General features: G+C 62.5%; 111 protein-coding genes, 1 other RNA gene and 6 pseudogenes (2 of these 118 cut by a window edge). 78 read left to right on the top strand and 40 right to left on the bottom strand.

The window, feature by feature from the left end; genetic code table 11:
* The 7 genes from acnB to HS968_RS12305 all read left to right on the top strand — a co-directional run.
* Positions 1-1,185 carry the final stretch of a bifunctional aconitate hydratase 2/2-methylisocitrate dehydratase gene (acnB, locus tag HS968_RS12335; RefSeq protein WP_182371619.1) on the top strand. It extends 1,425 nt beyond the left edge of the window, so only the last 1,185 of its 2,610 coding nucleotides appear in the window; its start codon lies beyond the left edge, outside the window; it ends in the stop codon at positions 1,183-1,185.
* A 303-nt stretch (positions 1,186-1,488) separates the two neighbouring features.
* On the top strand, positions 1,489-2,688 hold the full coding sequence (locus HS968_RS12330; protein WP_182371449.1) for a CmpA/NrtA family ABC transporter substrate-binding protein: 1,200 nt from the start codon (positions 1,489-1,491) through the stop codon (positions 2,686-2,688).
* A gap of 18 nt (positions 2,689-2,706) precedes the next feature.
* A complete protein-coding gene (locus HS968_RS12325) occupies positions 2,707-3,285 on the top strand; it encodes an ANTAR domain-containing response regulator (protein WP_182371448.1) in 579 nt (192 codons plus the stop codon).
* Positions 3,286-3,413: 128 nt separating this feature from the next.
* Complete coding sequence (alaC, locus tag HS968_RS12320; RefSeq protein ID WP_119691139.1) at positions 3,414-4,643, top strand: alanine transaminase; 1,230 nt, start codon at positions 3,414-3,416, stop codon at positions 4,641-4,643.
* Between the two features lie 163 nt (positions 4,644-4,806).
* Positions 4,807-5,529, top strand: a complete 723-nt coding sequence (locus tag HS968_RS12315) for a lysophospholipid acyltransferase family protein (protein ID WP_182371447.1) — start codon at positions 4,807-4,809, stop codon at positions 5,527-5,529.
* Between the two features lie 146 nt (positions 5,530-5,675).
* Positions 5,676-5,870: a hypothetical protein gene (locus HS968_RS12310; protein WP_182371446.1), complete on the top strand. Its 195-nt coding sequence runs from the start codon at positions 5,676-5,678 to the stop codon at positions 5,868-5,870.
* A gap of 9 nt (positions 5,871-5,879) precedes the next feature.
* Complete coding sequence (locus tag HS968_RS12305; RefSeq protein WP_182371445.1) at positions 5,880-6,122, top strand: hypothetical protein; 243 nt, start codon at positions 5,880-5,882, stop codon at positions 6,120-6,122.
* Positions 6,123-6,168: 46 nt separating this feature from the next.
* On the opposite strand, the gene HS968_RS12300 is transcribed toward HS968_RS12305, so the two are convergent.
* Positions 6,169-6,894 carry an amidotransferase gene (locus HS968_RS12300; protein ID WP_119691135.1) on the bottom strand — a complete coding sequence of 242 codons (726 nt, stop codon included), beginning with the start codon at positions 6,892-6,894 and terminating at the stop codon, positions 6,169-6,171.
* Between the two features lie 299 nt (positions 6,895-7,193).
* On the opposite strand from HS968_RS12300, the gene HS968_RS26560 reads away from it, so the two are divergent.
* From HS968_RS26560 to HS968_RS12290, 3 genes are all read left to right on the top strand, one after another.
* Complete coding sequence (locus HS968_RS26560) at positions 7,194-7,307, top strand: PA2485 family small membrane protein (RefSeq protein WP_283956761.1); 114 nt, start codon at positions 7,194-7,196, stop codon at positions 7,305-7,307.
* A gap of 22 nt (positions 7,308-7,329) precedes the next feature.
* The gene (gene ptrC / locus HS968_RS12295; RefSeq protein ID WP_106741704.1) at positions 7,330-7,530 is read left to right on the top strand and encodes a type III secretion system co-regulatory protein PtrC; all 201 of its coding nucleotides are present in this window, start codon (positions 7,330-7,332) and stop codon (positions 7,528-7,530) included.
* A 69-nt stretch (positions 7,531-7,599) separates the two neighbouring features.
* Entirely contained in the window at positions 7,600-7,866 is a 267-nt protein-coding gene (locus HS968_RS12290) for a PepSY domain-containing protein (protein WP_182371444.1), read from the top strand.
* Between the two features lie 120 nt (positions 7,867-7,986).
* Here HS968_RS12290 and HS968_RS12285 read toward each other — a convergent pair whose 3' ends face one another.
* The 3 genes from HS968_RS12285 to HS968_RS12275 all read right to left on the bottom strand — a co-directional run bounded on the left by HS968_RS12285 (position 7,987) and on the right by HS968_RS12275 (position 12,920).
* Positions 7,987-10,146 carry a 3-hydroxyacyl-CoA dehydrogenase NAD-binding domain-containing protein gene (locus HS968_RS12285; protein WP_182371443.1) on the bottom strand — a complete coding sequence of 720 codons (2,160 nt, stop codon included), beginning with the start codon at positions 10,144-10,146 and terminating at the stop codon, positions 7,987-7,989.
* Positions 10,147-10,236: 90 nt separating this feature from the next.
* The gene (locus tag HS968_RS12280; RefSeq protein ID WP_182371442.1) at positions 10,237-11,442 is read right to left on the bottom strand and encodes an acetyl-CoA C-acetyltransferase; all 1,206 of its coding nucleotides are present in this window, start codon (positions 11,440-11,442) and stop codon (positions 10,237-10,239) included.
* A 590-nt stretch (positions 11,443-12,032) separates the two neighbouring features.
* Positions 12,033-12,920, bottom strand: coding sequence for an AEC family transporter (locus HS968_RS12275; protein ID WP_179621631.1), 888 nt, complete (start codon positions 12,918-12,920; stop codon positions 12,033-12,035).
* Positions 12,921-13,013: 93 nt separating this feature from the next.
* Between HS968_RS12275 and HS968_RS12270 the strand changes: the two genes are divergently transcribed.
* The 4 genes from HS968_RS12270 to HS968_RS12255 are packed head-to-tail and all read left to right on the top strand — an operon-like array spanning position 13,014 to position 14,867.
* The gene (locus tag HS968_RS12270; protein WP_182371441.1) at positions 13,014-13,373 is read left to right on the top strand and encodes a rhodanese-like domain-containing protein; all 360 of its coding nucleotides are present in this window, start codon (positions 13,014-13,016) and stop codon (positions 13,371-13,373) included.
* Positions 13,370-14,167: a c-type cytochrome gene (locus HS968_RS12265; RefSeq protein WP_182371440.1), complete on the top strand. Its 798-nt coding sequence runs from the start codon at positions 13,370-13,372 to the stop codon at positions 14,165-14,167. The genes HS968_RS12270 and HS968_RS12265 overlap by 4 nt, the downstream gene beginning before the upstream one ends.
* A 9-nt stretch (positions 14,168-14,176) precedes the next feature.
* Positions 14,177-14,575 (top strand): VOC family protein, encoded by a 399-nt coding sequence (locus HS968_RS12260; RefSeq protein WP_182371439.1) that lies wholly within the window; start codon positions 14,177-14,179, stop codon positions 14,573-14,575.
* Positions 14,562-14,867, top strand: coding sequence for a hypothetical protein (locus HS968_RS12255; protein WP_182371438.1), 306 nt, complete (start codon positions 14,562-14,564; stop codon positions 14,865-14,867). The genes HS968_RS12260 and HS968_RS12255 overlap by 14 nt, the downstream gene beginning before the upstream one ends.
* A gap of 3 nt (positions 14,868-14,870) precedes the next feature.
* Here HS968_RS12255 and HS968_RS12250 read toward each other — a convergent pair whose 3' ends face one another.
* The 4 genes from HS968_RS12250 to HS968_RS12235 form a co-directional block, all read right to left on the bottom strand.
* Positions 14,871-15,668 (bottom strand): transglutaminase family protein, encoded by a 798-nt coding sequence (locus HS968_RS12250; protein WP_119691125.1) that lies wholly within the window; start codon positions 15,666-15,668, stop codon positions 14,871-14,873.
* Positions 15,665-16,615: an alpha-E domain-containing protein gene (locus HS968_RS12245; protein ID WP_119691124.1), complete on the bottom strand. Its 951-nt coding sequence runs from the start codon at positions 16,613-16,615 to the stop codon at positions 15,665-15,667. Before HS968_RS12245 ends, HS968_RS12250 begins: the two co-directional genes overlap by 4 nt.
* Positions 16,616-16,618: 3 nt before the next feature.
* The gene (locus HS968_RS12240) at positions 16,619-18,028 is read right to left on the bottom strand and encodes a circularly permuted type 2 ATP-grasp protein (RefSeq protein WP_182371437.1); all 1,410 of its coding nucleotides are present in this window, start codon (positions 18,026-18,028) and stop codon (positions 16,619-16,621) included.
* Between the two features lie 385 nt (positions 18,029-18,413).
* Complete coding sequence (locus tag HS968_RS12235; RefSeq protein ID WP_238338944.1) at positions 18,414-19,088, bottom strand: alpha/beta fold hydrolase; 675 nt, start codon at positions 19,086-19,088, stop codon at positions 18,414-18,416.
* Between the two features lie 101 nt (positions 19,089-19,189).
* Here HS968_RS12235 and ccoN (HS968_RS12230) point away from each other — a divergent pair, with 101 nt between their 5' ends.
* The 15 genes from ccoN (HS968_RS12230) to hemN all read left to right on the top strand — a co-directional run bounded on the left by ccoN (HS968_RS12230) (position 19,190) and on the right by hemN (position 33,620).
* On the top strand, positions 19,190-20,629 hold the full coding sequence (gene ccoN, locus HS968_RS12230) for a cytochrome-c oxidase, cbb3-type subunit I (RefSeq protein ID WP_119691122.1): 1,440 nt from the start codon (positions 19,190-19,192) through the stop codon (positions 20,627-20,629).
* Positions 20,629-21,237 carry a cytochrome-c oxidase, cbb3-type subunit II gene (gene ccoO / locus HS968_RS12225; protein ID WP_119691121.1) on the top strand — a complete coding sequence of 203 codons (609 nt, stop codon included), beginning with the start codon at positions 20,629-20,631 and terminating at the stop codon, positions 21,235-21,237. The genes ccoN (HS968_RS12230) and ccoO (HS968_RS12225) overlap by 1 nt, the downstream gene beginning before the upstream one ends.
* 5 nt (positions 21,238-21,242) lie before the next feature.
* A complete protein-coding gene (locus HS968_RS12220; RefSeq protein ID WP_119691120.1) occupies positions 21,243-21,422 on the top strand; it encodes a cbb3-type cytochrome oxidase subunit 3 in 180 nt (59 codons plus the stop codon).
* A complete protein-coding gene (ccoP, locus tag HS968_RS12215) occupies positions 21,419-22,345 on the top strand; it encodes a cytochrome-c oxidase, cbb3-type subunit III (RefSeq protein WP_119691119.1) in 927 nt (308 codons plus the stop codon). The genes HS968_RS12220 and ccoP (HS968_RS12215) overlap by 4 nt, the downstream gene beginning before the upstream one ends.
* A gap of 353 nt (positions 22,346-22,698) precedes the next feature.
* Positions 22,699-24,141, top strand: a complete 1,443-nt coding sequence (gene ccoN / locus HS968_RS12210; RefSeq protein ID WP_106741739.1) for a cytochrome-c oxidase, cbb3-type subunit I — start codon at positions 22,699-22,701, stop codon at positions 24,139-24,141.
* Positions 24,141-24,749, top strand: a complete 609-nt coding sequence (gene ccoO / locus HS968_RS12205; protein ID WP_119691118.1) for a cytochrome-c oxidase, cbb3-type subunit II — start codon at positions 24,141-24,143, stop codon at positions 24,747-24,749. The genes ccoN (HS968_RS12210) and ccoO (HS968_RS12205) overlap by 1 nt, the downstream gene beginning before the upstream one ends.
* Positions 24,750-24,755: 6 nt before the next feature.
* A complete protein-coding gene (locus HS968_RS12200) occupies positions 24,756-24,944 on the top strand; it encodes a CcoQ/FixQ family Cbb3-type cytochrome c oxidase assembly chaperone (RefSeq protein ID WP_017677205.1) in 189 nt (62 codons plus the stop codon).
* Positions 24,941-25,936, top strand: a complete 996-nt coding sequence (ccoP, locus tag HS968_RS12195; RefSeq protein WP_119691117.1) for a cytochrome-c oxidase, cbb3-type subunit III — start codon at positions 24,941-24,943, stop codon at positions 25,934-25,936. Before HS968_RS12200 ends, ccoP (HS968_RS12195) begins: the two co-directional genes overlap by 4 nt.
* Before the next feature lie 157 nt (positions 25,937-26,093).
* The gene (gene ccoG, locus HS968_RS12190; protein WP_119691116.1) at positions 26,094-27,506 is read left to right on the top strand and encodes a cytochrome c oxidase accessory protein CcoG; all 1,413 of its coding nucleotides are present in this window, start codon (positions 26,094-26,096) and stop codon (positions 27,504-27,506) included.
* A 13-nt stretch (positions 27,507-27,519) separates the two neighbouring features.
* Positions 27,520-28,038: a FixH family protein gene (locus HS968_RS12185; RefSeq protein WP_182371436.1), complete on the top strand. Its 519-nt coding sequence runs from the start codon at positions 27,520-27,522 to the stop codon at positions 28,036-28,038.
* Between the two features lie 8 nt (positions 28,039-28,046).
* Positions 28,047-30,443 (top strand): heavy metal translocating P-type ATPase, encoded by a 2,397-nt coding sequence (locus tag HS968_RS12180; RefSeq protein WP_182371435.1) that lies wholly within the window; start codon positions 28,047-28,049, stop codon positions 30,441-30,443.
* A gap of 180 nt (positions 30,444-30,623) precedes the next feature.
* The gene (gene ccoS, locus HS968_RS12175; protein ID WP_119691113.1) at positions 30,624-30,833 is read left to right on the top strand and encodes a cbb3-type cytochrome oxidase assembly protein CcoS; all 210 of its coding nucleotides are present in this window, start codon (positions 30,624-30,626) and stop codon (positions 30,831-30,833) included.
* Entirely contained in the window at positions 30,826-31,509 is a 684-nt protein-coding gene (locus HS968_RS12170) for a sulfite exporter TauE/SafE family protein (protein WP_182371434.1), read from the top strand. The genes ccoS and HS968_RS12170 overlap by 8 nt, the downstream gene beginning before the upstream one ends.
* Before the next feature lie 60 nt (positions 31,510-31,569).
* A complete protein-coding gene (locus tag HS968_RS12165; RefSeq protein WP_182371433.1) occupies positions 31,570-32,112 on the top strand; it encodes a hypothetical protein in 543 nt (180 codons plus the stop codon).
* A gap of 125 nt (positions 32,113-32,237) precedes the next feature.
* On the top strand, positions 32,238-33,620 hold the full coding sequence (gene hemN / locus HS968_RS12160; RefSeq protein ID WP_182371432.1) for an oxygen-independent coproporphyrinogen III oxidase: 1,383 nt from the start codon (positions 32,238-32,240) through the stop codon (positions 33,618-33,620).
* Between the two features lie 51 nt (positions 33,621-33,671).
* Here the strand turns inward: hemN and HS968_RS12155 are convergent, their stop codons facing one another.
* Positions 33,672-34,115 (bottom strand): hypothetical protein, encoded by a 444-nt coding sequence (locus HS968_RS12155; protein ID WP_119691109.1) that lies wholly within the window; start codon positions 34,113-34,115, stop codon positions 33,672-33,674.
* A gap of 154 nt (positions 34,116-34,269) precedes the next feature.
* Between HS968_RS12155 and fnr the strand changes: the two genes are divergently transcribed.
* From fnr to HS968_RS12135, 4 genes are all read left to right on the top strand, one after another.
* The gene (gene fnr / locus HS968_RS12150) at positions 34,270-35,004 is read left to right on the top strand and encodes a fumarate/nitrate reduction transcriptional regulator Fnr (protein WP_106741770.1); all 735 of its coding nucleotides are present in this window, start codon (positions 34,270-34,272) and stop codon (positions 35,002-35,004) included.
* A 52-nt stretch (positions 35,005-35,056) separates the two neighbouring features.
* The gene (locus HS968_RS12145) at positions 35,057-35,605 is read left to right on the top strand and encodes an adenine phosphoribosyltransferase (RefSeq protein ID WP_106741772.1); all 549 of its coding nucleotides are present in this window, start codon (positions 35,057-35,059) and stop codon (positions 35,603-35,605) included.
* A 57-nt stretch (positions 35,606-35,662) separates the two neighbouring features.
* Positions 35,663-36,478, top strand: a complete 816-nt coding sequence (locus tag HS968_RS12140; RefSeq protein ID WP_119691108.1) for an ion transporter — start codon at positions 35,663-35,665, stop codon at positions 36,476-36,478.
* A 230-nt stretch (positions 36,479-36,708) separates the two neighbouring features.
* A complete protein-coding gene (locus tag HS968_RS12135; protein WP_182371431.1) occupies positions 36,709-37,545 on the top strand; it encodes a metal-dependent hydrolase in 837 nt (278 codons plus the stop codon).
* Positions 37,546-37,635: 90 nt separating this feature from the next.
* On the opposite strand, the gene HS968_RS12130 is transcribed toward HS968_RS12135, so the two are convergent.
* Complete coding sequence (locus HS968_RS12130; protein ID WP_182371430.1) at positions 37,636-38,343, bottom strand: TetR family transcriptional regulator; 708 nt, start codon at positions 38,341-38,343, stop codon at positions 37,636-37,638.
* Positions 38,344-38,459: 116 nt separating this feature from the next.
* On the opposite strand from HS968_RS12130, the gene HS968_RS12125 reads away from it, so the two are divergent.
* The 3 genes from HS968_RS12125 to HS968_RS12115 all read left to right on the top strand — a co-directional run bounded on the left by HS968_RS12125 (position 38,460) and on the right by HS968_RS12115 (position 41,342).
* Positions 38,460-40,013, top strand: a complete 1,554-nt coding sequence (locus HS968_RS12125) for a flavin-containing monooxygenase (protein ID WP_182371429.1) — start codon at positions 38,460-38,462, stop codon at positions 40,011-40,013.
* Positions 40,010-40,894, top strand: coding sequence for an SDR family NAD(P)-dependent oxidoreductase (locus tag HS968_RS12120; protein ID WP_182371428.1), 885 nt, complete (start codon positions 40,010-40,012; stop codon positions 40,892-40,894). Before HS968_RS12125 ends, HS968_RS12120 begins: the two co-directional genes overlap by 4 nt.
* A gap of 199 nt (positions 40,895-41,093) precedes the next feature.
* On the top strand, positions 41,094-41,342 hold the full coding sequence (locus tag HS968_RS12115; protein WP_106741787.1) for a hypothetical protein: 249 nt from the start codon (positions 41,094-41,096) through the stop codon (positions 41,340-41,342).
* Positions 41,343-41,412: 70 nt separating this feature from the next.
* Here the strand turns inward: HS968_RS12115 and HS968_RS12110 are convergent, their stop codons facing one another.
* From HS968_RS12110 to HS968_RS12100, 3 genes are all read right to left on the bottom strand, one after another.
* Positions 41,413-41,628, bottom strand: coding sequence for a DUF3820 family protein (locus tag HS968_RS12110; protein WP_041978686.1), 216 nt, complete (start codon positions 41,626-41,628; stop codon positions 41,413-41,415).
* 68 nt (positions 41,629-41,696) lie between these two features.
* Positions 41,697-42,290, bottom strand: a complete 594-nt coding sequence (locus HS968_RS12105; RefSeq protein ID WP_182371427.1) for a 2-hydroxychromene-2-carboxylate isomerase — start codon at positions 42,288-42,290, stop codon at positions 41,697-41,699.
* A gap of 43 nt (positions 42,291-42,333) precedes the next feature.
* Positions 42,334-43,065 (bottom strand): SDR family oxidoreductase, encoded by a 732-nt coding sequence (locus HS968_RS12100; protein ID WP_182371426.1) that lies wholly within the window; start codon positions 43,063-43,065, stop codon positions 42,334-42,336.
* A gap of 89 nt (positions 43,066-43,154) precedes the next feature.
* Here HS968_RS12100 and HS968_RS12095 point away from each other — a divergent pair, with 89 nt between their 5' ends.
* The 7 genes from HS968_RS12095 (at position 43,155) to HS968_RS12065 (ending at position 47,518) form a co-directional block, all read left to right on the top strand.
* On the top strand, positions 43,155-43,742 hold the full coding sequence (locus HS968_RS12095) for a TetR/AcrR family transcriptional regulator (RefSeq protein WP_182371425.1): 588 nt from the start codon (positions 43,155-43,157) through the stop codon (positions 43,740-43,742).
* Between the two features lie 27 nt (positions 43,743-43,769).
* Positions 43,770-44,420 carry a YceH family protein gene (locus HS968_RS12090; RefSeq protein WP_179621660.1) on the top strand — a complete coding sequence of 217 codons (651 nt, stop codon included), beginning with the start codon at positions 43,770-43,772 and terminating at the stop codon, positions 44,418-44,420.
* A gap of 32 nt (positions 44,421-44,452) precedes the next feature.
* Positions 44,453-44,767 (top strand): I78 family peptidase inhibitor, encoded by a 315-nt coding sequence (locus HS968_RS12085; RefSeq protein WP_182371424.1) that lies wholly within the window; start codon positions 44,453-44,455, stop codon positions 44,765-44,767.
* A gap of 147 nt (positions 44,768-44,914) precedes the next feature.
* Complete coding sequence (locus HS968_RS12080) at positions 44,915-45,367, top strand: MarR family winged helix-turn-helix transcriptional regulator (protein ID WP_106741801.1); 453 nt, start codon at positions 44,915-44,917, stop codon at positions 45,365-45,367.
* 357 nt (positions 45,368-45,724) lie between these two features.
* On the top strand, positions 45,725-46,150 hold the full coding sequence (locus HS968_RS12075; protein ID WP_182371423.1) for an organic hydroperoxide resistance protein: 426 nt from the start codon (positions 45,725-45,727) through the stop codon (positions 46,148-46,150).
* A 59-nt stretch (positions 46,151-46,209) separates the two neighbouring features.
* On the top strand, positions 46,210-46,467 hold the full coding sequence (locus HS968_RS12070) for a DUF2790 domain-containing protein (RefSeq protein WP_182371422.1): 258 nt from the start codon (positions 46,210-46,212) through the stop codon (positions 46,465-46,467).
* 34 nt (positions 46,468-46,501) lie between these two features.
* Positions 46,502-47,518 (top strand): alpha/beta hydrolase, encoded by a 1,017-nt coding sequence (locus HS968_RS12065; protein WP_182371421.1) that lies wholly within the window; start codon positions 46,502-46,504, stop codon positions 47,516-47,518.
* A 149-nt stretch (positions 47,519-47,667) separates the two neighbouring features.
* Here the strand turns inward: HS968_RS12065 and HS968_RS12060 are convergent, their stop codons facing one another.
* The 6 genes from HS968_RS12060 to HS968_RS12035 all read right to left on the bottom strand — a co-directional run bounded on the left by HS968_RS12060 (position 47,668) and on the right by HS968_RS12035 (position 52,839).
* Entirely contained in the window at positions 47,668-49,035 is a 1,368-nt protein-coding gene (locus HS968_RS12060) for an aspartate aminotransferase family protein (RefSeq protein ID WP_182371420.1), read from the bottom strand.
* Between the two features lie 23 nt (positions 49,036-49,058).
* The gene (locus HS968_RS12055) at positions 49,059-50,405 is read right to left on the bottom strand and encodes a glutamine synthetase family protein (protein ID WP_182371419.1); all 1,347 of its coding nucleotides are present in this window, start codon (positions 50,403-50,405) and stop codon (positions 49,059-49,061) included.
* Positions 50,406-50,431: 26 nt separating this feature from the next.
* Positions 50,432-50,989, bottom strand: coding sequence for a helix-turn-helix domain-containing protein (locus HS968_RS12050; protein ID WP_182371418.1), 558 nt, complete (start codon positions 50,987-50,989; stop codon positions 50,432-50,434).
* Between the two features lie 16 nt (positions 50,990-51,005).
* A complete protein-coding gene (locus HS968_RS12045; protein WP_182371417.1) occupies positions 51,006-52,295 on the bottom strand; it encodes an NAD(P)/FAD-dependent oxidoreductase in 1,290 nt (429 codons plus the stop codon).
* 78 nt (positions 52,296-52,373) lie between these two features.
* A complete protein-coding gene (locus tag HS968_RS12040; protein ID WP_119691091.1) occupies positions 52,374-52,673 on the bottom strand; it encodes an antibiotic biosynthesis monooxygenase in 300 nt (99 codons plus the stop codon).
* Positions 52,674-52,692: 19 nt separating this feature from the next.
* Positions 52,693-52,839 carry a hypothetical protein gene (locus HS968_RS12035; protein ID WP_179589592.1) on the bottom strand — a complete coding sequence of 49 codons (147 nt, stop codon included), beginning with the start codon at positions 52,837-52,839 and terminating at the stop codon, positions 52,693-52,695.
* 313 nt (positions 52,840-53,152) lie between these two features.
* On the opposite strand from HS968_RS12035, the gene HS968_RS12030 reads away from it, so the two are divergent.
* On the top strand, positions 53,153-54,100 hold the full coding sequence (locus HS968_RS12030) for an AraC family transcriptional regulator (protein WP_182371416.1): 948 nt from the start codon (positions 53,153-53,155) through the stop codon (positions 54,098-54,100).
* 88 nt (positions 54,101-54,188) lie between these two features.
* On the opposite strand, the gene HS968_RS12025 is transcribed toward HS968_RS12030, so the two are convergent.
* The 5 genes from HS968_RS12025 to dnaX all read right to left on the bottom strand — a co-directional run bounded on the left by HS968_RS12025 (position 54,189) and on the right by dnaX (position 59,318).
* The gene (locus HS968_RS12025) at positions 54,189-55,337 is read right to left on the bottom strand and encodes an acyl-CoA dehydrogenase family protein (protein WP_182371415.1); all 1,149 of its coding nucleotides are present in this window, start codon (positions 55,335-55,337) and stop codon (positions 54,189-54,191) included.
* A 66-nt stretch (positions 55,338-55,403) separates the two neighbouring features.
* Positions 55,404-55,982, bottom strand: a complete 579-nt coding sequence (locus HS968_RS12020) for an eCIS core domain-containing protein (RefSeq protein ID WP_182371414.1) — start codon at positions 55,980-55,982, stop codon at positions 55,404-55,406.
* A gap of 29 nt (positions 55,983-56,011) precedes the next feature.
* Positions 56,012-56,611, bottom strand: a complete 600-nt coding sequence (gene recR, locus HS968_RS12015) for a recombination mediator RecR (protein ID WP_074940391.1) — start codon at positions 56,609-56,611, stop codon at positions 56,012-56,014.
* A gap of 212 nt (positions 56,612-56,823) precedes the next feature.
* On the bottom strand, positions 56,824-57,150 hold the full coding sequence (locus HS968_RS12010) for a YbaB/EbfC family nucleoid-associated protein (RefSeq protein WP_179621669.1): 327 nt from the start codon (positions 57,148-57,150) through the stop codon (positions 56,824-56,826).
* Positions 57,151-57,197: 47 nt separating this feature from the next.
* Positions 57,198-59,318 carry a DNA polymerase III subunit gamma/tau gene (dnaX, locus tag HS968_RS12005; RefSeq protein ID WP_182371413.1) on the bottom strand — a complete coding sequence of 707 codons (2,121 nt, stop codon included), beginning with the start codon at positions 59,316-59,318 and terminating at the stop codon, positions 57,198-57,200.
* Positions 59,319-59,783: 465 nt separating this feature from the next.
* On the opposite strand from dnaX, the gene HS968_RS12000 reads away from it, so the two are divergent.
* Both HS968_RS12000 and HS968_RS11995 read left to right on the top strand, forming a co-directional pair.
* Positions 59,784-60,005 (top strand): hypothetical protein, encoded by a 222-nt coding sequence (locus HS968_RS12000; RefSeq protein ID WP_119691085.1) that lies wholly within the window; start codon positions 59,784-59,786, stop codon positions 60,003-60,005.
* 53 nt (positions 60,006-60,058) lie between these two features.
* Positions 60,059-60,346 carry a DUF3509 domain-containing protein gene (locus tag HS968_RS11995; RefSeq protein ID WP_119691084.1) on the top strand — a complete coding sequence of 96 codons (288 nt, stop codon included), beginning with the start codon at positions 60,059-60,061 and terminating at the stop codon, positions 60,344-60,346.
* Between the two features lie 56 nt (positions 60,347-60,402).
* On the opposite strand, the gene HS968_RS11990 is transcribed toward HS968_RS11995, so the two are convergent.
* A complete protein-coding gene (locus HS968_RS11990) occupies positions 60,403-61,986 on the bottom strand; it encodes a BCCT family transporter (RefSeq protein ID WP_202884207.1) in 1,584 nt (527 codons plus the stop codon).
* A gap of 314 nt (positions 61,987-62,300) precedes the next feature.
* On the opposite strand from HS968_RS11990, the gene HS968_RS11985 reads away from it, so the two are divergent.
* The 8 genes from HS968_RS11985 to HS968_RS11950 all read left to right on the top strand — a co-directional run bounded on the left by HS968_RS11985 (position 62,301) and on the right by HS968_RS11950 (position 69,118).
* Positions 62,301-62,891 (top strand): amino acid synthesis family protein, encoded by a 591-nt coding sequence (locus HS968_RS11985; protein ID WP_182371411.1) that lies wholly within the window; start codon positions 62,301-62,303, stop codon positions 62,889-62,891.
* 25 nt (positions 62,892-62,916) lie between these two features.
* On the top strand, positions 62,917-63,750 hold the full coding sequence (locus HS968_RS11980; RefSeq protein ID WP_182371410.1) for an alpha/beta fold hydrolase: 834 nt from the start codon (positions 62,917-62,919) through the stop codon (positions 63,748-63,750).
* Positions 63,747-65,228: an aldehyde dehydrogenase gene (locus HS968_RS11975; protein ID WP_182371409.1), complete on the top strand. Its 1,482-nt coding sequence runs from the start codon at positions 63,747-63,749 to the stop codon at positions 65,226-65,228. The genes HS968_RS11980 and HS968_RS11975 overlap by 4 nt, the downstream gene beginning before the upstream one ends.
* Before the next feature lie 12 nt (positions 65,229-65,240).
* Positions 65,241-65,726: a flavin reductase family protein gene (locus HS968_RS11970; protein WP_106741844.1), complete on the top strand. Its 486-nt coding sequence runs from the start codon at positions 65,241-65,243 to the stop codon at positions 65,724-65,726.
* Positions 65,727-65,874: 148 nt separating this feature from the next.
* Positions 65,875-67,314, top strand: coding sequence for an NAD-dependent succinate-semialdehyde dehydrogenase (locus tag HS968_RS11965; protein WP_182371408.1), 1,440 nt, complete (start codon positions 65,875-65,877; stop codon positions 67,312-67,314).
* A gap of 19 nt (positions 67,315-67,333) precedes the next feature.
* The gene (locus tag HS968_RS11960) at positions 67,334-67,732 is read left to right on the top strand and encodes a carboxymuconolactone decarboxylase family protein (protein WP_119691078.1); all 399 of its coding nucleotides are present in this window, start codon (positions 67,334-67,336) and stop codon (positions 67,730-67,732) included.
* 65 nt (positions 67,733-67,797) lie between these two features.
* Positions 67,798-68,550 carry a GntR family transcriptional regulator gene (locus HS968_RS11955; RefSeq protein ID WP_119691077.1) on the top strand — a complete coding sequence of 251 codons (753 nt, stop codon included), beginning with the start codon at positions 67,798-67,800 and terminating at the stop codon, positions 68,548-68,550.
* A 4-nt stretch (positions 68,551-68,554) separates the two neighbouring features.
* Entirely contained in the window at positions 68,555-69,118 is a 564-nt protein-coding gene (locus HS968_RS11950; RefSeq protein WP_182371407.1) for an NUDIX hydrolase, read from the top strand.
* A 142-nt stretch (positions 69,119-69,260) separates the two neighbouring features.
* Here HS968_RS11950 and HS968_RS11945 read toward each other — a convergent pair whose 3' ends face one another.
* On the bottom strand, positions 69,261-69,554 hold the full coding sequence (locus tag HS968_RS11945; protein ID WP_179621679.1) for a DUF1330 domain-containing protein: 294 nt from the start codon (positions 69,552-69,554) through the stop codon (positions 69,261-69,263).
* A 79-nt stretch (positions 69,555-69,633) separates the two neighbouring features.
* Between HS968_RS11945 and ribBA the strand changes: the two genes are divergently transcribed.
* Positions 69,634-70,752 (top strand): bifunctional 3,4-dihydroxy-2-butanone-4-phosphate synthase/GTP cyclohydrolase II, encoded by a 1,119-nt coding sequence (gene ribBA, locus HS968_RS11940; protein ID WP_182371406.1) that lies wholly within the window; start codon positions 69,634-69,636, stop codon positions 70,750-70,752.
* Here ribBA and HS968_RS26900 read toward each other — a convergent pair.
* A pseudogene (locus HS968_RS26900) lies at positions 70,742-71,287 on the bottom strand (methyl-accepting chemotaxis protein); the annotation flags it as partial. The gene ribBA and the pseudogene HS968_RS26900 overlap by 11 nt on opposite strands.
* A gap of 201 nt (positions 71,288-71,488) precedes the next feature.
* Positions 71,489-72,382 (bottom strand): annotated as a pseudogene (locus tag HS968_RS26895) (MCP four helix bundle domain-containing protein); the annotation flags it as partial.
* Positions 72,383-72,780: 398 nt separating this feature from the next.
* Here HS968_RS26895 and HS968_RS11930 point away from each other — a divergent pair.
* The 5 genes from HS968_RS11930 to HS968_RS11910 all read left to right on the top strand — a co-directional run bounded on the left by HS968_RS11930 (position 72,781) and on the right by HS968_RS11910 (position 77,482).
* Complete coding sequence (locus tag HS968_RS11930) at positions 72,781-73,737, top strand: ABC transporter substrate-binding protein (RefSeq protein WP_407681657.1); 957 nt, start codon at positions 72,781-72,783, stop codon at positions 73,735-73,737.
* Entirely contained in the window at positions 73,734-74,630 is an 897-nt protein-coding gene (locus HS968_RS11925) for an ABC transporter permease (protein WP_182371403.1), read from the top strand. The genes HS968_RS11930 and HS968_RS11925 overlap by 4 nt, the downstream gene beginning before the upstream one ends.
* A 3-nt stretch (positions 74,631-74,633) precedes the next feature.
* Positions 74,634-75,443 (top strand): ABC transporter permease, encoded by an 810-nt coding sequence (locus HS968_RS11920; protein WP_182371402.1) that lies wholly within the window; start codon positions 74,634-74,636, stop codon positions 75,441-75,443.
* 16 nt (positions 75,444-75,459) lie between these two features.
* Positions 75,460-76,608 (top strand): ABC transporter ATP-binding protein, encoded by a 1,149-nt coding sequence (locus HS968_RS11915; protein ID WP_182371401.1) that lies wholly within the window; start codon positions 75,460-75,462, stop codon positions 76,606-76,608.
* Between the two features lie 388 nt (positions 76,609-76,996).
* Positions 76,997-77,482 (top strand): flavin reductase family protein, encoded by a 486-nt coding sequence (locus tag HS968_RS11910; protein ID WP_182371400.1) that lies wholly within the window; start codon positions 76,997-76,999, stop codon positions 77,480-77,482.
* A gap of 249 nt (positions 77,483-77,731) precedes the next feature.
* On the opposite strand, the pseudogene HS968_RS26705 reads toward HS968_RS11910, so the two are convergent.
* Both HS968_RS26705 and HS968_RS26700 read right to left on the bottom strand, forming a co-directional pair.
* Positions 77,732-78,268: pseudogene (locus HS968_RS26705) on the bottom strand (methyl-accepting chemotaxis protein); the annotation flags it as partial.
* Between the two features lie 366 nt (positions 78,269-78,634).
* A pseudogene (locus tag HS968_RS26700) lies at positions 78,635-79,522 on the bottom strand (cache domain-containing protein); the annotation flags it as partial.
* 351 nt (positions 79,523-79,873) lie between these two features.
* Here HS968_RS26700 and HS968_RS11900 point away from each other — a divergent pair.
* Complete coding sequence (locus HS968_RS11900; protein ID WP_182371398.1) at positions 79,874-80,917, top strand: LLM class flavin-dependent oxidoreductase; 1,044 nt, start codon at positions 79,874-79,876, stop codon at positions 80,915-80,917.
* A 101-nt stretch (positions 80,918-81,018) separates the two neighbouring features.
* On the opposite strand, the gene HS968_RS11895 is transcribed toward HS968_RS11900, so the two are convergent.
* Positions 81,019-81,993, bottom strand: coding sequence for a phytanoyl-CoA dioxygenase family protein (locus tag HS968_RS11895; RefSeq protein WP_182371397.1), 975 nt, complete (start codon positions 81,991-81,993; stop codon positions 81,019-81,021).
* Between the two features lie 131 nt (positions 81,994-82,124).
* On the opposite strand from HS968_RS11895, the gene mhpA reads away from it, so the two are divergent.
* Positions 82,125-83,714 carry a bifunctional 3-(3-hydroxy-phenyl)propionate/3-hydroxycinnamic acid hydroxylase MhpA gene (mhpA, locus tag HS968_RS11890; RefSeq protein WP_182371396.1) on the top strand — a complete coding sequence of 530 codons (1,590 nt, stop codon included), beginning with the start codon at positions 82,125-82,127 and terminating at the stop codon, positions 83,712-83,714.
* A 58-nt stretch (positions 83,715-83,772) separates the two neighbouring features.
* Positions 83,773-84,417 (top strand): TetR/AcrR family transcriptional regulator, encoded by a 645-nt coding sequence (locus HS968_RS11885; protein WP_179621690.1) that lies wholly within the window; start codon positions 83,773-83,775, stop codon positions 84,415-84,417.
* Here HS968_RS11885 and HS968_RS11880 read toward each other — a convergent pair.
* Genes HS968_RS11880 through HS968_RS11870 form a run of 3 tightly spaced genes read right to left on the bottom strand, consistent with a single transcriptional unit; the run spans position 84,414 to position 87,935 of the window.
* Positions 84,414-85,646 (bottom strand): NADH:flavin oxidoreductase/NADH oxidase family protein, encoded by a 1,233-nt coding sequence (locus HS968_RS11880; RefSeq protein WP_182371395.1) that lies wholly within the window; start codon positions 85,644-85,646, stop codon positions 84,414-84,416. The genes HS968_RS11885 and HS968_RS11880 overlap by 4 nt on opposite strands.
* A gap of 4 nt (positions 85,647-85,650) precedes the next feature.
* Positions 85,651-86,853, bottom strand: coding sequence for an amidohydrolase family protein (locus HS968_RS11875; RefSeq protein WP_238338942.1), 1,203 nt, complete (start codon positions 86,851-86,853; stop codon positions 85,651-85,653).
* 8 nt (positions 86,854-86,861) lie between these two features.
* On the bottom strand, positions 86,862-87,935 hold the full coding sequence (locus HS968_RS11870) for an amidohydrolase family protein (RefSeq protein WP_182371394.1): 1,074 nt from the start codon (positions 87,933-87,935) through the stop codon (positions 86,862-86,864).
* 248 nt (positions 87,936-88,183) lie between these two features.
* Here HS968_RS11870 and HS968_RS11865 point away from each other — a divergent pair, with 248 nt between their 5' ends.
* The 6 genes from HS968_RS11865 to HS968_RS11840 all read left to right on the top strand — a co-directional run bounded on the left by HS968_RS11865 (position 88,184) and on the right by HS968_RS11840 (position 96,357).
* Positions 88,184-88,798: a TetR/AcrR family transcriptional regulator gene (locus HS968_RS11865; RefSeq protein ID WP_182371393.1), complete on the top strand. Its 615-nt coding sequence runs from the start codon at positions 88,184-88,186 to the stop codon at positions 88,796-88,798.
* 81 nt (positions 88,799-88,879) lie between these two features.
* Positions 88,880-89,968, top strand: a complete 1,089-nt coding sequence (locus HS968_RS11860; RefSeq protein WP_182371392.1) for a VOC family protein — start codon at positions 88,880-88,882, stop codon at positions 89,966-89,968.
* Positions 89,969-90,124: 156 nt separating this feature from the next.
* A complete protein-coding gene (locus tag HS968_RS11855; RefSeq protein ID WP_182371391.1) occupies positions 90,125-91,081 on the top strand; it encodes a fumarylacetoacetate hydrolase family protein in 957 nt (318 codons plus the stop codon).
* A complete protein-coding gene (locus tag HS968_RS11850; protein ID WP_179621696.1) occupies positions 91,081-92,982 on the top strand; it encodes an acyl-CoA synthetase in 1,902 nt (633 codons plus the stop codon). Before HS968_RS11855 ends, HS968_RS11850 begins: the two co-directional genes overlap by 1 nt.
* Before the next feature lie 143 nt (positions 92,983-93,125).
* Positions 93,126-94,988: a DUF1302 domain-containing protein gene (locus tag HS968_RS11845; RefSeq protein WP_182371390.1), complete on the top strand. Its 1,863-nt coding sequence runs from the start codon at positions 93,126-93,128 to the stop codon at positions 94,986-94,988.
* A gap of 13 nt (positions 94,989-95,001) precedes the next feature.
* Positions 95,002-96,357, top strand: coding sequence for a DUF1329 domain-containing protein (locus HS968_RS11840; RefSeq protein WP_182371389.1), 1,356 nt, complete (start codon positions 95,002-95,004; stop codon positions 96,355-96,357).
* 269 nt (positions 96,358-96,626) lie between these two features.
* Here HS968_RS11840 and ffs read toward each other — a convergent pair.
* From ffs to HS968_RS26690, 3 genes and pseudogenes are all read right to left on the bottom strand, one after another.
* Positions 96,627-96,723, bottom strand: an RNA gene (gene ffs, locus HS968_RS11835) — signal recognition particle sRNA small type.
* Positions 96,724-96,805: 82 nt separating this feature from the next.
* Positions 96,806-97,402: pseudogene (locus HS968_RS26695) on the bottom strand (methyl-accepting chemotaxis protein); the annotation flags it as partial.
* Between the two features lie 309 nt (positions 97,403-97,711).
* A pseudogene (locus HS968_RS26690) lies at positions 97,712-98,344 on the bottom strand (MCP four helix bundle domain-containing protein); the annotation flags it as partial.
* A 292-nt stretch (positions 98,345-98,636) separates the two neighbouring features.
* Here HS968_RS26690 and HS968_RS11825 point away from each other — a divergent pair.
* Together HS968_RS11825 and HS968_RS11820 are read left to right on the top strand one after the other, a co-directional pair.
* The gene (locus HS968_RS11825) at positions 98,637-100,229 is read left to right on the top strand and encodes an alpha/beta hydrolase family protein (RefSeq protein ID WP_182371387.1); all 1,593 of its coding nucleotides are present in this window, start codon (positions 98,637-98,639) and stop codon (positions 100,227-100,229) included.
* A gap of 138 nt (positions 100,230-100,367) precedes the next feature.
* Complete coding sequence (locus HS968_RS11820; protein ID WP_013715180.1) at positions 100,368-100,646, top strand: HU family DNA-binding protein; 279 nt, start codon at positions 100,368-100,370, stop codon at positions 100,644-100,646.
* Positions 100,647-100,698: 52 nt separating this feature from the next.
* Here HS968_RS11820 and HS968_RS11815 read toward each other — a convergent pair whose 3' ends face one another.
* The 3 genes from HS968_RS11815 to arcD form a co-directional block, all read right to left on the bottom strand.
* Entirely contained in the window at positions 100,699-101,208 is a 510-nt protein-coding gene (locus tag HS968_RS11815; RefSeq protein WP_182371386.1) for a cupredoxin domain-containing protein, read from the bottom strand.
* Positions 101,209-101,307: 99 nt separating this feature from the next.
* Positions 101,308-101,679: a hypothetical protein gene (locus tag HS968_RS11810; protein WP_182371385.1), complete on the bottom strand. Its 372-nt coding sequence runs from the start codon at positions 101,677-101,679 to the stop codon at positions 101,308-101,310.
* Between the two features lie 72 nt (positions 101,680-101,751).
* A complete protein-coding gene (gene arcD / locus HS968_RS11805; protein ID WP_182371384.1) occupies positions 101,752-103,179 on the bottom strand; it encodes an arginine-ornithine antiporter in 1,428 nt (475 codons plus the stop codon).
* A 157-nt stretch (positions 103,180-103,336) separates the two neighbouring features.
* Here arcD and HS968_RS11800 point away from each other — a divergent pair, with 157 nt between their 5' ends.
* From HS968_RS11800 to HS968_RS11770, 7 genes are all read left to right on the top strand, one after another.
* Complete coding sequence (locus tag HS968_RS11800; protein ID WP_182371383.1) at positions 103,337-104,314, top strand: alpha/beta hydrolase; 978 nt, start codon at positions 103,337-103,339, stop codon at positions 104,312-104,314.
* 138 nt (positions 104,315-104,452) lie between these two features.
* On the top strand, positions 104,453-105,139 hold the full coding sequence (locus HS968_RS11795; protein WP_179621708.1) for a hydrolase: 687 nt from the start codon (positions 104,453-104,455) through the stop codon (positions 105,137-105,139).
* Between the two features lie 82 nt (positions 105,140-105,221).
* A complete protein-coding gene (locus HS968_RS11790) occupies positions 105,222-105,800 on the top strand; it encodes an antibiotic biosynthesis monooxygenase (RefSeq protein WP_179621709.1) in 579 nt (192 codons plus the stop codon).
* A 137-nt stretch (positions 105,801-105,937) separates the two neighbouring features.
* Positions 105,938-107,779, top strand: coding sequence for an amidohydrolase (locus HS968_RS11785; protein WP_182371616.1), 1,842 nt, complete (start codon positions 105,938-105,940; stop codon positions 107,777-107,779).
* Position 107,780: 1 nt separating this feature from the next.
* Entirely contained in the window at positions 107,781-109,403 is a 1,623-nt protein-coding gene (locus tag HS968_RS11780) for an MFS transporter (protein WP_182371382.1), read from the top strand.
* A gap of 44 nt (positions 109,404-109,447) precedes the next feature.
* A complete protein-coding gene (locus HS968_RS11775) occupies positions 109,448-110,185 on the top strand; it encodes an alpha/beta fold hydrolase (protein ID WP_182371381.1) in 738 nt (245 codons plus the stop codon).
* Positions 110,172-112,639, top strand: partial view of a sensor histidine kinase gene (locus tag HS968_RS11770; RefSeq protein ID WP_238338941.1) — the 5' portion only. It continues 589 nt past the right edge of the window; the window shows 2,468 of its 3,057 coding nt (coding positions 1-2,468); its start codon is at positions 110,172-110,174; its stop codon lies off the right edge, out of view. Before HS968_RS11775 ends, HS968_RS11770 begins: the two co-directional genes overlap by 14 nt.

The following is a 112,639-nucleotide window of genomic DNA, read 5'->3' as shown; positions in this document are numbered from 1 at the left end:
CGTCCGGGCGACGGCATCATCCACAGCTGGCTGAACCGCATGCTGTTGCCTGACACCGTCGGCACCGGCGGCGACTCGCACACCCGCTTCCCGATCGGCATCAGCTTCCCGGCAGGTTCCGGCCTGGTGGCCTTCGCAGCTGCCACTGGCGTCATGCCGCTGGACATGCCGGAATCCGTACTGGTGCGTTTCAAGGGCAAGCTGCAACCGGGCATCACCCTGCGTGACCTGGTACACGCCATCCCCTACTACGCCATCCAGAAGGGCCTGCTGACCGTCGAGAAGAAAGGCAAGAAGAACATCTTCTCCGGCCGCATCCTCGAGATCGAAGGCCTCGACGAACTGACCGTCGAGCAAGCGTTCGAGCTGTCCGACGCCTCTGCCGAGCGTTCGGCTGCCGGCTGCACCATCAAGCTGCCGGAAAAGGCCATTGCCGAGTACCTGAAGTCGAACATCACCCTGCTGCGCTGGATGATCAGCGAAGGCTACGGCGATGCCCGCACCATGGAGCGTCGCGCTCAAGCCATGGAAGCCTGGCTGGCCAACCCGCAACTGCTGTCCGCCGACGCCGATGCCGAGTACGCCGAAATCATCGAAATCGACCTGGCCGACGTCAAGGAGCCTGTGCTCTGCGCGCCGAACGACCCGGATGACGCGCGTCTGCTGTCGACCGTTCAGGGCGAGAAGATCGACGAAGTGTTCATCGGTTCGTGCATGACCAACATCGGTCACTTCCGCGCTGCCGGCAAGCTGCTCGACAAGGTCAAAGGCTCCATCCCAACCCGTCTGTGGCTGTCGCCGCCGACCAAGATGGACGCTCACCAGCTGACCGAAGAAGGCTACTACGGCATCTACGGCAAGGCTGGCGCGCGCATGGAAATGCCGGGGTGCTCGCTGTGCATGGGTAACCAGGCACGTGTAGCGGCGAACTCCACCGTGGTATCGACCTCGACGCGTAACTTCCCGAACCGTCTGGGCGATGGCGCCAACGTGTACCTGGCCTCTGCCGAACTGGCAGCGGTCGCTTCGATCATCGGCAAGCTGCCGACCGTCGAGGAGTACATGGAGTACGCGAAGAACATCGACAGCATGGCTGGCGACATCTACCGCTACCTGAGCTTCGACCAGATCGCCGACTTCCGTGAAGCTGCGGCGAACGCCAAGATCCCGGTCGTTCAGGCCTGATCTAGCGTCGTAAAAAAGAGCCCCGCCCAGTGCGGGGCTTTTTTATGCCTGCCATCCTGTCGGCCGCCCTTCGCGCCATCACTGCGCAACGCCATGAATGGTTCCCGGCTCTTGTTACGCCGGCCTTCTGGCATATGCCTTGCTTCGTCACTTCGCACACAGCCTTTCCAACGGCGGAATGGCTTGATCGACAACGGCGTCGTATCGAATCCCGGAGCTTTTGCGCCTGGATCTGGTACGACGCTTTTTTATGGACAGCCGTCCATGAGCCCGAGTCTTTTGCGTGAACGGTAAGGAAGCAGCATGAGTGAACACGACACCCCACGTGACGACGCCCTGACCTGGGCCTGGGGCAGCGACGCCCCGGAGAAGAGCGTGCTGAACATCGGCTTCATGGCGCTGAGCGATTCCGCTTCGGTGATCGTTGCCGCGACCCAAGGCTTCGCCGAGAAATACGGCCTGAGCCTCAAGCTGCAACGCCAAACGTCCTGGGCAAGCTCGCGCGACCGTCTGCTCAGTGGTGAACTGGATGCCGCACATAGCCTGTACGGACTGATCTACGGCGTACAGCTGGGCCTTGGCGGCGCAGCGGCAACGGACATGGCCGTGCTCATGGGACTGAACCAGAATGGCCAGAGCATCAACCTGTCGCACACCCTGCAAGCCGCCGGCGTGACCAGCGGCGAAGCACTGCGCCAATATGTGCACCAGCATGAAGCGCGCTTGACCTTCGCCCAGACCTTCCCCACCGGCACCCACGCCATGTGGCTTTACTACTGGCTGGCCAGCCAGGGCATCCACCCGCTGCGCGATGTCGACAGCGTGGTGGTGCCACCACCGCAAATGGTCGAGCACCTGGAAGCCAAGCGCATCGACGGCTTTTGCGTCGGCGAACCCTGGACGGCCAAGGCAGTCGATGAACATCTCGGTTGTACCCTGACCACCATCCAGGCGATCTGGCCGGATCATCCGGAAAAGGTACTGGGCTGCACCCGTGCCTTCGTCGAGCAGAATCCCAACACCGCCCGCGCCCTGATCATGGCCGTGCTCGACGCTGCACGCTTCATCGATGAGAACGGGGAAAACAAACGCAGTACCGCCCTGCTGCTCAGCGGCAACGACTACGTCAATGCACCGGTTTCGGCCATCACCCCGCGCTTTCTTGGCCACTACCAGGACGGCCTCGGCAATGCCTGGCAGGACGAACATCCATTGCGTTTCCACGCAGGCGGCCTGGTCAACCAACCCTACCTGTCCGACGCCATGTGGTTCATGACCCAGTTCCGCCGCTGGGGCCTGCTGCGCAGCGATCCCGACTACCTCGGCGTAGCCCGCCAGGTGCAACAACTGGCCCTGTACCGCGAGGCTGCATCGGCGCTGGGCATGACGGTGCCGGGCGAGATGCGCAGCTCTATCCTGCAGGACGGCACCTGCTGGGACGGCAGCGACCCCGCCGCCTATGCCCGCAGTTTCCACCTGCATGCCCTGGCTGACAGCCTGTAACTGCCGGGAGAGCCATCGATGCTGCGTATCCTTTTGATCAATGACACCCCGAAGAAGGTCGGCCGCCTCAAATGCGCACTGATCGAAGCCGGTTTCGAGGTGATCGACGAGTCCGGCCTGACCATCGACCTGCCCGAGCGCGTGGAGGCGGTACGACCCGATGTGATCCTGATCGACACCGAGTCGCCCAGTCGCGATGTGATGGAACAGGTGGTACTGGTCAGCCGCGACCAACCACGGCCCATCGTCATGTTCACCGACGAACACGACCCCGGCGTGATGCGCCAGGCGATCCAGAGCGGCGTCAGCGCCTACATCGTCGAGGGCATCCATGCCCAGCGCCTGCAGCCCATTCTCGACGTGGCCATGGCCCGCTTCGAGAGCGATCAGGCGCTGCGCGCACAACTGCAGGCGCGCGATGCGCAACTGGCCGAGCGCAAGCGCGTGGAACTGGCCAAGGGCCTGTTGATGAAGATGAAGAACTGCAACGAGGAAGAGGCCTATACCCTGATGCGTCGCCAGGCTATGAGCCGCCAGCAGAAGCTGATCCAGGTGGCCGAGCAGATCATCGCCATGCACGACATGCTCGGCGGCTGACTGTTGCGCTACTCCGCTCGCTGACTGTACTGGACAGCGAGACGGCGGCGCGCGTATCTTCGCCGCAGGCTGCAGCAGTGGCCAACGTCGCTCGGACGGTTCCGGGCGCTCACGTATCCGAGGAAATCATGGCTGAGAACGCCAAGCGCCGCTTTGCGCGCATCGATCGTCTCCCCCCCTACGTCTTCAACATCACCGCCGAACTCAAGATGGCTGCACGCCGTCGCGGCGAGGACATCATCGACTTCTCCATGGGCAACCCCGACGGTGCGACTCCGCCGCATATCGTCGAGAAACTCGTGCAGGTCGCACAACGCGAAGACACCCACGGATACTCCACCTCTCGCGGTATTCCCCGCCTGCGCCGTGCCATTTCGCGCTGGTACAAGGACCGCTACGACGTGGAGATCGATCCGGAAAGCGAAGCCATTGTCACCATCGGTTCCAAAGAAGGCCTGGCGCACCTGATGCTGGCCACCCTGGATCATGGCGACACCGTACTGGTGCCCAACCCCAGTTACCCGATCCACATCTATGGCGCAGTGATCGCTGGCGCCCAGGTGCGCTCCGTGCCGCTGATCCCGGGCGTGGACTTCTTCGCCGAGCTGGAACGCGCCATTCGCGAATCGATCCCCAAGCCAAAGATGATGATTCTCGGCTTCCCCTCCAACCCCACCGCGCAATGCGTGGAGCTGGACTTCTTCGAACGCGTGGTGACCCTGGCCAAGCAGTACGACGTGCTGGTAATTCACGACCTGGCCTACGCCGACATCGTCTACGACGGCTGGAAAGCGCCATCGATCATGCAGGTACCGGGCGCCAAGGACATTGCGGTGGAGTTCTTCACCCTGTCCAAGAGCTACAACATGGCCGGCTGGCGTATCGGCTTCATGGTCGGCAACCCGGAACTGGTCAGCGCCTTGGCGCGGATCAAGAGCTACCACGATTACGGCACCTTCACGCCGCTGCAGGTCGCGGCCATCGCCGCACTGGAAGGCGATCAACAATGCGTGCGCGATATCGCCGAGCAGTACCGCCAGCGCCGCAACCTGTTGGTCAAGGGCCTGCACGAGATCGGCTGGATGGTGGAAAAACCCAAAGCCTCGATGTACATCTGGGCCAAGATTCCCGACGCTTACGCCCACCTGGGCTCGCTGGAGTTCGCCAAGAAGCTCCTGGCAGAAGCCAAGGTCTGCGTCTCGCCCGGTCTGGGCTTCGGTGATTACGGCGACGACCATGTGCGCTTCGCCCTGATCGAGAACCAGGATCGCAGCCGTCAGGCGCTGCGCGGCATCAAGGCGATGTTCCGGGCGGATGGATTACTGCCGGGCAAAACGGCCAAGACCGAGAACGAGTAAGAACAAAGGGCGCCGCAAGGCGCCCTTTCTGTTTGCTGTTTCGAGCCAGACAAGATCTGCGACAATTCTGGACGTTCGCCCACCTCAAGCAGCAGTTCCGGGCAATTGCCCGACAAAGTGAACGCCCGTACACTGCGCGCCCCTCCTCTGACGGTTTTCCCTCATGCTTTTCGTTTTGCGCATGCTGCTGATGGGCGTGCACTTTGTTGTGGCCGGTCTACTCGGCCTGTTGCTCGGCCTGTGTCGCCCATTCAACCCAGACAACAGTCGCCTATGCGCACGCCTCTATTCGCTCCCTGCCCTGTGCCTGCTGCGCCTGAAGCTGAATACCGATGTACGCCCACTGCTGGAGCACCAGCGCTCCTGCGTGATCATCGCCAACCACCAATCCAACTTCGACCTGTACGTGCTTGGCCGCGTGGTGCCGGAGCGCACCGTAAGCATCGGCAAGAAAAGCCTCAAATGGGTGCCATTCTTCGGCCAGTTGTACTGGCTGGCCGGCAACGTGCTGATCGACCGCAGCAATGCGGTGGCCGCCAAGCGCGCGATGCTGACCACCACCGAAACCCTGCGTAATCGCGACACCTCGATCTGGGTCTTCCCCGAAGGCACCCGCAACCAGGGCCGCGGCCTGCTGCCATTCAAGAAAGGCGCGTTTCAGATGGCGATAACCGCCGGCGTGCCGATCATTCCGGTGTGCGTCAGCAACTACGCCAAGTCCATGCGCCTCAACCGCTGGAGCAGCGGCCGCATCATGATCCGCTCGCTCCCGGCGATCCCGACCGAAGGGTTGAGCCTGGACGACATGCCCGCTTTGATGGAGCGCTGCCAGCAGGCCATGAGCGAGTGCATCAACAGCATGGATGCAGAGCTGGCAACGGCTTGAGGGAACATGCGGGTTGCCGTTGCGAAATCGCAGCCCGCATCAACCATCAACTTGATCGATAGTTACTCTGAAGAGCATCCATTATTCAATCGAAATGACTTAAGCGATTCTGTGCCCACGCCACCTCCCGACCTGGAGCACAGAACATGTCCCGCCTCTCTCAAGCCGCCCGCAATGGCGCCCTGGCCGCCATCGGCCTGTACCTGATCAGCACCTCCACCGTGCTGGTATTGAGCTACGCCACCTTGCACCCCAGCACCCCGACCGTCGAACAGCCAGGCCCGCTGCAGAACCTGATCACTCATCTGCCTGCCCTGCTCGGCGCAGCTTCGCGGGGTTAGGGGACGGTCATGATCAGAACCCAACGCACCCGGCTGTTGATGCTGACCGGCATGGCGCTACTGACCACCCTGCTGGCACTCTGCGGTATCGGCAAGAGCTCGGCCGGTGCCGTGGCGCGCAATATCGAATGCACGCACAAGCTGGCCCACCACCTCGATCTGGCCGAGAGCCTCAAGCGGCAACTGAACAGTCCGCCGCCCGGCAGACGTGAAGCGCTGTCCGCCCACTTCGTGCTCACTCAGCACGCATGAAAAAACCCGGAAAACCGGGCTTTTTCATGCCGGCAAGCGTCAGGTTTCACGCCTTGGCTTCTTTACCCTGGGCGACGAAGCGCATCATCCACTCAGCGACTGCATTGCCTTGTTGGGGGTGCTGGAGGCTCTCGACACCGCTCTGGTAGACCTGCTCGCCCAGGTGCTGCTGGCGCAGCTCGAGCAACGCCCGCGAATAGTCGTGGATGAATTCCGGATGCCCCTGGAAGCACAGCACCTGGTCTTCGATGTGATAGGCCGCGTTCGGGCAGAAATCACTGGTAGCAAGCAGCGTGGCGTTCTCCGGCAATCGGGTGACCTGATCCTGATGGCTGATCAGCAACTGCAGGTTATCCAAGGGCGGATCCATCCACTGCGGCTGGCTGGCAATCCGGTAGTTGTGCACACCAACGCCCCACCCCTGCTCGGCGCGCTCCGTCTTGCCACCCAGCAGCAGAGCCAGCAACTGATGGCCGAAGCAGATACCGAGCAGCTTGTGGCCACGCTGGTAGCGATCGAGCAGATAGGCCTTGAGCGTCTGGATCCAGGGGTCGCTGCCGAACGAGTCAGCCTTGCTGCCCGTCACCAGATAGGCATCGAAATGCTCGCTATCGGGCGGGTAGTTACCCTCCACTACGTTGTAGACACTGAACTCTGCGGCCAGCGGTTGCTTGGCGAACAATTGCTCGAACATGCGGCCGTACCCTTGGTACTGGTCGACCAGCTCGGGGCGCAGAATGTCAGTTTCCAGGATGCAGATACGCAGTGACATGAGGTTTCCTGTGGTGAGCACGAAGTGCAGATGATTTGTGCGTTTTTCTTAACACATGAACCTGCACAAAGAAATAGCCGGGCTTGATTTCCCTGCATATTCGCCTTTCGCCGCCATTGTGCAAGGCCCCAAACAGTCGTCAATTAAAATTTACAATTATCTTATACGGAAGTACCGCTCGGCGCGTTATCAGCCGCCTCGATAGTTACCATGCGCCTCATTCACTTCTGTGATTGCCGCCCCGCGGCGAATATCGCCACATCGGGCAGTCGCCCTCATTGCACAGAAGGAAATTCACCATGAGCATCTATGCCGCACTCGCCAGCTTCGCCGCTGCTTCCGCCTTCCAGACTTCGGCTCCGGCTCGTCCCGCGCCTGCAGCACCAGCCGCCCGCGACATCCGTAAAAGCTGACAGCCTACGCAGGAGAACAGCCATGCACAGCCAACTCAGTCATGACGCCTACGGCGTCACCTATGTTCATCTGCAAGACGGTGGCCTGCAATTCGAAACCGAAGCCGCCCTGCAGCTCGACGACGGCAGCATGCTGACCCTGCGCATGCCGACCCGCCACAGCGAAATATTGGCAATCCATGAAGCCGTGTGCATCCAGCAGGGCTGGTGCCAGGCGGCGTGAAATCGCGATGGTCTAGACTCCTCAAGGCGCCCTTCAGGCGCCTTCTTCAACGGAAAGAGGAACCAGACCATGCAGACACGCAACCTGATCGCCCTGCTCGCTGGCAGCCTGCTGCTGACTGGCCATGCCTTCGCCGATCGCCCCGGCAGTGACTGGATCAGCATCGAGGACGCCCTGAGCAAGGCCCGCGCAGCCGGCTACACCGAACTGCACAAGATCGAGGCCGACAATGACGGTTACTGGGAAGGCGAAGGCCTGAAAGAAGATGGCCGCCTTCACGAATTCCGTATCGACGGCAAGAGCGGTGCAGTGATTCGCGACCAGTTGGACGATTGACTCATCCAGTCAATGAGAAACGGCCCTTTCGGGGCCGTTTCTGCATCCGTAGGGTGCGCCATGCGCACCTGGGACACTCCGCTTGAGCGGTGCACATGGCGCACCCTACAAGGGCAGTTCTCAGAACGTCTCGCCCTTGGCCGCCTTCTCCAGCAGCAGCGCTGGCGGCAGGAAGCGCTCGCCGTACTGCTCGGCCAGGTACTGGGCCCGGGCGACGAAGTCCTTTACGCCGTACTGGTTGATGAATTGCAGCGCACCGCCCGTCCAGGCCGCGAAGCCAATACCGAAGATCGAGCCGATGTTGGCGTCGGCCACCGACTTCAGCACACCCTCCTCCACGCAACGCACCGTCTCGATGGCCTGGATGAAGAGGATACGATCGCGCACGTCTTCCTGCGAGATCTGCGCATCCGCCTTCTCGAAGCGCGCCCTGAGTTCGGGCCACAGGTGCTTCTTGCCACCGGCCGGAGCACCGGCCGCCGGGTAGTCGTAGAAACCAGCACCAGCCGCCTTGCCCGGACGTTTGTACTCATTGAGCATCAGGTCGATGACAGCGAAGGCCGGATGTTCAGGGATGGATTTACCCTCGGCGGCCAGATCCTTGATGGTCTGCTGACGGATGTGGTTCATCAGGCTCATCGACACTTCATCGCTGATCGCCAAGGGGCCGACCGGCATGCCGGCCTTGCGTGCCTCGTTCTCGATCATCGCCGCATTCACGCCTTCGCCGAGCATGGCCAGGCCTTCGTTGGTGAAGGTGCCGAACACCCGCGAGGTGAAGAAGCCGCGGCTGTCGTTGACCACGATGGGCGTCTTCTTGATCTGCATGACGTAGTCGAAGCCGCGCGCCAGCGTCTCATCGCTGGTCTGCTCGCCACGGATGATCTCCACAAGCGGCATCTTGTCGACCGGGCTGAAGAAGTGCAGGCCGATGAATTTTTCCGGCTTGGCCACGGCAGTGGCCAGGCCGGTTATCGGCAACGTCGAGGTGTTGGAAGCGATCACTGCATCGCTCAGCGCAGCAGATTCGGCTGCCGCGGTGACCTCGCCCTTGAGCGCACGATCCTCGAATACCGCCTCGATGATCAGGTCACAGCCGGCGAAGTCCGCCTCGCTATCGGTCGCCTTGATCAACGCCAGGAAGGCCTCGCGCTGCTCGGCCGTCATATGGCCCTTGCTGACTTTCTTGTCCAGCAGCTTGGCCGAGTAGGCCTTGCCCTTCTCCGCTGCTTCGAGGGACACATCCTTGAGCACTACTTCGATGCCGGCCGCCGCCGAAACGTAGGCGATACCGGCGCCCATCATGCCGGCACCGAGCACGCCGACTTTCTTCGTCACCGATTTCGGATAACCCTGTGGGCGTGAGCCGCCGGCATTGATCTCGTTGAGCTGGAACCAGAAGGTGCCGATCATGTTCTTCGCCACCTGGCCGGTGGTCAGCTCGGTGAAGTAGCGCGCCTCGATGATCTGCGCGGTATCGAAGTCGACCTGCGCGCCTTCGACAGCCGCGCACATGATCTTCTCCGGCGCTGGGAAACAACCCTTGGTCTTGTCGCGCAACACGCTCGGGGCGATGGCCAACATCTGCGCCACGTTCGGCGAGCTGGGCGTGCCACCGGGGATCTTGTAGCCCTGCACGTCCCACGGTTGCTTGGCGGCCGGGTTGGCGGCGATCCAGGCGCGGGCCTTGGCCAGCATGTCATCGCGGTCGCTGGCCAGGTCGTGGATCAGGCCGGCCTTGAGCGCCGCGTCCGGGCGCACCTTCTTGCCTTCGGCCAGGTACGGCAGGGCCTTTTCCAGGCCAAGGATGCGCACCATACGCACCACCCCGCCGCCGCCCGGCAGCAGGCCGAGAGTCACTTCCGGCAAACCGAGCTGCACGTGGCTCTCATTCAGGGCGATGCGGTGGTGACAGGCCAGGGCGATTTCCCAACCGCCGCCCAGCGCCGCACCGTTGATGGCAGCGACCACGGGCTTGCCGAGGGTTTCCAGGCGGCGTAGCTGCCCCTTGATCTTCAGGATCATCTCGTAGAAGCCTTGAGCCTCGGCCTTGGTGACCTTGATCAGCTCGTTTAGATCGCCGCCGGCGAAGAAGGTCTTCTTCGCCGAGGTGACGATCACCCCGGCAATCGAATCCTTTTCCGCTTCCAGGCGATCGACGATCTGGCCCATGGCTTCGCGGTAGACCGCGTTCATGGTGTTAGCACTCTGGCCGGGCATGTCCATGGTCAGGACGACGATATTGTCCTGGCCCTTTTCGTAACGGATGGCGTCAGTCATTTTTGTATTCTCTTCCCAAAGCTGCGAGAGCTGCGTAGGGCGGGTACAACCCGCCAACATACGAATGGCGGGTTTCACCCGCCCTACCGGTCAGACTCGTTCGATGATCGTGGCGATGCCCATGCCACCGCCGACGCACAATGTGGCCAAGCCGTAGCGCAACTGACGTTTCTCCAGCTCGTCGAGCAGCGTGCCGAGGATGGCGCAACCGGTGGCGCCCAGCGGATGACCCATGGCGATCGAGCCGCCATTGACGTTGACCTTGTTCTCGCTCACGCCCATGTCCTTCATGAACTTCATCACCACCGAGGCGAAGGCCTCGTTGACCTCGAACAGATCGATGTCATCGATGGACAGCCCAGCCTTGGCCAATGCCTTGCGCGTAGCCGGCGCCGGGCCTGTAAGCATGATGGTCGGGTCGGTACTGGTCACCGCCGTGGCGACGATGCGTGCACGCGGTTTCAGGCCCAGTTCCTTACCCTTGGCCTCGGAGCCAATCAGCATCAGCGCCGCGCCATCGACGATGCCCGAGCTGTTGCCCGGCGTATGCACGTGCTCGATACGCTCGACATGGCTGTAAACGCGCAGCGCGGTGGAGTCGAAGCCCATCTGCCCCATCATCTCGAAGCTGGGCTTGAGCTTGCCGAGGCCATCCAGTGTGGAGTCGCCACGAATGAATTCGTCATGGTCGAGCAGCACGATGCCGTTCTGGTCGGCCACCGGAATCAGCGACTTGCCGAACGAACCATCAGCGTTGGCCCGTGCCGCCTTCTGCTGCGAACGCAGGGCGAAGGCATCGACATCGCTGCGGCTGAAGCCCTCCAGGGTGGCGATCAGGTCGGCGCCGATACCCTGCGGCACGAAATTGGTGTGGATATTGGTTTCTGGATCCATCACCCAAGCGCCGCCATCAGAACCCATGGGAATGCGCGACATGGACTCCACGCCACCGACCACCACCAGATCCTCGAAGCCAGAGCGCACCTTCATCGCCCCCATGTTCACCGCCTCCAGGCCAGAAGCGCAGAAGCGGTTGAGCTGCACGCCCGCCACGCTGACATCCCAGTCCGCGACCATGGCAGCGGTCTTGGCGATATCGGCGCCCTGGTCACCCACTGGCGTCACGCAACCCAGCACGATGTCGTCAACCTGGCTGGTATCCAGATCGTTGCGCGTTTGCAAAGCGTTCAGCAGGCCGGCAACCAATTGAACGGGCTTGACGCTGTATAACGCGCCGTCCTTCTTGCCCTTGCCACGGGGCGTGCGCACCGCGTCGAAAATATATGCTTCGGTCATGGCATCCTCGAAAGGTTATGCAGCGCTGGCGACGACAATGGCGCCGACGCGCTGGTTCTTGTTTGAGCACCTCTACCTTAACGCGCAGCGGCCCGCGCTCAATGACCTAAGCGCTCAGCGCCATTGACCACTGAGCTCAGACGAACGGTCGTTTGTTCGATTGATCACCGAGCATGCAAGCAAGCTGTCTGCCTCAAGGCCTGCGTAGTTTCAGCAGGCAGGAGAAATAGCTCGAACCTTCTAACAGCCTGTGCTTAGAAACCAAGTCATCTAAGGCCAGTGTGACTGCAACCCTAGAGTTATTCAGGCACTGACAGAGAAATCAGTGCAGGGAGCCGCCGCCGGGTCATGCCGGGGCGGTGAATCAGCGGCACGCCCAGGTGTGACGCGGCGCCCCCAGGTAGTACGGCAGGCGCCCGATGCCACACCGATAACAACAAAAGGCATACGGCCATGTTCAAACAGCCGAAATACCGTCAGGCTGGCGTCATTCTTTTCGCCACAGCGGTCATCCTGATCCTTCCCAACCTGACCCGTCTGGTCAGTTGATCACCCACCGTGCCCGTAACTGCGCAGACGCCGTAGCGCGCTCAGCGCAGTGCGGGCATCCACCAGGCGAGCAACAGTGGAATCAGCGCAAAAGCCAGCAGCGTCGAACACAGCACCAGGCTGGCGACCTGCTCGGGCGAGCGGCCGGCGCGTACCGCAAAGAGATAGTTGAACACCGCCACCGGCATCGACGACTGCAACACCAGCACAGCGTGCGCCAGTGGTTGCAGGCCAATCGCCCAGCCGATGAGCCAGCCCAGCGCCGCGCCACAGAGAATGCGCAGCAAGCCCAGCAGCATCCCGTTACCCAGGTGCTGCACGCGGATACTGGCCAGGGAAACGCCCAGGGTGATCAACATCAGCGGGATGGTCATGCCGCCCAACAGGTCGACGGTATTGGCCAGCCAGCGCGGCAATTCCAGATCGAGAAACAGCACCGGCAGCACCAATGCCAGACTGATCATGATCGGATTGAGCAACAGCCCCTTGAGTGAACCCTCAGCGCCCGACAACAACATGCCGATACTGAAATGACCCACCGAGAGCACCAGAAAGAATGCCACGGCCAACGCCAGGCCCGCCTCGCCGAAGGCGAACAGCGCCATGGGCAACCCCATGTTGCCGGAGTTGGGAAACAGGTAGGCCGGCACCAGCACCTTCCAATCCAACCCGAACAGTCGGCTCAGCAGCCAACCGACCAGCCCCATGGACGAGGTCACCAGCACGCAGGCCAACGCCATTTGCGAGAAGGCGCTCATTTCCAGTTCGGCCCGACTGAGCGTCGAGAGCACCAGACACGGCGTGCCAATGTTGAGCACCAGCCGCGCGATGAAATCCGTGGGATATTGCTGACCACTGCGCACCCAGCCGTAGCCGATGCCTGCCGCTATCAGTACCGGTGCCAGAACGGCAAACAACTCGGCTAACATCTACTACTCCCGTCAGGTCAAGCGAGGCATCCTAGACTGCATAAAAGGCTCGGGCAATCATGCTCGGCCATTCGAGCCGCTCTGGAGTGCACCATGCGTTTGATTCTCCTGCTCACCGCCCTGCTCGGCCTACTCGATGCCCACGCGAACGAAATCGACCAGCAGGCGGCCCTCACGGCCTTGCAGCGCGACGACAGCCTGCTGATCGACGTACGCAGCGCCGAAGAATTTGCAGAGGGTGCACTGCCCGGCGCGATGCGTATCGGCCACGAGGATATCGCCGCGCAGATCCACACCATCAGCCCCGACAAGAACCGCCCGCTGGTACTCTACTGCCGCAGCGGCCGACGCTCGGCGCTGGCCCAGCAAAGCCTGGAGAACCTCGGTTATCGTCACGTCATCAATGCCGGCGCCTACGACGACCTGCTGCCTCTGCTGGAGAACAAAGAATGAAGTCCCTGCTGTTCTCCCTGATCGTCCTGAGCTGCACCGCACAGGCCGCCGAGTTCGAGGTGCAACTCAACGATACCCGGCACACCTGGAGCAGCAGCGAACTGCTGAATCACCCGCAGGCTCGTGAGATCGAAATTGCCGACGACGTCAGCTACAAGCGCCCCATGAAATACCGCGCCGTGCCGATCAGCGCATTACTGGACGGCGTAACGCCGGGCGATCATCTGCAAGCCGTGGCACTGGACGGTTTTGCCGCCGAGCTGCCGGCAGCCATTCTGCTGGCCAGCGAAGGGGCCAAGGCCTGGCTGGCCATCGAAGACCCGCAGCATCCCTGGCCGCCACTGGCCTCAGGCAAGCCCAGTGCGGGCCCGTTCTATCTGGTCTGGACAGACCCTGCGGCCAGCCAGATCGGCCCTGAGCAGTGGCCGTTTCAGGTCGCCAGGATTCGTCAGTTGGCGCCCGTGGAACAGCGTTTCCCCGCCCTGCTACCGGCAGCAGATGCCAGCAGCGAGGTGCAGGCAGGGTTCGCCCTCTATCAGAAGAACTGCATGGCCTGCCATCGCCTCAATGGTGCGGGTGACTCCGCCTTCGGCCCGGATCTGAATATCCCGCACAACCCGACCGAATACTTCACGGGCGACTTCCTGCGTCAGTACATCCGCGACCCACAGAGCCTGCGGCGCTGGCCGCAGGGGCGCATGCCTGGGTTCAGCGAGCAAGCCATACGCGCCCATGAGCTGGAGCAACTGATCGGCTATCTGCAGCATATGGCGCAACGCAAGGTCACGCGCTAGGGGGACAACATGCATCGCAGCAGACTGGGCAACATCGTGATCGACTGCAACACTGGCGACCTGCTAGCCGAAGCCAGATTCTGGAGTCAGGCGCTGGGCTATCCGCTACCAGAGAAAATCGAGGACGAAACCACGTACATTCAGCTACAGACCCCGCCGGGAGAGGTGCAGGTGATCATCCAGCGCGTACAGCACGAAGCTCGCGCCCACCTGGACATCGACACCGATTCGATCGCTGATGAAGTGGCACGCCTGGAAGGCCTCGGCGCCAGTGTCGTGACCCGTAAGGAGGCCTGGGTGGTGATGCAGGCACCCAGCGGTCATCGCTTCTGCGTCGGCAGTCCCTATCGCGCCGGTTTCGACGAACACGCCAACCACTGGAACACGAACACAGATGGAAAGACCTGAATTCACGGACGAAGAACGCGCCCTCATCCTGGCGGTCGCCAGCGGCAGCGACAGCAAGCTCGAGCGCATCCTCGGGCACCTGCCCTGGATCGCGCCGGGCATCGCCTTCATCATCTACGGGGCACTGAGCGGACAACTGCACGCCGTCACCATCGGTGCCCTGTCGATTCTCCTCTACCAGCTCTGGGGGCTGGTTCAGGAACTACGGTACTCGGCACTCTATACGGCGATCTTCCGCAAAATCGCCCGCCAACTGGATGAGCCGCGACAAGACACCCCGGAACAACACTAGCCCCTACTGCTGGCGCACCTGCAACAAGGGGGCGACTTGAACCTGGGCGTGCATCTGCTCGCAACCACCGCCCCGGCGCATGCCGCGTACCGGGCAGGCATCCAGATAGTCCAGGCCGACTGCCAGCTTGAGGTGGCGTTCCGGGCGCGCCAGGCAGTTGGTCACATCGAAGCTGTACCAGGCGTCGCCCACCCAGGCTTCGGCCCAGGCATGGCTGGCCAGGTGCTCGGAGTCATCAGTGTAGAGATAGCCAGAGACGTAACGCGCCGGCACGCCCAGGCTGCGCGCGCAGGCGAGAAAGGCATGGGTGTGATCCTGGCAGACCCCACGGCGACCGGCGAAGGCCTCGGCGGCGCTGGTGTCTACCTCGGTGATACCGGGCTGATAAGCGATATGCGCGTTGAGCGCATGCATCAGATCGATCAGGCCATTGCGGTCGCTACGTGCCTTGCCGTGTTGCGCGGCGAACTCGCGAATGGCGTCGTCGGCCTGGGTCAGGCGGGTGAAACGCAGGAATGGCAACGCCGATTGACGCTCATGCTCGGCCTCGCAGGTTTCATCGATCTCAACCTGGCCGCGGGCACCGATAACGATGGCCTCATGCGGCTCATCCAGGGTCAGCACATGGAGGATGTTGCCGTAGGGGTCGAGCTGGGCGTGCACCGGGCGCGGCAGGTCGAGCTGCCAACTGAGCACCTGCTGGCGCTCGCTGTCGTGCGGGGTCAGGCGCAGGTACTGGATGCTCGCGCGCACCTGATCATCGTAACGGTAGGTGGTGTCATGGCTGATCGAGAGTCTCATGCGACCTCCAGATAGGACGTATGGATGGTATTGCCCAGCTGGCGCACCAGCAGGATGAAGTCGGTAAGCCAGGCATGCAGGCCTTCGTCGAGCACTTCGTCGATGCTGGTGTAGCGCAACCGCGCATCCAGTTCGGCAGCCAGGCGCTGCGCAGGACGACCGTTCTCTCCGGGTAGACCCGCAAGCATCAGGTTGAGTTCTTCCATGCAGGCACGCAGTGAGCGCGGCACGTCGGGGCGCAGCAGCAACAACTCGGCAACCTTGCGCGTGCGTGGTGAGCCACGGTAGATCTCGGCGAAAGCCTCGAACGAGGACAGCGCCCGTAGCAGCGCACTCCATTGGTAATAGCTGCGCGCGCTGCGCTCTTCCAGTTCGTCGATCTCTTCGCCGAGCATTTCGTAGCGCGCGTCGAGCAGGCGCAGGGTGTTGTCGGCACGCTCGATGAAGGTACCCAGACGGATGAAGCGGTAGGCCTCGCCGCGCATGATGGTGCCGAAGGTGGCGCCACGGAACAGGTGTGAACGCTCCTTGACCCACTCGCAGAAACGGCTGATGCCGTAACGTCCCAACCCCTGTTCGGCGATGCCGCGCATCTCCAGCCAGGTGGCGTTGATGTTCTCCCACATGTCGGCGGTGATCCGCCCGCGTACCGCATGGGCATTGCTGCGCGCGGCCTGCAGGCAGCAGTAGATGCTGCCCGGGTTACTCGCATCGAGAGCGAAGAAGTGCAGCATGCGCTCGGCGTGTAGCGGGCCGTGGCGCTCCAGGTAGTCGTCCAGGGTGCCGGTGATCAACAGCGGCATGGCCAGTTCATCGAGGCCATCACCACGGCCATCCTGCGGCATCAATGACAGCGAATAGCTGACGTCGAGCATGCGTGCGAGGTTCTCGGCACGCTCCAGGTAACGCGACATCCAGTACAGATCGGAGGCAGTTCTCGAAAGCATGGGTCAGTCCTCCACCACCCAGGTGTCCTTGGTACCGCCGCCTTGCGACGAGTTGACCACCAGCGAGCCTTCGCGCAATGCCACACGCGTCAGTCCACCGGGCACCAGGCGGGTTTCGCGGCCAGTCAGAACGAACGGACGCAGATCGATATGACGCGGTGCGATACCGCGTTCGACGAAGGTCGGGCAGGTCGACAGGCTCAGCGTCGGCTGGGCGATATACGCCTCCGGCTTGGCGATCAGGCGCGCGCGGAAGTTCTCGATTTCGGCCTTGGTCGCCGCTGGGCCGACTAGCATGCCGTAGCCGCCGGAGCCCTGGGTCTCCTTGACCACCAGTTCGGGCAGGTTGGCCAAGACGTGGGAGAGTTCTTCCGGTTTGCGGCACTGCCAGGTCGGTACGTTCTTGAGGATCGGCTCCTCGTCCAGATAGAAGCGGATCATGTCGCCGACATAAGGGTAGATCGACTTGTCGTCAGCCACGCCAGTGCCAATGGCGTTGGCCAGCACCACGTTGCGTGAGCGATAAGCCGAGAGCAGCCCGGGCACACCGAGCATGGAATCGGGATTGAAGGCCAGCGGATCGAGGAAGGCGTCATCGAGGCGTCGGTAGATCACGTCAACCTGCTTCGCACCGGCCGTGGTGCGCATGTACACCTTGTCGTCACGTACGAACAGGTCGGCCCCCTCCACCAGCTCCACGCCCATCTCGCGAGCGAGGAAGGCGTGCTCGAAGTAGGCACTGTTGAAACGCCCCGGCGTCAGCACCACCACCGTGGGGTTGTCCAGCGGGCTGGAACTCTTCAGCGCGTCGAGCAGCAGGTTCGGGTAGTGATCCACCGGCGCCACGCGCTGCGCGGAGAACAGCTCAGGAAACAGGCGCATCATCATCTTGCGGTCTTCGAGCATGTAGCTCACACCGCTGGGCGTACGCAAGTTGTCTTCCAGCACGTAGTAGCTACCGTCGCCGTCACGCACCAGGTCGACCCCGGCGATGTGCGCGTAGATGTCACGGTGCAGGTCGAGGCCCTGCATGGCCATCTGGTAACCCTCGTTGGCCAGCACCTGCTCGGCAGGAATGATCCCCGCCTTGATGATGCGCTGGTCATGGTAGAGGTCGGCGAGGAACAGGTTGAGCGCCTGCACGCGCTGTATGCAGCCGCGTTCGACGATGCGCCATTCGCTGGCGGGGATGGAGCGAGGAATGATGTCGAAGGGAATCAGGCGTTCGGTGCCTTGATCGTCACCATAGAGGGTGAACGTGATACCAGCTCTGTGGAACAGGAGATCCGCCTCTCGGCGGCGCTGGGCCAGCAGGTCATCGGGGGTATCAGCCAACCAGCGGGCAAACTCCCGATAATGCGGGCGGACTGCACCGCTCGCGTCGTACATCTCGTCATAAAAGGTGCGGGCCATGCCGTACTCCTTGTCACCCGGACTTGCAGCATCCTCTGCAAGGCCCGAGCCAGCACAATTAATCCTTTAATTTCAATCAGATACCAACAACACCCAAACAAAACGCACCACAATGGTGCTGCGCAATGTTTCTGTCATGAGGCGCCGCCCCATTGCGTGGCACAGCAAAATCCCGCTGGCCATGGGCAGTGCGCGGTGAAGGCAAAAAGCCTGCAGCCCCCGCTCTGCAGCGGGCCCGGACACGTACTTGTCACATTGCGTGACCGACCGGTCAAGCGCAACCGCTTTTGCAGCGGTAACGCCCGTTAAAACGTGTTTGAATGAGAGGCAGCCCGAATGAAGTCCAGCCGCGGACGCCTAGGGTTCACGCATACGAAGCCCTGCCTCAGCTTACGCCCAGAAAATCGGTGATGACCCGAGTGGCGGTGTCGAGATGCTGCTCATGGCTGAAACCGGAAGCCTTCAAAGGCTTGAGGTCATGATCAGCTGCCGCCAGCCAGTGCAACTCGATGGCGGCTGACAGGTTGTAACCGGCCACGGCCTCGCGATTGCCCAAGGCATCACGCTCGCCCTGAACGATGAGAGTCGGCGTGCGCAGCTCGGCCAGATGTGCAACGCGCGGCTTCTCCGGCTTGCCCGCGGCATAGAAGGGATAACCGAGACAAATCAGCGCTGCCGCATCCAACTCGTCGGCCAGCAGGCTGGCCATGCGTCCGCCCATGGACTTGCCGCCAATGGCCACAGGGCCTGCGACCTGTTGGCACACCCGGGCATACACCTCACGCCATTGCTGCAGCAGTTGCGCCTGCGGATTGGGGGGGCGTTTGCGCCCATCCACCCGTCGCTGCGCCATGTAGGCGAACTCGAAGCGCACCACCCGTACACCACGCGCCGCAAGGCTCTGCGCCATGCGCTGCATGAACGGGCTGTCCATCGGTGCGCCCGCGCCATGCGCCAGGATCAGGGTCACCGCAGCCCCCTGCGGCGCTTCGTCCCACAGCCAGGGCTGCTTCCCCTCACATTGATCAGCGTCAATAAACCCAGATGGCCCTTTGCTCATGCTTGCCTCGCGTCGATATCCGTGGTGTCCGTGGCTTGCTCATGCCTGCGGCCGCCACGGTTATCGGACGCTCTGCCATAACCGTGTATGGAAGCCCAGACATGAACACAACAACCCGTTCCGCCTACAACTACAGGGTGGTTCGCCAGTTCGCCATTATGACGGTGGTTTGGGGCATCGTTGGTATGGGACTCGGCGTTTTCATCGCCGCCCAACTGGCTTGGCCCGACCTCAACTTCAACCTACCCTGGACCAGCTTCGGCCGGCTCCGCCCCCTGCACACCAATGCGGTGATCTTCGCCTTTGGCGGCTGCGCACTGTTCGCCACCAGCTACTACGCGGTACAGCGCACCAGCCAGACCACCCTGTTCGCCCCCAAACTGGCTGCCTTCACCTTCTGGGGCTGGCAACTGGTGATCGTGCTGGCTGCCATCAGCCTGCCGCTGGGCTGGACCAGCTCCAAGGAATACGCCGAACTGGAGTGGCCGATCGACATCCTGATCACCATCGTGTGGGTGTCCTACGCCATCGTCTTCTTCGGCACGGTGATGCAACGCAAGGTCAGTCACATCTACGTGGGCAACTGGTTCTTCGGTGGCTTCATCCTCACCGTGGCCATCCTGCACGTGATCAACAACCTGGAAATCCCGGTCACCCTGACCAAGTCCTACTCGCTCTATGCGGGCGCCACCGATGCGATGATCCAGTGGTGGTACGGCCACAACGCCGTGGGCTTCTTCCTGACCGCCGGTTTCCTCGGGATGATGTACTACTTCGTGCCCAAGCAGGCCGGTCGCCCGGTCTACTCCTACCGCCTGTCCATCGTCCACTTCTGGGCACTGATCGCGGTCTACATCTGGGCCGGCCCGCACCACCTGCACTACACCGCGCTGCCGGACTGGGCTCAATCGCTCGGCATGGTGATGTCGCTGATCCTGCTGGCGCCCAGCTGGGGCGGCATGATCAACGGCATGATGACCCTCTCGGGTGCCTGGCACAAACTGCGCACCGACCCGATCCTGCGCTTTTTGGTGGTATCCCTGGCCTTCTACGGCATGTCGACCTTCGAAGGCCCGATGATGGCCATCAAGACCGTCAACGCCCTGTCCCACTACACCGACTGGACCATCGGCCACGTGCACGCTGGCGCTCTCGGCTGGGTAGCCATGGTGTCGATCGGCTCGCTGTACCACCTGATCCCGAAAGTCTTCGGTCGTGAGCAGATGCACAGCATCGGCCTGATCAACGGCCACTTCTGGCTGGCGACCATCGGCACCGTGCTGTACATCGCCTCGATGTGGGTCAACGGCATCACCCAGGGCCTGATGTGGCGTGCAGTCAACGAAGACGGCACCCTCACCTACTCCTTCGTCGAAGCGCTGGAAGCCAGCCATGTCGGCTTCGTGGTGCGGGTGATCGGCGGCGCCATCTTCTTCAGCGGCATGCTGCTGATGGCCTGGAACGTCTGGCTGACCGTACGCAGCGCCAAATCGACCGAGATGGAAGCCGCTGCGCAGTTCTCGGTAGAAGGAGCCCACTGATGAAACACGAGATTCTCGAGAAGAACATCGGCCTGATGGCCCTGGTGATGATCCTGGCGGTCAGCATCGGTGGTCTGACCCAGATCGTTCCGCTGTTCTTCCAGGACGTCACCAACGAGCCGGTGGAAGGCCTCAAGCCTTACAACGCGCTGCAACTGGAAGGTCGCGACATCTACATCCGCGAAGGCTGCGTCGGCTGCCACTCGCAGATGATCCGTCCGTTCCGTGCCGAAACCGAGCGCTACGGCCACTACTCCGTCGCCGGTGAAAGCGTCTGGGATCACCCCTTCCTGTGGGGTTCCAAGCGCACCGGTCCGGATCTGGCTCGCGTCGGCGCGCGGTACTCGGACGAGTGGCATCGCGCCCACCTGTACAACCCGCGCAACGTCGTACCGGAATCGATCATGCCCGCCTACCCCTGGCTGGTGGAGCACACCCTCGATGGCAAGGACACCGCCAAGAAGATGAGTGCCCTGCGCACTCTCGGCGTGCCCTACAGCGAAGAGGACATCGCCGGTGCCAGCGACGCGGTCAAGGGCAAGAGCGAGATGGACGCTCTCGTCGCCTACCTGCAGGTGCTGGGCACCGCCGTGAAGAACAAGAGGTGAGTGCCATGTTCGAGCTTATCGATATCGGCACCCTGCGTGGCCTAGGCACTGCGCTGGTTCTGATCGCCTTCACCGCCGTCACCCTCTGGGCCTATAGCGGCAAACGCCGCGACGCCTTCGCCGAAGCGGCCAACCTGCCCTTCGCCGACGAGCCCAAGCCCGCCGTTACGAGGATCCAAGCATGACCACCTTCTGGAGTTGGTACATCACCCTGCTGACCGTCGGTTCGCTGGTCGCGCTGTTCTGGCTGATCTTCGCCACCCGCAAGAGCGAAGTGCACAAGAACCCGACCGAGCAGACCATGGGTCACGCCTTCGATGGCATCGAGGAGTACGACAACCCACTGCCCAAGTGGTGGTTCATGTTGTTCCTCGGCACCCTGGTGTTCTCCGTCGGCTACCTGGTGCTCTACCCCGGCCTGGGCAACTTCAAGGGCCTGCTGCCCGGCTACAAGGACGGCTGGACTCAGGTCAACCAGTGGCAGCGCGAGATGGATCGTGCCGATGAGCTGTACGGCCCGATCTTCGCCAAATACGCCGCCATGCCGATCGAGGAAGTGGCCAAGGACGAGCGCGCGCTGAAAATGGGCGGTCGCCTGTTCGCCTCCAACTGCGCCGTGTGCCACGGCTCGGACGCCAAGGGCAGCTATGGCTTCCCCAACCTGGCCGACAGCAGCTGGCGCTGGGGCGGCGAGCCGGAAACCATCAAAACCACCATCATGCATGGTCGTATCGGCGTAATGCCGGCACAAGGCCCGATGATCGGCGAAGATGGCGTACGTAACGTCGCAGCTTACGTGCTCAGCGAACTGGGTGGCCGCGAGCTGCCGCAGGATGCGAACGCGGATGTCGCCGCCGGCAAGCAGATCTTCGCCACCCTCTGCTCCGCCTGCCACACCCCGGCCGGCACCGGCACGCCAGCGATGGGCGCCCCGAACCTGACTCAACCGAGCGCCTTCATCTACGGCAGCAGCTTCGCCCAGTTGCAACAAACCATCCGCTACGGCCGTAGTGGCAACATGCCCGCCCAGGGCGACTTCCTCGGCAACGACAAGGCCCACCTGCTGGCCGCCTATGTCTACAAACTGAGCCAGGAGGACGCCAAGTAATCTACTGTTAACCCTGCTGTACCGGCGACCGTCATGCGGTCGCCGATCCTTCCTTATATATGTGCGACTCAGTGTCGCACCTGCCGACCAACTGCCCTGCAAATTCCTTGACCTGGGCTAAGCTACCTTTCAGTCGCCATTTGTCATAACTCCAAGGCGATCCTTCCTTAGCGCCGCGCAAACTGGTTGCGCCAAAAGCTGCCAGAGTAATTTTCTGACCGTCCGATATGGCTTCAGAAAGGCTCTGAAACCCTATTCGTGTCGGCACGTTACGTTGCAATGGCTACCTGCTTTCTCCATACTTGCCGCCGATTTTTGCCCCATAAAAATCCATTAACCGTGGAACCCCTAGCATGAGCACAGCAATCAGTCAGACTGCTTATAACTATAAGGTGGTCCGCCAGTTCGCCATTATGACGGTGATCTGGGGGGTCATTGGGATGGGTCTAGGCGTGTTCATCGCCGCACAACTCGTGTGGCCGGAACTCAACCTTGGCCTGCCGTGGACCAGCTTCGGCCGTCTGCGCCCGCTTCACACCAACGCGGTGATCTTCGCCTTCGGCGGATGCGCACTGTTCGCGACCTCGTACTACGTGGTCCAGCGCACCTGCCAAACGCGCCTGATTTCCGACGGTCTGGCTGCCTTCACCTTCTGGGGCTGGCAAGCGGTCATCGTGCTCGCGGTGATCACCCTGCCGATGGGCTACACCAGCTCCAAGGAATACGCTGAGCTGGAATGGCCGATCGACGTGCTCCTGGGCATCGTCTGGATCACCTACCTGCTGGTGTTCTTCGGTACCATCGTCAAGCGCAAGACCAAGCACATCTATGTGGGCAACTGGTTCTTCGGTGCCTTCATCCTGGTTACCGCCATGCTGCACATCGTCAACAGTGCCGCCATGCCGGTGAGCCTGTTCAAGTCGTACTCGGCCTATGCCGGTGCTACCGACGCGATGATCCAGTGGTGGTACGGCCACAACGCCGTGGGATTCTTCCTGACCACCGGCTTCCTGGGCATGATGTACTACTTCGTACCCAAGCAGGCCGAGCGTCCGATCTACTCCTACCGCCTGTCCATCGTGCACTTCTGGGCGCTGATCACCCTGTACATCTGGGCCGGCCCGCACCACCTGCACTACACCGCGCTGCCGGACTGGGCTCAGTCCCTGGGCATGGCCATGTCGGTCATCCTGCTGGCTCCGAGCTGGGGCGGCATGATCAACGGCATGATGAGCCTGTCTGGCGCCTGGCATAAGCTGCGCACCGACCCAATCCTGCGCTTTTTGGTGGTATCCCTGGCCTTCTACGGCATGTCCACCTTCGAAGGCCCGATGATGGCCATCAAGACCGTCAACGCCCTGTCCCACTACACCGACTGGACCATCGGCCACGTGCACGCTGGCGCCCTCGGCTGGGTAGCGATGATTTCCATCGGCTCGCTGTATCACCTGATCCCGAAAGTCTTCGGTCGTGAGCAGATGCACAGCATCGGCCTGATCAACGCACACTTCTGGCTGGCGACCATCGGCACCGTGCTGTACATCGCCTCGATGTGGGTCAACGGCATCACCCAGGGCTTGATGTGGCGTGCAGTCAACGAAGACGGCACCCTCACCTACTCCTTCGTCGAAGCCCTGGAAGCCAGCCATGCAGGCTATGTCGTACGCATGATCGGCGGCGCCTTCTTCGTGACCGGCATGCTGCTGATGGCCTACAACACCTTCCGCACCGTGCGTGCCGCCAAGCCGGCTGAATACGAAGCGGCTGCGCAGATTCCCGCCGGAGTAGCTCACTGATGAAACACGAAATCATCGAGAAGAATATCGGCCTGATGGCGCTGCTGATGGTGATTGCCGTCAGCATCGGTGGCCTGACCCAGATCGTCCCGCTGTTCTTCCAGGACGTCACCAACGAGCCGGTGGAAGGCCTCAAGCCCTACACCGCCATGCAACTGGAAGGTCGCGATATCTACATCCGTGAAGGCTGCGTCGGCTGCCACTCGCAGATGATCCGTCCGTTCCGCGCCGAGACCGAGCGTTACGGCCACTACTCCGTCGCCGGTGAAAGCGTCTGGGATCACCCCTTCCTGTGGGGCTCCAAGCGTACCGGTCCGGATCTGGCCCGCGTCGGCGGCCGTTACTCGGACGAGTGGCATCGCGCCCACCTGTACAACCCGCGCAACGTAGTGCCTGAGTCGAAGATGCCTGCCTACCCATGGCTGGTGGAGAACAAGCTCGACGGTCGCGACACCGCCAAGAAGATGGAAGTCATGCGTGGCTTCGGCATCCCGTACACCGACGAAGATATCGCCGGCGCCCGCGATGCAGTGAAAGGCAAGACCGAAATGGACGCGCTGATCGCGTACCTGCAGGTTCTCGGCACTTCCATCAAGAACAAACGGTAAGACGCTATGGACATCGGGATGATTCGCGGCATCGGCACGGCGGTGGTTTTCATCGCCTTCATCGGCGTGGTGCTCTGGGCTTACAGCAGCAAGCGCAAGTCCAGCTTCGACGAAGCTGCCAACCTGCCCTTCGCCGACGATCCCAAGCCCGAGTCCAAGCGCGATCAGGACTCTTCCAGGAGCAATAACCAATGACCACGTTCTGGAGTTGGTACGTAACCATTCTGTCTCTGGGCACCATCTTCGCCCTGACCTGGCTGATCTTCGGCACCCGCAAGGGCCAGCGCCAGGAGACTACCGAGGAAACCGTCGGGCACAGCTTCGACGGCATCGAGGAGTATGACAACCCGCTGCCGAAGTGGTGGTTCATGCTGTTCGTCGCCACCATCATCTTCGCCCTGGGCTACCTCGCTCTGTATCCGGGCCTGGGCAACTGGAAAGGCGTGCTGCCGGGTTACAACTACCTCGACAACGAGAAGCAAACCCCCTTCGCTGCTGGCGTACAGATCGCTGACGGCTCCATGCGTCATGCCGGCTGGACCGGCGTGCACCAGTGGGAGAAGGAAATGGCGCGCGCCGACGAGCAATACGGCCCGCTGTTCGCCAAATACGCTGCCATGCCGATCGAGGAAGTGGCCAAGGACGAGCAAGCCCTGAAAATGGGTGGCCGCCTGTTCGCCTCCAACTGCTCCGTTTGCCACGGCTCCGATGCCAAGGGCAGCTACGGCTTCCCCAATCTGACCGACAACGAGTGGCGCTGGGGCGGCGAGCCGGAGACCATCAAGACCACCATCCTGCATGGTCGCCAGGGCGCAATGCCGGCCCAAGGCCCGGCCATCGGCGAAGACGGCGTACGCAACGTCGCTGCCTACGTGCTGACCCAACTGGCTGGTCGTCAACTGCCGGAAGGCGTTGAAGCCGATATCGAAGCAGGCCAGAAGGTCTTCGCCGGTACCTGCTTCGCCTGCCACGGCGCCGACGGCAAGGGTACTCCTGCCATGGGTGCACCGAACCTGACCAACCCGGCAGCGTTCATCTACGGCAGCAGCTATGCTCAACTGCAGCAGACCATCCGCTACGGTCGTCACGGCAACATGCCTGCCCAGGAAGAATTCCTCGGCAACGACAAGGTGCACCTGCTGGCCGCCTACGTGTACAGCCTGTCGCACAAGGCACAAGAGCAGTAAGCCTCACGGCCCTTGCCTGCAAGGGCCAAGCCGTCTGGGACGCGACCGCCGGTCGCACCCAGATGGTGCTTCATCAGGCGTACCATAGGGCAACCGTGAAACGACTCTGACCGCACGTACGGTCCGGGCTGCCAATCAACCGCCGTGGTATGCATTGATGAGCAAACAGATTCCCGTTCAGGACGTCACCCCTCCTTCCGCCAAGAACGCCAGCGTCGACCTCTACGCCAGTCAAGAGAAGATCTACACGCGCGCGTTCACCGGGCTGTTCCGCAATCTGCGACTCGCGGGTGGCGCCCTCCTCTTCCTGCTGTTCTTCGGCACCGTATGGATCAACTGGAATGGTCATCAGGCCGTCTGGTGGAACCTGCCGGAACGCAAATTCCACATTTTCAGCGCAACCTATTGGCCTCAGGACTTCATGCTGCTGTCCTGGCTGTTGATCATCTGCGCCTTCGGCCTGTTCTTCATCACCGTTTTCGCCGGCCGCGTCTGGTGCGGCTATACCTGCCCGCAGAGCGTATTCACCTGGGTATTCATGTGGGCCGAGAAGGTCACCGAGGGTGACCGCAACCAGCGCATGAAGCTGGACAAGCAACCCATGAGCGGCAAGAAGCTGGGACGCAAGCTGGCCAAACACAGCATCTGGATCGGTGTGTCGCTGTTGACCGCCATTACCTTCGTTGGCTACTTCACGCCGATTCGTGATCTGGTCATCGAGATCTTCACCGGTGAAGCCAGCGGCTGGGCCTACTTTTGGATCGGTTTCTTCACCCTCGCCACCTACGGCAACGCCGGCTGGCTGCGCGAACAGGTGTGCATCTACATGTGTCCCTACGCCCGCTTCCAGAGCGTGATGTTCGACCAGGACACCCTGATCGTCTCCTACGACCCGCGTCGCGGCGAATCACGCGGCCCACGCAAGAAGGACGCCGACTACAAGGCTCAGGGGCTTGGCGACTGCATCGACTGCAAGATGTGCGTGCAGGTCTGCCCCACCGGCATCGACATCCGTGATGGTCTGCAGATCGAATGCATCGGCTGCGCCGCGTGCATCGATGCCTGCGACGACATCATGGAGAAGATGAACTATCCCAAGGGACTGATCAGCTACACCACTGAACACAACCTGTCCGGACGCAAGACGCACCTGCTGCGCCCACGCCTGATCGGGTACGCTGTCGCGCTGGTTGCCATGATCGGCCTGTTCGCCTGGGCCGTGGCCAACCGGCCGCTGGTCGAGCTGGACGTGCTCAAGGATCGCGTGCTGTTCCGCGAGAACGAGCGCGGTCATATCGAGAACGTCTACACCCTGAAGATCATGAACAAAGCGCAGCGTGACATGACCTACGTGATCACCGCCGACGGCCTCGATGGCCTGGTGTACGAAGGCAAGCGCGAAGTGCGAGCCCTAGCGGGCGAGGTGTATTCCTTCCCGGTCGAGCTGTCCATCGCTCCTGAGAAGCTGCCCTCCAGCGCCAACAACATCGTCTTCCACGTACAATCCGCGGATGACCCCAGTATCAAGAACGACGCCGACAGCCGCTTCATCGGCCCAAGCGTCCGCTGACAACGGAAAACGCATGACCGAGCAAACCACATCGCCAGTCAAACCCTGGTACAAGCAGTTCTGGCCCTGGTTCATCATCTTCCTGCTGGGCTACTCCGTGGTGCAGGGGCTGACCCTGCTCACCGTTGCCACGCGCAACCCACCAGGGCTGATCTCCGACGATTACTACGACGTCGGCAAAGGCATCAACCAGTCACTGGAGCGGGAGAAGTTCGCTGAGCGCCTGCAACTGCATGGCCAACTGAACCTCGACAACACCACCGGCGTCGCCACCCTGACCCTGGAAGGCAACAGCCGGCCGCAGCAGATCGTGCTCAACCTGATCTCGCCAACCCAGCCGGAGCGTGATCGCCGCGTCATCCTGCAACCCGCTGCCGACGGCCAGTACCGCGGGCAGATGGTCGATGAGGTCAGCGGTCGTCGTTTCGTCGAACTGCTCGGCCAGGAAGGCAGCCAGAACTGGCGTCTATTCGAGGAAGAGAACATCACCGATGGCCAGGCCATCATGATCGGTGACAATCCCTCCTACTGACCCAGCCGATGCCCGCCCCTACTCCCTGCTACCACTGTGGCCTGCCGGTGCCTGCCGGCAGCGCCTTTCGTGCCGACGTCCTCGGCCAGACTCGCGAGATGTGCTGTCCCGGCTGCCAGGCCGTGGCCGAAGCCATCGTTGCCGGTGGGCTGGAGCACTACTACAGCCATCGTAGTGAGAACGCCGCCAATCCTCAGGCCCTGCCCCAGGCACTGCCTGACGAACTGGCGCTATACGACCGTAGCGACGTGCAGCAGCCCTTCGTACAACACGAGGGCGAACTGAGCGAAACCCAGCTGTTGATCGAAGGCATCAGTTGCGCCGCGTGCGGCTGGCTGATCGAGAAACACCTGCGCGGCGTACCGGGCGTGGCCGAAGCGCATCTGAACCTGTCCAACCACCGCCTGCTGGTACGCTGGCAGGACAGGCAAATTCCGCTGAGCAAACTGCTCGCCGAACTACGCCGCATCGGGTACGCGGCCCATCCCTGGCGAGCCGACGAAGCCGCCGCACGCCTGGTCGCAGAAAACCGCCGGCGCATGCGCGAGCTGGGCGTGGCAGGATTGCTGTGGATGCAGGTGATGATGGCGACCATGGCCACCTGGCCGGAATTCAACATCGACCTGTCGCCGGAACTGGACAAGATCCTGCGCTGGACCAGCCTGTTCCTTACCACGCCAATCGTCTTCTATTGCTGCGGACAGTTCTTCCGTGGCGCCCTGCGCGACCTGCGCACGCGCCATCTGACCATGGACGTCTCGGTATCGCTGGCGATTGGTGGCGCCTATGTCGCCGGCATCTGGTCCACCATCACCGGCCACGGCGAGCTGTACTTCGATGCGGTGGGCATGTTTGCCCTGTTCCTGCTCGCCGGCCGTTATCTCGAACGCCGCGCACGCGAGCGCACCGCCGCCGCCACCGCGCAGCTGGTGCAACTGCTGCCGGCGTCCTGCCTGCGCCTGGAAGATGATGGCCAGAGCCAGCGCATCCTCCTGAGCGAACTGCGCATCGGTGAGCGGGTGCTGGTACAACCAGGTTCGCTGATTCCTGCCGATGGCCAGGTGCGCGCCGGACAATCCAGCATCGACGAATCGCTGCTGACCGGCGAATACCTGCCGCAACCACGTGGCATGGGCGATAGCGTCACGGCCGGCACCCTCAATGTCGAGGGGCCGCTGACAATCGAAGTCCAGGCACTGGGCGACGCCACGCGCCTATCAGCCATCGTCCGCCTGCTGGAGCGCGCGCAAAGCGAGAAACCACGCCTGGCGGAAATCGCCGATCGCGTATCCCAGTGGTTCCTGTTGTTCATCCTGATCGCCGCAGCTTGCGTTGGCCTGGTCTGGTGGCAGATCGACAGCGCGCGGGCCTTCTGGATCGTTCTTTCCCTGCTGGTCGCCACCTGCCCCTGCGCACTGGCGCTGGCCACCCCGACGGCGCTGACCACTGCCACCGGCAGCCTGCACAAGCTGGGTATGCTGCTCACACGCGGGCATGTGCTCGAAGGCCTCAACCAGATCGACACGCTGGTATTGGACAAGACCGGCACGCTGACCGAGGGCCGCCTGACGCTCAAGGCCATCCACCCGCTGCGCGATCTTGACGAAGGTGACTGCCTGGCGCTGGCTGCCGCACTGGAGAATCGCTCGGAACACCCCATTGCCCGCGCCTTCAGCCAGGCACCACGCGCTGCGGAATCCGTCGACAGCCATCCAGGCCAGGGCCTGCAGGGCGTCGTCGACGGACGCCTGCTACGCATCGGCGAAGCCCATTTCGTCTGCGCCCTGAGTGGTCAGACGGTGCCGTCGATCGCCAGCGAACACGGGCAATGGCTGCTGCTCGGCGATGAGCGCGGGCCTCTGGCCTGGTTCGTCCTCGATGATCGCCTGCGCGAGGATGCGCCGCAGCTGATCGAGGCAGCGCGCGCACGCGGCTGGCGCATCCATCTGCTCTCAGGCGACAGCTCACCAATGGTCGGCGAAGTGGCGCGACAACTGGGTATCGACGATGCCCGCGGCGGCCTGACGCCGGACGACAAGCTGGCCGTGCTCAAGCGACTGCACGGCGAAGGCCGCCGTGTGCTGATGCTCGGCGATGGCGTCAACGACGTGCCGGTATTGGCGGCAGCCGATATCAGCGTGGCCATGGGCTCGGCCTCGGATCTGGCCAAGACCAGCGCCGACGCTGTGCTGCTGTCCAACCGCCTGAGCAGCCTGGTGCAAAGCCTGAGCATGGCCAAACGCACCCGTCGCATCATCATCGAGAACCTGGCCTGGGCCAGCCTGTACAATGGCCTGGTGCTGCCTTTTGCCGCCATGGGCTGGATCACGCCGATATGGGCTGCCGTAGGCATGTCGCTGAGCTCGCTGCTGGTGGTGCTCAACGCCCTGCGCCTGAGTCGGTAAACTGCAGATTGATGCAGGGCGGATTCAGGAGCGAAGCGAACAATCCGCCGCTTGCTTGCACATACATCTTCAGGCGCCCTGCTTCGCAAACGGATCACCGCCCGGTACACCCTATGACGCTCATGTGAGGCTTAGCGTTTCGCCGAGCAGTAGCTCCCCAGCCCAATTTCCGGAGACCGCATGTCCGCCCTCTATATCCTGATTCCCGTGGCCATCGGCCTGGTCGGTTTCGCCATCTGGCTGTTCTTCTGGGCGGTGGACAGCGGCCAGTACGACGACCTCGATGGACCGGCGCACAGCATTCTGTTCGACGACGAAGACCCGCTGCACAAGGCTGGTGTCGAACAGGCCAAAGGCGACGAAGCACAGCAGGATCGACCGCGTGACTGAACTGCTGCCTCTGCTGCTGTCAGCGCTGATTCTCGGCCTGCTTGGCGGCGGACATTGCCTGGGCATGTGCGGCGGCCTGATGGGTGCGCTCACCCTGGCCATTCCTCCTGAACAACGCAGTCGCCGTCTGCAACTGCTGCTGGCCTACAACCTGGGGCGCATTCTCAGCTATGCCACCGCCGGCCTGCTCATAGGCTTGGCGGGTTGGGCCGTGGCCGGCAGCGCCGCCGAGGTGATCATGCGCTCACTGGCCGCTCTGCTGCTGATTGCCATGGGGCTGTACCTGGCTGGTTGGTGGAGCGGCCTGACCCATATCGAAGCACTGGGGCGCGGCCTCTGGCGTCATATCCAGCCCCTGACCCGGCGTTTCATGCCCGTCACCAGCCTGCCCCGGGCCATGGTTCTCGGCGGTCTGTGGGGCTGGCTACCCTGTGGCCTGGTCTACAGTACGCTGCTCTGGGCCTCCAGCCAGGGCAACGCCATCAACAGTGCGCTATTGATGCTGGCCTTCGGCCTGGGCACCTGGCCGGTGTTGCTGGCAACCGGCCTCGCCGCCGAGCGTATTACCACCCTGCTACGCAAACGGGGCGTTCGCATGGCCGGTGGACTGCTGGTCATTCTGTTTGGTATCTGGACACTGCCAGGCCCGCACCAGCACTGGTTGATGGGGCACTGAGCAAGCCCAAGACATAACCCAGGATTCCAGCCTGGGGCTGACAAGCCGCAAGGAGGCGAGATGAACAATCGTAACGATGGCATCATCCACGACACGGAAGACAAGGGCTGGTGGTGCCATCACGGACTCAAGCTGGAGCGCAGCTTCGTTGCGCTGTGCAACACCCACCTGAACCTGCCCGCCTGGGAAAACCCGGAGAAACGTGACAACCCCTATGCGCCGGATCTGATCGTCGCCGGCCGTGTGGCGGATCTGAAGGTACAGAACACGCCCTTCTTCGTTTCCAGCCGCTACGACATGGATCCGCGCCGTACGGTCACCTTCAACCGCAAGGACTACGAACGCTACAGCGAGCTCTATCCTGATATCGACATCTACTTCTGGGTGGATTGGACGCAAACGGAGTCGAAGTACGGCCGCGTCGACTACCTGGCCGGCATCTACAGCCTGCCTTTCGTCACCCTTGCTGGATTGATCGAAAGCGGAGCGCCAGAGCATCACTACATCCACCGCCGCGACGATACCCAGGGCAATGCGAAGTCCTCATTCCTGCTGAGCCTGGACGCATTCGCCGTACTGCTCGAAAAAGACCGGCGACTGTAGCTCAAGACGCTACAGAGCATCGGCGCCGACGCAACGCGCACCGTCCACGGCCGTTGATACAGGTCAAGGCTCAAGGCAGGCCAGCTCTCTAGACTGGCCGCACAGCCTGTCCAGGATTCTTTCCCATGCTCGACACCATCCAGTGGGACGCCGCCCTGATCCGCCGCTACGATCTCGCCGGCCCGCGTTACACCTCCTACCCGACCGCCGTGCAGTTTCACGACGATATCGGCCCGTTCGACCTGCTGCACGCCCTGCGCGACAGCCGCAAGGCGCAACGCCCGCTGTCGCTGTATGTGCACATCCCATTCTGCGCGCACATTTGCTACTACTGCGCCTGCAACAAGGTGATCACCAAGGATCGCGGCCGCGCCCTGCCCTACCTGGAAAAACTCGAGCGCGAAATCGAGATCGTCAGCCGTTACGTGGACAAGTCCCAGCCCATTGAACAGCTGCATTTCGGCGGCGGTACGCCCACCTTCCTCAACCACGACGAACTGCGCCGCCTGATGCAGCACCTGCGTCAGCACTTCAACCTGCTGGATGACGACAGCGGCGACTACAGCATCGAGATCGACCCACGCGAAGCCGACTGGTCGACCATGGGCCTGCTACGCGAGCTGGGTTTCAACCGCGTCAGCCTTGGCGTGCAGGATCTCGATCCGGAGGTGCAGCGCGCAGTCAATCGCCTGCAGACCCTCGAGGAAACCCGCGCCATCATCGAAGCGGCACGCACGCTGCAATTTCGCTCGGTGAACATCGACCTGATCTATGGCCTGCCCAAGCAGACGCCGGAGCGTTTCGCCCGTACCGTGGCCGAGGTGATCGCCCTGCAGCCGGATCGGCTGTCACTGTTCAACTACGCGCACATGCCCGAACGCTTCATGCCGCAACGCCGCATCAGCGCCGATGACCTGCCCAGCCCGGCGGATAAGCTGGCCATGCTGCAGAGCAGCATCGAGCAGCTGACCCGTGCAGGCTACCGCTACATCGGCATGGATCACTTCGCCCTGCCCGACGACGAACTTGCCATCGCCCAGGAGGAAGGCACGCTGCAGCGCAACTTCCAAGGCTACACCACTCACGGCCATTGCGACCTGATCGGCCTGGGTGTTTCCGCCATCAGCCAGATCGGCGATCTCTACAGCCAGAACGACAGCGACATCGCCAGCTACCAGCAAAGTCTGGGCAACGGCCAGCTGGCAACGCGCCGCGGCCTGCACTGCAATGCAGACGACCGCCTGCGCCGCGCCGTGATCCAGCAGCTGATCTGTCATTTCGAGTTGCGCTTCGCCGATATCGAGCAAGCGCATGGGGTGGTGTTCCGTGATTACTTCGCCGCGCTCTGGCCCGAGCTGGAACAACTCGCTCGCGACGGCCTGATTTCGCTCGACGAGCAGAGTATCGAAGTACGCCCGGCCGGTCGTCTGCTGGTGCGTTCGCTGTGCATGCTGTTCGATCGCTATCTCAACGACCAGGTGCGCCAGCGCTTTTCTCGGGTGATCTGAAGAACACGCGAAATCGCCCCGTGACGGCTAAGACCGTCACGGGGCGATGCGTCAGCCCATCGCCAGCGTGGCGGCAGTCTGCATCTGCTCACTCGACAGGCCGTTCTCGCGCATCAGTTTGATCAGGTTGGCATTGGCCGTGGTCAACGCGCTGTTGAGCGAAGCGAGTTCGGTCTGCAGTGCTTCCAGTTGCTGACGTTTGGTTTCCGGATCGAGGCTCTGGTCACTCATGATCGCCTCGACCTGCGCCTGCTTCTCGACGATCTGTGCTCGCAGCTCGCGAATCATCTTGAGCAGATCCTTGATTGCCTGAGGCAAGTCACTGCCGTCGATATCTTCGTTCTCGTCTGGCTTGGCCGCCATGCTCTTGCCCAGCTCGGACAAGCTCACCCGCAACCCCTCGCGCACCTGCTCCGGGGTTTGCTCGACTGCGTTAAATTGTCGCTGAACCCCCTCAACCAGATTGTTCAGAGGTCCGGTGGATTGGATGCGCATCGCGCTGCTCCCTGCGTTGGACTATGGTTCTACAGCCGTTATCGGCCCCCTGGGGACAAACTTGAGTATTCGGTCAGAACGTCTTATGGCTGGCCCCTACCCGCCCCCTGGGGTAACCTTACGGTCATTGCGTGTTTACCTGGGAAGTCTAACGATGTCCGAGAGCATCAAGCTGCGTTCGCAGCACCAAGCCCATTGCAAGGATTGCAGTCTGGCCGCCCTGTGCCTGCCAATCTCCCTGAATCTGGAAGACATGGACGCGCTGGACGAAATCGTCAAACGTGGCCGCCCACTGAAAAAAGGCGAGTTTCTCTTCCGTCAGGGCGATGCTTTCGGCTCGGTCTTCGCCGTGCGTTCCGGCGCCCTGAAGACCTTCAGCCTGAGCGACTCGGGCGAGGAACAGATCACCGGCTTCCACCTGCCCAGTGAGCTGGTCGGTCTTTCCGGTGTCGACGGCGAACGCTACCCGGTCTCAGCCCAGGCGCTGGAAACCACCTCGGTCTGCGAGATTCCCTTCGAGCGCCTCGATGACCTGGCGCTACAACTGCCCCAACTGCGCCGCCAGTTGATGCGCATCATGAGCCGCGAGATTCGCGACGATCAGCAGATGATGCTGCTGTTGTCGAAGAAGACCGCCGACGAACGCATCGCCACCTTCCTGGTCAACCTCTCCGCCCGCTTCCGCGCCCGTGGTTTCTCGGCCAACCAGTTCCGCCTGGCCATGTCGCGCAACGAAATTGGTAACTATTTGGGCCTTGCCGTGGAAACCGTGTCTCGCGTATTTACCCGCTTCCAACAGAACAAGCTGCTCGAAGCCGAAGGCAAGGAAGTGCATATTCTCGACCCCATCGAGCTATGCGCCCTGGCTGGCGGTAATCTAGACGTCTGAGCCCGCCCCTGCATTCGTATAATCGCGGGTTCAACGCATTTAGGATCCCACGATGATTTTCGACGAATTCAGCATCAAGACCCTGATCCGCCCGGTACCGGACTTTCCCAAACCGGGTGTGATCTTTCGCGACATCACCCCGCTGTTCCAGTCGCCCCGTGCCTTGCGCATGGTTGCCGACAGCTTCATTCAGCGCTACGTGGAGGCCGAGTTCACGCATATCGGCGCCATGGATGCACGCGGTTTTCTGATCGGCTCGATCATCGCCTATGAACTGAACAAACCGCTGGTGCTGTTCCGCAAGCAGGGCAAACTGCCAGCTGACGTACTCAGTGAGGGTTATCAGACCGAATACGGCGAAGCCTTTCTCGAAGTGCACAGCGACAGCCTCTGCGAGGGCGACTCGGTGCTGATCTTCGATGACCTGATCGCCACCGGCGGCACCCTGATCGCTGCTGCCAATCTGGTACGACGCATGCGCGCCACGGTCTTCGAGGCCGCCGCCATCATCGACCTGCCGGAGCTGGGTGGTTCGCAGAAACTGCAGGATGCCAATATCCCGGTTTTCACCCTCACTGCCTTCGCGCTAGACGACCGCTGAGTACCTCCAGCCCGGCAGCCGTCCGGGCTATCGCCTCGACCGCCACTGAAAACCGCCATGCCTGAACTCGATTCGAACCAATCCCCTGCCGACTGGCGCCAGCGTCTGGCCCAGATCATGGACGGCAAGGCCATACAGCGCCTGGTTACCGTGCTGATTCTGGTCAACGCCGCCATTCTCGGCCTGCTGACCTCCAAGGAAACCGTCGAGCAGTGGGGCTGGCTGCTGCTGCCACTGGACGCAATCATCCTCGCCTGTTTCGTCGTCGAACTGGCACTGCGTTTTGCCGCTCGTGGGGTCGCCCTGTTGCGTGATCCATGGGCCGTGTTCGACTGCATCGTCGTCGGCATTGCCCTGGTGCCGGCCAGCGGCCCCTTTGCCGTACTGCGTGCCCTGCGCGTATTGCGCGTGTTGCGCCTGGTGTCGATCAACCCGAGCATGCGCAAGGTGGTGCAGGCGCTGCTCGCCTCGCTGCCAGGCATGGGCAGCATCATCATGCTGATGAGTCTGATCTTCTACGTTGCTGCGGTGATGGCCACACAGCTGTTCGGCGAACGCTTTCCGGAATGGTTCGGCAGCCTGACCGCCAGCCTCTACTCGCTGTTCCAGATGATGACCCTGGACAGTTGGTCGAGCGGCACCGTGCGGCCGATCATGGAGGTGTATCCGCACGCCTGGATGTTCTTCATCCCTTACGTGCTGATCGCCACGTTCATGATGCTCAACCTGTTCATCGCGGTGATCGTCAACGCCATGCAGGACGCTCAGGAACCCAGCGCCGAAGAGCAGGAAAAGATCCAGCGCGACCAGGCCATACTTGACGAGCTCAAGGCGCTACGCACGGAAATCGCCGAATTGCGGCGCAACCACTGAGATAAACAGCATTACGGCGGAGTAACTCTGTTACTTCGCCGCCTCTTCAGCGCACCTCAAACCCCATCACCCGCCTTAAGTTGGCAGCGCACAACGCGCCAACGTCCGATAGTTACATCGTTCAATGACACAGTTGGTCTGTTGAGGTTAACCACCTGCGACCCCGAGTGCTGTCAGCCAGAGCCGCACAACAATCGGGAGCACCAACTCCCCAGAAGAGGACTCGAACGATGAGCGCCAGTGCCACCCTGCCCCAGCCGAAACCCAGCTTTCCGGTTCGCCGCATGGATTTCAGCTTCACCGAAACACCCAAATACTGGTTCTACGACGACCCCTTCATGAGCCAGTTCATGAACAACCTGTCATCGCTGTTTCCTTATGGCGAGAAGTTCTTCGTCGACAGCGTGCGCGCCGTGCGCGACCAGGTCACCGAGCCGCAACTGAAGAAGGACATCAGCGCCTTCATCGGCCAGGAAGCCATGCACTCCAAGGAGCATGCGGCGTACAACGACTACGCCAATCAGCATGACATCGACCTGGAGCGCCTCGAACTGCGCATCAAGGTGCTGCTGGAATGGGTCACCCGCTTCAGCACCAAGAAGCAGCGCCTGGCCATGACCTGCGCCCTGGAGCACTTCACGGCGACCATGGCCGAGCAACTGCTCAAGCGTGAAGACCTGACCACGCAGATGAACGACCCAAAGCTGTATCAGCTGTGGATGTGGCACGCCATCGAGGAGAACGAGCACAAGGCCGTCTGCTATGACGTGTACCAGAAGGTCTACGGTGGCTATTTCACCCGCACGCTGATCATGATGCTGACCACCGTGGTGTTTTTCGGCGTGATCGGCTGGTTCCAGGTTCATCTTCTGCGCAAGGACGGCCAGTTGTTCAACTGGCGTAGTTGGGGCTTCGGCCTGAAGAAGCTGTTCGGCCCACGCAATGGTTTCTTCACCAAGCTGATCGGTCCGTATCTGGATTACTACCGCCCGGGTTTCCACCCCAAGGATCACGACACCGAAAAGCTGGAGAGCCGCTGGCGCGAGCGCCTCGGTTTCACCAGCTGATATCCCTGCGGGCGGCCTAGGCCGCCCTTTTTCATTTCACCGTAGGGTGCGCCATGCGCACCGAGAACTCGGCCGTGATGCGCACCCCCGTCAGCCCAAGCGAAGCTGCCCCAGGCTCTGCAACACGCTGGCGCCGGTGAAAAGCATAACGATCTGCTCTTCGGCCAATGCACAGATCGCCTCACGCTGCTGCGGTCGACCGATATAGTCCAGCGATTGCTCGAACAGGCTGCGACTGATCAGGCCCGATACCTGACGCACCGCTGCCGCACTGACGATGCCCGGCAACAGTTTGAACTCGATGATGTCCTCGGCCATGTCGTCGGCGAAATCGTCCATCACCTGGCGCAACGCCTCGCGTAGCACTGGCGAAGCGCCATGCAGCTCACGCACACCGATGATGAACGCCTCGGGGTGCTCGGCGACGAAATCGAAGAACAGTTGCACCGTTTCGTGACATACCCGCCGCCCCCGTCCGAGATCGATGCCCAGCAGCTTGGGCAGCATCGCGCCGTCATCCTTGACCGCCCGCTGCGCAGCCTCACGACGCAGGTCACGCAACGGCTGACGCAGCAGCGTGGTGATCTCGCCGATCACCGTCAGGCCGAGATCGTCGACATCACGAAAATGGCGGTAGAACGTGTTGGGGTTCAGCCCCGCCTCGCGAGCCAGCTCACGCAACCCGAGACTGCTGAGACTGCGGCTGGTTGAGGTGAGACGTAACGCTGCCTCCAGCAATAGACGCTTTCCGGGGGCTGCGCCGGGCTTCTCGCGCACCTGCTCTTCGTCGCTTTGCATCCTTACCCCTACCTAAAGTTGGCTTGTTGCTCCAATGGCTTGCAGCTGAGTATACACCTGTCTACCTTGGTATACAGATGTAGACACCAACAAGAACGACAAGCAGGAGTTCGGCCATGAATGCGCCCGTGTCACCCCCTACCGCTGCCCGCCATTGCAAGATAGCCATCCTCGGCAGCGGCTTCTCCGGCCTCGGCATGGCCATCCGTCTCAAGCAGCAGGGCGAGCAGGACTTCCTGCTGTTCGAAAAAGAGGCTGGTGTCGGCGGCACCTGGCGCGTGAACAACTACCCGGGCTGCGGCTGCGACGTGCAATCGCATCTGTACTCCTTCTCCTTCGAGCCGAACCCGAACTGGACGCGGATGTTCGCCAAGCAGCCGGAGATCAAGGCCTATCTGGAAGGCTGTTGGGAAAAATATCGCCTGCAGGACAAAACCCTGCTGGGCACCGAGGTCGTGCAGATCCGCTGGGACGAGCACGCCGAGCTGTGGCACCTGCAGGATCGCGCCGGTAACCACTACAGCGCACAGTTCGTGGTCTCGGGCATGGGCGCCCTGTCCACGCCATCGATTCCCAAGCTCAAGGGCCTGGAGAACTTCACCGGTGAGGTCTTCCATTCGCAGCAGTGGAATCACGACTACGACCTGACCGGCAAGCGTGTTGCGGTGATCGGCACCGGCGCCTCGGCCATCCAGTTCGTCCCGCAAATCCAGAAGCAGGTCGAGCGCCTCAACCTCTACCAGCGCACCGCCCCGTGGATCATGCCCAAGCCGGATCGCGCCATCCGCGATGGCGAGCGCACCCGCTTCAAACGCTTCCCACTGGCGCAGAAGCTTTGGCGTGGCGCCCTGTATGGCATCCTCGAGAGCCGGGTGATCGCCTTCGCCTTCGCCCCGCGCCTGCTACGCATGGCCCAGGGCATCGCCAAGCTGTACATCAAGAAGCAGATCAAGGATCCCGTGCTGCGCGCCAAAGTCACCCCGGACTACACCATGGGCTGCAAGCGTGTACTGATCTCCAACGACTATTACCCGGCGCTGACCCAGGCCAATGTCGAGGTGATCACCGAGGGTGTCACCGAAATCCTACCGCACGGTGTGCGTACTGCCGACGGCCAGGAACGCGAAGTCGACGCCATCATCTTCGGCACCGGCTTCACCCCCAGCGACCCGCTGCCCCGTGGCACGGTGTTCGGCCGCGGCGGCGTCGACCTGCTCGACACCTGGCCCATGGGCCCGGAAGCCTACAAAGGCACCATGACCGCCGGCTTCCCCAACCTGTTCTTCCTCATGGGGCCGAATACCGGGCTGGGGCACAACTCCATGGTCTACATGATCGAGTCGCAGATCACCTACGTACTCGGCGCACTGCGTCAGCTCGAGGAAGGTCGCCTGCAAAGTCTGGAGCCCAAGCGCGAGGCGCAGGACACCTTCAACAAAAAGATTCAGGGCACCCTCGGCAACACCGTGTGGAACGCCGGTGGCTGCATGAGCTGGTACCTGCATCCGGTCAGCGGACGCAACTGCACGGTGTGGCCAGGCTTTACCTGGCGCTACCGCATGCTGACGCGCAACTTCGACCCGCATGCCTATCACTTCAGCCGCAAGCAGGCCGCTCACCCGGCACAGAGCAACGCCATCATCCTCGATGTGCAGGAGGCCACCGCATGAAATCCTTCGAAAACAAAGTAGCCGCCATCACTGGCGCCGGCTCCGGTATCGGCCGCGCCCTCGCCTATCACCTGGCTCGCCAGGGCTGTCATCTGGCACTGTCGGACGTCAACAGCGAGGGGCTGAAAGAAACCGCAGAGCAGGCGCGCAAGATCGGCGTCACCGTCAGCGAGCAGCGTGTCGATGTCGCCGACCGCGCCGCCGTCGAGGCCTGGGCCGAACAGATCGTCAGCGAGTTCGGCCGGGTCAACGCCATCTTCAACAACGCCGGCGTGGCCCAGGGTGGCACCGTGGAAGGCAACGACTACGTCGACTACGAGTGGATCATGAACATCAACTTCTGGGGCGTGGTCAACGGCACCAAGGCCTTCCTGCCCTACATCAAGGCCGCCGGGCAAGGGCATGTGGTGAACGTATCCAGCGTTTTCGGCCTGTTCTCGCAGCCGGGCATGAGCGCCTACAACGCCAGCAAGTTCGCCGTACGCGGTTTCACCGAATCACTGCGCCAGGAGCTGGACATGGCCGATTGCGGTGTGTCTGCCAGTTGCGTGCACCCCGGTGGCATCCGCACCAACATCGCCAAGACCGCGCGGATGAACGACAGCCTGGCCAAGGTCACCGGCCAGGGCGCCGAACAGGCGCGCCAGCAGTTCAACGATCAGTTGCTGCGCACCACGCCGGAACAGGCGGCCAAGGTCATCGTGAACGGCGTACTGGCCAACAGGCGACGCATCCTGATCGGAGCCGATGCCCATGCCCTGGACTGGATGCAGCGCAGCATGCCGGCGTTGTATCAACGCCTGGTGACCGCTTCGATGCGCCTGGCAGCGCGTTTCGCACCCAAACCGAGAGCGGACAAGGTACGTGAAGCGACCGAGTAGAACCGACTGAACGATCAACACAGGGCCGGCCAATGTCGGCCCTGTACGTTTGTCGGGCAACGCCCACGGCCGTGGCACCTGGGCTAAGGTAAGGAAACAGACGCACCACTCACCCATACGGCGCCGCTACCGGCTCCCGGCTGGAACCTCGGTGCAGCGTCGACGCCGAGGGCGGCGCCTTGATTCAGGAGGTGGCCTCATGAGCGCGCTTACCTGCACCCACCGTGATCACACCATCCGCGCCAGCGTCATGGAGCACCCCGGCCTGCCAACGCCCTGGGCCGGCGGTTGCCAGATCACCGATCCCGACGGCAACACCAGCAAGCGCCAGACCTTGCCGGTGGATTACGCCTTCATGGATGACCTGAGCAAAGCCCAACACGCGTCCATCGCCCACGGTAGATGGCTGGTGGATCAAAAGCTGGATCACGGGCGCAACTGGCATTGAGATGACTGCATTACCGTAGGGTGCGCTGTGCGCACATGCGCATGCCGGTGCGCATGGCACACCCTACGGCTTAAGCATCCTTGCGTAGAGGATCGAGCAGCGGTTTGAGGCCGTTGTGGTCGATCTCCTGCATCAGCGCCAACAACTGGCCCAACTCGCCCTTGGGGAAGCCTTCACGGGCGAACCAATTGAGATAGTGCCCTGGCAGATCGGCGATCAGCCGATCCTTGTACTTGCCATAGGGCATGCGACGGGTCACCAGGAGTTTCAGCGCTTCGGGATTCATGAGTTGCTCGAATGGCCGGAAAATATTCCGGCCATTGTGCCAGGCATCAGGCCCTGCGCGAAAAGCGTCTAGGAGCCAAGAGCCTCACGGACGAAGTCCAAACGATCCTGACCGAAGAACATCTCCTCGCCGACGAAGCAGGTCGGCGCCCCGAAAACGTCGCGTTTGACCGCCTCCTCGGTGGTTGCCTTGAGCGCATCCTTCACCTGCGGTTCGGCGATCTGTGCTTGCAACGCAGCCGCATCGAACCCGGCTGCCGCCAGTACGCCGGCCACCTTGGCTGGATCGCCCATATTTACCCCGTCCACCCAGATCGCCTGGAACAGCACCCGCACGGCCTCGGCGAAGCGCTCGGGCTGGTGCAATTGAACGGCCACCAGCAGGCGCATCAGCATCAGGGTGTTGATCGGGAAATGCGGGTTGAAGCGCATCGGCACGCCATAGCGCTCGGCAAAACGCGCCAGGTCGCGAATCATGTAGCGCCCCTTGGCCGGAATCATCGCTGGCGAGGCGTTGCCGGTTGCCTGAAATACACCACCGAGCAGCATCGGCCGATAGACCAGCGTTGCTCCGGTTTCGCGGCACAGTTCAGGCAACTGGGTATGGGCCAGGTAGGACGCAGGGCTGCCCAGGTCGAAGAAGAACTCCACCGTCTTGCTCATCAGCTTCACTCGCTCGTTATTGTGGTTATCAGCTCAGTGCAGGTTACCAGCGCTCCATCCACGGACGCAGATCCAGTTCGAAGGTCCAGGCATCGCGAGGCTGCGCGTGCAGGAACCAGTAACTGTCGGCGATATGCTCCGGATCGAGAATGCCGTCCTGATCCTTCTTCGCGTACAGCTCGGGAAAGCTGTCGCGGATGAAGGCAGTGTCGATGGCACCATCGACCACCACATGAGCCACATGCACGTTGAGCGGCCCCAGCTCACGCGCCATGCTCTGCGCCAGCGCGCGGATGCCATGCTTGGCCCCGGCGAAGGCGGCGAACCCGGCGGCGCCACGCAAGCCAGCTGTGGCCCCCGTGAACAGGATAGTGCCGCGCCCGCGTGGAACCATGCGCTTGGCCACCGCCTGGCTGGTGAGAAAACCCGCGAAGCAGGCCATTTCCCAGATCTTGAAATACTTGCGCGCCGTCTCGTCGAGGATGCTGCACGGCACATTGGCGCCGATGTTGAAGACCATCACTTCGATTGGCCCAATATCGCGCTCGATACCCTCGACCAGCTCCGCTACCTGCTCTTCGCGCCGCGCATCGGAGGCAAAGCCATGCGCCTCACCACCTTCACGGCGGATCTCGTCCAGCAGCGGCTGCAGCTTGTCGAGGCTGCGCCGGGTCACGCAGGCGACATAGCCTTCACGGGCAAAACGCCGGGCAATGGCACCACCGGTGGCATCGCCAGCGCCAATGATCAAAGCGACCTTCTTGTTCTCGTTCATGGTCTTCTCCATTGACTAACGATCGTTAGCTGAACGAACGTTATGCTACGATTCTGGACAGGTCAAGCCATCTTCATAACGGAGCCCTCATGCGCTATTCCGCCGAACACAAGGCCGAAACCCGCGAACGCCTGCTGGCCAATAGCGGTGCCATTGCCAAGCAGCACGGATTTGCCGTGACCGGCGTCGATGCGCTGATGAAAACCCTCGGCCTGACCGGCGCTGCCTTCTACAGCCATTTCCCCAGCAAGGATGCCCTGTTCGCCGAATTGATCGAGCGCGAGCTGCGCAACAGCCTGAGCCGCCTTGGCGGCGAGCCGGGTGACGCTGGGCGTGACAAGCTGCAGCGTTGCCTGGCTGCCTATCTCAGCCTGGCACATGTCGAGCAACCCGACAGAGGCTGCGTGCTGCCGGCACTTGGGGCGGAAATCGCGCGTGCCGATGAAAGCGTACGACAACGAACCGAGCAGCAGATCTTGCAGTTGCAAACCACCTGGGCCGAGATCATCGGTGACCCGCAAGTGGCCTGGACGATTCTCGCGCAATGCCTGGGCAGCCTGTTGCTGGCACGCATGATGGCCAGTCAGGAATCTCGCCAGCAGGTACTCGGCGCCAGCCTGGACATGCTCGAACACACATTGAAGCCTGTCGGCCAAGCGCCGATACCGTTACCCTAGGCAGGTTCTTTCTGCCAGGATCGACCCATGTCGCACACCCCTTCCCCGCTGGTTGGTGAAACCCCGCTGCACGCCGTCGAGGTGCGCATCCTCGGTTGCCTGATCGAGAAGCAACTGACCACCCCGGAAACCTACCCACTGACGCTCAATGCCGTGCAGTTGGCCTGCAACCAGAAGACCAGCCGTGAGCCGCTGATGAACCTGGAAACCGGTGAGGTCGGGCGTTACCTGCGCAGCCTGGAAGGCCGCAAGCTGGTGCACCTGGTGATGGGCAGTCGTGCCGACCGCTGGGAACAGCGCTGCGAGAAGCAACTGGAACTGGTCAAGCCGCAAACCGTACTGCTCGGCCTGCTCCTGTTGCGCGGCCCGCAGACGCTCAACGAGCTGCTTACCCGCAGCAACCGCATGCACGACTTCGACGATGTCGAGGAGATCCAGCACCAGCTGGAACGCCTGATCGGTCGTGGCCTGGCCGTGCTGCTGCCGCGTCAGAGCGGTCAGCGCGAAGATCGCTACATGCATCTGCTGGGCGAGCCTGCCGATCTGGAGAGCCTGCTGGCCAGCCGTCCGAGCGGACGCAGCGAGGCGCCGGCACCTAACGACGATCGGCTGGTCGAACTGGAAGCGCGCATTGCCGCACTCGAAGAACGCCTGGCGCGCCTAGAAGGCGCGCAATAACCGATTTACCCATGGAAAAGGAGCCCACAGCGTTGAACCTCAAGACTCGTTTCAGCCTGATTCTCGCCACCGCCCTGTTCGCTGCCGGTTGCAGCAGCACGGCTGAAAAATCCGAACCGGCGGCCAAGCCTGCCGATACCAGCCAGGGCTGCACTTCCTCAGCCGTAGAGCACCTGCAAGGCAAGGTGGCCACACCGGAGTTGCTCGAACAAGCCCGCCAACAGGCAGGCGCCACCACCGCACGCGTACTCACCCCGGGCAGTGTGGTAACCCTGGAATACAACGGCCAGCGCCTGAACCTCAACGTCGACGATCAGCGCATCATCACCCGCGTTTCCTGCGGCTGATTTGCACCTGCCGCCGCTTCATGGAGCACCATATGATGCGAATGAGGCGACGGCAGATCTACCGACGCAGGTTTCCGTGCATCCTCTAGCGCAATGATAATTAGCGCGCTAGCCTTTACCTGAACCGCTATCTGACGAGCTGCCGACATGACCTCCAAAGTGGAACCTTGCGCCGAACTGCTGCTGGACAACCAGCTGTGCTTCGCCCTCTATTCCACCTCGCTGATGATGACCAAGACCTACAAGCCGTTGCTGCAGGCGCTGGGGCTTACCTACCCGCAATACCTGGCCATGCTGGTGCTGTGGGAGAACGAAGGCATCACCGTCAGCGAGATCAGTGCACGTATGCTCACCGATCCCGGGTCGCTCACCCCGCTGCTCAAGCGTCTGGAAAGCGAAGGTTTGCTCCAGCGCCAGCGCAGCAGCCAGGACGAACGCGTGGTGCAGTTGCATCTGACCGACAAGGGTCGAGCCCTGCACGAACAGGCCAAGGCTCTGCCGGCTTGCATCCTCAAGGCCAGCGGCCTGAATCTGGAAAAGCTCGGCGAACTACGCAACGACCTGGTCGAGCTGCGCAGCCATCTGCAAGACGCCCTCTGATCCCAGGCGATGACGGCCATCGCCACTTATCCTCGTCCTGATTAGCCAGGCATCTCTCTTAGCAGCTCTTCGCTACGCACGGCGAACCCGACGGGTCTGCGCAGGCGTCTCCCCTTCTCTTCAGGCTTCTGCCTACCCTCAGATCAGAAATTTCCCAGTCTATTTCCTGAGAAATAGCGCTGTAGACCGCGATCCATCTGCTTATTCCACTAGGCAAACCTGCATATAGCTAAATATTCAACCCAATTAACTTGCGCGCAAAACATTTGCGCAATAGAGTTCGCTCCATGGAAACGGTTAGCGCACAAAACATTAGCAAACCAATCCATCACCAATTACCCAATGAGGATTACCGCCATGACTATCGAAAACGTTCTCTACCGTGCAACCGCTGAAGCCTTTGGTGGCCGTGAAGGCCGCGCTGTTTCCTCCGACGGCATCCTGGACATCGCCCTGACCACCCCGAAAGAGCTCGGCGGCGCTGGCGGCAACGGCACCAACCCGGAGCAACTGTTCGCCGCTGGCTACTCCGCCTGCTTCCTCGGTGCCCTGAAGTTCGTCGCCGCTCGCGACAAGCTGAACATCCCGGCCGACACCTTCATCGAAGGCACCGTGGGCATCGGCGCGATCCCCACTGGCTTTGGCATCGAAGTGGAACTGCGCATCAGCCTGCCCGGCCTGGCCCCTGAAGCAGCACAAACCCTGGTGGATCGCGCGCACATCGTCTGCCCGTACTCCAACGCCACTCGCGGCAACATCGACGTCACTTTGACCATCGTCTGACAGATTCGGGCGAACGCTCACGGCAAGGCCGTGAGCGGGGCCCAAGAGGAGATCACACCATGAAAGCTCGTCCCCTGTTCACCGCCGCTCTGGCAGCCGTTTCGCTCAGTGCCTCCCTCGGGGCCTTTGCCCAAAGCACCGCCACCCCCTACCGCTACGGCACCCCGCTGGATATCGCCAAGGTGATTTCCATCGACGTACCGGCCAGCCCGCAGTGCGAGGTGGTAACCGCAAAAATGACCTATCGCAGCAGTGCCGGCCAGCTGGAAGTGCTCACCTACGAGCAGCTGTCCAGCGTTTGCACCAACCAGAACTGATTCCAGCAGCCCTCTACCGACAAGGAGTTTGACCATGAAAATCTCGCGCACTCTGACTGCCGGGCTGCTTGCCCTGGCCATCAACAGCAGCTTCGCCGCCGGCAGCCCCGGCGTCGAGCGCACCACCCAAGGGTTCCTCGACGCCCTGGCCGCTGGCGGCGGTCAACCACTGGAAACCCTCTCGCCGAAAGACGCCCGTGCCGTACTGGTCGGTGCTCAGGCCGGGGTCAAGGTGGATCTGTCAGGTATCGTGGTCGACACCAAGGTGATCCAGGTGAATGGCCAGTCGCTCACCCTCAAGGTGGTACGACCGGAAGGTGCGCGCGGCATTCTGCCGGGCTTCATGTTCTTCCACGGCGGTGGCTGGGTGCTGGGTGACTATCCGACTCACGAACGCCTGATCCGTGATCTGGTGGTGGGCTCTGGTGCTGCTGCGATCTACGTCGACTACACGCCGTCGCCCGAGGCCAAGTACCCGACCGCGATCAACCAGGCATACGCTGCAACCAAATGGGTCGCTGACAACGGCAGCCAGATCAGTGTCGACGGTTCGCGCCTGGCAGTAGCCGGCAACAGCGTTGGCGGCAACATGGCAGCCGTGGTGGCCATCAAGGCCAAGGAAGCCGGTACGCCAAAACTGCGCGCCCAGGTGCTGCTGTGGCCAGTGACCGATGCCAACTTCAACAATGCGTCCTACAACCAGTTCGCCGAAGGCCATTTCCTGACCCGCGGCATGATGGAATGGTTCTGGGACAACTACACCACCGACCCGAAACAGCGTAACGAGATCTATGCCTCGCCACTGCGCGCCAGTCTGGAACAGCTAAAAGGTCTGCCGCCAGCCCTGGTGCAAACCGCCGAGATGGACGTGCTGCGCGATGAAGGCGAAGCCTACGCCCGTCGCCTGAACGCGGCGGGTGTGCCGGTGACCACCGTGCGCTACAACGGCATGATCCACGACTATGGCCTGCTCAATGTCGTGGCTGAAGTACCGGCGGTACGTACTGCGCTGGATCAGGCTGCGCAGACGCTGAAGAACAGCCTCAAGTAAGTGGCTGAAAAAAGAAACCCCGCCACCGGTAACGGTTGCGGGGTTTTCTTTTGATCATCGTCCTTCGCGGCTAAAGCCGCTCCTACGCGAACGCTGCTACATCTGTAGGAGCGACTTGGCGCCATTCCGCTTCAGCCGCGAATTGCTGCTTACACGGCGCTACGCACCTGCTCCCAGGTTAGATCCAGGCACTTGCGCGCTTTCTCCACCAGCTCATCCACTTCCGCCTGGCTGATCACCAGCGGTGGCGCGATGATCATGGTGTCGCCCACCGCGCGCATGATCAGGCCGTTGTCGAAGCAGTGGCCGCGGCAGATCATGCCCACGCCCACATCACCCGGATAACGCTTGCGCGTCGCTTTGTCCTGCACCAACTCGATCGCACCGAGCATGCCGACGCCACGCACTTCGCCTACCAACGGATGATCCGCCAGCTCACGCAGGCGCTTCTGCAGGTACGGTGCGGTTTGCGCCTTCACGCGCTCGACGATGCCCTCTTCCTTGAGAATACGCAGGTTCTCCAGCCCCACCGCTGCCGCTACCGGATGCCCGGAATAGGTGAAGCCATGGTTGAAGTCGCCGTGCGCCTCGATCACCTCGAACACCTTGTCGCTGACGATCAGCCCACCCATCGGCACGTAGCCGCTGGTAAGGCCCTTGGCGATGGTCATCAGGTCAGGTTTCAGGTCGTAGTACTGGCTGCCGAACCACTCGCCGGTACGGCCGAAGCCGCAGATCACCTCGTCGGCGACGAAGAGAATGTCGTACTTGGCGAGGATTTCCTTGATGCGCGGCCAGTAGCTGTCCGGCGGAATGATCACGCCACCGGCGCCCTGGATCGGCTCGGCGATAAAGGCTGCGACATTGTCTTCACCCAGTTCGAGAATCTTCTTCTCCAACTGGTCGGCGGCCCAGATGCCGAACTCTTCCGGCGATTGCTCGCCGCCCTCGCCGAACCAGTACGGCTGCGGGATATGCGCGATACCTGGAATCGGCAGGTCGCCCTGCTCGTGCATGAACTTCATGCCGCCGAGGCTGGCGCCGGCCACGGTGGAGCCGTGGTAGCCATTGTCGCGACCGATGATGATTTTCTTGTTCGGCTGGCCCTTGCACGCCCAGTAGTGGCGCACCAGACGCAGCATGGTGTCATTGCCTTCCGAACCCGAACCGGTGAAGAACACATGGTTCATGCCGGCCGGCGCCAACTTGGAGATGGCATGCGCCAGTTCCAGGACTGGCGGGTGAGCGGTCTGGAAGAAGGTGTTGTAGAACGGCAGCTGCAACATCTGTTTGGAAGCTGCAGCGACCAGCTCCTCGCGGCCATAGCCGACGGCCACGCACCACAGGCCAGCCATGCCATCGAGGATCTTGTTGCCCTCGCTGTCCCACAGGTGCACACCCTTGGCCTCGGTGATGATGCGCGGGCCCTTCTCGGCCAGCTGCCTGTAATCACTGAACGGCGCCAGGTGGTGGGCCTGGCTCAGCGCCTGCCAGTGTGCGGTTTTCGAGTTATTCATGTCGCCTCCTTCGATCCGGGACATCACAGATACCAGCGGTATTCGCGCGGGCTGATGTCGTGCATGAAGGCCAGGTGATCCTGGCGTTTGTTCTCGCAATAAACCATGACGAACTCGCTGCCGAGGCCGGCGGCGACGCGCTCGCTGGCCTGCATTCGGCGCACGGCGTCGAGCATGTCGTTGGGAAAGTCGACGCCGCTGCTGCGGTCGTCATTCAGTGGTGCGATGGGTTCGACCTGAGCGTCGAGGCCATGCTCGATACTGGTCAGCAATGCCGCCAGCACCAGATAGGGGTTGGCATCGGCGCCCGGCAGGCGGAACTCCAGGCGCAGGTTGCGCGCGTCCGACTCGGGAATGCGCACGCAGGCGTCGCGATCCTCGAAGCCCCAACTGGCCTTGCTCGCCGAGTTCACCTGGGCGCCAAAGCGGCGGTAGCTGTTGTGGTTCGGCGCGTAGATCGGCATCAGTTCCGGCAACAGGCTCAGACAGCCGGCCACGGCATGCCGCAATGGGCGCTGCTCGTCACGCGCCAGCAGGTTGTCGCCAGCCTCGTCGTACAGACTGACGTGGATATGCATGCCACTGCCCGGATACTGCAGGTACGGCTTGGCCATGAAGCTGGCGCGATGGCCATGCTTCAACGCCACGCCACGGGTCAGCCGACAGAACAGCGCCGACCAGTCGGCAGCCTGCATCGGGTCGGCGCTGTGGCTAAAATTGATCTCGAACTGCCCCGGGCCGATCTCGGCGGTGATCACCGTGGTGTCGATACCTTGCAGACGTGCGGTCTCAGCGATGTCGTCGAGTACATCGGCGAAACGCGAGAGCCGCTCGATGTGCATGTTCGGTTGATCATCGGCATCACCGCTCACGTCATCGCGTGGGTACTGCGGCAGACCATCCTTGAGCGACTTGTCGAACAGGTAGAACTCCAGCTCGAAGGCCACCACCGGGCGAATGCCACGCGCAGCCAAGCGCTGCACCACGCGCGTCAGCACCTCGCGCGGCTCGAACTCGATGGGCGCTTCGGTGCCATCGGAGCTGATCAGCATCTGCCCCAGCGGCTGGCGCTCCCAGTTCACTAGCTTGAGCGTGCCGGGGATCAAGCGCCGCGGCGCGTCCGGATCACCATCATGGAAGCAGTAGTCGCCAATCTCGTAGAGCCCGCCCTGAGCACCGAGCAGCACGCAGTTCTGCGGCAGTTTCAAAGCACTGCCGGCGGCAACCTTCTCCAGCATCTCGATGGGGTAGCGCTTGCCATAGAAATGCCCGGGAATGTCCAGGCAGATCAGGTCGACGAAGCGCACCTCGGGGTGGGCCTGGCGGAATTGACGGACTTCATCGAGTAGCTCGACTCGGGTGGCGTTCATTGTGGTTATTTCCGATTCACGGGAGGTCAGGTGTAGATCCACAACACCCGCGCGGGGGTGTAGCCTTGGTTGGCATAACGCAGGCGCGCATAGCTCGGCACCTGGAATACGTCGCCGGGGTAAAGAGTGGCGCTCTGTTCGTCCTCGCCCAGCCACAGCGTCAGTTGGCCTTCGAGCACGTAGCCGGCCTGCTCGGAACGGTCGCTCATCTGCCGCTCGCCACTGCTGGCGCCGGGTTCGAGCAGGCTGTCCACCACCATGAACGCGCCCTGCAAGGTGGGCGACGCCATGATGTCGGTGATGCCGCCAGCCAGGTACAGGGTGCGGCGCTCGTCCGGGCGGGTGACCCAGTCCAGTTCCTTGGGTTTGGGCAGGCTGTAGAAATAGGTGGTCGGTACGTCGAGCGCCTCGGCGATGGCGGTCAGATCCTCCACCGTCGGGCGCGACAGGCCACGTTCGACCTGCGAGAGAAAGCCCACGGAACGACCGATACGCTCGGCCAGCTCATTGAGGGTGACCTTCTTATGCTTGCGCAGGTCATGGATGAGCACGGCCAGAGCGGCCATCTCCAGATTCTTGTCCATATCAGGGCTGTCCATTTCAGAAGCTGTCTCTCAGTCGGTACCAGGCCTTGCCGATGGCCTCGAGCGGCGCCGCCAGGCGTTCGCCGAACGGGAATTCGGGGTTGTGCAGTTGCCGGTACAACGCCAGTTCGTCGTCATTGCCGAGAATGGCATCGCTGACCGCCCGCGCCGCTGCCAGGGTCGGCAACACGCCGTGGCCGGAGAAGCCCTGCAGCCAGTAGCGGCCGTTCTCACCGCCGATGTCCGGCGTACGGGCGCGGGTCACGTCGATGTGGCCGCCCCAGGCGAAGTCGATGGCCACACCTGACAACTGCGGGAAGACACGTTCGAGGAACGGTCGAGTGGCCGCCGCAACGTCCTTTGGCAAGCCGCCCAGGTAGGTGCAGCCACCGCCGAACAGCAGACGGTGATCCGGCGTACGGCGGAAATAGTCGAGAACGAACTGGTTGTCGGTCACGCAGGCATTGCGCGGCAACAATGCCTCGGCACGCTCGGCACCCAGCGGTTCGGTGGCGATCTGGTAGGTGCCGACCGGCAGAATGCGCCGGGCCAGACGGGGCTCCAGGCTGTCGACATAGGTGTTGCAAGCCAGTACCAGCTTGTCAGCCTGCACACTGCCCTGCTCGGTACGTACGCGGTAGCCATCGCCATGCACGCTCTGGCTCAGCGCACGACTCTGCTCGAAGATCTGCCCACCGGCATCGACGAAGGCCTCGGCCAGACCGAGCGCCAGCTTTAGCGGGTTGAGATGCCCGGCTTCAGGGTCATAGAGGCCGGCGCGATAACGCTCGCTGGCGACCCATTCAGGCATTTGCTCGCGGGACACGAACTGCAGTGCGCGGTGCCCCCATTTGTACGCGGCCTCCTCCTGCCACTCATGCAGCAACGCCACACGCCGGGGCAACACCGCCGTCCACAGGTGACCGCGACGGTAATCACAGTCGAAACCATGGCGCTGCGGCAATTCACGTATTTCCTGGGCTGCCCAGGTCATGCCGTCCCACAGACGGCGAGCACGCTCGAGACCGAGTGCGTGTTCCAGCGGCGGCATATCGCAGGACCAGCCCAGAATCGCTTGTCCGCCGTTGCGCCCGGAGGCAGCCCAGGCTACGCGACTCGCTTCCAGGAGAATGACCCGACGGCCCGCCTGAGCCAGACGCAACGCGGTGTGCAGGCCACTGAAACCAGCGCCGACCACCAGCACATCACACTGCAAGGCACCTTGCAGGGCCGGATAGTGCTTCAGTCGATCTCTGCAACTGTCGGCGTAGTAGCTATCGACGTGCTCACTGGCGTGGCGGAACATAGACGACTCATGAAATTTAAAATGATTAATTTCATGAAAATCTATAGAGATAAATTCACAAAGGCAAGCCTGAGCGGCTCAGGCGACCTGCTGCTGCAACTCCACCGCACAGTCGAGATGGGTGAACAGCCCTTCATTGATCGCTTGCGCCAACACCAGGCGCAGGCCTTCGCTACCGAGGAAGGCTTCGCGTGCCGCCACCGAGCGCCACTGCCCTTCCACCTGCCAGATCAGCGGGTCGCTACGCAGTGGGAATACCCGCAGACGCAGACAACCGGGAATATCACGGCCAATTTCGTCCAACCGGGCCAGGCACTGCCCCAACCGAATCGAACGGTCGTGGCGAGCGCGGATGGTCATACGGTAAATGATGCTCATGGCAACCTCCTGGAATCGCTCAGTACATACCGGCAGCATTTCGCTGCAGAACATGGGGCGCTGCGTTCGGCTCATCGAAAACCACGCGCCCGCCGACCTTGGAGTCGAGCCAGGCAGTGGCTAGCAGTAACAGAGTCAGCGGCGCGATCAGCCATTTGCCGGACATGGTCTCCTCCTCCTGGCCCATGAGCCACCTCGACGGGGTGGCATCGCTCGCATCAGCGCAGGGGCACGACGCGATGGCTACAGAGATTAGGGCGAAGGTCACGAAGACGTTAGTCGATTACTGGCAAATTCTTGCCTAAAACTGCCACACCAAAGAACGCACCTGATGAGTGAACGGGACAGCAAGAATCCCTGAAATACTCTGTATCACTGGCCATTTGCCCATTACTGGCAAATATTTGCCTAATCCTGCCGCCCCTCATGACTTGCCTGAAAAACCTGGATAGGCTTCGCTGACCTTTCGGAGGCTCGCCATGCAGTCACCCATTCACACCGCAACAAATCTCGACACTCCCCTTGCCGAACTGAGCCACGAAATGGCGCGCCTGGTCGAACGCTTCGTCCCCGAGGACGGACTGCACCTCACCGCCGTTCCCGGCCTGAAGCTGGCGCGCGCCACCACGCCGAGCCTGCCGATGCAGACGGTTTACGACCCGTGCCTGTGCATCATCGCGCAGGGGCGCAAGGAGATTCGTCTGGGCGATGAGCTCTATGTTTACGATCCACTGAATTATCTGGTGGCTTCAGTGGTTCTGCCGGTAACTGGACGGGTGATCGAGGCCAGCCCCGAGGCGCCGTACCTGAGTATCGCGCTGGAGATCGATCCGGCGCTGATCAGCAGCCTGCTCACCGAGATGCCACCGATTCCGGCGCCCGATGCCGCCTCACAGCGCGCACTGTTTCTCGACCGTCTCGACCCACGCTTGCTGGATGCGGTGATCCGCCTGTTGCGCCTGCTGGAAACCCCGCGCGATATCGCCATGCTGGCGCCATTGGCATTGCGCGAGATTTTCTATCGCATGCTGCTCAGCCCGCAGGGCCATCGCCTGCATGAGATTGTGATCGCTGACAGTCAGAGCCAGCGTATCTCCCGCGCCATCGAATGGCTGCGCAAGAACTTCGATCAGCCGCTGCGCATCGAGGAACTGGCCCGCGAGGTCAATCTCAGCCCATCGACCCTGCACCATCGTTTCAAGGCCGTTACGGCGTTCAGCCCGCTGCAATACCAGAAGCAACTGCGCCTACAGGAGGCCCGTCGGCTGATGCTGTGCGACAACCTCGAAGCCGCGGCAGCCAGCTATCGCGTCGGCTACGAAAGCCCCTCACAGTTCAGCCGCGAGTACAGCCGCCTGTTCGGCGCACCACCACAGCGTGATATCGCGCGCCTGCGCCAGGCAGCGCAGAACCAGCAAGCCTCCTGATCACCGATTTCCGTGGGAGGCGCTTCAGCGGCGAGCTTTTTCGTCTCGTTTAGGCTGATCGCGGCTGAAGCCCCTCCCACGCCTGCAGCTACAAACCCATCTGCTTGGCGATGATCTCGTTCATGATTTCCCGCGTGCCACCGCCGATGGAAAGGATGCGGTTGTCGCGGTACAGGCGCTCGACCAGGCTCTCACGCATGTAACCCATCCCGCCCATGATCTGCACGGCGTCGTAGGTCAGGCGGTCGGCGATATCGGTGGCGAAGTTCTTGGCCATGGAAATCTCCTTGATCACGCTCCTGCCGGCCGCCATCTGCGCGGCCTGACGGTAGGTGAACTCACGGGAGACTTCGAGTTGCGTGGCCATCTCGGCCAGGCGGTGCTTGAGCACCTGGAACTTGCCTACCGGCTTGCCGAACGCCTGGCGTTCACGCGCCCACTTCATCGACTCTTCCAGCGCCAGTTGCGCGGTCATGTTGGCCATGATCGCCAGGCTCAGGCGTTCGCTCTGGAAGTTGGCCATGATACAGGCGAAACCGGCGTTCTCCACACCGATCAGGTTCTCCACCGGCACCTTGCAGTCGTCGAAGAACAGCTCGGCGGTATCCGATGCCCACCACCCCATCTTCTTCAGCTTGCGGCCAACGCTGAAACCCGGCGTGCCCTTCTCTACCAGCAGCAGGCTGACACCACCGAAGCCCTCGTTGCCCGTGCGCACCGCGACGGTGTAGTAATCGGCGCGTACACCGCTGGTGATGAAGGTCTTGCTGCCGTTGATGCGGTAGTGATCGCCCTCACGCATAGCACGGGTCTTGAGATTGGCGACATCGGAGCCGCCGGAAGGCTCGGTCACTGCCAGCGCCATGATCTTCTCGCCAGCCAGTACCTGCGGTACCACACGATCGCGCACGGCCGGTTTGGCCCACTTGAGCACCGGTGGCAGGCCGATATCCAGCGAGCCAAGCCCAGCCACCAGCCCACCGGAGCCACAGCGCATCAACTCTTCGCTGGCTGCGACCTTGGCGAATACATCACCTTCGTGACTACCACCGTACTGCTCGGGGTAACCGATACCGAGAATGCCTGCTGCGCCTGCCTTGAGGTAAAGCTCACGAGGAAACTCCTCGGCCTCCTCCCATTCATCGATATGCGGCAAGATCTCGCGCTCGACGAAGCGCCGAACGGAATCGCGAACCAGTTGATGGGATTCATCGAAATACGACAGAGGGGCGGCCATGCGGGTACTCCCGTTATTGTTTCGGCCACCCTAACCTAGCGCTTGCTTGGTTTTCAAGCGAGCGTTTCATTTTTGCTCGCGCAGCGCCTTTCTCACTCGCTCCTGCATCTCGTAGGCCGGCCCTTCCACCGACTGAAAATCGCGGGTGTAGCGCTGGGCAAAGCCATCGGTGCCCCACTCGCGGTACTGCTGCACGTGCCAGAGTTCGTGCGCCCAGAGCGTCGCATCCTGCTCAGCGGCAGCAGCGCTGCGAAACACCACCACATCGACCAGCGTCACAGCTTGCACATCAGGGTTCTGCAGCATGACGGTGGCGGCATCCATCTCATCGGTAATGCCCACACGAAAGCGCACTTCATCCAGCAAAGCGTCGTCGTAAAATGGCGCGAGCTGTGCGCGAATCATCAGAGGGATCGGTTCGGTACCAGCGCGTAGCGCTGCCTGGCGAGACTGCAGCAACCAGGCTTCGAGCCGCGCCGCCGCCAGGTTCAGGCCATCTTCACGCATCCGCACTGGATCCGGCACGCACAAGCAGGAGCCGCCCAGGCACACCTGTATCTGCCCGGTCGGGCACTGGGCTTGTGCGGTCAGGGGCGCTGCCAGCAGGAGCAGCAGGGCAATACGGCGCAGAGTGTCGTTGATCACAGGCACTCCGAATAGAAGGGGCTGATGGTTCAGAGACTGATCGGGCGCCGACCGGCCAGTGCGTGAGCCAGCGTGCCGCCATCGACCAATTCCAGCTCGCCACCAAGTGGCATGCCATGGGCGATACGCGAAGCGACCAGGCCTTTGCCGGCAAGGATCTGCGCGATGTAGTGCGCCGTGGCCTCGCCCTCTACCGTCGGGTTGGTCGCCAGGATCACTTCGCTGAACGCACCGGCCTCGATACGCTCTAGCAACGCTGGAATACCAATGGCCTCCGGGCCCAGGCCATCAAGCGGCGACAGATGCCCCTTGAGCACGAAATAGCGCCCGCGAAAACCGGTCTGCTCCACGGCATGCACATCCATCGGGCCTTCCACCACGCACAGCAAGCTGTCATCGCGGCGCTCGTCCAGGCACAGCTGGCAGATCTCGTCTTCGCTCAGACTGCGGCAGCGCTTGCAATGCCCAACCCCTTCCATTGCAGCATTGAGCGCCTGCGCCAGACGCTGACCGCCGCTGCGATCACGCTCGAGCAGTTGCAGCGCCATGCGCTGTGCGGTCTTCTGCCCAACACCAGGCAGGATGCGCAGAGAGTCGATCAACTGGCGAATAAGGGGGCTGAAGCTCATGGAAGTCCTGCAAAAATTGGCGGGCAATGATCTGGTGGGCTAAAGCCCACCCTACGAACTGAACATGCGATCAACACAAGTAAGAGTGGCGATCAGGCGGCGTGCAGGGCAAGGCGCCGGCGAACGAGGAACCGCAGTGTGCTGGAGCACATGAGGATTCCGAGTTCGCCGGCAACGCTGCCATGTGCGTCGACTGGACGGCACGAAGCCTGTCAGAAAGGCATTTTGAAGCCGGGGGGGAGCTGCATCCCTGCCGTCATGCCGGACATCTTGTCCTGGCTGTTCTGCTCGATCTTGCGCACGGCATCGTTGACCGCTGCAGCGATCAGGTCTTCGAGCACTTCCTTGTCTTCCTGCATCAGGCTGTCATCCAGGTTGATGCGCTTGACGTCGTGACGCCCGGTCATCACCACGCTGACCAGACCAGCGCCGGACTGGCCGGTCACTTCGGCATTGGCCAGCTCTTCCTGCATCTTCTGCATTTTTTCCTGCATCTGCTGGGCCTGCTTCATCAGGCCTGCCATACCACCTTTCATCATCTCGGTATCCTCGGTGTTCGGGTTAAACAAATCGTTGAAACGACCGGTTAGCTGGGAGTATCGATAGGTTCGATGCTGTCGTCGCGCACCTTGGCGGCGAACTGCTGAATCATTTGCTGCACCAGCGGGTCGGCATGAATGGACGCTTCGGCGCTGCGCTGGCGCTCAGCGCGACGACGCGCAGCGGCCTGCGCCGGGGTTTCTTGCTCGGGCTTGCACAGCTCGATGCGCAATTTGATGCTGCGCCCCTGCTGCTGGTTCAGCGCATCATTCAGACGACGCTGCTGAGTCGGGTTGAACAGCGCGCTGTGCGCCGGATCCAGATGCAGCAGCCAGTCGTCACCGTTGGCTTCGATCAGGGTGCAGTTGGCAGCAATACTGCCGGTCATGCCGCCCAGGCCAAGCTGCGGGAACAGTGACAGCCACTCTGCCGCCAGACCGGTAGCCGGCTTGGCGGCCGGCAGAGGCTCTTCGACCGCGGGCGTCGCGGTTTCAGCTTGGCCGAAATCGTAATCGAGGGTTTCGGCGTCCATTTCGACGTAGTCGTAGTCACCAGGCGGTGGCTCGTCATCACCAGCGTCGGTATCGGCGAGTGGTTGTGCAATCTCACTCGGCACCGACATTTCAGCCGGTGCAGCCTGCTCGACAAGAGGCTCGGCAGCCTTGATCTCCGGCTCAGCCGGGGCGACTGGCTGAACGGGCTCGGCGACAGGCTCAGCAGCCTTGGCGGTTGCCCAAGGCACATCCACCACAGGAGCAGCGGGCTCGGGCTCGGGCTCGGACTCGGGCTCGGGCTCGGGCTCGGGCTCGGCGGGCAGGCTAGCGGCCGGCGCTACAGGCACGTCAGCAGGCCGAACCGGCTCGCTGACAACCGATGTGACACTTGGAGCCGGCAGCACAGGGCTGGGCTCAACCGCAGCAGGGGCGACGTGAGCGATTGCAGCCGCCGGAGCGACGACGGGAGCTGGAGCAGAAACCAAGGGAGCCGGCATAGCGGTGCCGGCCACTGGGCTTTGTTGGGAATCAGCAGTGGCCTGGCTGATCCCCAAGGGCTTTAGCGTGACCTTGGGTGCATCGTCGCCTCCCGCCGGACGGAAAGCCAGCATACGCAGCAGCACCATCTCGAAGCCACCGCGCGGCTCAGGCGCCAGCGGTAAATCACGACGGCCAATCAAGCCCATCTGATAGTAGAACTGCACGTCCTCGGCCGGCAGTGCCTGGGCCAGTTGCAGTACGCGCTCGCGGTCACCCTGACCGTTGTCGACTGCTTCAGGCAGCGCCTGGGCTATCGCCACACGATGCAGGACGTTGAGCATTTCCGAAAGCACGCCATTCCAGTCCGGCCCCTGCTCGGCCAGATGACGCACCGCTTCGATCAGTGCCCGCGCATCACCTTCGATCAGCGCATGCAATACGCCATAGACCTGACCGTGATCGAGTGTGCCGAGCATGGCGCGCACGTCAGCCGCCAGTACCTTGCCTTCCCCAAAAGCGATGGCCTGGTCGGTCAGGCTCATGGCGTCGCGCATCGAGCCGTCGGCCGCGCGGCCGAGCAGCCACAGGGCGTCGTCCTCGAACGGTACGTTCTCGGCAGTGAGTACGTGGGTCAGGTGCTCGACCACCCGCTCCGGCGGCATGTTCTTCAGCGAGAATTGCAGGCAGCGCGACAGCACGGTGACCGGCAATTTCTGCGGGTCGGTGGTGGCGAGGAGGAATTTGACGTGGGGTGGCGGCTCCTCCAGCGTCTTCAACAGGGCGTTGAAGGAACTGGTGGAGAGCATGTGCACTTCGTCGATCAGGTAGACCTTGAAGCGCCCGCGGCTCGGCGAATACTGCACGTTGTCGAGCAGCTCACGGGTGTCTTCGACCTTGGTGCGGCTGGCGGCGTCCACTTCGATCAGGTCGACGAAGCGGCCCTCGTCGATCTCCCGGCACACCGAGCAGGTGCCGCAGGGCGTGGAACTGATGCCGGTTTCGCAGTTCAGGCACTTGGCGATGATCCGCGCGATGGTGGTCTTACCGACGCCGCGGGTGCCGGTGAACAGGTAGGCATGGTGCAGACGCTGGCTATCCAGGGCGTTGATCAGGGCTTTGAGCACATGGGTCTGGCCGACCATTTCGCGGAACGAGCGCGGACGCCATTTACGTGCAAGAACCTGATAACTCATGGAAAACCGTCATATGAGGAAAGCAAAAGTGGGCTAATCCTAGCGGAGCAACCGGCAAATTGCATCCGCCACCGGCATGTATGCAGCGGCATCGCTCTGACCCGAGAAATAGCGCTGGTTATTTCTTGAACAAAGCAGTATCATCCGCGCCGTTCGTACCACGCTGTAAGTCATTAAGGCCTTTGCGCCCCCTCGCTGGTTTCCCGGTTCAACGTCTAGCGCATCCCCGCGCTACCGCCCTCCCCGATCCCACCTGCTGACTGATCAGGCCGACTCGCCGTTTATCGGCGCAGTTCCTCTGCCTGCCTCCGACGTACCGACCACGCCGAAGAACCGTAACAATGGAACTTTATCGTGCTAATCAAGCTCCGATCGGTTGACATGCTATGGCCGCTTTTCGGCCAACCACATGGAGCTACACCACGCGCAACGAAGCGCACATGCTTTAAGGAAATACCTAGAAAAATGAATGCTCAACATCAAATTCAGAAAGCCATCAGCACGCTGACTCACGCCTTCGCTCCCTTCGATTGCCGCATCCAGGCAGCGCGCAAGGGCAGCTTCAGCTTTACCCTGGTCGACAAGACCGGTATCGCCCAGTACAGCCAGCGCCTCTACCCTGGCCAGTACAACGACGAGTCGCTGCAACAGGTGATCGAGCGTACCCGCCAGTCGCTTACAGCCTGAACTAAATCATCATCCTGAGGTCGAAGGTTGCCAACCTCAGGATGGAGTAGGACATGGAACTCACCAACCAGCAACTCGTCGATCATCTGTTCAATCCGCTGCGCGCCAGCTTCAGCTCGCCACGACCGGACGGCAGCATCATCCTCGCCCTGCTCGACGAGAGCGACAGCACCGTCTACAGCCGCGTCCTGGCCAAGCCGCAAATCACCGACCAGAATGCCTTCGCCCAGAGCCTGGAAGAAATCCGCCTGGAACTGGCCGTGCGCGCCGGCAATATCCCGGCGGATCTACGCAAGACGCTCAAGGAACAGGACAGCGTGCTCAATTACCGCATTGCCTGATTCCCTGCATTAACGAGAAAGCCCGCATCATGCGGGCTTTTTTATGGGTGAACGATCTATCGCGAGCCAGGCGCCGCCAATACCTCGAGGGAATTCATCGACGCCGCCCTCTCTTCCTCGTGCACTGCCTTGACCAGGCAATAGCAGATCAGCAGCAGAACCAGCGAGAACGGCAGCGCCGCAACAATCGTGGCGGCTTGAAGCCCTTGCAACCCACCGGCCAGCAACAACACAGCCGCCAACGCACCAAGGCCGATGCCCCAGATGACGCGATAGCTACGCGGCGGGTTCGGATTGCCCATCGACAGAATGGTGCAGATCACCAGGGTCGCCGAGTCAGCCGAGGTGACGAACCAGCTGGCGATCATCAGCGTCGCCAGTGCGGCCATTGCCATGGTCGCCCATTCCACGCTCAGGCCTTCGATGGTCTTGTACAGCACCATCGTCAGGTCGTTGTTGGCAACGCTGGCCAGATCGACGCCACTGAGCTGCAAGTGCACGCCAGTACCGCCCATGATGACGATCCACAGGAAAGCCCCCAGGGTCGCCGACAGCATGCCGCCTACCACCACCTGGCGCACGGTACGGCCGCGGGAGATGCGCGCGATGAACATCCCCACGAACGGGCCCCACGACAGCCACCAGCCCCAGTAGAAGATGGTCCACCAGCCCTGCCATTGGCGCTCTGGCTGCGGGTCGGTCCACAACCCCATGGGCACGAAATGAGCGAGGTAGTCGCCGATACTGGTGGCATACAACCCCAGCAGAAAAACCGTTGGCCCGGCCAGCAAAAGGAACAGGAAAAGGACACTGCTCAAGCGGATGTTCCAGTGACTGAGCCAGAGGATGCCGCGCCCGACGCCGGAGACCGCCGAGAGGGTCGCCACGATGGAGGTCACCGCGATCAACAGCAGCTGCGTACCGACCGATACCTCCCAGCCGAACATGTAGCTGAGCCCCGCATTCATTTGTGACACGCCCAGGCCGAGGGTCGTGGCAGTACCGAACAGGGTACTGAAGATCGCCAGCAGATCGACCGCGTGACCGATGGGCCCATGGATACGCTCCCCCAGAATCGGATAGAGCGCCGAACGCACCGTCAGTGGCAGGCCACGACGGTAGGTGAAGTAAGCCAGGATCAGGCCAACGATGATGTAGATGGCCCAGCCATGCAGGCCCCAGTGGAACATGGTGATGCGTAACGCAACCTGAGCGGCCTCCACACCACCGGCTTCGACACCGGCCATCTCCATGAAGGGATTGCCCTGCATGTGCATCAGCGGCTCGGCGATGCTCCAGAACAACAGGCCGGTTCCCACTGCCGCACTGAACAGCATGGCGAACCAGGAATAGTTGCTGAACTCCGGACGCTCATCATCCTTGCCCAAGCGCAGGTTGCCGAAACGGCTGAGGCCCACCCAGCAGGTGAAGAACAGCACGCCGCTGACCACCGCCACGTAGTACCAGCCCAAGGATCGCTCGATCCAGGCCTTAGCACCGCTGTAGAGGCCGTTGGCCAGATCGGCGTTGGTGACAGTGAACAGCACGAAGGCGAACACCATGGCGATGGAGGCAATCGCCATGGTTGGGCTGACTCCCGCGAACCAGCGTTCGAGAGGCGAGTTGGGGCGTACGCTCACAGGCGTCTCCTTATTCTTGTTGTGCAACCAATGGGGCGTCGCAGGCATGCATGGATGCCAAACCGGGTATGGCTCCACCAGCACCTGACGCACCGAAGTGATGAGCCAGAGTGCGCGCTGGAGAATGGCCAGCCTTGCGATATATTATGGTATACCATCAACCATAATTGAGATTCAACGCTCGCAGGGTGTCTGCCTTCGCCTCGTCAATCGAACGACAGAAGCCCTGAGCGAGTGCTTGACTTGCGTAATCAGTATTATGGTATACCATGATACAAGAACATCGACCCACCCGCCCCAGGAGCGCACCGCACATGAGTTTCGAAATCCGCAAGATCGTCACCTACCTCGAAGAAACCCGCATCGAAGGCGGCAAGGCCACCGACAAGCCGGTGACCATGGTGGGCCTGGCCGTGGTCATCAAGAACCCCTGGCTGGGGCGCGGTTTCGTCGAAGATCTCAAGCCCGAGATCAAGGCCAATTGCTCCGATCTCGGCGCCCTGATGGTCGAGCGCCTGACCGCTGCCATCGGTGGCGCCGACAAGATCGAGGCCTATGGCAAGGCCGCGGTAGTGGGTGCCGAAGGTGAGATCGAGCACGCCTCTGCGGTAATTCACACCCTGCGCTTCGGCAATCACTACCGTGAAGCGGTCAAGGCCAAGAGCTACCTCTCCTTCACCAACAAGCGTGGCGGCCCGGGCACCTCGATCCAGATCCCGATGATGCACAAGGACGACGAAGGCCTGCGCTCGCACTACATCACCCTGGAAATGCAGATTGAGGACGCGCCGCGTGCCGATGAGATCATCGTGGTGCTGGGCGCTGCCGACGGTGGCCGCCTGCACCCGCGCATCGGCAACCGCTATATCGATCAGGAAGAGCTGGCCGCCGAGAAGGCCCAGTGATGCCAACCTTGGGCAGGAGCACGCAATGATTCGGCTCACCGCTGAACGCACGCCGGCCGGTACCAGTTACCTGGCCACTGGCCAGGGCCATCCTGTGGTGTTGATTCACGGGGTTGGTCTCAACAAGGAAATGTGGGGGGGCCAGATCGTCGGCCTGGCCCCACACTTTCAGGTCATCGCCTATGACATGCTCGGCCATGGCGATAGCCCGCTTCCGGAGCCTGGCACCAGCCTGGAAGGTTATGCCGAACAACTGCACGAGCTGATCGAGCATCTCGGCCTGCCGCGCGTCAGCGTCATCGGCTTCTCCATGGGAGGGCTGGTTGCGCGGGCTTTCGCCCTGCACCAACCGCAACGGCTGGACAGCCTGGTCATTCTCAATAGTGTGTTCAACCGCAGCGCCGAACAGCGTGCCGGGGTGATCGAGCGTACTCGCCAGGCCGCAGAGCACGGCCCCGATGCCAACGCAGAAGCGGCTTTGTCACGTTGGTTCAGCCACGAATACCAGGCCGCGAACCCGGCGCAGATCGCCGCCATTCGCCAGACGCTGGCCGGCAACGACCCGCAGGGCTACTTGACCACCTACGAACTGTTCGCCACACAGGACATGTACCGTGTCGAGGATCTGGGCAGCATCCAGGCCCCGACCCTGGTCGCCACCGGCGAGCTGGATCCCGGCTCGACACCGGAGATGGCGCGGCAACTGGCCAGCCACATTCCTGGCGCCCAGGTCGCCATACTCGATGAACAACGGCACATGATGCCGGTGGAATCACCACGCCTGGTCAACCAAGTGCTGCTGCATTTCCTGCAGCAGGCCCAGGCCTTCAAGAACCAGTCAAAAGGGATCGTCGCATGACACTCGCACGCTTCCAGATGTGCATTGACGGACAGTGGGTCGACGCCCTCTCCGGCAAGACCTTCCAGAGCCTGAACCCGGCTTTGGCCGAAGCCTGGGCCGAGCTGCCCGATGCCGGCGCAGACGATGTCGAGCGCGCCGTGCAGGCCGCCCAGAAAGCCTTCGACAACCAGGCCTGGCGTGCGCTTAGCGCCACTGCACGCGGCAAACTTCTGCGTCGCCTGGGCGACCTGATCGCCGAGAACAAGGAACACCTGGCGCAACTGGAAAGCCGCGACAACGGCAAGCTGATCCGCGAAACCCGCGGCCAGGTCGGCTACCTGCCAGAGTTCTTTCATTACACCGCCGGCCTGGCCGACAAACTCGAAGGCGGCACCCTGCCCCTCGATAAACCGGACATGTTCGCCTATACCACCCACGAACCGATTGGCGTGGTCGCCGGCATCATTCCCTGGAACAGCCCGCTGTACCTCACCGCGATCAAGCTCGCGCCAGCCCTGGCAGCCGGCAACACCATCGTGCTCAAACCCTCCGAACACGCCTCGGCGACCATCCTCGAACTGGCCCGCCTTGCGCTGGAAGCCGGCTTCCCGGCCGGCGTGGTCAACGTGGTCACCGGCTATGGCCCAAGCACCGGTGCGGCGCTGACCCGCCACCCGCTGGTGCGCAAGATCGCCTTCACCGGTGGCGCCGCCACTGCACGCCATGTGGTGCGCAGCAGCGCGGAAAACTTCGCCAAGCTGTCGCTGGAGCTGGGCGGCAAGTCGCCGAACATCATCTTCGCCGACGCCGACCTGGACAGCGCCATCAACGGCGCCGTGGCCGGCATCTACGCTGCCTCCGGACAAAGCTGCGTGGCCGGTTCGCGCCTGCTGGTGCAGGACGCCATCTACGATGAGTTCGTCGAGCGCCTGATCGAGCGCGCGGGGCGCATCCGCATCGGCAGCCCGCAGGACGACGCCAGCGAAATGGGACCGATGGCCACCGCTCAGCAACTGGCCGTGGTCGAAGGGCTGGTCGCCGATGCCCTAGCTGAAGGCGCGCGCCTGCGCCTGGGTGGCAAGCGCCCGGCCATCGACGGCAATGGCTGGTACTACGAGCCGACGCTGTTCGAGTGCGACGACCACTCGATGAAGATCATGCAGGAAGAAGTCTTCGGCCCCGTGGCCTCGGTGATCCGTTTCAAGGACGAGGCCGAAGCCCTGGCCATGGCCAACGACTCGCAATTCGGCCTGGCTGCCGGTATCTGGACGCGCGATCTGGGTCGTGCTCACCGCATGGCCAAAGGCGTGCGCTCGGGCATCATCTGGGTCAACACCTACCGCGCGGTCTCGGCCATGGCGCCCATCGGCGGTTTCAACAACAGCGGCTACGGCCGCGAGAGCGGCATCGATTCGGTGCTGGCCTACACCGAGCTGAAAACGGTGTGGATCAACCTCTCGCAGGCGCCCATGCCTGACCCCTTCGTCATGCGCTGAGAGGGCACCATCATGATCGAACCCGGCATCTACAAAGAAGTGATGGGCTCCTTCCCGTCCGGTGTCACCGTGGTGACCACCCTGGACAGCGAAGGCGACATCGTCGGTATCACCGCCAGCGCCTTCAGCGCCCTGTCCATCGACCCGGCGCTGGTGCTGTTCTGCCCCAACTACGCCTCGGACACCTACCCGATCCTGCGCGACAGCAAGCGCTTCGCCATTCATCTGCTGTGCGCCGACCAGCAGGCCGAGGCCTACGCCTTCGCCAAGAAGGGCAAGGACAAGACCAAGGGCATCGAGTGGCACCTGAGCGAGCTGGGCAACCCGCTGCTATCGAAGGCCACCGCCATCATCGAATGCGAGCTGTGGCGCGAATACGACGGTGGCGACCACGCCATCATCGTCGGCGCGGTAAAGAACCTGATCCTGCCCGAGCAGGAGGTGACGCCGATGCTCTATCACCGCGGCAAACTCGGCGCCTTGCCGCACATCGCCTGATTTTCTTGGCCGCGCCAGCCCCCCCTCGGTAGCGGCCTTTTTTATTCGATGGCTAATGCGCGCCGTGGTCATGGGGACTTCTGGTGCGCACGGCGCACCCTACTCGTGCCATAGCCTTTCGCTCATGCGCCACTTTCACGGAGCTGCCATGACCCCACTGTTTCGCCAGCAGGCTTTCATCGACGGCCAGTGGCTCGATGCCCGGGACGGCTCGACCTGCGCCATCTTCAACCCCGCCAACGGTGAGCAGATCGGCAGCGTGCCGAACATGGGCGCCGCCGAAACCCGCCAGGCCATCGCGGCCGCCAACCGCGCGTGGCCGGCCTGGCGCGCATTGACCGCCAAGCAGCGCAGCGAGCTACTCAAGCGCTGGTACGGGCTGATCATCGAGCATAGCGATGCCCTGGCAGAAATTCTCACGCTGGAACAAGGCAAGCCATTGGCTGAGGCCAAGGGCGAGATTCTCTATGCCGCCAGTTTCATCGAGTGGTTCGCCGAGGAAGCCAAGCGTATCTACGGTGACACCATCCCCAGCCACAAGGGCGATGCACGCATCGTCGTGAGCAAGGAGCCGATCGGCGTGGTCGCGGCGATCACACCCTGGAACTTCCCGGCGGCGATGATCACCCGCAAGGTCGGCCCGGCGCTGGCCGCCGGTTGTCCGTGCATCGTCAAGCCGGCGCCGGAAACCCCCTTCACCGCCCTCGCCCTCGTGGCCCTCGCCGAACAGGCCGGTATTCCCGCTGGCATCCTCAATGTCGTCACCGGCGACGCCGTGGCCATCGGTGGTGAGCTGACCGCCAGCGCCGAGGTGCGCAAGCTGTCGTTCACCGGCTCCACCGCCATCGGCAAGCTGCTCATGGCGCAGTCGGCCAACACCTTGAAAAAGGTCTCGCTGGAGCTGGGCGGCAACGCGCCGTTCATCGTCTTCGATGACGCCGACCTGGAGAAGGCAGTCGACGGTGCACTGATCGCCAAGTACCGCAACAACGGCCAGACCTGCGTATGCGTCAACCGCTTCCTGGTGCAGGGCGGTATCCATGACGCGTTCGTCACCCGCCTGGCCGAACGGGTCGCCGAACTCAGCATCGGCGATGGTTTCAGCGCGGAGGTGAAACTCGGCCCGCTGATCAACGAACGTGCCGTACAGAAGGTCGAGGATCATGTGCAGGACGCGCTGAGCAAGGGCGCCCGCCTGGTTCAGGGCGGCGAGCGCCACCCAGTCGGCCACGGCTTCTTCCTGCCCACGGTGCTGGCCGGCGTCACGGTCGAGATGAAGGTCGCCCGTGAGGAAACCTTCGGCCCACTGGCCGCCATATTCCGTTTCGACGACGAAGCCGAGGCGGTTCGCCTGGCCAATGACACCGAGTACGGTCTGGCCGCTTACTGCTACACCCGCGACCTGGGCCGCGCCTGGCGCATGAGCGAGGCGCTGGAATATGGCATGGTCGGCATCAACGAAGGGTTGATCTCCACCGAGGTGGCGCCGTTCGGCGGTGTGAAATCCTCCGGCCTGGGCCGTGAAGGCTCGAAGTACGGCATCGACGACTACCTGGAAATCAAATACACCCTGATGGGCGGGCTATGAGCCACTTGAGGACGACAGCATGAGCAACGAAAAGTACGAAAGAGGCTTGGCCATACGTACCCAGGTGCTGGGCGAGGCCTACGTCAACAAATCGCTGCAGAACGCGGACGACTTCAACCGCCCGCTGCAGGAGCTGGTCACCGAATACTGCTGGGGTCATGTCTGGGGCCGTGACGGCTTATCGCTGAAAGAACGCAGCATGATAAACTTGGCGATGATTTCGGCCCTCAATCGCCCGCACGAGCTGAAACTGCACATTCGCGGCGCACTGCGCAACGGCCTGAGCCGTGAACAGATCCGCGAGATTCTGCTGCAGGTCGGCATCTATTGCGGTGTTCCTGCCGCAGTGGACAGCTTCCGCATCGCTCGGGAAGCCTTCGCCGAGGCGGAGACAGAAGAACAGGGCCAGCAGAACTGATGAAGGAGCACCCGCGGGTGCTCCTTCGTTGTTTTTCTACGGATAGCCACACAAGAGCGGACCCTATGAAACGCCTGCCACTCGACGACAGCTTCAAGGTCAATCGCAACCCCGTCACCCTGCGCGAAATCGTGCTCGACAAGCTGCGTAGCGCCATCATGAACTTCCAACTGCTGCCGGGTGATCGCCTGGTGGAGCGCGATCTCTGCGAGCGCCTGGGCGTCAGCCGTACCTCGGTGCGCGAAGCCCTGCGCCACCTGGAATCCGAAGGCCTGGTGGAGTTCGCCGGCAGCAAAGGCCCACGCGTGGCCATCATCACCCTGGAGGACGCCCGCGACATCTATGAGCTGCGCTGCGTGCTCGAAGGCCTGATCGTCCAGCTCTTTACCCTCAACGCCAAACCCAAGGACATTCGTGCCCTGGAAAAGGCCCTGGAAGACAACCGCAAGACCCTCGAAAGCGGTGACCTGCAACAGGTGCTCGATTCCGTGCAGGGCTTCTACGACGTGCTGCTGGAGGGCTCCGGCAACCAGATCGCGGCCACCCAGTTGCGCCAGTTGCAGGCACGCATCAGTTATCTGCGCGCCACCTCGGTGTCGCAGGTCAACCGGCGCGGCACCAGCAACAAGGAAATGGAGCACATCGTCGAGGCGATCAAGAGCGGCGATCCGCTCGCAGCGCACCAGGCTTCGGTGGATCACGTGCGCGCCGCCGCCAAGGTCGCGCTGGATTATCTGCGTTCCAAGCAGGCAGAACCGGGTGAAGTGCGCGACTTCGTCACGCCCATCGCCCTGCAAGAGCCGCGCATCGGACGCTGATGCCATGCCCACCCCGCGCTTCTGCCCGCAGTGCGGCTCAGCCGATATGAGCCGCCGGCAACCCGACGGGGACACGCATGCACGACTGATCTGTGGTGGCTGTAGCTACATCCACTACGAGAACCCCAAGATCATCGCCGGCTGCATCATCGAGCGCGATGGCCAGTACCTGCTGTGCCAACGCGCCATTCCACCGCGCCCAGGTACCTGGACGCTGCCGGCCGGTTTCATGGAAAACGGTGAAACCACCGAACAGGCAGCCCTGCGCGAAGTCTGGGAAGAAACCGGCGTGCGCGCCGAGATCCTCTCGCCCTACTCCATCTTCAGCGTCCCGCGCATCAGCGAGGTGTACATCATCTTCCGCGCCTGCGCGCTGGAGATCACCGGCCTGCACGGGCCGGAGACCCTGGACTACCGTTTCTTCGCTCCCGAGGAAATACCCTGGGATGCCATCTACTATCCGGCCATCCGGCAGATTCTCGAACGCTATATCGAGGAGCGCCAGGCCGGTGTCTACGGCATCTACATGGGCAATGACGACACCGGCAAGGTGCACTTCATCCGCTGATCGCGCCCTGTAGCCCGGATGAAATCCGGGAATACTCATGGACGGCGTGCCCCGGATTGCATCCGGGCTACGACTGATCGCCCGCTCACCGTAGGGTGCATCATGCGCGCCGCCTCACCACGCAGCCGGGATGCAACCCGGACTACGCCTCGATCCCTTCGACGATGATCACTTGCGCCTTCGCCACCCCCTGACGATGCACGCAGGCGTCCTGGTATTCGGCCGAGCGGTAGCAGGCCAGTGCCTGTTCGTAGGAATCGAATTCGATGACCACGCTGCGCTGCGGCGTCTCGCGTCCTTCCAGCGCCTGCGAACGCCCGCCACGGGCCAGGAAGCGCCCGCCATACAAGGCGAACGCCGCCGGCGCGCGACGGGTGTATTCAGCGTATTGCTGCGCATCCGTGACATCCACATGCGCGATCCAGTAGCCCTTCATCTTCACCTCCGCAACTTGCGAGCAATGTGTATTATGGTATACCAATAAGCACAATACCCTACTCCATCAGGTGCCTGCCATGCCGTTCAATTCCATCGAAGAAATCATCGAAGACTACCGCCAGGGCAAGATGGTGCTGCTGGTCGATGACGAAGATCGTGAGAACGAAGGCGACCTGCTGCTGGCCGCCGAACGGTGTACGCCCGCCGCGATCAACTTCATGGCCCGCGAAGCGCGGGGGCTGATCTGCCTGACCCTGACCGACGAGCACTGCCAGCGCCTCGGCCTGGAACAGATGGTGCCCGCCAACGGCAGCGCCTACAGCACGGCGTTCACCATTTCCATCGAAGCGGCGCAGGGCGTGACCACCGGTATCTCGGCGGCCGACCGCTGCCATACGGTGCTCACCGCCGTCGCCCCCGGCGCCGTCGCCGATGACCTGGTTCAACCGGGGCACATCTTCCCCTTGCGCGCCCGTGAAGGCGGCGTGCTGACCCGCGCCGGACACACCGAGGCGGGTTGCGACCTGGCACGCCTGGCCGGTTTCAGCCCGGCCTCGGTGATCGTAGAGGTGATGAACGACGATGGCAGCATGGCCCGGCGCCCGGAGCTGGAAGCCTTCGCGGCCAAGCATGGCATCAAGATCGGCACCATCGCCGACCTCATCCATTACCGGCTGAGCACCGAACACACGGTCGAGCGCATTGGCGAACGCGAACTGCCGACGGTGCATGGCACCTTCCGCCTGGTCACCTTCGAGGATCGCATCGAAGGTGGCGTGCACATGGCCATGGTCATGGGCGATATCCAGCGCGATCAACCTACTCTGGTACGCGTCCATGTGATCGACCCGCTGCGCGATCTGGTCGGTGCCGAGTACAACGGTCCGCAGAACTGGACACTGTGGGCGGCCCTGCAGAAGGTCGCCGAAACCGGCCACGGCGTGGTGGTAGTGCTGGCCAACAACGAATCGTCGCAGGCGCTGCTCGAGCGCGTGCCGCAGTTGACGCAACCACGCCGGCAGTTCAGCCGCTCGCAATCACGTATCTATTCCGAAGTCGGTACCGGTGCCCAAATCCTGCAGGATCTGGGCGTCGGCAAACTGCGCCACCTGGGCCCGCCACTGAAGTACGCGGGCCTCACCGGTTATGACCTGGAGGTCGTGGAGAGCCTCCCCTTCGAGCCGATCACAGCCTGAAACGTGCCACCATCTGATTGAAGGACACGGCCAGGCGCGACAGATCCTGACTGGAGGCGCTGGTCTGGTTGGCGCCGGCGGCAGTCTGAGTCGACAGCTCCTGGATATTCACCAGGTTGCGATCCACTTCCCGCGCCACCTGAGCCTGCTCTTCAGCGGCGCTGGCGATCACCAGGTTGCGCTCGTTGATGCCGGCGACGGCCTGGGTGATGCGCTCCAGCGCTTCGCCGGCCTGCTGCGCCAGGCTCTGGGTGTTCTGCGCTAACTCCTGGCTCTGCCCCATGGAACGCACGGCCTGCTCGGCTGTGCTCTGCACGGTGCCGATGATCGACTCGATCTCGCCAGTGGACGTCTGCGTACGCGCCGCCAGAGCACGCACTTCGTCGGCCACCACGGCGAAGCCACGCCCCTGCTCGCCAGCACGCGCGGCCTCGATGGCAGCGTTGAGCGCCAGCAGGTTGGTCTGCTCGGCGATGCCACGGATCACGTCGACCACGTTACCGATATTGCGCACCTGCTCAGCCAGGGTCTGCACGGTCGAACTGGAAGCCCCCAGCTCACGCACCATGCCATTGACCGCCTGCGCCGCTTCGCGGGCGCGATCACGCCCACCTTCGGCTTCCTGATTGGCTCCGCGCGACGCTTCCGAGGTGGAGACGGCGTTGCGCGCCACCTCTTCCACGGCCGCCGTCATCTCGTTGACCGCCGTAGCGGCCTGCTGGATCTCGTCGTTCTGGCGCACCAGGCCACGCGTGCTTTCGTCGGTCACCGCGCTCAGTTCCTCGGCAGCCGAGGCCAGTTGGTCGGCAGCCCCAGCGATCTCCTGCAGGGTACGGCGCAGGCTGCTCTGCATGCTGCCCAGGGCGCGCAGCAGTTGGCCTGCTTCATCCTGGCGAGCACTGTCGATCTGCACGGTCAGGTCACCATCGGCCACGCGCTGGGCGCTGACCACTGCTGCAGCGATGGGCGCGGCGACATTGCGGGTGATCAACAGGCCCAGGCCCAGAGCCAGTACGAAGGCAACCGCTACACCGCCATAGAGCATCATGTTGGCCGAGCTTTCCAGCGCTTTGGCCGCCTGCGCCCCCTCCGACGCCTGCCGGTTGTTGGAGTCGATGATGATCGTCAGATTCTCGCTCAGCGCCGTGAACTGTTGGCGCAGATCGCCATTGATCAGCACGCTGGCCTCGTTGGTCTGGCCCTGATCCAGCAGTTGCAGAACGCGAGTCATCGTCGCGTTGTAGCTGGGCCAGTCCCGCTCCATCTTGTCCCCGGCGACACGCTCGTCATCCGCCAGAAGCGTGGCGCGATAGTCGGCAAAATCCTTGGCCGCCTCCTGGCCACTTACCCGCAGGCTGTCGACAACTTGATCACGAGCAGACTGCGGCTCCTGGGCCACCGTCAGACTGAGCAGGCGATAGAGGTCGCGCTGCTGCGCCACGAGCGATGCGTTGACATTGTTGACCTTGGCCACCGAAATCAGATTGTTGGAGAACACCAGTTGCAGCGCATTCGATAGCTGCCCGATGCCATTGCTACCCAAGACACCAATGATCAAGGTGATCAAGGCAGACAGAACGAAGGCAGAAATCAATTTGGTCGCCAGTTTGGCGTTGTCGAGCCAGCTCATGATGAGCTCCTAGGAAGGGATCGGGGATGGGTGAGCGAATGCGCACCCACAATTGAATCGACTAAAAAACCAATAACTTAAGAGGCTTCGAAGACTGTTTTTGCGGGCAGAGCATTACGTCATCGAGATGGAGGTCGCTTGCATAATTTTTGGAATACCATAATATGATATTCCACAGGCCGATAACCTGGCAGGCGCATCAGCACAACGCCAAGAAAGCTCCTGTCACGGCCAGACTTAACACACCCCGAGATGGGGTCACTGCTCCCTGAAGGCGGGCGTGAACAATCGCCCGCTTGCGTAAAAACACAACAACGAGGGCAAGCAAGATGGTGTTCAAGAATACGTTACACAGGGTCATCGGTGCCGCGATCATTGGCCTGGCCGCCACGACCGCCATGGCCAGTGACAGCCTCAATTTCGTCAGTTGGGGCGGTACCACTCAGGATGCGCAGAAGAGCGCATGGGCCGAACCCTTTACCCAGGAAACCGGGATCAAAGTGCTGCAGGACGGTCCTACCGACTACGGCAAACTCAAGGCCATGGTCGACAGCGGCAACGTGCAGTGGGACGTGGTCGACGTCGAGGCCGATTTCGCCCTGCGCGCCGCACGCGAAGGCCTGCTCGAACCCCTCGACTTCAGCGTGATTCAGCGCGACCGCATCGACCCACGCTTCGTCTCCGACCACGGCGTCGGCTCCTTCTTCTTCTCCTTCGTGCTCGGCTACAACCAGCGCCGCCTGGATGGCAAGCAACCGCAAGACTGGTCCGCCCTGTTCGACACCGCCGCCTACCCCGGCAAACGCGCTCTGTACAAATGGCCGAGCCCCGGTGTGCTGGAACTGGCCCTGCTGGCCGATGGCGTGCCGACCGACAAGCTCTATCCGCTCGATCTCGACCGCGCCTTCAAGAAACTCGACACCATCAAGAAAGACATCGTCTGGTGGGGTGGTGGCGCGCAGTCCCAGCAACTGCTCGCCTCCGGTGAAGTGAGCATGGGGCAGTTCTGGAACGGTCGCATCCATGCACTGGAACAAGAAGGTGCCTCGGTCGGCGTGAGCTGGAAACAGAACCTAGTCATGGCCGATTTCCTGGTCATTCCCAAGGGCGCCAAGAACAAGGACGCCGCCATGAAGTTCCTGGCCGCAGCCAGTGGCGCCGCCGGCCAGGCCGAGTTCGCCAACCTGACCGCCTACGCGCCGGTCAACCTCGACTCGGTCAGCCAGTTGGAACCTGAACTGGCCCCCAGCCTGCCGACTGCCCATGCATCGGAGCAGGTGACCCTCGACTTCGCCTACTGGGCCGAGCACGGTAACGACATCGCCGCGCGCTGGAACGAGTGGCTGGTCAAATGAAAGTCGCCGCCGTGCCGTTGACGTCGTCATCCGCCGGCGGCGCAAGCCGCCCGGCTCGCCTGCAGCGCTGGCGTGGGTTCACGCCCCTGTTGCCGGCGCTGTTGTTCCTGACGCTGTGCTTCATCGCTCCGCTGGTCGGATTGCTGCTGCGCGGCGTGCTGGAGCCCGAGCCGGGGCTGGCCAACTACGAAGCACTGTTCGCCAACTCGGCCTATTCGCGAGTGCTGCTCAATACCTTCACAGTCGCCGGCCTGGTCACCCTGATCAGCGTGCTACTGGGCTTCCCGCTGGCCTGGGTGATCACCCTGGTGCCGCGCGGCTGGGGCCGCTGGCTGCTGAGCATCGTCCTGCTGTCGATGTGGACCAGCCTGCTGGCGCGCACCTATGCCTGGCTGGTGCTGCTGCAGGGCTCGGGAGTGGTCAATTCGATCCTGATGTGGCTCGGGCTGACCGATCAGCCGCTGGAGATGGTGCACAACCTGACCGGCGTGGTGATCGGCATGAGCTACATCATGATTCCGTTCATCGTGCTGCCGCTGCAGGCGACCATGAGCGCCATCGACCCGATGGTGCTGCAGGCTGGCTCGATCTGTGGCGCCAGCCCGTGGACCAACTTCTTCCGGGTGTTCCTGCCGCTGTGCCGGCCGGGCCTGTTCTCCGGCGGGCTGATGGTCTTCGTGATGTCGCTGGGTTACTACGTGACCCCAGCGCTGCTCGGCGGCGCGCAGAACATGATGCTGCCGGAATTCATCATTCAACAGGTGCAGTCCTTCCTCAACTGGGGCCTGGCCAGCGCCGCCGCCGCGTTGCTGATCGCCATCACCCTGCTGCTGTTCTACGCCTACCTGAAGCTGCAACCGGAATCCCCGGTCGCCTCCAGTACCGCGAGGTAAGCCATGCTGCTGTCACCGAATGCCATGGGGCCACGCCTGCGCGCGGGCCTGTTCCTGACGACGGGCGCGATTGCCGCATTCCTGCTGCTGCCCATCGTCTTCATCGTGCTGCTGTCGTTCGGCTCCTCGCAGTGGCTGGTATTCCCGCCACCGGGCTGGACGCTGAAATGGTACGAACAGTTCTTCTCCAACCCGGACTGGATGCAGGCCGCCTACACCAGCCTCAAGGTCGCCCTGCTGACCACCGTCTGTGCGCTGGCCCTAGGCCTGCCCTGCGCCTTCGCTCTGGTGCGCGGCAGGTTCCCCGGTCGTGAGCTGCTCTATGCCCTGTTCACCCTGCCGATGATCGTGCCACTGGTGATCATCGCCGTGGCCGTCTATGCCCTGTTTCTCAAACTCGGCTACACCGGCACGCTGCTGGCCTTCGTGATCAGCCACGTGATCGTCGCCCTGCCCTTCACCATCATCTCGATCATCAATTCGCTGAAGCTGTTCGACCACTCCATCGAGGATGCTGCGGTGATCTGCGGCGCGTCACGCGTGCAGGCGATCGTCAAGGTGACTTTCCCGGCGATCCGCCCCGGCATGATGGCCGGCGCACTGTTCGCCTTCCTGGTGTCGTGGGACGAAGTGGTACTGAGCGTGATGATGGCTAGCCCCAACCTGCAAACCTTGCCGGTGAAGATGTGGACGACCCTGCGCCAGGATCTGACCCCGGTGATCGCCGTCGCTTCGACGCTGCTGATCGGCCTTTCCCTATTGATCATGATCGTTGCCGCCGTCATCCGTCGGCGCAGCGAACACCGCGCCTGACCACGAGGTAAGTGAGATGAGTGCCGTACTCCAAGAAAAATTCAACCAGACGCCATTGGTCAGCCTGCGCGACCTGAACAAGCACTACGGCGATTTCGTCGCCGTCGACAACATCAACCTGGACATCCAGGAGGGCGAGTTCCTCACCTTCCTCGGCTCCAGCGGCTCGGGCAAGAGCACCACGCTGTCGATGCTCGCCGGCTTCGAGACTCCCAGCTCCGGGGAGATCCTGGTAGAAGGCAAGTCCCTGATCAACGTGCCGCCGCACAAGCGCGGTATCGGCATGGTGTTCCAGCGCTACTCGCTGTTCCCGCACCTCGATGTGCGCGACAACATCGCCTTCCCCCTGGGCATCCGCAAGCTCAGCGCTGACGAACAGACGCGCAAGGTCGACGCCATGCTCAAGCTGGTTCAGCTCGAAGCCTTCGCCCACCGTCGCCCCTCACAGATGTCCGGCGGCCAGCAACAGCGCGTGGCCATTGCCCGGGCGCTGGTTTACGAACCGCGCATCCTGCTGATGGACGAACCGCTCGGCGCCCTCGACAAGAAGCTGCGCGAGGATCTGCAGGACGAGCTGCGCCACCTGCACCGTCGCCTGGGTATCACCATCGTCTACGTCACCCATGACCAGGAAGAAGCCATGCGCCTGTCCCAGCGCATCGCCATCTTCAGCCACGGCAAGATCGTCGGCCTGGGCAGCGGCTACGACCTCTACCAGAATCCGCCGAACGCCTTCGTCGCCTCCTTCCTCGGCAACTCCAACTTCCTCAGGGCCAAGGTGCAGGGCGCAGCTGCGGTGACGTTCGAGAACCAGCCACTGGCCATCCGCCCCACCGCCAACCTGCAGACCGGCCAGGAGGTGGTGTTGATGGTGCGCCCGGAGAAGGCCACGCTGCTGAGCCAGCAGGAGGCCGAACAAACGCCGCTGCCGGCTGGCTGCAACGAGATCGCCGCACGGGTCGAGGAGATGGTCTTCCTCGGCGACAGCCTGACCTGCAGTGTAATCACCGCAGGCGGCTGCCGCATGACGCTCAAGGCACTGTCCGGCGCCAGCGCTTCGCCCCAACCGGGCAGCTCGGTACGAGTGCGCTGGCAGGCGGCGGAAAGCTGCGTCTACAGCGAGTGGAACGAGAGCGACCTGCTCAAGGGCGCCGGCAGCCACTGATTCGACGCAAAGTGCCTCAGCCGGCGGCATCCCCGGATGCCGCCGACAACCGCTCACGATCAGCGCGCGTCGCTCAGCCTTGCCTGAAGGCGGTGGTCAAGCCCTGCCCTGCGCTGACGACAAAGCCGACCATCGGATGAAACCAGGGCTTGCCCTAATGCCAGTCAATTAAGCATCAGGATAAGGTTACGTAGGGTGTCGCGGGGCCGCCTAGACCGTGCGCACCAATGGTGGTGGCGCCGGCATTTCGGTGCGCGCGGCGCACCCTACAAAGGCCATCCGTGACAGACATTACGTCTTATCTGATCGGCATTAGGGCTTGCCCGCCCATTTAATTGGTATACCATAATACCGAAAGCCACAAACCACCCTGTACAGGCCCTTCACAATGATCGACGCAGATACCTACAAGAAAGTCATGGGTTCCTTCCCGTCCGGCGTAACCGTGATCACCACGCTCGATGATGACGGCCAGATCGTCGGCCTGACCGCCAGCGCCTTCAGCTCGCTGTCGATGGAACCGGCCTTGGTGCTGTTCTGCCCCAACTACAGCTCCGACTCCTACCCCACCCTGATCCGCAACAGGCGCTTCGCCATCCACCTGTTCTCTGCCGAGCAGAAAGGCGAAGCCTATGCCTTCGCCAAGAAGGGCAAGGACAAGGCGCAGGGCATCGAGTGGTCGTTGAGCGAGCTGGGCAACCCGATCCTGGCGAACGCCACCGCCGTCATCGAATGCGAGCTGTGGCGCGAGTACGAAGGCGGCGATCACGCCATCCTGGTCGGTGAAGTGAAGAACCTGATCGTGGCCGAGCAGAGCCCGGCGCCGATGATCTACTGCCGCGGCAAGATGGGCGCCCTGCCCGCCCTGGCCTGAAACAGTCGCCTCCACTCGCGGGTCACCTAGTAACGCAAACGGGGGAATGGATGTGATCCATTCCCCCGTTTTCTTAGAGCCTGTTTACGATCTCGCGAGCTAGAGATAAACGGCGGCGAAAACGACCGAGGGCCGGTCGGAGTCGCGCTCGACTTTACGCGTTGTAAATAGCAGTCCGAGGTTGTTTTCAACGCCGTTTAGCCGACGCGCAGCAGATTGTAAACAGTCTCTTAGGGCCTGCGCCCGGCCTCAGGTCTTGAAGCGCCTCACCAGCTGATTCAGCTCTTCGGAGAGCGCCGTCAGCGTTCGCGCATCACGACTGGTGGAGTCGGCCAAGTCGGCGACCTGTTGCGAGTCGCTGTGGATCTGGCTGATGTGGCGGTTGATGTCCTCCGCGACCTGGTGCTGCTCCTCGGCTGCCGTGGCGATCTGCGTATTCATGTCACGGATGTTGTCCACCGCCTCGCGAATACGTTCGAAACTGGAACGCGCCTCGCCAATCGAATTCACCGTCTGCCGCGACACATCGAGGCTCGCGTGCATCTGCCGCGCGGTGTCCTGTGTGCGCCGCGCCAGGTTGCCGAGCAGACCGTCGATCTCACCGGTGGCATCGGCGGTGCGCTTGGCCAGCGCACGCACCTCATCGGCCACCACGGCAAAGCCGCGGCCCTGCTCACCGGCTCGCGCCGCCTCGATGGCCGCGTTCAACGCCAGCAGGTTGGTCTGCTCGGCAATCGCGCGAATGGTGCCGAGGATCGACTGGATCGAATCACTGTCCTGCTGCAGTTGCTGCATCGACTGCACCGACAACTGCATCTCCTCGCTCAGGCGCGTCACGCTGCTGGCCGAGGCCTCGATCTGCTGTTGCCCATCGTGCGCCTGGCGCTGCCCCGCATCCGCCGACCCCGCCGCTTCGGAGCAGGCTCGCGCTACTTCGTTGGCGGTCATCACCATCTCGTGGAAGGCGGTGGAGACCATGTCCACCGCCTCGCGCTGACGCGCCGCCACATCCGCCAGTTCCTGCGCCACCTCGTTGGAGCTGCTGGAGCTGCTGTGAATGCGTCCGGCCGCCTGGCCGATGCTGAGGATCATGTCGCGGATCGACGCCAGGAACCGGTTGAACCAGCCGGCCAGTTGCGCCGTCTCGTCACGGCCACGTACGGCCAGGCTGTTGGTCAGGTCGCCCTCACCCTGGGCGATGCCTTCCAGGCCGCTGGCCACCGCGCTGATCGGCCGCACGATCATGCTGGCGAATACCGCGCCCAACACGGCGAAGGCCAGCGCCACCAGGGCAGCGATGGCGATGATCAGCCAGGTCATCTGGGTCGCGCTGGCCATCACCTCACTCTTCTTGATCAGGCCGATGAACTGCCAGCCCAGTTGCTCGGAGGAGTAGACATTGGCCATGTATGGCTCACCGTCGATGGCTAGCTCCACCAGGCCACCGCGGGCAGCAGCCAGTTCGGCGTAAGCGCTGCCGAGATCCTTGAGCGCCTTGAAGTTGTGCTCCGGCTGGCTCGGGTCGACCAGCACCGTGCCGTTGCGCTCCATCAGCATCAGGTAGCCGCTGTCACCGAGTTTGATCTGCTTGACGATATCGGTGAGCTGGCGCAACGAGACGTCGATGTTGACCACCCCGCCCTGCTGCCCGAGGCGATTAGCCAGGCTGCGCACGGTACTCACCAGCACCACGTCGTCGGCCGCCCAGTAATAGGCCTCGGTGCGCAGCGTCCTGTTCGGCTCGGCCAGCGCCCGCTGGTACCAAGGGCGCGTGCGCGGATCGTAGTTGCTCAGGCTCGGATCGCCCGGCCAGAACACATAACCACCCTCACTCGTCCCCAGCGACACGTAGGCATAGGCCGGATGGCTGGCAGCCAGCCCGGCGAACAGCTCGAACAGCGCGCGATCCTGCTCACCCTCGGGTTGGGCGGCCGCTTCAGCGTTGATGAAGCGCTTGAGACTCGCATCCGTGGCGGCGACCTGTGGGTGCGCAGCCAGGTAATCGACGTTCTGGCTGATGCCGTCGAAGAACAGGCGCATGGCGTTCTCCACCTGACGGATCTCGCGGCCGCTGCTGTCGATGAAATCCTCCCTGGCCGAATCACGCAGGTTCAGCACCACCAGAACCGCGACCAGAATGACGGGAAGGCTGGCGATGAGCGCGAAGATCATGACCAGTTTGTGCTTGATACTCATGGACGGCCCTTGTTGTTTTGGGAATAGTCGAATGGCAGGTCTTGCAGACATTCCATATTATGGTATACCAATATATAGCGATCCGTGCCGCCTTGCATAGCGCCGAACCCGATAGCGGCATCTCCCCAGCAGAAGCGCAGTGCACGCTTCGCCGCAGCAGGTCGAAAACGACCCAACAGACTTGAGGACACCAGCATGAAATTCTCTTTGTTCGTTCACATGGAGCGCTATGACGAGCAGGTCGGCCATCGCCAGCTTTTCGAAGAACTGACCGAACTGACACTGATGGCCGAAGCCGGCGGTTTCTCTACCGTATGGATCGGTGAACACCACGCGATGGAATACACCATCTCGCCCAGCCCCATGCCGCTGCTGGCCTACCTGGCTGCCCGCACCAGCACCATCCATCTTGGCGCCGGTACCATCATCGCGCCGTTCTGGCACCCGATCCGCGTTGCCGGTGAATGCGCCCTGCTCGACGTGATCAGCAACGGTCGCATGGAAGTCGGCCTGGCCCGTGGCGCCTACCAGTACGAATTCGACCGCATGGCCGGCGGCATGCCGGCTGGCGATGGCGGCAAATACCTGCGCGAGATGGTTCCGGTGGTCAAAGCCCTGTGGCGGGGCGATATCGCTCATGAAGGTGAGATCTGGAAATTCCCCACCTCCACCTCCTCGCCTCGCCCACTGCAGCAACCGACTCCGCCGATGTGGATCGCAGCACGCGACCCCGACTCGCACAACTTCGCTGTCGCCAACGGCTGCAACGTCATGGTCACGCCGCTGATGAAAGGCGACGAAGAAGTGGTGGACCTTAAGAACAAGTTCGAAAACGCCCTGGCCAACAACCCGGATGTGCCACGCCCACAACTGATGGTGCTACGCCACACCCACGTGCACACGGTGGACGACCCGGACGGCTGGAAGGTCGGAGCCGAAGCCATCTCGCGCTTCTACCGCACCTTCGACGCCTGGTTCGGCAACAAGCAGACGCCAGTCAACGGCTTGCTACCGCCGAGCCCGAAAGAGAAATTCAAGGAGCGTCCGGAGTTCGAACTGGAGAACATCCGCAAGAACACCATGATCGGCACCCCGGAAGAAATCATCGCGCGCATCCGTCACTACCAGGAACTGGGCGTCGACGAGTTCAGCTTCTGGGCCGACAACAGCCTGCCCTACGCCGAGAAGAAGAAGTCGCTGGAACTGTTCATCGAGCACGTGGTGCCGGCGTTCCGCTGATCACCTTCACGCGCAACATCGACGCCCGCCACGGTTAATGCCTGGCGGGCGCCGTGCATTCATGGCAACGATTAAGGTCGCTGCCGATTGCATCGTCCCAGTCAGGTATCGGACTTCGACCAGGTCTGCTTGAGCGACGCCGTTCTGTTGGGCTTGAGCGCCAGCCTCGCTGCCGCCACGGCGTTGTCCAGCGAAGAGCGCAGCAGTTTGCCCGTGCTGGGGCGCTCCGGCCTGGCTCGGGCGGCACGCTCCTGCGCATCCATTTCGGGCAGGATGCGTGGGAACGCAGCCCCCTGCAGCGCACCACCCGGTACTGATGAGTGCTCGAAGTGGATCGGCATGCGCTTGGCCGACGGCGCGTAGACCACATCGTCACCGACCCAGCGCAGAGCCAGGGCGCGACGACGTCGCGTGCGTGACTGGTTGCCGTATGAGCCGTGCAGGGTCAGCGGGTGGAACATCAGGATATCGCCTGGCTCCATGTCCCAGTCGAGCAACTCGTAACGCTCGGGATGAGCGTTGATATCGGGGATGTCATCCATCTGCTCGTCGATGATCGCCGCCACATAATCCGGCGAGATGGCCTTGAAACGCTGCGGCCACTTGTGCGAGCCCCTCACGTACAGCAGCCCGCTGTTCTCGCGATTGACCGGATCGCAGGGAATCCAGAACGAGCAGACCTGCTCGCCACGGATGGGCCAGAAACTCAGATCCTGGTGCCAGGGCGTTGGCGCATCGGTTCCCGGTTCCTTGACGAACATCTGGTCGTAGAAGAAGCGCACCTCCTGCGCCCCCATCAATTGCTGGGCCCAACGCGCGAAAGGCCCGTAGTAGATCAGGTCACGCAGGGCATCAATGCGCTTCCACAGAAAGATGTCCATCTGGTAGCCCTCGACCTTGCGTGACATGAAGCGCCCCACCAGCGAGGCATCGCCTCTCGCCGTCTCGATACCACTCTCCACCAGGGCCATCCAGTTGCGATCGATGGCGCCCTTGATCATGACGACGCCGTCCTCTCGGTAACGCTGAATTTCCTCGGTGCTCAGGACGCGAGTGGGATATGCAGGGAAAGACATGGGTGAACTCCTTCGGCACGGCGTGCGCGTTTTTTGTTGTAGGCCGTTTTTAACTCACAACTCAATATTGAGCAATTATTCATTTTTGAATAATCTTCCATAAAACCCATGAGCCATTACAAGGGCCCGCCATGCACAACAACAAGAAATCGCTGCCTGACACCACCGATGTACTGATCATCGGCACCGGCCCGGTCGGCGCCTCACTGGCCGCCCTGCTCGGTCGCTACGGTGTCCAGACCCTGGTCGTCGACAAGATCCACGACATCCTGCTGATGCCGCGCGCCATTGCGCTGGACAATGAGGCACTGCGCATCCTGCAGTTGGCGGGACTGGCCGAAGATGCCTTCGACAAAATCGTGATCCCCGAGGTGCGCATGCACTGCCCGATGGTTGGCCAGTTCGGTCGTGCCAACACCAGCGGCAGCCTGGACGGGCATCCCAAGCTGGTGACCTTCTACCAGCCGGATCTGGAGCGCTCGATGCGTGCGCAATACCAGCGCTTCGACAACGTCACCAGCCTCGGTGGACTGGAACTGGAAGACCTGCGCCAGGGCAACGATGGCGTCACGGCCACGCTGCGCGCCGAGGATGGTAGCCGGCATCAGGTACGTGCGCGCTACCTGGTGGGTGCCGATGGCGCCAGCTCGAAGGTGCGCGGCCTGATCGGGCAGGATTTCGAGGGCCAGAGCTATACCGAGGACTGGCTGATCGTCGATGCCTGCCAACGCGAAGGCAAGGCCATCGACCATGTGGAGTTCCTCTGCGATCACCGTCGACCGACGCCGCACATGCCGGCACCGGGCGGCCGCGAACGCTGGGAGTTCATGCTGCGCGCAGGCGAGACGCGCGAACAGATGGAACATGCCGACAAGATTGGCACGCTCCTCGAACGCTGGATCGCGCCCAGCGAGTTGCACATCGAGCGCAAGGCCGTGTATCGCTTCCACGCGCGCTGCTGCAAACGCTTCCAGCAGGGCCGGGTATTTCTCATCGGCGACGCCGCCCACATCACTCCGCCCTTCGTCGGCCAGGGGCTGGTCGCTGGGCTGCGCGACGCCGCCAACCTGGCCTGGAAACTGAGCTGGGTGCTGCAAGGTCGAGCGAGCCCAGGCATCCTCGACAGCTATGACGAGGAGCGCCGTCCCCATGCCCAGCAAATGATCGACCTGGCCAAGTTCATGGGTCGGTTGATCATGCCGAGGAACGTCCTGCTTGCAGCACTCGGCCACGGCCTGATGCGCATCATTGGCCTGATCCCACCCGCGCGCCGTCACTTCGAGGAACTGGAGATCAAGCCGAAGAACGTTTTCCGGCATGGCCTGTTCGTGCGCAGAACCCGCCGCTGCGGCGTGCTACGTGGTGGCCTACTGCCCCAGGGGCTGGTGCGTACCGACGACGGGCGCATCCTGCCCAGTGACGACGTGCTGGGCGACGGCCTGACCCTGGTCGGACTGGGCGTCGACCCCGGCGCGGGGCTGCCGGCCAATCTCAAGCACCACTGGGAGCAGGCAGGTGGCCGTTACCTGCAGGTTGGCCTGCATGGTCAGCGCAGCAAAGGATCGAGCCCTTTCGTCGAAGACCTCGGACAGAGCCTGATGGGAGCTGCCGCAGCAGGCTCGCTGCTGGTGGTTCGACCGGATCGCATCGTGATGCACGATGGCCCCGCCGAGAATGCCGCCAGGCTCGTCAATGATTGCTTGCAGCTGTTGAGCAAGTAAATGGCTTCAGGGGTATTCGTTCCCTTATCATCAGCCGCTCACTCTGCGGAATCCGAGCATGAGCCGAGCCGATACCCCCAGCAGCACACCCGTAGCCCCGCCCAGCCGCGGGCATAAGAAGCGTGAGCGCACCCGCCGCGGCCTGATCGATGCGGCACTGCGACTGTTCGCCCGCAAAGAGGTGGGTGAAGTGGCATTGCTCGACGTGGCAGCTGAGGCCGAGGTCGCCAGCGGCACCATCTACAACTACTTCCGCTCTCGCGAGGAAGTGGTGGAAGCCGTTGGCCTGAGCCTGGCCGACGACTTTTCCGAAGTGATCGCCGCCCGCAGCGTAGGTATTGGAAGCGGCGCACAGCGCTTGGCCGTGGGCGTCCGCCTGTTCATCCTGCGTGCGCTCGCCGACCCGCAATGGGCCAGCGCGGTGTTTCGTGTGGTGCACTTCGATCAGGCCATGCGCTCGAAGATCGCCGGCTATGTGCTGGCTGACCTGCGCGCCGGCGCCGAGGAAGGCACGCTCACCTACGAAGACGAAGGCATCGCCCTCGATCTGGTGGTCTCCTGCACCCTGGGTGCGATGCGCAGTGCGGTCGAGGGACGCAGCACAACGGAACATGATGCGCGGGTCGCGGAAATGATCCTCAAGGCCCTGGGCGCCACACCGGCCAGAGCCCGCAAGCTGGCTCGCCAGGCCCTGCCGGACTAACGCATGCTCGCCAGCCAGCGCCGATAGCGGCGCGCCTGCTGCCGCAACGTCAACTGACTGCCGATCAATGCCAACAAGGGCGATACATTGGGGTTGGTAGGACGGTTCTTGCTCAACAGCACCAGTTGCTTCTTGACTACCGCCTGGGTCGCAGCAGCAGCTAAGGCCTTGTTCTTCCAGTTCACCACCACGGGCTGTACTGCGGCATCCTCGCCGGCTCGCCAGCGCCCAGGCAACTTCGGCTCGATTGCCAATGCAGTGGCCATACCGACCATCGCCACGCGCCCCTGCAGAACGCGCTCGGCCACCGCCATGCGACGTACGCCCCCCGTAACCATGACCGGCATGCTGGCCACTTCGCTGATACGCTCGGCAAACTCGAGAAAATAGGCTTCGCGCGCCAATGTGCTGCCATCACGAGTCTGCCCCTGCATCGCCGGGCTCTCGTAGCTACCGCCGGAAAGCTCGAGCAGATCCACGCCTTTCTGGTTGAGCAACTGCACCACGGCAGCCGCATCCTCGACATCGAAACCACCACGCTGGAAGTCGGCCGAATTAAGTTTCACCCCCACACAAAATGCGGGAGCGACCCGTGCCCGCACTGCCTCCACGGTACGCAACAGAATGCGTGCGCGATTCTCCAGGCTACCGCCCCACTGATCCTCTCGACGATTGCTCAGTGGCGAGAGGAACTGACTGAACAGATAGCCATGGGCGGCGTGGATCTGCACCCCAGTAAAACCTGCACGCTCGGCCAGCATGGCAGTGGTGAGATAACGACCGATCAGCGCCTCGATTTGCACCTCGGACAAGGCGCTAGGCTGGGCGAAGAGCTTTTCCAGGCCGGGAATATTGACCGGTACAGCCGATGGCCCCAACGCGGGCTGACCAAGCACAGCCATCAATTGCCGACCAGGATGGTTGATCTGCAGCCAGGCCTGCGCCCCTTGACTGCGGCAAGCCTGCGACCAGTCGCGAAACCGCGCCAGATGCTGATCGTTTTCCAGCACCACGCCGCCCGGGCCGGTCAGCGCATGACGATCGACCATCACGTTGCCGGTGATGATCAAACCGGCACCGCCCTGCGCCCAGCTACGGTAAAGCTGGATAAGTTCCGGGCTCGGCGCATGCTCGGCACCTGCCAGGTTTTCCTCCATGGCCGCCTTGGCGATTCGATTAGGGATGACTTGACCATTCGGTAAACGCAACGGCAGGAACAACTTGCTCATGAGTTCAGTCCTTCAATCGCTGCGCCAACGCAGCCAGTGGTTGAGTGGCAGTTCGTCCCAGCCAGTGCAAGGTGGATTCGGATTCGTGGCTAGGCACCGTCGCCACACTCTCGCCAGGCGCAGCGAAGCGTGGGAACAGGCTCAGGCCATGGTGGCGCGCAATACCGGCAAGCTGCGCTGTCGACCACAGCGTAGAGGCGCCGAGCTCAGCGATCTGCTGCTCGACCAACTCACTCCGAGCGCTCGGAAAACCACTGCCGAACAGCACCTGACGCGGTTCGATCAGCTCACGCAACACCGCCATGCTGGACGCGGAAGGTGCCAGGGCAGTATCGAAATAGAAGCGCTGCAAGTAGGTCATCACCCCCTGCGGCACCCGCTCCTGAAACTCGGGAATGGCGTTGGCCAACGATACGCGCCACGCCGCGTAGGGCAGGAAACCACCTGCATTGGCGAGTATCCAGCGAATCCGTGGGTAGCGCTCCATCGTGCCGGAGAGGATCAGATTCACAGCTGCACGCGTGGTGTCACAAACCAACTCCAGGAGGAAACCAGGTGCCTCCAGCTCAAGATCCTGACTGCGAGGATGCAAGTTGGGCTGGACGAAAACTGTCGCATCACGACGATCCAGCTCGGCCATCAACTCGTCGAAACGCGGATCACCGAGGAATACCCCGGCGTTGCTGGCAAGCAGCATCACACCATCGGCCTTGAGCACATCCAGGGCATGAATCGCTTCGGCGCAGGCCTCGGCAGTGGCCGGCAATGGCACAGTGGCAAAGCTGCCAAAGCGGCGGGGATAACGCTGAACCAGATCGGCAGCATATTCGTTGCACCGGCGCGCCAACTCGACGGCGACATGAGCATCGCCGATATCCACACCCGGAGCCGGTAAAGAGAGGATCGCCGCCTGTATTCCCTGGGTATCGAGCAAATCCAGTGATTGCTCCACCGTCCACTCAGGCAACGCCAGACCGGCGAAATCACCAACACCCGCACGCTGCAGCGCTGCACGGTAAAAAGGAGGCAGTAGGTGGTGATGCACATCCATGCGCCCCTGCGCCGAACCTTGCTGAACGAGTTCAGGCCAGTTCTCGGGCTCACCTTCGGTGGACTGAGCCACATTCATGTGGACAGGCAAGCCCTCGACCAGCAAAGAAGCACCCGCCAGCGCACCAGCGCCGACGACGAAATGACGACGTTTCATGATCAACCTCAGCGACTGCGCACACGTTCCACGAAGGCGCCGACCGGACGGGACAGACTGCGCTTCATGCGATTGGAAAAGGACTCACCGCTGTAGATCGGCGCAGGATCGATTCTCTCCTGCGCCTGGCGGTACTGCGGGAAAAGGCTCAGTGCATGTCCGCGATGAATGCCATACAACTGCTCCGCGGACCACAACGGGTTCTCCTCCAGTGTCTGGCATTGCAAAGTGGTCAGCGGCGCAGGGGCGAAGGGGAAATCACTGCCGAACAGGATGTGCGAGGGATCGACCAGCGCCTTGAGCGCCGCCATCGAATAACGTGAAGGTGATAGCGCGGTGTCGAAGTAGAAACGCTGGATGTAATGCATCACCCCCTGCGGCACCTTGTCCTGGAATTGCGGCATGGCATTGGCCTGCGACACGCGCCACGCCACAAAAGGCAAAAAGCCCCCGCCATGAGCGAGGATCCAGCGAATGCGCGGATAGCGTTCAAGCGTCCCGGTGAGGATCAGATTGACCGCCGCACGCGTCGTATCGCAGAGGAACTCGACGAGAAAGCCCGGCGCCTGCATGCCCAACTGCTCGCTACTCTGGTGCAGGTTGGGGTGGACGAAGACCACGGCCTCGCGGCGATCCAGCTCGGCCATCAGCTCGTCGAAACGCGGGTCGCCGAGAAAGACCCCATCGCTACTGCCGAACATCACCAGGCCATCGGCCTTGAGCACATCCAGCGCGTGGATCGCTTCGGCGCAGCTGGCTTCGGTGAACGGCAGTGGCAACAGGGCAAAGCTGCCGAAGCGCTCGGGATGTCGGCTGCACAGTTCGGCAGCGTACTCATTGCAGGCGCGCGCCAGACTGCTGGCCTGCGCCACCCCACCACCAAGATGGGCACCGGGCGTGGTCAGGGAGGTGATCGCACGCTGGATGCCGTTGACATCCATGACCTGCAGGGACTTTTCCGGCGACCAGTTGGGCAACGGCGCCCCCGCATGCAGTTGCAGGCCATGACGGTGGATGGCCTCGGCATAGACCGGCGGGATGATGTGGTGGTGAACGTCGATACGGCCTTGCTGGATGCTCATTGTTGTTGTGCCTTGTGATCCGGGGCAGGACACCCCAGAACAATATTGAACATCAGCGTTCAATAAAATCAAGACTTCAATATTCGAAATATCCCACCTTGAAAATGCCATGCGCGGCTAATTTCGGGGTTTAAAGCCTTAAGAACTTCATCACCTGGGCAGCATGGCGACCTCATGACGAATATCCTGTTGACTGAAAATGAACACGAGTGTTCAATTGCGACATGTCAGATTGTGGAGCTCATTCCGTGGAAGCCCTGAACCCTGTGCAACGTCGCATCCACCAGGCTGCGCTGCGACTCTTCGCCGAGAAAGGCGTCAGCCAAGTCAATATCAGTGACCTGGCGCAAGAGGCCGGCGTGGCAAGAGGCACCATCTACAACAACGTCGAAAGCATCGAACAGTTGTTCCAACAGGTGGCCAGCCAACTCAGCAAGGAAATGCATGAACGCGTTGGCATGAGCTTCGCCGAGATTGCAGATCCGGCACAGCGCCTGGCCAACGGCATCCGTTTCTTCATCCGCCGCACCCATGAAGAGCCGCAATGGGGCATCTTCCTCAGTCGCTTTGCCATGAGCGATTCATCGCTGCGTGAGATGTTCTACAGCCAGGCCACTGTCGACCTGATGAACGGCCTTCAGACCGGGCGCTACCAGTTCCGCCAGGAGCAGATGGTCAGCGTGATCTCGCTGATTGCAGGCTCCACCCTGGCGGCCATGTTTCTGGTGATAGAGGGACTCAAGACCTGGCGCGAAGCGGGAAGCGATACCGCAGAACTGATCCTGCGTTCGCTGGGACTGAGCGCCGAGCAAGCCCGTAGCCTGGCGACAAGCGAGTTACCGCCACTGCCACCGCTGAACTGATCCATCACACCCAAACAACGTCCCTGCCAATCAGGGGCGCAGGCCCGGTCTTGCCTGAAAAAAGCCACGGAGAGCGCGACAATGACGCAACGCCCAGCTCCTCAGCTCGCCACGGCCCAGCCGAGGCGAAATCCCAAGCCCACAGTGAAGGCACAAGCACTCGCTCATCTGATTTTCGAACGCCCGGATCTGGACAAGGCTGAGCGTTTTCTGAGCGATTTCGGCCTGTTACTCGCCCGTCGCGACACTGACTGCCTGTACCTGCGCGGTACTGGCAGCGCGCCTTACTGCTACCGGGTAATGCGGGCGGACAAGCCGCGCTTCGTCGGTTTTGGCCTGACGCTGGCCAGTCGCAAGGATCTGCTAAGCCTGGCCAAACTCCCCAACGCGTCGCCCATCGAAACGTTGAGCACACCTGGCGGCGGTGAGTGCGTGCGCCTGACCGATCCATCGGGTTTTCTGGTCGAGGCGGTTTATGGCCAGCAGGCCACTGCTGCCCTTCCCCATCGTGCGCCTTTGCCCATGAACCTGGCCAACGACCTGCCCAGGATCAATGCGACCCAGCGCCCGCCAGTGCAGCCGCCGGAGATCATCAAACTCGGCCATGTGGTACTGGAAGTCGCCGACTACCAGGCAACATGCGCCTGGTACACCAGCCATTTCGGTTTTATTCCCAGCGATGTGCAGGTACTGCCCGATGGCTCGCCTGCGGTGGCGTTCATGCGTCTGGATCTGGGCGACACACCGGCTGACCACCACACCCTTGCCATCGCTCAGGGGTTCATGGCGACCTACAGCCACAGCGCCTATGAAGTGGTCGATGCCGACGCCGTCGGCATGGGTCAGCGCGTCCTGCGTCAGAACGGCTGGCAGCATGCCTGGGGCATCGGCCGGCACATCCTCGGCAGCCAGATCTTCGACTACTGGCAGGATCCCTGGGGCGACAAACACGAGCACTACTGCGACGGCGATCTGTTTACCGCCGATCTTCCCACCGGAATCCATGAAGTCAGCCCGGAGGCGATGTCGCAATGGGGCCAACGTATGCCCAAGAGCTTCACCAAACCCCGCCTGACGCCGAGCACTATCAAGGCGTTGCTACGCAACCTGCGCCGTAGTCCGGATCTGACCTTGCGCAAGCTGATCGTGCTGGCGCGGATGTTCGGCTAGGGCTGCCCCATGTCCGCCTGCAAGCGCCGCACGCTACTCAAGGCCAGCCTTGCGCTGGCCAGTGGAGCCTTGCTGCCGTACGCGGCAAGCGCCAGGGAAGAAGAACAAAAAACCATTGCCTCCGTGCAACCAACTGCGTCACCGGGAGTCGCCACCATGCCTGTTCATGTAGTCCATTTCGAGCACCAGAACCAAGCCCAGTGGGGCGTGATACGCCAGGGAAGGATCTCGCGTATTCCCGGCCATTACACCAGCACGGGCGATTTGATCCGCAATACCCATATCGCCGAACTGGCCGAATTGCGGGGCGATGAGCTGGCACTGGGTGACGTCAAACTGCTCTCTCCAGTTACCCGCGATCAACAGTTCGTCTGCCAGGGCGCCAACTACCGTCAGCACATGATCGAGTCGGGCATGGATCCCGACGTGAAGAACTTCAACATGATCTTCACCAAGGCGACCAGCTGTATCGTCGCGGCGGACAGCGAGCTGATCAAACCTCGCGAGGTGCGCTTCCTCGACTACGAGATCGAGCTCGGTCTGATTCTCAAACGTGAAATCAGCGGCAAGCAGGTAGTCACCGACGCCACCCTGCACGAGTTCATCGCTGGCGTGGTGATCGTCAACGACTACTCGGCACGCGATATCCAGATTCCGCAGATGCAATTCTACAAAGGCAAGAGCTATCGCACCTTCGGCCCTGTTGGCCCGTACCTGTGCCTGCTGGACGCCAAGGACATGCACTACCTGAAGAAACTTCAGCTGCGCCTGACGGTAAATGGCCAGGTACGCCAGCAGGACAGTACCGCCAACCTGGTCTACGGCCCTGCGGAAACCCTCAGTGAGCTGTCCGGCGTGCAGGACTTCGCCGCCGGCGACCTGATTGCCACAGGCACTCCGGCCGGCTGCGCCCTGAGCATTCCATCCCCCATGAAACAGCGCATCGGCGCCCTGTTGCCGGAGGCCGTGAAGTGGAAAGCGTTCCTGAAGGCTCAGGAGGGTCGTAGCGCGTACTACTTGAAAAAAGGTGATGTCGTCGAGGCCAGCGTCCGCAGCGATGATGGTCTGATCGATCTGGGGGTGCAACGCAACGCCGTGGTGGAGCAAGCCTGATGGCCGTCAGTTCCTATTTCGACATCCGCACCCTCGAACAGACACCCCTGAGTGAGCGTGATCTCCCAGCCAATACCTACGCGGCGTTGCAGCGCTGCGCAACGGCGCATGCCCACGCGCCGGCACTGAGCTTCATGCTCGATGCCAAACACTTCCAGCGCACTCATGACTGGAACTACGCGGAACTGTTCGCCGATATAACCAAGGCCGCCAATGCGTTCCACGAACTGGGCATCGGCCCCAATGACGTGGTCGCCTTCCTGCTGCCCAATCTGCCAGAGACTCATTTCACCATCTGGGGAGGCGAAGCGGCCGGCATCGTCATGGCGATCAACCCCTTGCTCGAGGCAGCGCAAATCGCCGAGCTGTTACGCGCCGCCAAGGCCAAGCTGGTGGTGACCCTGGCGCCCACGCCCGGCAGCGATCTGTGGCCGAAGCTGGCCAGCCAACTCGCCAACCTGCCCAGCGTGCGCGACATCGTCTGGGTGAGCATGCGTCCCTACGTCAGCACACTGCCAGGACTCGCGCTAGGCTGGATGGCGCTGCGCGAAAAAGCCCGCCAGCGCGGCCTGCGCATCCATGATCTGCGCGCCCTGATGCGCCAGCAACCGGGCGATCAACTCAAGAGCGGACGGCAGATACGCCCGGACGATCCCTCCTCCTACTTCTGCACCGGCGGCACCACCGGCCTGCCGAAAATCGCCGTGCGCACCCACCGCTCGGAAGTATTCAATGCCTGGGCCATGGCCGCCAACATGCAGCCACGCCAGGCCAGCCAGGTGATCTTCTGCGGCCTGCCACTGTTTCACGTCAATGGCCAACTGGTCACCGGCCTGATGCCCTGGATGCATGGTGACAAGGTGGTCATCGGCACGCCGCAGGGTTATCGCGGTGCCGGCGTGGTCGCCAACTTCTGGGCCATGGTCGAGCATTTCCGCATCAACTTCTTCTCGGGCGTACCGACGGTCTACTCGTCGCTGCTGCAGCAGCCGACCGAGGGGTTCGACATCAGCAGCCTGCAGTACGCCCTGTGCGGTGCCGCACCCATGCCGGTCGAGCTGTTCCGCGAGTTCGAGCAGCGCGTGGGCGTACGCATCCTGGAGGGCTACGGCCTGACCGAGGGCGCCTGCGTCTCGTCCGTCAATCCACCGGACGGCGAGCGCAAGATAGGTTCCATCGGTCTGCGCCTGGCCTATCAGGACATGCGTGCGGTGATCCTCGACGACAACGGCGGCTACCTGCGTGATGCAGCGTCCGACGAGGTCGGCGTGATCGCCATCCACGGCCCCAACGTCTTCGCCGGCTACCTCGAAACGCTGCACAACAAAGGCGTGTGGATCGACATCAACGGCCAGCGCTGGCTCAACACTGGTGATCTCGGGCGCCAGGACACTCAGGGCTATTTCTGGCTGACCGGGCGCAAGAAGGAACTGATCATCCGCGGCGGGCACAACATCGATCCCAAGCAGATCGAGGAAGCCCTGCAGGCTCACCCGGCAGTGGCCCTGGTCGCGGCAGTCGGCTGCCCCGACGCACATGCCGGCGAGGTACCGGTGGCCTATGTCCAGCTCACGGCCGGGCAGAAGATCGAGCGCGGCGAGCTAATGGATTTCGCCTCCCGCCATATCAGCGAGCGAGCGGCCGTGCCCAAACGCATCGAAATCCTCGAGGCCCTGCCGGTCACGGCAGTGGGCAAGATCTTCAAGCCGGCCCTGCAACAGCGTGAGATCGCGCGCGTGGTGCAACAGGAAGCCGCCGAGCTGGGCCTGAAGGATCTCGCCGTCGACGTCGTGCAGGACGCCCGCCGTGGCCTGGTGGCGCAAATCTCCGCCGACCGATGTCGCGATGAACTCACCCAAGCGCTGGGGCGCTACAGCTTCCAGATCGACTGGGTCAGCTGAAACCAGCTACTAGCCACCCCCTCGACAATCGCCAAACCACCATGCCCGGCCGGTAATCCGGGGCCGGCCAGGTGCTCGCTTGTGCCCGGAAAACCTGAAACCGCGTAACAGACCAACCCACAAGAACAAGAGGTAGTCACGCAATGAGCTCCATTCAACCTTCATGGCGCCGAGCACATCTTGCCGCCGCAATCAGCTTTGCCAGCCTTTTCGCACTCCCGGCTTCAGCGCTGACATTCAATATCGGGGAGATCGAAGGCCAGTTCGACTCGACCCTTTCGGTCGGCGCGAGCTGGGCACTGCGCAACCCCAAGCAGTCCTTGCTGGGGAGTAGCAGCGCTGACGATGGGCGACGCAACTTCGAGCAGGGCAAAACCTTCTCGAAGATCTTCAAGGGTATTCATGACCTGGAACTCAAGTACGGCGAAAGCGGCGTGTTCATACGCGGCAAGTACTGGTACGACTTCGAGCTCAAGGACGAAAATCGTCCCTTCAAGGATATCGACGATCACGGCCGTAGCGAGGGCGCCAAAGCAGCAGGCGCGCAGTTGCTCGATGCGTTCATCTACCACAGCTACATGATCGGCGATCTGCCCGGCACTGTACGCCTGGGGAAGCAGGTGGTGAGCTGGGGTGAAAGCACCTTCATCCAGGGCGGCATCAACGCCATCAACCCAGTGGATGTCGCTGCCTTCCGTCGACCAGGCGCGGAGATCAAGGAAGGCCTGATCCCGGTGAACATGTTCTTCGTCTCGCAGAACCTCACCGAGAACCTCTCGACCGAAGCCTTCTATCAACTGGAATGGGATCAAACCGTCCTCGACAACTGCGGCACGTTCTTCTCGCAGATCGACGTGATCGCCGACGGATGCAACGGTCTCGCAGCTGGCCCCGCACTCGGCCAGAACGCCGCCGCACGCGCCGCCCTCCTGCCGTTCGGTATCGATCTATCCAGCGAGGGAATCATCATGCCGCGCAGCGCCGACCGCGACCCACGCGACAGCGGCCAATGGGGCATGGCGTTACGCTGGTTCGCGCCAGAGTTGAACAGTGAATTCGCGGGCTACTTCATCAACTACCACAGTCGTCAGCCCTATTTCAGTACCACCACCGGGCCTAATGCCGCCGATATCGGCTTCGCGCCGCAACTGTGCGCCAACCTGTCCATACCTGGGCCTGGCTGCGCCGGTTTTCTGGGCAGTACAGCGGGACAGAGCCTTGTTCAAGCCTACCGACTGGGCACTGCAAGCTACTTCACTGCCTACCCGGAAGACATTCGTCTATACGGCCTGAGTTTCAGCACCAGCCTGGATACCGGCACGACCCTGGCAGGTGAGATCAGCTACCGCCCGAACATGCCCGTGCAGATAAACCCGGTTGACCTGACCACCGCGGTAGTCGGCATCACCCCCACCACCCCAATCCTGTCGTCTGGCGACGTCACCATCGCCAACAATCAGGACATCTACGGTTATCGCCGCAAAGAGGTCACTCAGGCGCAGATTACCGCTACGCACTTCTTCGATCAGGTAATGGGTGCTGACCGTGTCACGTTGATCGGTGAAGCAGGCATGACCTGGATCGGCGGCCTGGATGACAAGGATGGCGTGCGCTACGGCAGAAGTGCGATCTACGGCCAGGGCCAACTCTACCCAGACAATGGATTGTGCACAGCGGTCACCAACGCCTCGGCACCTGAGAACTGCAGCGACGATGGCTACGCCACTCGCAGCTCCTGGGGTTATCGAGTACGCGCCATCTGGGAGTACAGCAACCTGATCCCGGGCGTCCAGCTCAACCCCAGCCTGGCCTGGTCGCATGACGTCAAGGGCTACGGCCCCGAGCCCGGCTTCAACGAGGGCTCCAAGGCCGTCAGCGTGGGCCTCGATGCCACCTACCTGAGCACCTATACCGCCAGCCTGTCGTACACCGACTACTTCGGCGGTGATTACAACGTGAACGTTGACCGTGACTTCGTCGCGCTGAGCTTCGGCGTGTCCTTCTAAGCGGAGAAAAACAATGAAAATATCGCCTTTGATTCTTGCCTTGCTGGTTACCCTGAGTGGCAGCGCCCATGCAGCCGTTACCGCTGAGCAGGCGGCAGCGCTGGGCAGCGCTCTGACACCCAACGGCGCCGAGCGTGCCGGCAATGCCGATGGCTCCATCCCGGCCTGGACGGGGGGCTTGCCGAAAAGCGCAGGGTCGGTCGACGCCGCGGGCTTTCTCAGCAATCCATTCGCCACCGAACAACCGCTCTTCGTCATTACCGCCCAGAACACCGAGCAATACCGTGAGCAACTGAGCCAGGGACAACTGGCGATGTTCAAGCGCTATCCGGACAGCTATCGCCTGCGAGTGTTTCCCAGTCATCGCAGCGCGGCCCTGCCGGACGAGGTCTACCAGGCCATCGCTCGCAATGCTCGCACCACCACCCTGGTCAGTGGCGGCAACGGCCTGCAGGACTTCGAGATCGCCACCCCCTTCCCCATCCCGCAGAACGGCATGGAAGTGCTGTGGAACCACATCACCCGCTACCGGGGCGGCAGCGTCAAACGCACCCATGTGCAGGCCACGCCACTGGCCAATGGCACCTTCACACCGGTCTTTTTCAAGCAGCAGTTCAGTTACCGCGACAAGATCAAGGGCTTCGATCCGCAGAACCCCGGCAACGTGCTGTTCTACTACAAGCAACTGGTGACCGCGCCAGCACGCCTGGCCGGTGACGTGGTGCTGGTTCACGAGACACTCGACCAGGTCAAGGAACCGCGCATGTCGTGGATCTACAACGCCGGCCAGCGCCGTGTGCGCCGCGCCCCGCAGATCGCCTACGACGGCCCCTACCCGGCCTCCGAAGGTCAGCGCGTAGCGGACAACCTGGACATGTTCAACGGTGCGCCGGATCGCTACGAGTGGAAGCTGCTCGGCAAGAAGGAGTTGTACATCCCCGACAACAACTACTCGCTCGACTCGCCCCAGTTGAAATACGCCGACCTGGTCAAGCCGGGTCACATCAACCCCGACCTGACCCGCTACGAGAAACATCGCGTCTGGGTGGTCGAGGCCACGCTCAAGCCGGGCGAACGTCATATCTATGCCAAACGTACGCTGTACTTCGATGAAGACACCTGGCAGATCGTTCTGGCCGACCACTACGACGCACGTGGCACACTTTGGCGAGTCGCTGAAGGTTTCCAGACCTACCGCTACGATCTGCAAATTCCCTGGCTGGGCGTAGAGGCACTATACGATCTCATCAACGGTCGCTACATCGTCTCCGGGATGCGCAACGAAGAACGCGACTCCGTGGAGTTCGGCCAGGAATCACTGGCGGCGGAGTACACGCCAACGGCCCTGCGCAATGCAGGTGTGCGCTAGCTGCCACGCCCTACTCCTCGATGAAACGGCCGCCTGTCAGAAAGCGGTCGTTTTCCTGTCCTACTGATGGTGTCATCCATAACTGCACGCGCAGCCTACGGAACCGCCATACCTATCGGCATGGCGGTCTGTTCGTGATTCAGCGACCGAGCAATTGCCGAGGACAAGCGTATGCAATCTGATCAGCCAGAAACGATGGGAAAGGGTGAGAGCGGCCAAATCACGGACGTGATCAGCATGAAAAATTAGGTAAGGAAACTGGAGGTGGACCCTACCAGCCACACCCCGGCACACAATGTTCCCGCTATGGCTGCTCCCTTCCGGGCCTGACCAGGTTAACGGGTAATCGTTGCGAGGGGACCGGCAGGGCCACCATAACGCTGCTCGCCATTGCGACGAGCCGCGCCATTGTAACGACTAAACGCAAAGTTACAACTGCTTCAAACACTTAGACACGGAAACGGCCCACTAATTGAGCCAGCCCATGGGACAGCTCGGACAGATGCTGGCTGGCCCGCGTGCTCTGTTCGGAGGTTTGCGCCGCCTCATTGGACAGATCGCGAATATCGCTGATGTTGCGCGCAATCTCCTCAGTGACGCTGCTCTGTTCCTCGCAGGCCGTGGCGATCTGCGCGGCCATGTCGTTGATGCGCTGTACCGAATCACCGGTCACGCTCAGCGCCTGATCGACGCCAGCAGCCTGCTCCACACTCTGCCGCGCCCGGGCGCTGCCCGAGTGCGTGGCCTTGACCGCGTTCTGCACGCCGGCTTGCAGGCGCTCGATCATCTGCTGGATGTCCTTGGTCGACTCCTGGGTACGCGCGGCCAGCGCCCGCACCTCGTCAGCGACCACGGCGAAACCACGCCCCTGCTCGCCCGCCCTTGCCGCTTCGATGGCGGCGTTGAGCGCCAGCAGGTTGGTCTGTTCAGCAATGCCCTTGATCACCGCCAGTACCGCGCCGATATTGGCCGTCTCCTGCTCCAAGGTCTGGATGGTGTCGGATGCGCTTTCCACTTCCTGAGCCAGTTGGCGGATCGAATGAATGGTCGCACCGACCACCTGGGCACCTTCGCGCGACTGGGCCTCGGCATGACGCGCCGCGTCGGCAGCGTTCTGCGCATTACGCGCCACTTCATGTACCGCCACGCTCATTTCGGTAGCCGCGGTGCTGACCTGATCCACGGCGGCGTGCTCGCTGCTAATCAAGCGATCATTGGCAGCCGCCATGCCGGCCAGGCTCTGTGCAGACTCGGCCACCTCACCGGTCACCCGGCCAACTTCCTTGATCAGCGGCTGCAGCTTGTCGAGGAAGCGGTTGAAGGCATGGCTGAGCTTGCCCAACTCGTCCTTGGACAGCACATCCAGACGCACACGCAGGTCACCATCGCCATCGGCGATCTGTTCGATGCGATACAGCAGGTTATGCAACGGTCGCGTAACCAGTACCGGGAACCCCACCACCAGCACCAGGCACACCAGCAAGCCAACGGCGATGATGACGCCTTGTTGCCAGGCCAGCGATTCGCCATGGGCGATGGCAGCGGTACCGACGGCGTTGGCGGCGTTGTCCTCCAGCTCGCCGAGTTTGTCGATGGCGCTGCGTGCCTCTTCGAACTGCGCCTCGCTCTCGGCGAAGCTGAGGCGACTAGCGCCATTCGGGTCACTGGCCGTCATTTCCAGAACCCGCAGGGACGTCGCCTTCCAGCGCTCGAAGCCGCGGTCGAACTCGGCCACCAGGGCCAGCGCCTCACTGCCGGGCTGCATCGCGGCGAACTTGTGCACCCGGTCATAGGCCTGTTGCAGGTTCTCGGCATGCGAAGCGCGCAGGTCAGCAGCATGGGTACCGGCGTCTTCGTCGAGCAGGCTTCGTTCGGCGACGAAGGCCTGGTAAAGGTCACGATCCGCGTTGAGCAACAGGCTGATGGCTGGCAGATGTCGATTGGTCAGCGTGGTACTGGATTCGGCCACCTGGGTGATGCCGCGCATACCCAGCACCCCCATGCTCACCATCAAGGCGGCCAGCAACAAAATGGGCAGGGCGATTTTCCAGCGGAACCCCAGATCGGAGAAAGCGCGCAACATGGTGGCACTCCAGTATTAGGCAGGTAGCTGAAGCTTAGCTGAGCCTTGCCAAGCCGTTCTACAGCCGCGCAAAAACCACGAAAGATTCTGCTGCTGAGCTAACCTTCTCCAAGACCACCCGCGCCACTCGTCGCATCCCGCAGTTCGGCCATGATGAGCATTCCCGAGGCACGCGCACGCCACCTCAGGAGCAACCATGGCCAATTCGCACAGCCCTTTCCATCCGATCATCTACGTACGTGGCTACGCCATGACACCGGGAGAGATCGACCAGACCAGTGCCGACCCCTTCTGCGGCTTCAACCTCGGCTCTACCGTTTACCGTGCGGTAGCGGAAAAGACTCGCCAGCCACGCAAATTCGTTTTCGAGTCGCCGGTGATCCGTCTGGCCTCGGAGTTCGACTACCAGGACGTTTACGAAGACGGCTACGACATTCTCGACCCGGAATGGGCCGCTGACCCGGACAACCGCCTGGGCAGTCGCTCGATCATCATCTACCGCTATTACGACGAAGCCTCACGGCTGCTCGGCATTGGTACCACGCCGAGCCTGGAAGTATTCGCCAGCAAGCTCGGTGAGTTGATTCTCAAGGTGCGCGAGCTGGTATGCGCCAACCCGAAGAACGCCATCAGCAAGGCCGACTTCCGTTGCCACCTGGTAGCCCATTCGATGGGTGGGCTGGTGTGCCGAGGCCTGCTGCAGAACCCCAAGCTGGATCCGGGTGGCGCGGCCAAGCTGGTGGACAAGGTGTTCACCTACGCCACACCGCACAACGGTATCGACCTGCTCGGCATCAACCCGCCAAGCTGGCTGAGCCTGAGCGACATCAGCAATTTCAACCGCCAGCGCCTGGCGACTTTTCTGGATCTGGAAGCAGCCTATAAGCTCACCGAGCGCGTCGATTGGCTCCCCGAAGCGCGCTTTCCTTCGAAGCGTTTCTTTTGCATGGTTGGTACCAACCGCATGGACTATGAAGCCGGCCTCGGCCTGTCGCGAACCTTCGCAGGTCATGGCAGCGACGGCCTGGTGCGCATCGACAATGCCACCCTCAACGGCCTGGATGCACGCGGCAAACCGGCAGCCCCTTGCGCCAAGGCGTTCGCCTACCGAGCACATTCGGGCTACTTCGGCATCGTCAACAGTGAAGAGGCTTACCAGAACCTCACACGCTTTCTGTTCGGTGACGTGCGTGTGGACATCTGGGCCGAAGTCGATGCCGTCACCCTGCCCAAGGAGCTGCGCAAGGCCGAAAGCCAGGGACAAACGGTCAACGCCCTGTACCAGTTCGAGGTGCTCACCGCGCCACGCGGCAAACTCTGGTACCTGAGCCGGCGCACCGCCGAGGAAGATTCGGTGGCCTGTCTCGCCCACCAGCACTGGCTCAAAGCACCACGAGAGAATGGCAAGCTGTACCTCGGCAGCCTGTTTCTCGCTGACCGGGCGCGTGTGAACAGCAGGCGCAAAGGGCTGGCCTATACCTTGACCTTCAACGTGCGGGTGCCGGACTACGAGGTGGAGCGCAAGCTATGGGTCAACCAGCATTACGAGGGCAGCTACCTGTTCCGCAACAGCCTGGTTCTGGAGATCACTCCACCCAGTGCCGTCAATGGCTGGCAGGTTAGCCACGCCTGGCAGAATCAGGGGGTACACAGCGCCGACAGCACGCTCGATGGCAACCTCCAGAAGGACGGCAGCCTGGAGGTCGAGGTGCCGTTCGACAGCGCCAGCGAACCCGGCATCCGCGGCAGGCTGCGTTTTTTGGTCGCACGCTGGAACCACGAGGGCTGATGCGACACTAAGCCCTATCGGAAGTGTCTGTTGCGGCACTGCCGAGCCATCCCTTTTATGTTAGCGTTCCCCACGTTTTCGACTGCACAGCATTCTGCCTGCCGCGTCGAACCTCTTACCTGCAAACGGAGTTACATCATGGCAATCACCAAAGACCAACTGATCAGCGACCTGGCCGAGGCCGTTTCCCTGCCGAAAGCCACTGTCCGCACCCTGATCGATCAGTTGGGCGAAATTGTCGGCGACGCACTGGAAAACGACGGTGAGATCACCCTGCCAGGCATCGGCAAGCTGAAAGTGAGCGAGCGCCCGGCCCGCACCGGCCGTAACCCGCAAACCGGCAAAAGCATCGAAATCGCTGCCAAGAAAGTGGTCAAGCTGGTACCTGCCAAGGCCCTGACCGACGCACTGAACTGATTCAGAGTCTGGCCGCGCCCCTGCCTGGGTCGCGGCCTTCTTCTATCCCGCCTTAGTCAGCCAGCACCTCGACGCTACCGCGCATACCGGCCTGGTAATGCCCGGCGATCAAGCAAGCGAACTCGAATTCGCCGGCTCGGTTGAACGTCCAGATCATCTCGCCCTGTGCTTCTGGCGCGACATGCGCCATATACGCCTCGCCATGCGCCATCCCCGTGCCCTTGAGCATTTCAGCGGCATGTTCGTCCAGCGTCTGCCGCGTCCCCAGCACGAATTCATGCATCAACTTGCCATCATTGCGATGGACGAAGCGGATGGTTTCGCCCTGCTTGACCTGCAACTTCTCAGGGGTGAAGCGCATGTTGTCGCCCATGCGAATCTCCACGGTACGATCGACCTGGTCAGCCTGCCCGGCAATGCCCCACGGCTTCTGCTCCGGCCCGTGATCCATCATGTTCATTGCGCCATGCCCGGCGTGGCTGTCTTCCTGAGCCTGAGCCTGCAGCACAGGTAGCAGTGCAACCAGAAACAGGGCCGGCAAGGTGTAGGAACGTCGTTTCATCTGTCCTTCTCCAATCATTCGTGTCGTTCACGCGCGGTTAAGCGCGCACGGCGGCCGACTGCTGCAGCCGGCGTCAGGCCGTGGTTGAAAGGTTTGCGATCAGGAGAAAGAAAGACGGGGTGGGCGCTCGGGTGTGTCCGGCACCACGGAGACCAGGCGCTCGTTCAACGCCTGAGGCGGCTCCGCGCGATGCGCCTGACCGGTCTGGGCGAAGGATTGGTCGATCACCGCCGCACTGACGCAGAACGCACAAAGGCTGCAGGAGGTGGCCTTCGCCGGGTGATGCATGCCGGGCTTCCCGTCATCGCCGTGCATCATCACCGCAGACTGAGCGCCATGCTCGGGCATGGCATGCAACGCGCCGCTGCCATGCACCTGCTGGCAAAGCTGCATGCCGAAGGCTGCCATCGCCTGCATCGGCAAGGCCAGCATCAGCAAACAGACCAGGGCGGTACGCAGCCGTTTGAGCATGGAAGGACGGGAGCCGATCAGAAAAATACAAGCCTCGATTATCCACCTCTGACACCCATCCTCCAAGCCCGTTCACAAACTCAAGTGCCCGCTGTACAACCCATATCCCGCCAGCAGCGCGGTCAGCAGCACCGCGATGAAGATCAGCCATTCGTAATGCCTGAAAAGCGCTTGCCCCAGTTCTTGCTTGGCCTTGTGGAACAGCAGCACGCCAGGCGCATAGAGCAGTGCCGAAAGCAGCAGGTACTTGACCCCGCCGGCATACAGCAGCCAGATGGCATAGAAGGTCGCCAGCAGGCCGATCAGCAGATCCTTGCGCCGCACGCCGACCTGTCCGTCGTAAGTCTCGCCGCGCAGTACCAGTAGCAAGGCGTAGACCGACGACCACAGGTACGGCACCAGGATCATCGAGGATGCCAGGTAGATCAGCGACAGGTAGGTGCCCTGGGCGAACAGGATGATCAGCAGGAACAGCTGGATCATCGTATTGGTCAGCCACAGCGCATTGGTGGGCACCTGGTTGGCGTTTTCCCGGCGCAGGAAGGCCGGCATGGTGCCGTCCTTGGCCGAAACGAAGAGGATCTCCGCACACAGCAGCGCCCAGGACAGCAACGCACCGAGCAGCGAAACCGCCAGGCCGATGCTGATGAACACGGCCCCCCAGCGGCCCACCACATGCTCCAGCACACCTGCCATGGAAGGGTTCTGCAGCGCAGCCAGGTCGGGCTGGCTCATCACCCCGAGCGACAGCAGGTTGACCAGCATCAGCAGCGCCAGCACGCCGAGAAAACCGATCACCGTGGCCTTGCCCACATCGCTGCGGCGCTCGGCTCGCGAGGAGTAGACGCTGGCGCCCTCGATGCCGATGAACACGAACACGGTGACCAGCATCATGTTGCGCACCTGCTCCAGTACGCTGCCGAACTGCGGGTTGCTGCGCCCCCAGATGTCGCGAGTGAATATCTCGCGGTCGAAGGCCAGACCGACGATGACGATGAACAGCAGGATCGGCACCAGCTTGGCCACGGTGGTGATCAGGTTGATCAGCGCCGCTTCCTTGATTCCGCGTAGCACCAGGGCATGCACACACCAGAGCAATACCGAGGCGCAACCGATCGCCAGTGGCGTATTGCCCTCACCGAAGGCGGGAAAGAAGTACCCCAGCGTCGAGAACAGCAGGACGAAGTAACCGACATTGCCCAGCCAGGCGCTGATCCAATAGCCCCAGGCCGACGAGAAGCCCATGTAGTCGCCAAGCCCGGTCTTGGCGTAGACGTACACGCCTCCGTCCAGCTCCGGCTTGCGATTGGCCAGGTTCTGGAACACGAAAGCCAGCGCCAGCATGCCCACCGCGGTGATGCACCAGCCGATCAGCACCGCACCGACATCGGCGCGCGCGGCGATATTCTGCGGCAGCGAGAAGATGCCACCTCCCACCATCGAGCCCACCACCAGCGCGGTCAGCGATCCCAGGCCCAGCTTGCGACTTTCCCCTGTCATGACCACCTCGTGCTTGAGCTTTCGACCTCACTCTAGCAGCCCGACAGCAGCCTGATGCCAAAACGGCAGACTGATCCAAGCGCCTGATCACCCCTGCGCCGAAGATGCCCGACGCAGTTGCGCTACCGTTACTTCAGCCATCACGAGGTCATTCGCCATGCAGCCCTCCCCCAACCTGGGCGCCGGCAGTCCCGGCGTCGAACGCAACACCCAAGCCTTTCTCGAAGCGCTCGCCGCAGGTGGCGGCACGCCACTGGAACAACTACCGCCAGCGCAGGCCCGAGCCGTGCTCACAGGCGCACAAGCCTCGGTCGAGATCGATCTTTCTGCCGTGCAAGCGCGCGAACACGACATCGAGGTCGCCGGCCAGAGCCTCAAGCTGGTCGTAGTACGTCCCGCAGGCAGTCAGGGTGAACTGCCGGGGTTCATGTTCTTCCACGGCGGCGGCTGGGTACTGGGCGACTACCCCACCCACGCGCGACTGATCCATGACCTGGTACTGCACTCCGGTGCCGCCGCGATCTACGTCGATTACACGCCATCCCCCGAAGCCAAGTACCCGACCGCGATCAACCAGGCGTACGCAGCCACCCAGTGGGTAGCCGCCAATGGCAGACAGATCGGTATCGATGGGTCGCGCCTGGCCGTGGCCGGCAACAGCGTCGGCGGCAACATGGCCGCCGTGGTGGCTCTGAAAGCCAAGGAGGCCGGCACGCCCAAGCTGCGTTTCCAACTGCTGCTGTGGCCGGTGACCGACGCCAGTTTCAACAACGCGTCGTACAACCAGTTCGCCGACGGCCACTTCCTGACTCGCGCGATGATGGAGTGGTTCTGGGACAACTACACCACCGACCCCACGCAGCGTAACGAGATCCATGCATCGCCACTTTGTGCCCGCCTGGAGCAGCTACAAGGCCTACCTCCCGCCCTGGTACAGACGGCCGAGATGGACGTGCTGCGCGACGAAGGCGAAGCCTACGCTCGTCGCCTGGGCACGGCCGGCGTAGCGGTCAGCGCCGTGCGCTACAACGGCATGATCCATGACTACGGCCTGCTCAACGTGATCGCCGAGGTACCTGCCGTACGCACGGCGATGCAGCAGGCCGGCGCGGCCCTGCGCGAACACCTGGCCTGAACACCACAGCCCGATACCAGAACCGTAGTCCCATCCAATCCAGGCGGTGGCCGCTTTGCGATAGTCCCGGCGTCTACCCGACGGCAACGACCGACGGGATGCGTGCATCGACCACCGCCTCACCGACAGGTAACCGCTATGAGCAATCCAAAAACCGAAGTCCTCACCCCTCAGAACAGCCAGCTGATCTTCATCGACCAGCAGCCGCAGATGGCCTTCGGCGTGCAGAGCATCGACCGGCAAACCCTGAAGAACAACACCGTGGGCCTGGCCAAGGCGGCCAAGATCTTCAACGTGCCGACCATCATCACCACGGTCGAGACCGAGAGTTTCTCCGGCCACACCTACCCCGAGCTGCTCGCCGTGTTCCCCGACGCGCCGCTGCTCGAGCGCACCTCGATGAACTCCTGGGATGACCAGAAAGTCCGCGATGCGCTGAAGAAAAATGGCCGCAACAAGATCATCGTTTCCGGCCTGTGGACCGAGGTGTGCAACACCACCTTCGCCCTGTCGGCCATGCACGATGCCGGCTACGAGATCTACATGGTCGCCGACGCTTCCGGTGGTACCTCGCAAGCCGCTCATGACTATTCCATGCAGCGCATGATCCAGGCCGGCGTAGTACCGGTGACCTGGCAACAGGTACTGCTGGAATGGCAACGCGACTGGAAGAACCGTGATACCTACGACGCCGTCATGGCGCTGGTCAAGGAGCACTCCGGTGCCTATGGCATGGGCGTGGATTACGCCTACACCATGGTGCACAAGGCGCCGGAGCGCGTGCAGCACGGCCCGACCCTGGCACCGATCGCGGCGCCCATCTGAGCCATTGAAATTCGATTCAGCAGCGCGCAGCGATGCGCGCCGCTGGATCGACAGGCCCAAGGTTTTGAGCAGAGTCGCCAGCATGAGCGAGACGCAGTCGGAAACCGTCACCCTGGTGGTACGCCATCAGGTTCGCGCAAACCACGTGCCGCGTTACGAATCCTGGCTGCGGCGCATCATCGCCACTGCCAGCCAATGCCCCGGTCACCTGGGCGTCGACGTGGTGCGCAGCCATCAGGCCCGTGTGGCGCAATTCACCTGCGTGCTGCGTTTCACCAGCCTGGAACGACTGCAGAACTGGATCGACTCCGAGCAGCGGCGCCAACTGATCGCCGAAGTCGAGCCGCTGCTACGCACGGGTGATCAGCTGGAAATCGCCGAGAACAAGGAATTCTGGTTCGTGCCGGAAACCGCACAAGCCCCTCCGCCACGCTGGAAACAGAGCTGCGTGACCTTCCTCGTGATCCTCCCATTGAGCCTGCTCGTACCGCTGCTCTGGCAACCCCTGTTTCAACGCATACCGTGGCTCGGCGGTTATCTGCCGAGCAATGTCGTGATCACCCTGAGCATCGTTGTGCTCGTGGTGTACCTGTTCATGCCCATCGCCACGCGACTGTTCGCCGCCTGGCTGAGCCCAACCGTAGACGAGGATCGACCATGAGCCAGGATCCCAGCGACCCGAAACGCCGCCACTTTCTCGCCACCAGTAGCGTCCTTGGCGCCGCCGGCGCATTGTGGTCAGCACTGCCCTTCGCGGCCATGGCCAGCGACTCATCCGCCAGTTCATCAGGAGGCAACATGAGTGCCGATCTCATTCTGTTCAACGGCCGGCTGCACACGGTCGACCGTGAAAAACCGCAGGCCAGCGCCGTGGCCATCAAGGACGGGCGCTTCGTCGCCGTAGGCAGCGATGCCGAAGCCATGGCCCTGCGCGGTGACGCCACCCGCGTGGTCGACCTGCAGAAGCGTACGGTGATCCCTGGCCTCAACGACTCGCACCTGCACCTGATCCGCGGCGGCCTCAACTACAACCTGGAACTGCGCTGGGAAGGCGTGCCGTCGCTGGCCGACGCCTTGCGCATGCTCAAGGAACAGGCCGACCGCACGCCGACGCCGCAATGGGTGCGTGTGGTCGGCGGCTGGACCGAGTTCCAGTTCGCCGAGAAACGCCTGCCGACCCTGGACGAGTTGAACAAGGCCGCGCCGGACACCCCGGTGTTCGTGCTGCATCTCTATGACCGCGCCCTGCTCAACCGTGCCGCGCTACGTGCCGTCGGCTACGACAAGAACACCCCGAACCCGCCCGGCGGCGAGATTCAGCGCGATGCCAGCGGCGAGCCCACCGGCATGCTGATCGCCCGCCCCAACGCGTTGATTCTCTACGCCACCCTGGCCAAGGGGCCGAAGCTGCCGCTGGAGTATCAGGTCAACTCAACGCGTCAATTCATGCGCGAACTCAACCGCCTGGGCGTGACCAGCGCCATCGATGCCGGCGGCGGCTACCAGAACTATCCCGATGATTATCAGGTGATCCAGGAACTGGCCGCGCAGGATCAACTCACCGTGCGCATCGCCTACAACCTGTTCACCCAGAAACCCAAGGAAGAACTGCAGGACTTCCAGGCCTGGAGCAAGATCGTCAAGCCGGGCGACGGCACCGACTTCCTCCGCCACAACGGTGCCGGCGAGATGCTGGTGTTCTCCGCCGCCGACTTCGAGGACTTTCTCGAACCTCGTCCCGATCTGGCGCCCAGCATGGAAGCCGAGCTGGAGCCGGTGGTACGCCACCTGGTCGAGCAGCGCTGGCCGTTCCGCCTGCACGCCACCTATGACGAATCCATCTCGCGCATGCTCGACGTGTTCGAGAAGGTCGACCGCGATATGCCGTTCAACGGCCTGCCGTGGCTGTTCGACCACGCCGAGACCATCAGCCCGCGCAACATCGAACGGGTACGAGCGCTTGGCGGCGGCATCGCCATCCAGCACCGCATGGCCTTTCAGGGCGAATACTTCATCGACCGCTACGGCGCCAAGGCCGCCGAGGCCACCCCGCCGATCCAGCGCATGCTGGCCGAAGGCATCCCGGTCGGCGGCGGCACCGACGCCACCCGCGTGGCCAGCTACAACCCGTGGACGGCGCTGTACTGGCTGGTCAGCGGCAAGACGGTCGGCGGCACCACGCTGAATCCGCAGGGCCTGTCACGCAACACCGCCCTGCAACTGTTCACCCACGGCAGCGCCTGGTTCTCCAGCGAGCAAGGCAAGAAGGGCCAGATCAAGGTGGGCCAGCTCGCCGACCTGGTGGCGCTGTCGGCGGACTTCTTCAGCGTCGAGGAAGAACAGATCAAGTGGCTGGAATCGGTGCTCACCGTAGTCGGCGGCAAGGTCGTGCATGCCACGTCCGAGTTCGACAAACTCGCACCGCCCACGCTGCCGGTACTACCGGACTGGTCACCCGTAGCCAAGGTGCCCGGCCACTGGAAGCCAGTCGCGGCACCGCTGTCGGCGAGCATCCACCAATGCATCGGCGCCTGTGCGGTACACCAGCACCAGCATGATCGCGCCCGCCGCAGCAGTGTGCCGGTCAGCGATCACCAGGGCTTCTGGGGCGCCTTCGGCTGCTCGTGCTTTGCGTTCTGATATGGCCAGCGAAAAGGCTTCGCCCTGGGGCGCCCTCAAGCACGACACGTTCCGCTGGTTGTGGCTGGCCAGTATCGCCTCGAACATCGGCACCTGGATGCACGAGGTCGGTGCCGGCTGGCTGATGACCAGCCTGTCGAGCAACCCCATGCACGTGGCGCTGGTGCAGGTAGCCGGCAGCGCGCCAATGTTCCTCCTGGCGCTGCCGGCCGGGGCCATGGCCGACATCATCGACAAGCGTCGTTACCTGCTGATCGTGCAGGTATGGATGGCCGCCGTGGCGACGCTGCTGGCGACTCTGACGCTGCTCGGGCTGACCACGGTCTGGCTGTTGCTCGGCCTGACCCTGGCCATGGGCGTCGGTACCGCGCTGATGATGCCGGCCTGGTCGGCGCTGACGCCGGAGCTGGTGAGCAAGCGCGACCTGCCCTCGGCCATTGCCCTGTCGAGCCTCGGCATCAACGTCGCCCGCGCGCTCGGCCCGGCCATCGCCGGGGTACTGGTCAGCCTCAGCGGGCCGTGGGCGACCTTCGCCCTCAACGCCCTGTCGTTCTTCGCGGTGATGGCGGTGCTGCTGACCTGGAAGCGCGAGCGCCAGGTCGCCGCCTTCCCGGCCGAACGCCTGCTCGGCGCCATTCGTGCCGGCTGGCGTTACAGCCGTGCCTCACGTCCATTGCAATCGGTGCTGGTGCGCGCAGCAGCCTTCTTCGTTGGCGCCAGTGCCGGCACCTCGTTGCTACCGCTGATCGTACGGGGCGAGCTGAAAGGCAGCGCCAGTGACTTCGGCCTACTGCTGGGTAGCGTCGGTATCGGCGCGGTGCTCGGCGCCATGCTGCTGCCCAGGCTGCGCGAGCGCATCAGCGCCAACCATCTGGTGGCCATGGCCAGCGTGCTCTACGCCCTGGTGCTGCTGGCCCTGGCCTGGGTGCGCGACTTCGCCGTGCTGCTGCCGGTGATGCTGCTCAGCGGCGCGGCATGGATCGCAGTGCTGTCCAGCCTGCAGGTCAGCGCGCAGACGTCAGTGCCGGACTGGGTGCGAGCCCGCGCGCTGTCGGTATACATCCTGGTGTTCTTCGGCAGCATGGCCGCCGGCGGCGCGCTGTGGGGTTACGTCGCCAGTCATGCGTCGATTCCCGTCGCCCTGCTCGCTGCTTCCGGCTGCCTGGTTCTCGGTCTGTTGCTGACGCCGCGCTTCACCCTGCCGGTGACCGAAAGCGAAGACCTGGCGCCCTCGCTGCACTGGCCGGCACCGATCCTCGCCGACGAGGCCGATCGTGAACGTGGCCCGGTGATGATCACCCTGCAGTACGACATCGCGCCGGAGCATGTGGCAGGCTTTCGCCAGGCAATGGTCGAGGTCGCCCGCATGCGCAAGCGTAACGGCGCATTTTCCTGGGGGCTGGTACAGAACAGCGAGAACCCGCGGCACTGGCAGGAGTTCTTCTTCGATGAGTCCTGGCTCGAACACCTGCGCCATCACGGCCGGGTAACCCGCGCCGAACAACGCATCGAGGCGGCGGCCCGACGCTTCCAGAGTCCGGACGTGGCGGTGCATATCGAACACTTTCTGATGCCAGCCAAGGGCGCCTCTCAGCCTGCGGAGTCGTCTCATGCCAGCTCCTGACGAGAGCGACTGCAGAGCGCAGGGCGCGACGGGCTAGATGGCATATGCCGCGTCACGCACTGTTCATCCACGGCATCTGGCTCACGCCTGCAATCTGGGAGCCGTTCCAGCGCCGTTTCAGCGCCTGCGGTTATCGCTGCAGCGCACCGCCCTGGCCGCCAGACCAGGGCGGGCGGCAACCGGGCATCAGCGCCCTCCTCGATCACTACGAAGCGCACATTCGCAACCTCGGCCAGCCGCCACTGCTGATCGGGCATGACCTCGGCGGCCTGCTGGTGCAATTGCTCCTCAACCGTGGCCTGGGCCAGGCCGGCATCGCCATCGACCCATTGCCGTCACGGGCCAGCCTGGCCGGCTTGTATGGCGCCTGGCCCTGGCTGCTGCACTGGGCAGGCTGGCGTCACCTGCTGTACATGACACCGCAGTATTTCGCGCGCAATATGGCGCAAACCCTGACGCCGACCCAGCAAAACGCTGCCTATGCGCAGCACATCGTCCCGGCGCCAGGCCGGGTGTTGTTCGAAGCGGCACTGGGCCTTGGCAAGCGTGTCGACTTTGCCAATGCCGAGCGCGCACCACTGCTGCTGATCGCCGGTGGCTGCGCCCGCATCGTTCGCGCCAGCACGGTGGCCGCCACCTACCGCCATCATCGGCGCTCGGCCGCTATCACCAGCTTCAAGCAGTTTCCAGGCTACAGCCACTGGCTGATCGCCGAACCCGGGTGGGAAAGAGTTGCCGACTACTGCATCGAATGGGCACAGAATCAAGTTGGACGCTTCTAGACCGTACACCTCACAGCTTCGCCTCAGCGTCGTGCTGGCCTTGCTTTGCATGGTGCTGTTCAGCGCCGCCGCGCAGGCAGACCGAAGCGGGCTGGAGCAGCAGCTGGAACATCGCCGCTGGACACTCAATGACGACAGCCCCAGCCAGATCGGCGCCTTGGCGGAAACCCACGACGGCTACCTGTGGCTGGGCACGCACGACTCCCTGTACCGCTTCGACGGTTTCGAATTCACCAGCTACCGCACACCCGATGGCCATGACCTGGGAATCGTCTCCAGCCTGTTGGCCAGCGACGCCGGGTTATGGGTAGGCCTGCGCAACGGCGGCGTCTACCTGATCACCTCGGAGAAGGAGCAACCCAGCCGCTTCGACCTCGGCAGCGGCGTGATCTACGCCCTGGCGCGAACGGCAGATGGCAGCGTCTGGGCAGCGGCCAACGACGGCCTGCTGCGCTACGACGGTAAAGGCTGGCAGCGCCTGGGCAGCGCAGAGGGCTTTCTCGGCAACAATGCCTACAGCGTGCTGGTCGACAGCAGCGACCGACTCTGGGTCGCCGACGAACAGCGCCTCTACGTTCTCCAGCCTGGCGCCCGAGCGCTGCGCGATACCGGCATTCGCAGCAATCGCACGCGGCAGATGATGCAGGCTCCCGATGGAGCGCTGTGGCTGATCGAACGCGACCGCGAAAGCCTGCTTCGAGTCGACATCGGCTCGGCATTATTGCAGACAAGCCGCATCGCCATCGGTGCCGAAGCCAACGCCATGCTGTTCGATCTGCATGGTTGCCTGTGGCTGAGCACAGCAGGTAGCGGCCTGCTGCATGTGGCCAAACCCAACGAGCATGGCAGCGCCGGGTTCGATACCAGCGAGCGCTTCACCGCCCGCGACGGGCTCAGCTCCGACTTCGCCTGGCCACTGCTCGAGGACAGCGACGGCAGCCTGTGGATCGGTACGCAGAACGGCCTGGATCGTTTGCGCGAACGCCCCCTGCTTCCCGCTGGTTTTCCCACCAACGCGCACAACCTGGCATTGGGCGCCGATGACCAGGGCAACCTCTGGGCGGGTAGCAGCAACCTGCCTGTCATGCGTCTGAACGACGACGGCCTGCATCAACTGCCGCTGCACACGCCAATCAGTGCGATCAGCAAGGCACCGGATGGCTCGGTCTGGCTGGCCGGCCCCGAGGGCATCTGGCGCAGTATCGGTGAACAACTGGAGAAGGTCTCGGCCCTGCCTGTCGAGCGCGACCTGGACTCATCGGTACGTACCTTGCTGATCGACCGCCAGGGTGCAGTCTGGCTGTCACTCAACCGCCAGGGGCTCTACGTACTACGTGAGGGCCAGTGGCAGCGGCTACCGCCCCCCAGCGCCAACCCGACGCAACTGATGCCGGTAAGCTCTGCGCTGGCGCCCGACGGGCAGCGCTGGTTCGGTTACCGCGACAACCTGCTCGTCAGCCATGACGAGCAGGGCGAGCATCGCTGGGGGAGCGCCGAAGGCCTGGACATCGGTCATGTGACGGCGATGGCTCATCTGCAGGATCACAGCTGGTTCGGCGGACAGCGAGGCCTGGCGCGCTTCGATGGCAAGCGTTTCCAGAATCTGCCATTGAGCGAGAACGGCCTGTTCGACAACCTTTACGCCATCATTCCCGTGGCCAGTGCACAGGGCGAAGACTTGTGGCTGCAGGGCAAGGGCGGCGTATTTCAATTGCCGGCCGAGGAGATCGCCAAGGCTCTGAACGACCCACGCCACCCTATCCGTTATCGCACCTATGACCTGCAAGGCGGTCTGGCCAATGACCCGCAGCAGGTGCTTGCTCTGCCAACGGCCGTGCGTACCGCCCAGGGGCGCCTGTGGTTCGTGACCCGCAATGGCGTGGCCGGGCTGAAGCCCGGCTGGCAGGTGCAAAACAGCAAGGCTCCCAAGGTCAGCATCGAGTCACTGGTCGCCGACGGTGCAGGCATCTCGCTGCAAGCGCCAATGATCCTGCCTGCCGACAGCAAGCGCCTGGCCATTCGTTACAGCGCCCTGAGCCTGTCGGCTCCCGAAGGGCTGCGTTTTCTCTACCGACTCGATGGTTTCGACAACGACTGGCACTCCGCCGGGCGCCAGCGCGAGGCGACCTACACCGGCCTGCCTGCCGGCTCCTATCGTTTTCGCGTACGCGCGCTCAATCAGGATGGCGTACCCAGCGAGCAGGATGCCGAACTGAGCTTCAGCATCGGGCAGATGTTCTACCGCCATCCTCTGTTCATCCTGGCCGTGGCACTGAGCGTGCTGCTGGTGCTGCACCTGCTCTACCGCAGCAACATGCAGCGCGCCGCCGAGCGCCTGCGCACGCGCCTGGAAGAACGCCACGATGAACGTGAACGCATCGCACGCGAATTGCACGACACCCTGCTGCAAGGCGTGCAAGGCCTGGTGCTGCACGTGCAGGCCGCAGCGGATAG

The sequence above is a fragment of the Pseudomonas berkeleyensis genome (assembly GCF_014109765.1).
GTDB lineage: Bacteria > Pseudomonadota > Gammaproteobacteria > Pseudomonadales > Pseudomonadaceae > Aquipseudomonas > Aquipseudomonas berkeleyensis.
The sequence above is the reverse complement of the archived record's forward strand: the minus strand, read 5'-3'. Positions and strand labels throughout refer to the sequence as shown.

Bases quoted from the DNA above. Each gene is read 5' to 3' on its own strand.
- HS968_RS12330 (WP_182371449.1), top strand. From the start codon at position 1,489: ATGAGTGAACACGACACCCCACGTGACGACGCCCTGACCTGGGCCTGG.
- HS968_RS12325 (WP_182371448.1), top strand. From the start codon at position 2,707: ATGCTGCGTATCCTTTTGATCAATGACACCCCGAAGAAGGTCGGCCGC.
- alaC (WP_119691139.1), top strand. From the start codon at position 3,414: ATGGCTGAGAACGCCAAGCGCCGCTTTGCGCGCATCGATCGTCTCCCC.
- HS968_RS12315 (WP_182371447.1), top strand. From the start codon at position 4,807: ATGCTTTTCGTTTTGCGCATGCTGCTGATGGGCGTGCACTTTGTTGTG.
- HS968_RS12310 (WP_182371446.1), top strand. From the start codon at position 5,676: ATGTCCCGCCTCTCTCAAGCCGCCCGCAATGGCGCCCTGGCCGCCATC.
- HS968_RS12305 (WP_182371445.1), top strand. From the start codon at position 5,880: ATGATCAGAACCCAACGCACCCGGCTGTTGATGCTGACCGGCATGGCG.
- HS968_RS12300 (WP_119691135.1), bottom strand. From the start codon at position 6,894: ATGTCACTGCGTATCTGCATCCTGGAAACTGACATTCTGCGCCCCGAG.
- HS968_RS26560 (WP_283956761.1), top strand. From the start codon at position 7,194: ATGAGCATCTATGCCGCACTCGCCAGCTTCGCCGCTGCTTCCGCCTTC.
- ptrC (WP_106741704.1), top strand. From the start codon at position 7,330: ATGCACAGCCAACTCAGTCATGACGCCTACGGCGTCACCTATGTTCAT.
- HS968_RS12290 (WP_182371444.1), top strand. From the start codon at position 7,600: ATGCAGACACGCAACCTGATCGCCCTGCTCGCTGGCAGCCTGCTGCTG.
- HS968_RS12285 (WP_182371443.1), bottom strand. From the start codon at position 10,146: ATGACTGACGCCATCCGTTACGAAAAGGGCCAGGACAATATCGTCGTC.
- HS968_RS12280 (WP_182371442.1), bottom strand. From the start codon at position 11,442: ATGACCGAAGCATATATTTTCGACGCGGTGCGCACGCCCCGTGGCAAG.
- HS968_RS12275 (WP_179621631.1), bottom strand. From the start codon at position 12,920: ATGTTAGCCGAGTTGTTTGCCGTTCTGGCACCGGTACTGATAGCGGCA.
- HS968_RS12270 (WP_182371441.1), top strand. From the start codon at position 13,014: ATGCGTTTGATTCTCCTGCTCACCGCCCTGCTCGGCCTACTCGATGCC.
- HS968_RS12265 (WP_182371440.1), top strand. From the start codon at position 13,370: ATGAAGTCCCTGCTGTTCTCCCTGATCGTCCTGAGCTGCACCGCACAG.
- HS968_RS12260 (WP_182371439.1), top strand. From the start codon at position 14,177: ATGCATCGCAGCAGACTGGGCAACATCGTGATCGACTGCAACACTGGC.
- HS968_RS12255 (WP_182371438.1), top strand. From the start codon at position 14,562: ATGGAAAGACCTGAATTCACGGACGAAGAACGCGCCCTCATCCTGGCG.
- HS968_RS12250 (WP_119691125.1), bottom strand. From the start codon at position 15,668: ATGAGACTCTCGATCAGCCATGACACCACCTACCGTTACGATGATCAG.
- HS968_RS12245 (WP_119691124.1), bottom strand. From the start codon at position 16,615: ATGCTTTCGAGAACTGCCTCCGATCTGTACTGGATGTCGCGTTACCTG.
- HS968_RS12240 (WP_182371437.1), bottom strand. From the start codon at position 18,028: ATGGCCCGCACCTTTTATGACGAGATGTACGACGCGAGCGGTGCAGTC.
- HS968_RS12235 (WP_238338944.1), bottom strand. From the start codon at position 19,088: ATGAGCAAAGGGCCATCTGGGTTTATTGACGCTGATCAATGTGAGGGG.
- ccoN (WP_119691122.1), top strand. From the start codon at position 19,190: ATGAACACAACAACCCGTTCCGCCTACAACTACAGGGTGGTTCGCCAG.
- ccoO (WP_119691121.1), top strand. From the start codon at position 20,629: ATGAAACACGAGATTCTCGAGAAGAACATCGGCCTGATGGCCCTGGTG.
- HS968_RS12220 (WP_119691120.1), top strand. From the start codon at position 21,243: ATGTTCGAGCTTATCGATATCGGCACCCTGCGTGGCCTAGGCACTGCG.
- ccoP (WP_119691119.1), top strand. From the start codon at position 21,419: ATGACCACCTTCTGGAGTTGGTACATCACCCTGCTGACCGTCGGTTCG.
- ccoN (WP_106741739.1), top strand. From the start codon at position 22,699: ATGAGCACAGCAATCAGTCAGACTGCTTATAACTATAAGGTGGTCCGC.
- ccoO (WP_119691118.1), top strand. From the start codon at position 24,141: ATGAAACACGAAATCATCGAGAAGAATATCGGCCTGATGGCGCTGCTG.
- HS968_RS12200 (WP_017677205.1), top strand. From the start codon at position 24,756: ATGGACATCGGGATGATTCGCGGCATCGGCACGGCGGTGGTTTTCATC.
- ccoP (WP_119691117.1), top strand. From the start codon at position 24,941: ATGACCACGTTCTGGAGTTGGTACGTAACCATTCTGTCTCTGGGCACC.
- ccoG (WP_119691116.1), top strand. From the start codon at position 26,094: ATGAGCAAACAGATTCCCGTTCAGGACGTCACCCCTCCTTCCGCCAAG.
- HS968_RS12185 (WP_182371436.1), top strand. From the start codon at position 27,520: ATGACCGAGCAAACCACATCGCCAGTCAAACCCTGGTACAAGCAGTTC.
- HS968_RS12180 (WP_182371435.1), top strand. From the start codon at position 28,047: ATGCCCGCCCCTACTCCCTGCTACCACTGTGGCCTGCCGGTGCCTGCC.
- ccoS (WP_119691113.1), top strand. From the start codon at position 30,624: ATGTCCGCCCTCTATATCCTGATTCCCGTGGCCATCGGCCTGGTCGGT.
- HS968_RS12165 (WP_182371433.1), top strand. From the start codon at position 31,570: ATGAACAATCGTAACGATGGCATCATCCACGACACGGAAGACAAGGGC.
- hemN (WP_182371432.1), top strand. From the start codon at position 32,238: ATGCTCGACACCATCCAGTGGGACGCCGCCCTGATCCGCCGCTACGAT.
- HS968_RS12155 (WP_119691109.1), bottom strand. From the start codon at position 34,115: ATGCGCATCCAATCCACCGGACCTCTGAACAATCTGGTTGAGGGGGTT.
- fnr (WP_106741770.1), top strand. From the start codon at position 34,270: ATGTCCGAGAGCATCAAGCTGCGTTCGCAGCACCAAGCCCATTGCAAG.
- HS968_RS12145 (WP_106741772.1), top strand. From the start codon at position 35,057: ATGATTTTCGACGAATTCAGCATCAAGACCCTGATCCGCCCGGTACCG.
- HS968_RS12140 (WP_119691108.1), top strand. From the start codon at position 35,663: ATGCCTGAACTCGATTCGAACCAATCCCCTGCCGACTGGCGCCAGCGT.
- HS968_RS12135 (WP_182371431.1), top strand. From the start codon at position 36,709: ATGAGCGCCAGTGCCACCCTGCCCCAGCCGAAACCCAGCTTTCCGGTT.
- HS968_RS12130 (WP_182371430.1), bottom strand. From the start codon at position 38,343: ATGCAAAGCGACGAAGAGCAGGTGCGCGAGAAGCCCGGCGCAGCCCCC.
- HS968_RS12125 (WP_182371429.1), top strand. From the start codon at position 38,460: ATGAATGCGCCCGTGTCACCCCCTACCGCTGCCCGCCATTGCAAGATA.
- HS968_RS12120 (WP_182371428.1), top strand. From the start codon at position 40,010: ATGAAATCCTTCGAAAACAAAGTAGCCGCCATCACTGGCGCCGGCTCC.
- HS968_RS12115 (WP_106741787.1), top strand. From the start codon at position 41,094: ATGAGCGCGCTTACCTGCACCCACCGTGATCACACCATCCGCGCCAGC.
- HS968_RS12110 (WP_041978686.1), bottom strand. From the start codon at position 41,628: ATGAATCCCGAAGCGCTGAAACTCCTGGTGACCCGTCGCATGCCCTAT.
- HS968_RS12105 (WP_182371427.1), bottom strand. From the start codon at position 42,290: ATGAGCAAGACGGTGGAGTTCTTCTTCGACCTGGGCAGCCCTGCGTCC.
- HS968_RS12100 (WP_182371426.1), bottom strand. From the start codon at position 43,065: ATGAACGAGAACAAGAAGGTCGCTTTGATCATTGGCGCTGGCGATGCC.
- HS968_RS12095 (WP_182371425.1), top strand. From the start codon at position 43,155: ATGCGCTATTCCGCCGAACACAAGGCCGAAACCCGCGAACGCCTGCTG.
- HS968_RS12090 (WP_179621660.1), top strand. From the start codon at position 43,770: ATGTCGCACACCCCTTCCCCGCTGGTTGGTGAAACCCCGCTGCACGCC.
- HS968_RS12080 (WP_106741801.1), top strand. From the start codon at position 44,915: ATGACCTCCAAAGTGGAACCTTGCGCCGAACTGCTGCTGGACAACCAG.
- HS968_RS12075 (WP_182371423.1), top strand. From the start codon at position 45,725: ATGACTATCGAAAACGTTCTCTACCGTGCAACCGCTGAAGCCTTTGGT.
- HS968_RS12070 (WP_182371422.1), top strand. From the start codon at position 46,210: ATGAAAGCTCGTCCCCTGTTCACCGCCGCTCTGGCAGCCGTTTCGCTC.
- HS968_RS12065 (WP_182371421.1), top strand. From the start codon at position 46,502: ATGAAAATCTCGCGCACTCTGACTGCCGGGCTGCTTGCCCTGGCCATC.
- HS968_RS12060 (WP_182371420.1), bottom strand. From the start codon at position 49,035: ATGAATAACTCGAAAACCGCACACTGGCAGGCGCTGAGCCAGGCCCAC.
- HS968_RS12055 (WP_182371419.1), bottom strand. From the start codon at position 50,405: ATGAACGCCACCCGAGTCGAGCTACTCGATGAAGTCCGTCAATTCCGC.
- HS968_RS12050 (WP_182371418.1), bottom strand. From the start codon at position 50,989: ATGGACAAGAATCTGGAGATGGCCGCTCTGGCCGTGCTCATCCATGAC.
- HS968_RS12045 (WP_182371417.1), bottom strand. From the start codon at position 52,295: ATGTTCCGCCACGCCAGTGAGCACGTCGATAGCTACTACGCCGACAGT.
- HS968_RS12040 (WP_119691091.1), bottom strand. From the start codon at position 52,673: ATGAGCATCATTTACCGTATGACCATCCGCGCTCGCCACGACCGTTCG.
- HS968_RS12035 (WP_179589592.1), bottom strand. From the start codon at position 52,839: ATGTCCGGCAAATGGCTGATCGCGCCGCTGACTCTGTTACTGCTAGCC.
- HS968_RS12030 (WP_182371416.1), top strand. From the start codon at position 53,153: ATGCAGTCACCCATTCACACCGCAACAAATCTCGACACTCCCCTTGCC.
- HS968_RS12025 (WP_182371415.1), bottom strand. From the start codon at position 55,337: ATGGCCGCCCCTCTGTCGTATTTCGATGAATCCCATCAACTGGTTCGC.
- recR (WP_074940391.1), bottom strand. From the start codon at position 56,611: ATGAGCTTCAGCCCCCTTATTCGCCAGTTGATCGACTCTCTGCGCATC.
- HS968_RS12010 (WP_179621669.1), bottom strand. From the start codon at position 57,150: ATGATGAAAGGTGGTATGGCAGGCCTGATGAAGCAGGCCCAGCAGATG.
- dnaX (WP_182371413.1), bottom strand. From the start codon at position 59,318: ATGAGTTATCAGGTTCTTGCACGTAAATGGCGTCCGCGCTCGTTCCGC.
- HS968_RS12000 (WP_119691085.1), top strand. From the start codon at position 59,784: ATGAATGCTCAACATCAAATTCAGAAAGCCATCAGCACGCTGACTCAC.
- HS968_RS11995 (WP_119691084.1), top strand. From the start codon at position 60,059: ATGGAACTCACCAACCAGCAACTCGTCGATCATCTGTTCAATCCGCTG.
- HS968_RS11985 (WP_182371411.1), top strand. From the start codon at position 62,301: ATGAGTTTCGAAATCCGCAAGATCGTCACCTACCTCGAAGAAACCCGC.
- HS968_RS11980 (WP_182371410.1), top strand. From the start codon at position 62,917: ATGATTCGGCTCACCGCTGAACGCACGCCGGCCGGTACCAGTTACCTG.
- HS968_RS11975 (WP_182371409.1), top strand. From the start codon at position 63,747: ATGACACTCGCACGCTTCCAGATGTGCATTGACGGACAGTGGGTCGAC.
- HS968_RS11970 (WP_106741844.1), top strand. From the start codon at position 65,241: ATGATCGAACCCGGCATCTACAAAGAAGTGATGGGCTCCTTCCCGTCC.
- HS968_RS11965 (WP_182371408.1), top strand. From the start codon at position 65,875: ATGACCCCACTGTTTCGCCAGCAGGCTTTCATCGACGGCCAGTGGCTC.
- HS968_RS11960 (WP_119691078.1), top strand. From the start codon at position 67,334: ATGAGCAACGAAAAGTACGAAAGAGGCTTGGCCATACGTACCCAGGTG.
- HS968_RS11955 (WP_119691077.1), top strand. From the start codon at position 67,798: ATGAAACGCCTGCCACTCGACGACAGCTTCAAGGTCAATCGCAACCCC.
- HS968_RS11950 (WP_182371407.1), top strand. From the start codon at position 68,555: ATGCCCACCCCGCGCTTCTGCCCGCAGTGCGGCTCAGCCGATATGAGC.
- HS968_RS11945 (WP_179621679.1), bottom strand. From the start codon at position 69,554: ATGAAGGGCTACTGGATCGCGCATGTGGATGTCACGGATGCGCAGCAA.
- ribBA (WP_182371406.1), top strand. From the start codon at position 69,634: ATGCCGTTCAATTCCATCGAAGAAATCATCGAAGACTACCGCCAGGGC.
- HS968_RS11930 (WP_407681657.1), top strand. From the start codon at position 72,781: ATGGCCAGTGACAGCCTCAATTTCGTCAGTTGGGGCGGTACCACTCAG.
- HS968_RS11925 (WP_182371403.1), top strand. From the start codon at position 73,734: ATGAAAGTCGCCGCCGTGCCGTTGACGTCGTCATCCGCCGGCGGCGCA.
- HS968_RS11920 (WP_182371402.1), top strand. From the start codon at position 74,634: ATGCTGCTGTCACCGAATGCCATGGGGCCACGCCTGCGCGCGGGCCTG.
- HS968_RS11915 (WP_182371401.1), top strand. From the start codon at position 75,460: ATGAGTGCCGTACTCCAAGAAAAATTCAACCAGACGCCATTGGTCAGC.
- HS968_RS11910 (WP_182371400.1), top strand. From the start codon at position 76,997: ATGATCGACGCAGATACCTACAAGAAAGTCATGGGTTCCTTCCCGTCC.
- HS968_RS11900 (WP_182371398.1), top strand. From the start codon at position 79,874: ATGAAATTCTCTTTGTTCGTTCACATGGAGCGCTATGACGAGCAGGTC.
- HS968_RS11895 (WP_182371397.1), bottom strand. From the start codon at position 81,993: ATGTCTTTCCCTGCATATCCCACTCGCGTCCTGAGCACCGAGGAAATT.
- mhpA (WP_182371396.1), top strand. From the start codon at position 82,125: ATGCACAACAACAAGAAATCGCTGCCTGACACCACCGATGTACTGATC.
- HS968_RS11885 (WP_179621690.1), top strand. From the start codon at position 83,773: ATGAGCCGAGCCGATACCCCCAGCAGCACACCCGTAGCCCCGCCCAGC.
- HS968_RS11880 (WP_182371395.1), bottom strand. From the start codon at position 85,646: ATGAGCAAGTTGTTCCTGCCGTTGCGTTTACCGAATGGTCAAGTCATC.
- HS968_RS11875 (WP_238338942.1), bottom strand. From the start codon at position 86,853: ATGAAACGTCGTCATTTCGTCGTCGGCGCTGGTGCGCTGGCGGGTGCT.
- HS968_RS11870 (WP_182371394.1), bottom strand. From the start codon at position 87,935: ATGAGCATCCAGCAAGGCCGTATCGACGTTCACCACCACATCATCCCG.
- HS968_RS11860 (WP_182371392.1), top strand. From the start codon at position 88,880: ATGACGCAACGCCCAGCTCCTCAGCTCGCCACGGCCCAGCCGAGGCGA.
- HS968_RS11855 (WP_182371391.1), top strand. From the start codon at position 90,125: ATGCCTGTTCATGTAGTCCATTTCGAGCACCAGAACCAAGCCCAGTGG.
- HS968_RS11850 (WP_179621696.1), top strand. From the start codon at position 91,081: ATGGCCGTCAGTTCCTATTTCGACATCCGCACCCTCGAACAGACACCC.
- HS968_RS11845 (WP_182371390.1), top strand. From the start codon at position 93,126: ATGAGCTCCATTCAACCTTCATGGCGCCGAGCACATCTTGCCGCCGCA.
- HS968_RS11840 (WP_182371389.1), top strand. From the start codon at position 95,002: ATGAAAATATCGCCTTTGATTCTTGCCTTGCTGGTTACCCTGAGTGGC.
- HS968_RS11825 (WP_182371387.1), top strand. From the start codon at position 98,637: ATGGCCAATTCGCACAGCCCTTTCCATCCGATCATCTACGTACGTGGC.
- HS968_RS11820 (WP_013715180.1), top strand. From the start codon at position 100,368: ATGGCAATCACCAAAGACCAACTGATCAGCGACCTGGCCGAGGCCGTT.
- HS968_RS11815 (WP_182371386.1), bottom strand. From the start codon at position 101,208: ATGAAACGACGTTCCTACACCTTGCCGGCCCTGTTTCTGGTTGCACTG.
- HS968_RS11810 (WP_182371385.1), bottom strand. From the start codon at position 101,679: ATGCTCAAACGGCTGCGTACCGCCCTGGTCTGTTTGCTGATGCTGGCC.
- arcD (WP_182371384.1), bottom strand. From the start codon at position 103,179: ATGACAGGGGAAAGTCGCAAGCTGGGCCTGGGATCGCTGACCGCGCTG.
- HS968_RS11800 (WP_182371383.1), top strand. From the start codon at position 103,337: ATGCAGCCCTCCCCCAACCTGGGCGCCGGCAGTCCCGGCGTCGAACGC.
- HS968_RS11795 (WP_179621708.1), top strand. From the start codon at position 104,453: ATGAGCAATCCAAAAACCGAAGTCCTCACCCCTCAGAACAGCCAGCTG.
- HS968_RS11790 (WP_179621709.1), top strand. From the start codon at position 105,222: ATGAGCGAGACGCAGTCGGAAACCGTCACCCTGGTGGTACGCCATCAG.
- HS968_RS11785 (WP_182371616.1), top strand. From the start codon at position 105,938: ATGAGTGCCGATCTCATTCTGTTCAACGGCCGGCTGCACACGGTCGAC.
- HS968_RS11780 (WP_182371382.1), top strand. From the start codon at position 107,781: ATGGCCAGCGAAAAGGCTTCGCCCTGGGGCGCCCTCAAGCACGACACG.
- HS968_RS11775 (WP_182371381.1), top strand. From the start codon at position 109,448: ATGCCGCGTCACGCACTGTTCATCCACGGCATCTGGCTCACGCCTGCA.